Source organism: Pseudomonas sp. PF05 (assembly GCF_056521845.1).
In genome coordinates this window covers 979,612-1,094,954 of record NZ_JBWLPW010000001.1, presented here as the reverse complement: position 1 = coordinate 1,094,954, position 115,343 = coordinate 979,612, and the positions used below count along the sequence as shown (strand labels likewise).

107 protein-coding genes and 2 pseudogenes (2 of these 109 only partly in view) are annotated in these 115,343 nt (G+C 60.6%); 53 read left to right on the top strand and 56 right to left on the bottom strand.

What is annotated here, in order from left to right; translation table 11 throughout:
* The 8 genes in view from AC09SL_RS04905 to AC09SL_RS04870 are tightly spaced (at most 27 nt apart) and all read right to left on the bottom strand, a layout consistent with a single transcriptional unit that may run on beyond the window.
* Positions 1-1,578, bottom strand: the 5' portion of a protein-coding gene (locus AC09SL_RS04905; protein ID WP_058546794.1) for a bifunctional 3-(3-hydroxy-phenyl)propionate/3-hydroxycinnamic acid hydroxylase. 30 nt of this gene lie to the left of the window's left edge; only the first 1,578 of its 1,608 coding nucleotides appear in the window; the start codon lies at positions 1,576-1,578; the stop codon falls past the left edge of the window.
* Positions 1,579-1,580: 2 nt separating this feature from the next.
* Positions 1,581-2,444 carry an alpha/beta fold hydrolase gene (locus tag AC09SL_RS04900; RefSeq protein WP_058546793.1) on the bottom strand — a complete coding sequence of 288 codons (864 nt, stop codon included), beginning with the start codon at positions 2,442-2,444 and terminating at the stop codon, positions 1,581-1,583.
* Between the two features lie 27 nt (positions 2,445-2,471).
* A complete protein-coding gene (locus AC09SL_RS04895) occupies positions 2,472-3,074 on the bottom strand; it encodes an amino acid synthesis family protein (RefSeq protein ID WP_058546792.1) in 603 nt (200 codons plus the stop codon).
* 14 nt (positions 3,075-3,088) lie between these two features.
* Positions 3,089-3,538 carry a VOC family protein gene (locus AC09SL_RS04890; protein WP_058546791.1) on the bottom strand — a complete coding sequence of 150 codons (450 nt, stop codon included), beginning with the start codon at positions 3,536-3,538 and terminating at the stop codon, positions 3,089-3,091.
* Positions 3,539-3,549: 11 nt separating this feature from the next.
* Complete coding sequence (locus AC09SL_RS04885; RefSeq protein WP_058546790.1) at positions 3,550-4,590, bottom strand: VPS10 domain-containing protein; 1,041 nt, start codon at positions 4,588-4,590, stop codon at positions 3,550-3,552.
* A 12-nt stretch (positions 4,591-4,602) separates the two neighbouring features.
* Entirely contained in the window at positions 4,603-5,397 is a 795-nt protein-coding gene (locus AC09SL_RS04880; protein ID WP_058546789.1) for an SDR family NAD(P)-dependent oxidoreductase, read from the bottom strand.
* 26 nt (positions 5,398-5,423) lie between these two features.
* Complete coding sequence (locus AC09SL_RS04875) at positions 5,424-6,914, bottom strand: aldehyde dehydrogenase family protein (protein ID WP_058546788.1); 1,491 nt, start codon at positions 6,912-6,914, stop codon at positions 5,424-5,426.
* A gap of 10 nt (positions 6,915-6,924) precedes the next feature.
* Complete coding sequence (locus tag AC09SL_RS04870; RefSeq protein WP_058546787.1) at positions 6,925-8,466, bottom strand: acetolactate synthase large subunit; 1,542 nt, start codon at positions 8,464-8,466, stop codon at positions 6,925-6,927.
* Between the two features lie 276 nt (positions 8,467-8,742).
* Between AC09SL_RS04870 and AC09SL_RS04865 the strand changes: the two genes are divergently transcribed.
* Entirely contained in the window at positions 8,743-9,477 is a 735-nt protein-coding gene (locus AC09SL_RS04865; RefSeq protein WP_058546786.1) for an IclR family transcriptional regulator, read from the top strand.
* 179 nt (positions 9,478-9,656) lie between these two features.
* On the opposite strand, the gene AC09SL_RS04860 is transcribed toward AC09SL_RS04865, so the two are convergent.
* From AC09SL_RS04860 to AC09SL_RS04845, 4 genes are all read right to left on the bottom strand, one after another.
* Positions 9,657-10,982 (bottom strand): alginate export family protein, encoded by a 1,326-nt coding sequence (locus tag AC09SL_RS04860; RefSeq protein ID WP_058546785.1) that lies wholly within the window; start codon positions 10,980-10,982, stop codon positions 9,657-9,659.
* An 81-nt stretch (positions 10,983-11,063) separates the two neighbouring features.
* On the bottom strand, positions 11,064-12,413 hold the full coding sequence (locus AC09SL_RS04855) for an aminotransferase class III-fold pyridoxal phosphate-dependent enzyme (protein ID WP_058546784.1): 1,350 nt from the start codon (positions 12,411-12,413) through the stop codon (positions 11,064-11,066).
* 11 nt (positions 12,414-12,424) lie between these two features.
* Positions 12,425-13,846, bottom strand: a complete 1,422-nt coding sequence (locus AC09SL_RS04850) for an aldehyde dehydrogenase family protein (protein WP_058546783.1) — start codon at positions 13,844-13,846, stop codon at positions 12,425-12,427.
* A gap of 83 nt (positions 13,847-13,929) precedes the next feature.
* Entirely contained in the window at positions 13,930-15,378 is a 1,449-nt protein-coding gene (locus tag AC09SL_RS04845) for an APC family permease (protein ID WP_058546782.1), read from the bottom strand.
* Positions 15,379-15,905: 527 nt separating this feature from the next.
* Between AC09SL_RS04845 and AC09SL_RS04840 the strand changes: the two are divergent.
* From AC09SL_RS04840 to AC09SL_RS04825, 4 genes and pseudogenes are all read left to right on the top strand, one after another.
* Positions 15,906-17,099: pseudogene (locus AC09SL_RS04840) on the top strand (PDC sensor domain-containing protein); the annotation flags it as partial.
* A 102-nt stretch (positions 17,100-17,201) separates the two neighbouring features.
* A complete protein-coding gene (locus AC09SL_RS04835) occupies positions 17,202-17,957 on the top strand; it encodes a methyl-accepting chemotaxis protein (RefSeq protein WP_413468854.1) in 756 nt (251 codons plus the stop codon).
* A gap of 117 nt (positions 17,958-18,074) precedes the next feature.
* Positions 18,075-19,244 (top strand): efflux RND transporter periplasmic adaptor subunit, encoded by a 1,170-nt coding sequence (locus AC09SL_RS04830; protein ID WP_058546416.1) that lies wholly within the window; start codon positions 18,075-18,077, stop codon positions 19,242-19,244.
* A gap of 3 nt (positions 19,245-19,247) precedes the next feature.
* A complete protein-coding gene (locus AC09SL_RS04825; protein WP_058546415.1) occupies positions 19,248-22,343 on the top strand; it encodes an efflux RND transporter permease subunit in 3,096 nt (1,031 codons plus the stop codon).
* A 105-nt stretch (positions 22,344-22,448) separates the two neighbouring features.
* On the opposite strand, the gene AC09SL_RS04820 is transcribed toward AC09SL_RS04825, so the two are convergent.
* From AC09SL_RS04820 to AC09SL_RS04805, 4 genes are all read right to left on the bottom strand, one after another.
* Complete coding sequence (locus AC09SL_RS04820; RefSeq protein ID WP_058546414.1) at positions 22,449-23,297, bottom strand: ureidoglycolate lyase; 849 nt, start codon at positions 23,295-23,297, stop codon at positions 22,449-22,451.
* Positions 23,298-23,328: 31 nt separating this feature from the next.
* On the bottom strand, positions 23,329-24,069 hold the full coding sequence (locus AC09SL_RS04815; RefSeq protein WP_058546413.1) for an SDR family oxidoreductase: 741 nt from the start codon (positions 24,067-24,069) through the stop codon (positions 23,329-23,331).
* Positions 24,066-25,448 carry an MFS transporter gene (locus tag AC09SL_RS04810; RefSeq protein ID WP_058546412.1) on the bottom strand — a complete coding sequence of 461 codons (1,383 nt, stop codon included), beginning with the start codon at positions 25,446-25,448 and terminating at the stop codon, positions 24,066-24,068. The genes AC09SL_RS04815 and AC09SL_RS04810 overlap by 4 nt, the downstream gene beginning before the upstream one ends.
* A 274-nt stretch (positions 25,449-25,722) precedes the next feature.
* Positions 25,723-26,673, bottom strand: a complete 951-nt coding sequence (locus AC09SL_RS04805; RefSeq protein ID WP_058546411.1) for a LysR family transcriptional regulator — start codon at positions 26,671-26,673, stop codon at positions 25,723-25,725.
* 113 nt (positions 26,674-26,786) lie between these two features.
* Between AC09SL_RS04805 and AC09SL_RS04800 the strand changes: the two genes are divergently transcribed.
* The 4 genes from AC09SL_RS04800 (at position 26,787) to AC09SL_RS04785 (ending at position 30,731) form a co-directional block, all read left to right on the top strand.
* Entirely contained in the window at positions 26,787-27,968 is a 1,182-nt protein-coding gene (locus AC09SL_RS04800; RefSeq protein ID WP_064106799.1) for a fumarylacetoacetate hydrolase family protein, read from the top strand.
* Between the two features lie 49 nt (positions 27,969-28,017).
* A complete protein-coding gene (locus AC09SL_RS04795; RefSeq protein WP_058542725.1) occupies positions 28,018-29,802 on the top strand; it encodes an IlvD/Edd family dehydratase in 1,785 nt (594 codons plus the stop codon).
* Positions 29,803-29,941: 139 nt separating this feature from the next.
* Positions 29,942-30,160, top strand: a complete 219-nt coding sequence (locus AC09SL_RS04790; RefSeq protein ID WP_003200762.1) for a tautomerase family protein — start codon at positions 29,942-29,944, stop codon at positions 30,158-30,160.
* 100 nt (positions 30,161-30,260) lie between these two features.
* Positions 30,261-30,731 (top strand): DoxX family protein, encoded by a 471-nt coding sequence (locus AC09SL_RS04785; RefSeq protein WP_058542726.1) that lies wholly within the window; start codon positions 30,261-30,263, stop codon positions 30,729-30,731.
* Positions 30,732-30,755: 24 nt separating this feature from the next.
* On the opposite strand, the gene AC09SL_RS04780 is transcribed toward AC09SL_RS04785, so the two are convergent.
* Entirely contained in the window at positions 30,756-31,433 is a 678-nt protein-coding gene (locus tag AC09SL_RS04780) for a TetR/AcrR family transcriptional regulator (protein ID WP_058542727.1), read from the bottom strand.
* A gap of 149 nt (positions 31,434-31,582) precedes the next feature.
* Here AC09SL_RS04780 and phlG point away from each other — a divergent pair, with 149 nt between their 5' ends.
* Positions 31,583-32,464, top strand: a complete 882-nt coding sequence (phlG, locus tag AC09SL_RS04775) for a 2,4-diacetylphloroglucinol hydrolase (RefSeq protein ID WP_058542728.1) — start codon at positions 31,583-31,585, stop codon at positions 32,462-32,464.
* A gap of 19 nt (positions 32,465-32,483) precedes the next feature.
* Here the strand turns inward: phlG and AC09SL_RS04770 are convergent, their stop codons facing one another.
* Complete coding sequence (locus tag AC09SL_RS04770; RefSeq protein WP_058542729.1) at positions 32,484-33,110, bottom strand: TetR/AcrR family transcriptional regulator; 627 nt, start codon at positions 33,108-33,110, stop codon at positions 32,484-32,486.
* Between the two features lie 418 nt (positions 33,111-33,528).
* Here AC09SL_RS04770 and AC09SL_RS04765 point away from each other — a divergent pair, with 418 nt between their 5' ends.
* From AC09SL_RS04765 to AC09SL_RS04740, 6 genes are all read left to right on the top strand, one after another.
* Complete coding sequence (locus tag AC09SL_RS04765; protein WP_058542730.1) at positions 33,529-34,611, top strand: hydroxymethylglutaryl-CoA synthase; 1,083 nt, start codon at positions 33,529-33,531, stop codon at positions 34,609-34,611.
* Between the two features lie 31 nt (positions 34,612-34,642).
* Complete coding sequence (locus AC09SL_RS04760; RefSeq protein ID WP_058542731.1) at positions 34,643-35,839, top strand: thiolase family protein; 1,197 nt, start codon at positions 34,643-34,645, stop codon at positions 35,837-35,839.
* 10 nt (positions 35,840-35,849) lie between these two features.
* On the top strand, positions 35,850-36,290 hold the full coding sequence (locus AC09SL_RS04755; protein ID WP_014337947.1) for a Zn-ribbon domain-containing OB-fold protein: 441 nt from the start codon (positions 35,850-35,852) through the stop codon (positions 36,288-36,290).
* A 157-nt stretch (positions 36,291-36,447) separates the two neighbouring features.
* Positions 36,448-37,497 (top strand): type III polyketide synthase, encoded by a 1,050-nt coding sequence (locus AC09SL_RS04750; RefSeq protein ID WP_058542732.1) that lies wholly within the window; start codon positions 36,448-36,450, stop codon positions 37,495-37,497.
* A 132-nt stretch (positions 37,498-37,629) separates the two neighbouring features.
* Positions 37,630-38,895 (top strand): MFS transporter, encoded by a 1,266-nt coding sequence (locus tag AC09SL_RS04745; RefSeq protein ID WP_058542733.1) that lies wholly within the window; start codon positions 37,630-37,632, stop codon positions 38,893-38,895.
* On the top strand, positions 38,895-39,818 hold the full coding sequence (locus AC09SL_RS04740) for a hypothetical protein (RefSeq protein ID WP_058542734.1): 924 nt from the start codon (positions 38,895-38,897) through the stop codon (positions 39,816-39,818). Before AC09SL_RS04745 ends, AC09SL_RS04740 begins: the two co-directional genes overlap by 1 nt.
* 361 nt (positions 39,819-40,179) lie before the next feature.
* Here the strand turns inward: AC09SL_RS04740 and AC09SL_RS04735 are convergent, their stop codons facing one another.
* The 4 genes from AC09SL_RS04735 to AC09SL_RS04720 all read right to left on the bottom strand — a co-directional run bounded on the left by AC09SL_RS04735 (position 40,180) and on the right by AC09SL_RS04720 (position 45,411).
* Positions 40,180-41,433 carry an OprD family porin gene (locus AC09SL_RS04735; protein ID WP_058542735.1) on the bottom strand — a complete coding sequence of 418 codons (1,254 nt, stop codon included), beginning with the start codon at positions 41,431-41,433 and terminating at the stop codon, positions 40,180-40,182.
* Positions 41,434-41,525: 92 nt separating this feature from the next.
* The gene (locus tag AC09SL_RS04730; RefSeq protein WP_058542736.1) at positions 41,526-42,830 is read right to left on the bottom strand and encodes a CitMHS family transporter; all 1,305 of its coding nucleotides are present in this window, start codon (positions 42,828-42,830) and stop codon (positions 41,526-41,528) included.
* A gap of 140 nt (positions 42,831-42,970) precedes the next feature.
* Entirely contained in the window at positions 42,971-44,296 is a 1,326-nt protein-coding gene (locus tag AC09SL_RS04725) for a dicarboxylate/amino acid:cation symporter (RefSeq protein WP_064106797.1), read from the bottom strand.
* 32 nt (positions 44,297-44,328) lie between these two features.
* Positions 44,329-45,411 (bottom strand): 4-oxalomesaconate tautomerase, encoded by a 1,083-nt coding sequence (locus AC09SL_RS04720; protein ID WP_058544924.1) that lies wholly within the window; start codon positions 45,409-45,411, stop codon positions 44,329-44,331.
* A 170-nt stretch (positions 45,412-45,581) separates the two neighbouring features.
* On the opposite strand from AC09SL_RS04720, the gene AC09SL_RS04715 reads away from it, so the two are divergent.
* Complete coding sequence (locus AC09SL_RS04715; RefSeq protein WP_003200706.1) at positions 45,582-46,472, top strand: LysR family transcriptional regulator; 891 nt, start codon at positions 45,582-45,584, stop codon at positions 46,470-46,472.
* On the opposite strand, the gene AC09SL_RS04710 is transcribed toward AC09SL_RS04715, so the two are convergent.
* Positions 46,397-47,638: an MFS transporter gene (locus AC09SL_RS04710; protein WP_058544923.1), complete on the bottom strand. Its 1,242-nt coding sequence runs from the start codon at positions 47,636-47,638 to the stop codon at positions 46,397-46,399. The genes AC09SL_RS04715 and AC09SL_RS04710 overlap by 76 nt on opposite strands.
* Before the next feature lie 312 nt (positions 47,639-47,950).
* Here AC09SL_RS04710 and AC09SL_RS04705 point away from each other — a divergent pair, with 312 nt between their 5' ends.
* Positions 47,951-48,409: a winged helix-turn-helix transcriptional regulator gene (locus AC09SL_RS04705; RefSeq protein WP_058544922.1), complete on the top strand. Its 459-nt coding sequence runs from the start codon at positions 47,951-47,953 to the stop codon at positions 48,407-48,409.
* A gap of 12 nt (positions 48,410-48,421) precedes the next feature.
* Here AC09SL_RS04705 and AC09SL_RS04700 read toward each other — a convergent pair whose 3' ends face one another.
* The gene (locus AC09SL_RS04700) at positions 48,422-49,297 is read right to left on the bottom strand and encodes a LysR family transcriptional regulator (RefSeq protein WP_058544921.1); all 876 of its coding nucleotides are present in this window, start codon (positions 49,295-49,297) and stop codon (positions 48,422-48,424) included.
* A 144-nt stretch (positions 49,298-49,441) separates the two neighbouring features.
* Between AC09SL_RS04700 and AC09SL_RS04695 the strand changes: the two genes are divergently transcribed.
* On the top strand, positions 49,442-50,311 hold the full coding sequence (locus AC09SL_RS04695) for an NmrA/HSCARG family protein (RefSeq protein WP_058544920.1): 870 nt from the start codon (positions 49,442-49,444) through the stop codon (positions 50,309-50,311).
* Between the two features lie 86 nt (positions 50,312-50,397).
* Here AC09SL_RS04695 and AC09SL_RS04690 read toward each other — a convergent pair whose 3' ends face one another.
* From AC09SL_RS04690 to AC09SL_RS04640, 11 genes and pseudogenes are all read right to left on the bottom strand, one after another.
* Complete coding sequence (locus AC09SL_RS04690) at positions 50,398-51,012, bottom strand: LysE family translocator (RefSeq protein WP_058544919.1); 615 nt, start codon at positions 51,010-51,012, stop codon at positions 50,398-50,400.
* Positions 51,013-51,101: 89 nt separating this feature from the next.
* On the bottom strand, positions 51,102-51,164 hold the full coding sequence (locus tag AC09SL_RS04685; protein ID WP_231139231.1) for a hypothetical protein: 63 nt from the start codon (positions 51,162-51,164) through the stop codon (positions 51,102-51,104).
* Positions 51,146-51,370: a YceK/YidQ family lipoprotein gene (locus AC09SL_RS04680; protein ID WP_231139224.1), complete on the bottom strand. Its 225-nt coding sequence runs from the start codon at positions 51,368-51,370 to the stop codon at positions 51,146-51,148. The genes AC09SL_RS04685 and AC09SL_RS04680 overlap by 19 nt, the downstream gene beginning before the upstream one ends.
* Positions 51,371-51,459: 89 nt before the next feature.
* A complete protein-coding gene (locus tag AC09SL_RS04675) occupies positions 51,460-52,509 on the bottom strand; it encodes a M28 family peptidase (RefSeq protein WP_196764449.1) in 1,050 nt (349 codons plus the stop codon).
* A 108-nt stretch (positions 52,510-52,617) separates the two neighbouring features.
* Positions 52,618-52,791 (bottom strand): annotated as a pseudogene (locus AC09SL_RS04670) (DSD1 family PLP-dependent enzyme); the annotation flags it as partial.
* Between the two features lie 135 nt (positions 52,792-52,926).
* Positions 52,927-53,808, bottom strand: coding sequence for an alpha/beta fold hydrolase (locus AC09SL_RS04665; RefSeq protein ID WP_064106796.1), 882 nt, complete (start codon positions 53,806-53,808; stop codon positions 52,927-52,929).
* Positions 53,795-54,700 carry a DMT family transporter gene (locus AC09SL_RS04660; protein ID WP_058546250.1) on the bottom strand — a complete coding sequence of 302 codons (906 nt, stop codon included), beginning with the start codon at positions 54,698-54,700 and terminating at the stop codon, positions 53,795-53,797. The genes AC09SL_RS04665 and AC09SL_RS04660 overlap by 14 nt, the downstream gene beginning before the upstream one ends.
* A 5-nt stretch (positions 54,701-54,705) precedes the next feature.
* Positions 54,706-55,317, bottom strand: coding sequence for a flavodoxin family protein (locus tag AC09SL_RS04655; protein WP_003200650.1), 612 nt, complete (start codon positions 55,315-55,317; stop codon positions 54,706-54,708).
* 3 nt (positions 55,318-55,320) lie between these two features.
* Positions 55,321-56,004, bottom strand: coding sequence for an iron-containing redox enzyme family protein (locus AC09SL_RS04650; RefSeq protein ID WP_058546251.1), 684 nt, complete (start codon positions 56,002-56,004; stop codon positions 55,321-55,323).
* A 1-nt stretch (position 56,005) separates the two neighbouring features.
* A complete protein-coding gene (locus AC09SL_RS04645) occupies positions 56,006-56,551 on the bottom strand; it encodes a GNAT family N-acetyltransferase (protein ID WP_058546252.1) in 546 nt (181 codons plus the stop codon).
* Between the two features lie 8 nt (positions 56,552-56,559).
* On the bottom strand, positions 56,560-57,912 hold the full coding sequence (locus tag AC09SL_RS04640; protein ID WP_058546253.1) for a phenylacetate--CoA ligase family protein: 1,353 nt from the start codon (positions 57,910-57,912) through the stop codon (positions 56,560-56,562).
* 644 nt (positions 57,913-58,556) lie between these two features.
* Here AC09SL_RS04640 and AC09SL_RS04635 point away from each other — a divergent pair.
* From AC09SL_RS04635 to AC09SL_RS04625, 3 genes are all read left to right on the top strand, one after another.
* Positions 58,557-60,038 carry an anthranilate synthase component I family protein gene (locus tag AC09SL_RS04635; protein WP_196764448.1) on the top strand — a complete coding sequence of 494 codons (1,482 nt, stop codon included), beginning with the start codon at positions 58,557-58,559 and terminating at the stop codon, positions 60,036-60,038.
* Positions 60,035-60,619, top strand: a complete 585-nt coding sequence (locus AC09SL_RS04630; RefSeq protein WP_058546254.1) for an anthranilate synthase component II — start codon at positions 60,035-60,037, stop codon at positions 60,617-60,619. The genes AC09SL_RS04635 and AC09SL_RS04630 overlap by 4 nt, the downstream gene beginning before the upstream one ends.
* A 79-nt stretch (positions 60,620-60,698) precedes the next feature.
* A complete protein-coding gene (locus AC09SL_RS04625) occupies positions 60,699-61,517 on the top strand; it encodes a helix-turn-helix transcriptional regulator (protein WP_058546255.1) in 819 nt (272 codons plus the stop codon).
* Here the strand turns inward: AC09SL_RS04625 and AC09SL_RS04620 are convergent.
* Positions 61,456-62,469, bottom strand: a complete 1,014-nt coding sequence (locus AC09SL_RS04620; protein ID WP_058546321.1) for an AraC family transcriptional regulator — start codon at positions 62,467-62,469, stop codon at positions 61,456-61,458. The two genes, AC09SL_RS04625 and AC09SL_RS04620, sit on opposite strands and share 62 nt — an antisense overlap.
* 204 nt (positions 62,470-62,673) lie before the next feature.
* Between AC09SL_RS04620 and AC09SL_RS04615 the strand changes: the two genes are divergently transcribed.
* Both AC09SL_RS04615 and AC09SL_RS04610 read left to right on the top strand, forming a co-directional pair.
* The gene (locus tag AC09SL_RS04615) at positions 62,674-63,525 is read left to right on the top strand and encodes a 3-hydroxybutyryl-CoA dehydrogenase (protein ID WP_058546256.1); all 852 of its coding nucleotides are present in this window, start codon (positions 62,674-62,676) and stop codon (positions 63,523-63,525) included.
* Positions 63,512-64,132 (top strand): TetR/AcrR family transcriptional regulator, encoded by a 621-nt coding sequence (locus AC09SL_RS04610; protein ID WP_175360220.1) that lies wholly within the window; start codon positions 63,512-63,514, stop codon positions 64,130-64,132. Before AC09SL_RS04615 ends, AC09SL_RS04610 begins: the two co-directional genes overlap by 14 nt.
* A gap of 9 nt (positions 64,133-64,141) precedes the next feature.
* On the opposite strand, the gene AC09SL_RS04605 is transcribed toward AC09SL_RS04610, so the two are convergent.
* On the bottom strand, positions 64,142-64,777 hold the full coding sequence (locus tag AC09SL_RS04605; RefSeq protein WP_058546258.1) for a response regulator transcription factor: 636 nt from the start codon (positions 64,775-64,777) through the stop codon (positions 64,142-64,144).
* Between the two features lie 4 nt (positions 64,778-64,781).
* Complete coding sequence (locus AC09SL_RS04600; protein ID WP_058546259.1) at positions 64,782-67,067, bottom strand: PAS domain-containing sensor histidine kinase; 2,286 nt, start codon at positions 67,065-67,067, stop codon at positions 64,782-64,784.
* Between the two features lie 238 nt (positions 67,068-67,305).
* Between AC09SL_RS04600 and AC09SL_RS04595 the strand changes: the two genes are divergently transcribed.
* Positions 67,306-68,928, top strand: coding sequence for an acyl-CoA synthetase (locus AC09SL_RS04595; RefSeq protein WP_058546260.1), 1,623 nt, complete (start codon positions 67,306-67,308; stop codon positions 68,926-68,928).
* Between the two features lie 162 nt (positions 68,929-69,090).
* Positions 69,091-70,863: an acyl-CoA dehydrogenase C-terminal domain-containing protein gene (locus AC09SL_RS04590; RefSeq protein ID WP_058546261.1), complete on the top strand. Its 1,773-nt coding sequence runs from the start codon at positions 69,091-69,093 to the stop codon at positions 70,861-70,863.
* A gap of 94 nt (positions 70,864-70,957) precedes the next feature.
* Here AC09SL_RS04590 and AC09SL_RS04585 read toward each other — a convergent pair whose 3' ends face one another.
* From AC09SL_RS04585 to flgA, 3 genes are all read right to left on the bottom strand, one after another.
* Entirely contained in the window at positions 70,958-71,389 is a 432-nt protein-coding gene (locus AC09SL_RS04585; protein ID WP_058546262.1) for a flagella synthesis protein FlgN, read from the bottom strand.
* A 39-nt stretch (positions 71,390-71,428) separates the two neighbouring features.
* Complete coding sequence (locus tag AC09SL_RS04580; protein ID WP_058546263.1) at positions 71,429-71,725, bottom strand: flagellar biosynthesis anti-sigma factor FlgM; 297 nt, start codon at positions 71,723-71,725, stop codon at positions 71,429-71,431.
* An 86-nt stretch (positions 71,726-71,811) separates the two neighbouring features.
* On the bottom strand, positions 71,812-72,522 hold the full coding sequence (flgA, locus tag AC09SL_RS04575) for a flagellar basal body P-ring formation chaperone FlgA (protein ID WP_081264400.1): 711 nt from the start codon (positions 72,520-72,522) through the stop codon (positions 71,812-71,814).
* A 161-nt stretch (positions 72,523-72,683) separates the two neighbouring features.
* Here flgA and flgB point away from each other — a divergent pair, with 161 nt between their 5' ends.
* From flgB to flgL, 11 genes are all read left to right on the top strand, one after another.
* Positions 72,684-73,097 carry a flagellar basal body rod protein FlgB gene (gene flgB / locus AC09SL_RS04570; protein ID WP_058546264.1) on the top strand — a complete coding sequence of 138 codons (414 nt, stop codon included), beginning with the start codon at positions 72,684-72,686 and terminating at the stop codon, positions 73,095-73,097.
* A gap of 15 nt (positions 73,098-73,112) precedes the next feature.
* Positions 73,113-73,520, top strand: a complete 408-nt coding sequence (flgC, locus tag AC09SL_RS04565; protein ID WP_058546265.1) for a flagellar basal body rod protein FlgC — start codon at positions 73,113-73,115, stop codon at positions 73,518-73,520.
* A gap of 3 nt (positions 73,521-73,523) precedes the next feature.
* On the top strand, positions 73,524-74,201 hold the full coding sequence (locus tag AC09SL_RS04560) for a flagellar hook assembly protein FlgD (protein ID WP_058546266.1): 678 nt from the start codon (positions 73,524-73,526) through the stop codon (positions 74,199-74,201).
* Between the two features lie 82 nt (positions 74,202-74,283).
* Positions 74,284-75,432, top strand: coding sequence for a flagellar hook protein FlgE (flgE, locus tag AC09SL_RS04555; RefSeq protein WP_058546267.1), 1,149 nt, complete (start codon positions 74,284-74,286; stop codon positions 75,430-75,432).
* Positions 75,433-75,435: 3 nt separating this feature from the next.
* Positions 75,436-76,191, top strand: a complete 756-nt coding sequence (locus AC09SL_RS04550; RefSeq protein ID WP_058546268.1) for a flagellar basal body rod protein FlgF — start codon at positions 75,436-75,438, stop codon at positions 76,189-76,191.
* A 31-nt stretch (positions 76,192-76,222) separates the two neighbouring features.
* Positions 76,223-77,005: a flagellar basal-body rod protein FlgG gene (flgG, locus tag AC09SL_RS04545; RefSeq protein WP_058546269.1), complete on the top strand. Its 783-nt coding sequence runs from the start codon at positions 76,223-76,225 to the stop codon at positions 77,003-77,005.
* Between the two features lie 59 nt (positions 77,006-77,064).
* Entirely contained in the window at positions 77,065-77,709 is a 645-nt protein-coding gene (locus AC09SL_RS04540; RefSeq protein WP_226921098.1) for a flagellar basal body L-ring protein FlgH, read from the top strand.
* A gap of 11 nt (positions 77,710-77,720) precedes the next feature.
* A complete protein-coding gene (locus AC09SL_RS04535; protein ID WP_058546270.1) occupies positions 77,721-78,875 on the top strand; it encodes a flagellar basal body P-ring protein FlgI in 1,155 nt (384 codons plus the stop codon).
* Between the two features lie 8 nt (positions 78,876-78,883).
* Positions 78,884-79,837, top strand: coding sequence for a flagellar assembly peptidoglycan hydrolase FlgJ (gene flgJ, locus AC09SL_RS04530; RefSeq protein WP_175360229.1), 954 nt, complete (start codon positions 78,884-78,886; stop codon positions 79,835-79,837).
* A gap of 151 nt (positions 79,838-79,988) precedes the next feature.
* Entirely contained in the window at positions 79,989-81,599 is a 1,611-nt protein-coding gene (flgK, locus tag AC09SL_RS04525) for a flagellar hook-associated protein FlgK (protein WP_058546272.1), read from the top strand.
* A gap of 25 nt (positions 81,600-81,624) precedes the next feature.
* Positions 81,625-82,821, top strand: coding sequence for a flagellar hook-associated protein FlgL (flgL, locus tag AC09SL_RS04520; RefSeq protein ID WP_058546273.1), 1,197 nt, complete (start codon positions 81,625-81,627; stop codon positions 82,819-82,821).
* A gap of 131 nt (positions 82,822-82,952) precedes the next feature.
* Here flgL and fliR read toward each other — a convergent pair whose 3' ends face one another.
* The 13 genes from fliR to fliF all read right to left on the bottom strand — a co-directional run bounded on the left by fliR (position 82,953) and on the right by fliF (position 94,082).
* Positions 82,953-83,741: a flagellar biosynthetic protein FliR gene (fliR, locus tag AC09SL_RS04515; RefSeq protein WP_058546274.1), complete on the bottom strand. Its 789-nt coding sequence runs from the start codon at positions 83,739-83,741 to the stop codon at positions 82,953-82,955.
* Between the two features lie 5 nt (positions 83,742-83,746).
* Positions 83,747-84,016 (bottom strand): flagellar biosynthesis protein FliQ, encoded by a 270-nt coding sequence (gene fliQ, locus AC09SL_RS04510; protein WP_058546275.1) that lies wholly within the window; start codon positions 84,014-84,016, stop codon positions 83,747-83,749.
* Positions 84,017-84,041: 25 nt separating this feature from the next.
* On the bottom strand, positions 84,042-84,812 hold the full coding sequence (gene fliP, locus AC09SL_RS04505; protein WP_058546276.1) for a flagellar type III secretion system pore protein FliP: 771 nt from the start codon (positions 84,810-84,812) through the stop codon (positions 84,042-84,044).
* Entirely contained in the window at positions 84,809-85,228 is a 420-nt protein-coding gene (gene fliO, locus AC09SL_RS04500) for a flagellar biosynthetic protein FliO (protein ID WP_058546277.1), read from the bottom strand. Before fliO ends, fliP begins: the two co-directional genes overlap by 4 nt.
* Complete coding sequence (fliN, locus tag AC09SL_RS04495) at positions 85,225-85,695, bottom strand: flagellar motor switch protein FliN (protein ID WP_058546278.1); 471 nt, start codon at positions 85,693-85,695, stop codon at positions 85,225-85,227. Before fliN ends, fliO begins: the two co-directional genes overlap by 4 nt.
* Positions 85,688-86,743: a flagellar motor switch protein FliM gene (gene fliM, locus AC09SL_RS04490; RefSeq protein WP_058546279.1), complete on the bottom strand. Its 1,056-nt coding sequence runs from the start codon at positions 86,741-86,743 to the stop codon at positions 85,688-85,690. Before fliM ends, fliN begins: the two co-directional genes overlap by 8 nt.
* Before the next feature lie 3 nt (positions 86,744-86,746).
* A complete protein-coding gene (gene fliL, locus AC09SL_RS04485; protein WP_058546280.1) occupies positions 86,747-87,220 on the bottom strand; it encodes a flagellar basal body-associated protein FliL in 474 nt (157 codons plus the stop codon).
* A gap of 122 nt (positions 87,221-87,342) precedes the next feature.
* Positions 87,343-88,755, bottom strand: coding sequence for a flagellar hook-length control protein FliK (locus AC09SL_RS04480; protein WP_081264399.1), 1,413 nt, complete (start codon positions 88,753-88,755; stop codon positions 87,343-87,345).
* An 8-nt stretch (positions 88,756-88,763) separates the two neighbouring features.
* Entirely contained in the window at positions 88,764-89,237 is a 474-nt protein-coding gene (gene fliJ / locus AC09SL_RS04475; RefSeq protein WP_064106795.1) for a flagellar export protein FliJ, read from the bottom strand.
* A gap of 20 nt (positions 89,238-89,257) precedes the next feature.
* A complete protein-coding gene (gene fliI / locus AC09SL_RS04470; protein ID WP_175360227.1) occupies positions 89,258-90,634 on the bottom strand; it encodes a flagellar protein export ATPase FliI in 1,377 nt (458 codons plus the stop codon).
* Between the two features lie 11 nt (positions 90,635-90,645).
* Positions 90,646-91,368, bottom strand: coding sequence for a flagellar assembly protein FliH (locus AC09SL_RS04465; RefSeq protein WP_058546283.1), 723 nt, complete (start codon positions 91,366-91,368; stop codon positions 90,646-90,648).
* The gene (fliG, locus tag AC09SL_RS04460; RefSeq protein WP_058546284.1) at positions 91,361-92,359 is read right to left on the bottom strand and encodes a flagellar motor switch protein FliG; all 999 of its coding nucleotides are present in this window, start codon (positions 92,357-92,359) and stop codon (positions 91,361-91,363) included. The genes AC09SL_RS04465 and fliG overlap by 8 nt, the downstream gene beginning before the upstream one ends.
* A complete protein-coding gene (gene fliF, locus AC09SL_RS04455) occupies positions 92,352-94,082 on the bottom strand; it encodes a flagellar basal-body MS-ring/collar protein FliF (RefSeq protein WP_058546285.1) in 1,731 nt (576 codons plus the stop codon). The genes fliG and fliF overlap by 8 nt, the downstream gene beginning before the upstream one ends.
* A 258-nt stretch (positions 94,083-94,340) precedes the next feature.
* Between fliF and fliE the strand changes: the two genes are divergently transcribed.
* The 14 genes from fliE to AC09SL_RS04385 all read left to right on the top strand — a co-directional run bounded on the left by fliE (position 94,341) and on the right by AC09SL_RS04385 (position 108,657).
* A complete protein-coding gene (gene fliE, locus AC09SL_RS04450) occupies positions 94,341-94,661 on the top strand; it encodes a flagellar hook-basal body complex protein FliE (RefSeq protein WP_058546286.1) in 321 nt (106 codons plus the stop codon).
* 185 nt (positions 94,662-94,846) lie between these two features.
* Positions 94,847-96,256 carry a flagellar filament capping protein FliD gene (gene fliD, locus AC09SL_RS04445; RefSeq protein ID WP_058546287.1) on the top strand — a complete coding sequence of 470 codons (1,410 nt, stop codon included), beginning with the start codon at positions 94,847-94,849 and terminating at the stop codon, positions 96,254-96,256.
* Between the two features lie 24 nt (positions 96,257-96,280).
* The gene (gene fliS / locus AC09SL_RS04440; RefSeq protein WP_058546288.1) at positions 96,281-96,682 is read left to right on the top strand and encodes a flagellar export chaperone FliS; all 402 of its coding nucleotides are present in this window, start codon (positions 96,281-96,283) and stop codon (positions 96,680-96,682) included.
* Positions 96,683-96,684: 2 nt separating this feature from the next.
* The gene (locus tag AC09SL_RS04435; RefSeq protein ID WP_058546289.1) at positions 96,685-97,056 is read left to right on the top strand and encodes a flagellar protein FliT; all 372 of its coding nucleotides are present in this window, start codon (positions 96,685-96,687) and stop codon (positions 97,054-97,056) included.
* Between the two features lie 328 nt (positions 97,057-97,384).
* A complete protein-coding gene (gene flhD, locus AC09SL_RS04430) occupies positions 97,385-97,720 on the top strand; it encodes a flagellar transcriptional regulator FlhD (RefSeq protein WP_058546290.1) in 336 nt (111 codons plus the stop codon).
* 3 nt (positions 97,721-97,723) lie between these two features.
* Positions 97,724-98,290 carry a flagellar transcriptional regulator FlhC gene (gene flhC, locus AC09SL_RS04425; RefSeq protein WP_058546291.1) on the top strand — a complete coding sequence of 189 codons (567 nt, stop codon included), beginning with the start codon at positions 97,724-97,726 and terminating at the stop codon, positions 98,288-98,290.
* Positions 98,291-98,515: 225 nt separating this feature from the next.
* Positions 98,516-99,400, top strand: a complete 885-nt coding sequence (gene motA, locus AC09SL_RS04420; protein WP_058546292.1) for a flagellar motor stator protein MotA — start codon at positions 98,516-98,518, stop codon at positions 99,398-99,400.
* Positions 99,397-100,299, top strand: coding sequence for a flagellar motor protein MotB (motB, locus tag AC09SL_RS04415; RefSeq protein ID WP_058546293.1), 903 nt, complete (start codon positions 99,397-99,399; stop codon positions 100,297-100,299). The genes motA and motB overlap by 4 nt, the downstream gene beginning before the upstream one ends.
* Positions 100,300-100,402: 103 nt before the next feature.
* On the top strand, positions 100,403-101,572 hold the full coding sequence (gene flhB / locus AC09SL_RS04410; protein WP_058546294.1) for a flagellar biosynthesis protein FlhB: 1,170 nt from the start codon (positions 100,403-100,405) through the stop codon (positions 101,570-101,572).
* Positions 101,569-103,662 (top strand): flagellar biosynthesis protein FlhA, encoded by a 2,094-nt coding sequence (flhA, locus tag AC09SL_RS04405; RefSeq protein WP_058546295.1) that lies wholly within the window; start codon positions 101,569-101,571, stop codon positions 103,660-103,662. The genes flhB and flhA overlap by 4 nt, the downstream gene beginning before the upstream one ends.
* Positions 103,659-105,950 (top strand): flagellar biosynthesis GTPase FlhF, encoded by a 2,292-nt coding sequence (gene flhF / locus AC09SL_RS04400; RefSeq protein WP_058546296.1) that lies wholly within the window; start codon positions 103,659-103,661, stop codon positions 105,948-105,950. The genes flhA and flhF overlap by 4 nt, the downstream gene beginning before the upstream one ends.
* Positions 105,947-106,459, top strand: a complete 513-nt coding sequence (locus AC09SL_RS04395) for a hypothetical protein (RefSeq protein ID WP_064106794.1) — start codon at positions 105,947-105,949, stop codon at positions 106,457-106,459. Before flhF ends, AC09SL_RS04395 begins: the two co-directional genes overlap by 4 nt.
* A gap of 179 nt (positions 106,460-106,638) precedes the next feature.
* Positions 106,639-107,331, top strand: coding sequence for an RNA polymerase sigma factor FliA (locus tag AC09SL_RS04390; RefSeq protein ID WP_058546298.1), 693 nt, complete (start codon positions 106,639-106,641; stop codon positions 107,329-107,331).
* A gap of 6 nt (positions 107,332-107,337) precedes the next feature.
* Entirely contained in the window at positions 107,338-108,657 is a 1,320-nt protein-coding gene (locus AC09SL_RS04385) for a UDP-glucose dehydrogenase family protein (RefSeq protein ID WP_058546299.1), read from the top strand.
* Between the two features lie 73 nt (positions 108,658-108,730).
* Here AC09SL_RS04385 and AC09SL_RS04380 read toward each other — a convergent pair whose 3' ends face one another.
* Together AC09SL_RS04380 and AC09SL_RS04375 are read right to left on the bottom strand one after the other, a co-directional pair.
* Entirely contained in the window at positions 108,731-112,180 is a 3,450-nt protein-coding gene (locus AC09SL_RS04380) for an O-linked N-acetylglucosamine transferase, SPINDLY family protein (RefSeq protein ID WP_058546300.1), read from the bottom strand.
* A gap of 182 nt (positions 112,181-112,362) precedes the next feature.
* On the bottom strand, positions 112,363-113,415 hold the full coding sequence (locus tag AC09SL_RS04375) for a flagellin N-terminal helical domain-containing protein (RefSeq protein ID WP_058546301.1): 1,053 nt from the start codon (positions 113,413-113,415) through the stop codon (positions 112,363-112,365).
* 320 nt (positions 113,416-113,735) lie between these two features.
* On the opposite strand from AC09SL_RS04375, the gene AC09SL_RS04370 reads away from it, so the two are divergent.
* A complete protein-coding gene (locus AC09SL_RS04370; RefSeq protein WP_058546302.1) occupies positions 113,736-114,560 on the top strand; it encodes a motility protein A in 825 nt (274 codons plus the stop codon).
* Positions 114,557-115,343, top strand: partial view of an OmpA family protein gene (locus AC09SL_RS04365; RefSeq protein ID WP_081264398.1) — the 5' portion only. The gene runs 167 nt beyond the window's last position; only the first 787 of its 954 coding nucleotides appear in the window; its start codon is at positions 114,557-114,559; the stop codon falls past the right edge of the window. Before AC09SL_RS04370 ends, AC09SL_RS04365 begins: the two co-directional genes overlap by 4 nt.

The window sequence follows — 115,343 nt, the reverse complement described above, 5'->3', positions numbered from 1 at the left end:
CACGCCTTCGAGCCGCTCAGGTGTGGTGATCGCGGCAACGAACCGATCCGGCCGCACCACCACGACGCAGTCACGCACCTTGGCAAACCATTCGCCCAGGCGGTTATCGACGTCCTCGACGCAAATGGCGCCGCTGGCGGACAAGGGTTGGTTACGCCCCACGCCACTGCGCGAGCGATTGATCTGGATGAAGCGCGTTTCCCAGCGCGCCCACCAGGCGGCGGTTTGCTCGCTGAGCTGTTCGCTCGGGTTGACCCGATACCCCAGCACCGCATAGGAATGTCCCAGCACCTCGTCCAGGCGTCGGCGCTGGCCCTGGGCATCTTCGATGGTCGGTTGGATGAACAACTGCCCGACCAGATCATCCTCATGCAGCTCGGCGCGCTCGTGATACACCAAGCCTTTGGTGATGGTCGCCTTGGGTTTGAACTTGAATTCCAGCAAGTGCGAGCGAAGGTTGTCGACGCTGTTGACGGCCTGGAACAACCAGTCCCGCACACCGGCCATCAACGGGTTGGTCAGCCCCAGCACTGCGCCCATGTTGTCGGCCAACGCGATGAGATCGGTCGCATGCCCACGGCGTTCCTGGTCGTAACTGGCAAGAATCGCCGGTGACGCCCGCCCTTGAAGAATCGCGGCGAGCTTCCAGGAGACGTTGGCGACATCACGCAGGCCCGAATTGAGCCCCTGCCCGGCCCAGGGCGGGGAAATATGCGCCGCATCCCCCACCAAGGCCACACGGCCCTGGACAAAGCGTGCCGCGACCCGAGAGTTATGGGTGTAGGCGCGGATCCGGATGATTTCCAGTTGGTCGGCCGCATCGCCGATATGCCCACGGATCAAGTCCCGGATCGTGGCCTCTTCGCACATCCGGGCCTCGTCTTCGCCCTCCAGGAGCATGAACTCCCAGCGCCGCTGCTGATACGGCAGGTAGATGCAGACGAAGGGCCGCTGCGGGTCAGCATGCAGGGCCGTATACGGTGCATCCAGGGAGTCGTTGGCCGTGTCGATCACCACCCATTTGCGTGGATGGGTCAACCCCAGCAACTCGATGCCGAGTTTCTTGCGCACGCTGGAACGTCCGCCGTCGGCGCCGATCACGTACTGCGCCTGCAATTGATAGAGCTCGCCCTGGGCATCGCGCACCTGCAAGGTCACACCCTCGGCATCCTGCTCCAGATCGAGCATTTCATGGCCCTGGCGCAACTCGACACTGGCGTGCTTGCCCAACTGCTCGCGCAATGTCGTTTCCAGCAACTGTTGCATGAAGATGTTGCGCATCGGCCAGCCATAGTGGGCCGTGCTCGGCTTGACCTCGGCAAAACAGACGCCTCGCGCATTGTAGTAACGCAGGGGCACGTTGCAGATCATGTCGCGCGCGGCCAGTTCGGCGATGCCGATGCCCTGCAACACACGCAGTGCCTCGTCATCCATGCCCACCGCGCGCGGATACGGCAGGACGCCGTCAGCCAACTCAAGGACGATGCAGTCGATGCCGTACAGCCCCATGTAATGAGCGGCTGTGATCCCATTCGGGCCGCCGCCCACGATGACAACCTGGGTTTTCTCCTGCTTCATCGCTATTCACCGCTTTGTTGTTGTGGTTGTAGACACTGGTCATACAAATAGTCGATGACGACAAGGTTGAACATTTCGCTCTGGTCATCATGGACGTAATGGCTGGCGTCGGCGATTTCCTCGGTGCGCACCCACTCATTGGCCAGCTTGATCGACTCAAGGGTCGCCAAGGGCAGGAAGTCGGAACGGCCGCCACGAATGAACAGCGTCGGGCAATCCAGCGCCCGTACCGCCGGCCACAGGTCAGTGGGGGTAATACTCAGGCGCGCCTGGGCAATACCCTGCTGGTCGTGACGCCACTCGATTCCAGCCAGCGTTTCCTTCATGGAATACATCAACCTGGAAGCCAGCCCCTCCGGCGACAAGCCAGGTCGCGCTTGCTGCCAGAACTGGGCGGCACTCTCCCAGTCAGGAAACAACAACGGTGTCTGGCTCATCTCGCGCCGAATCCGCTCGGCGCCGTCACCGCTGACCGAAGAACCAGGGCCGATGTCCTCGACCACCAAAGCTTGCAGTCGCCCCGGATTGAGCCGCGCATACTCCAGTGCATTGGTGCCACCGAGGGAATGCCCCACCAGGACGAAACGCTGCAGCCCCAGATGCGCCACCATATCTTCAAGATCGTTGACATAGGCCTCGGTCCGGTAACTGGAAGCATCCGCCCAGTCACTGTAGCCACGGCCGCGCTGGTCAAGGGCATAGCAGCAGTACCGCTCACCCAGCGCATTGGCCAGGCCATCCCAGGTCTGGGCATAGGAGCGCAGCCCGTGCAGCAACACCACTGCAATGCCCGACGGATTGCCCCAGGACAGATAATGCAAGCGCATCCCTGACCGATTGATGAAGAACTGGCTGTTTGCAGACATTCGTTGGCCTCCCACGATCAGCGCACCTCAATACAGGCCGTCATTGCCCTTGACGTCGGCAGCCTGAAGGCCACCCAGACGCGCATGCAAGCGCCCCCGCGTGGCGAAGGCCCAGATGATGATCAATTCGTCGGCCGCCGGACCGTCACCGAACGACAACGAAATGCTGTCGTAGTGCGAACGGACATACAGCGCGTCCTTGTGGGCCAGCGGCACATCGATGGTGACGCCAGGCCCGCCACGCTTGCCCGTGGAAGGCACCCAGGACTTGCCGCCGCCCAACGCGACGCGGATCGGATCCGCCGCCGGGTTGGTCAACAATGCATTGCCATGTTCGTACTCGCCCTGGCTGCCCACCAGGCACGCCTTGCCGTAGCTGACGATCTGATGCTGGCCCGCCAGTACCCGGATGCGCCGACCAAATTCCTGGCCCAGCAAGGGTGACGGCTCTATCAGCTCGGCCAGGCTTTCGCTGAAGCGTCCGGCATAAGGGTTGGCGATCACGGCGCCAATGGCGTATTTGAACAGCGGCTCACCGTCGGCCAACTGGCCCGTTTCGTTGGCCAGGGTTTCCTCGACGAAGCTGTACCATTTGCGGATGTGATAACTGGCGAAATTTGCGCTTTTCATCAAACGTGCCTCTTTCAAAGTGGGTCAAGATCGAAATGCCGGCTGGGCGCCCCAGCGGCCTTGAAGCGGGCCTTGCCTCGCTCGTCGTCATGTTCGGATTCGAGGAAGAATTCCAGGCGATTGCCGTCGGGGTCGTTGAAATACACACCGTTGCCAATCTCGTGGTCGGTGATCTTCACCACCTCGACGCCCTTGTTCAGCAACATGCCGTAGAGCTTGCGCAGGGTGGTCATGTCGCCGGCGATCTCCAGCCCGTAGTGCTGCAGCCCCAGGCCGCCCTGGTGGGCACCGGGTGCTGCGCGGAGCAACGCGATGTCGTGGTGCTTGGCACCGAAGGCCATCATGATCCAGCTTTCACCCCGGGCGCTTTCATGCATGCCCAGCACGTCGGCGTACCAGCGCGCCGACACTTCAGGGTCGCTCACGGACAGCGACAGGTGAGTACGAACGACTTCGACTTTCATCGCGCGATCCCTCAGTTCTTCTTGATGATGGATTGATGCCCGGACTTGATTTGCGCCACGGCAGGCGTCCAGAGCACATCAGCGATTTCACTGAATTCACGCCACTGCTTCTGCCAGCCGTCACCGCCGTTCTCGGAGGTGAACAGATGCCCGTACTTGGTGCCCGCGACGATCTGGCGAGGGTCGGCAGGGTTCAAGGCAATCGCCCAGACACAAGAGTTGGGCTGTTGCGGCAGTGGCAGCACTTCCCAACTGAGGGCGGCATCCCGTGAGACCAGCACCTTGCTGGTCGTGCCAGGGGTGCCGTCGGAAATGCTCAGGTAGAGCGTATCCTCGCTGCCCAGCGGTGCATTCATGGCGCGCACGTAGTACAGGCCGAAGGTTTCCCGCGCGACGATGCCGGTCCAGGTCTGCCCCTCGTCGAGGCTGCGATAAACGGCGTTGACGCACACCACCACGATGATTTTTTGCCCGTGGTTGGGCAGGACCACGATGTTGTGCACATCCGAGTTGAAGTCCCACAGCAGGCGGTCATCGACACGGGTCCAGCTATCGCCACCGTCACGGCTGTGGAACAACCCGCCCTCTTCCAGGCCGAACCAGAGCTGGTTGCGATCGGTCGGGTCGTAGGCGAAGGCCAGCAAGCGTGGACGACTGACGCCTTCGCAAAACTCCGGGATCTCCACCGGGGCACGTTCCCAGTTCTGGCCGCCATCGAGGGTGCGCCACAACACCGCGCGCGACGGCGCACCGGTGCCGACGAAAATGCGCTGCGCGTCCTGGGGATCCACGGCCACCTTCCAGACGGTCTGGCCGTTGAACGGCGAGTCCATCCGCTGCCAATGGCCGCCGGTATCACGGCTGATGCACAGGCCGACATCGGTGCCGGCATAGATCACCTCAGGCGTCCCCGGATGCAAGCTCAGGGAGCGGGTGATCGCGTCGAATTCCAGGTCCTGGCCCAGGCCCAGGCGATGCCAGGTACGGCCATCGTCGGCGCTGCGGATGACCGCCTGCCCTACGGTGGCGACCAAAAGGGTTCCGTTACTCATCACTGCTGCTCCTCAAATGAAGATGCCGCGGGTCAAGCCGCCGTCGATGCCGATGGATTCCCCGGTCACCGCACCGGCCTTGGGGGATGCGAGGAAGCCGATCAACCAGCCCATTTCAATCGGCGCCAGGGTGCGTCGGATCGGCGTTGCGTCGATGTAGCCCTGCTCCACCTGCTCGGGCGTCTTGCCCTGCTTGATCCCTTCGCGCTCGTACAGCTCCTGGATGTGCGGGGTGTCCACGACGCCGGGGTGGATCAGATTGACCGTGATGCCGGCTGGGCCCAGTTGGTCGGAAAGCGTCTTGGTCATGTGGGCGATGGCCAGGTTGCGCATGCCCGAGAGGACCTTGCTGCCACGCCCGGTCAGGCCACCGATATTGATGATGCGACCGAAGCCGCCGGCTTTCATGTGCGGAGTCACGGCCTTGGCGCAACGGAAATAACCGATCACCTTGGTGTTGAGGTCCGAGAGCAATTCGTCGTCGCCGGCATGTTCGATGTCGTTGCGCACCACACCGGACGGTGCCGCGGCGCCGTTGACCAGGATGTCGATGCGGCCAAAGTGCTTGTGGGCTGCCTCGACCATGTCGGACACCGCCGACATCTGGTTGGTGTCACAGAACAGCGGCAGCACCTCGTTGCCGGTCTGCGCGCTGATTTCCTCGGCGGCTTGCTGGAGGTATTCCATGCGCCGTGCGCAGATCACCACCTTGCAGCCTTCCTGGGACAGAAAGCGCGCGACTTCCTTGCCGATGCCCATGCCACCGCCGGTGACGATCGCCACGCGGCCTTGTAATTCCAGATCCATAGCAGTTCCTCTTGTGATTGTTCGGCTCAGGCGAGATCGACGAAGACACTTTTGGTTTCGGTGTAGGCATCGATCACGTTCTTGCTCATTTCCCGGCCCCAGCCGGATTGCTTGTAGCCGCCAAATGGCGAAGCCGGGTCGACGACGTTCCAGCAGTTGATCCACACCGAGCCGGCCTTCAACTGGGCGGCCACGCGATGGGCGGAACGCAAGTCGCGAGTCCAGAGCCCTGCGGCCAGGCCGTAAGGCGAGTCGTTGGCACGCAGCACCAGTTCATCGATCTCGGTCCAGCTCATGACGGTCAGCACCGGGCCAAAGATCTCTTCCCGGGCGACACAGGCGCGCTCGGCGCGGTCGAGGAACACGCTGGGGCGGATGAAATGACCACGCTCCAGATGGGTCGGCCGGTCGCCGCCGCAGATCAGCTCGGCGCCTTCTTCCTGGCCCCGTTGCAGGTAGCCACGCACCGTGCCCAATTGCCGGGCCGAGACCAGCGGACCCATGCTGCTGGCCGGATCCAGGCCCGGCCCCAACACATGGGCGGCCGCGTGGCGCTGGAGTTCTTCAAGCACCTGGTCGAGGACGCTGGCGTGCACATAGAGACGCGATCCGGCGGTGCAGACCTGCCCCTGGTTGTAGAAAATGCCGTCGGCGGCGCCTTTGGCGGCACGGACGATATCGGCGTCCGGCAGGATGATGTTGGGAGACTTGCCACCCAGCTCCAGCGAGACCTTCTTCATGTTGCCGGTGGCCGCCTGGGCGATCAGCCGCCCTACGTGGGTCGAACCGGTGAAGGCGATCTTGTCCACGTCCGGGTGCTGGGCCAGCGGTGCGCCGGTATGCACACCGAGGCCGGTGAGCAGGTTGACCACCCCAGCCGGGAAACCGGCGGCCTCGATCAACTGCACCAGGCGAATGGCAACCAGGGGCGTCTGCTCGGCGGGCTTGAGCACCGCGACGCAACCGGTCGCCAGCGCCGGACCAAGCTTCCACACGCACATGGTCAGCGGGAAGTTCCATGGCACGATCAAGGCACAGACGCCCACCGGCTCGCGCAACGTGTAGTTGAGCATCGGTGCGCCACTGGAGGGCGACACCGGCAGCGTGCTGCCTTCGATCTTGGTCGGCCAGCCCGCGAAATAACGAATGATATTCGCCGCACTAGCCGCTTCTCCCCGGGCCGCAGCGATTGGCTTGCCGTTTTCCAGGGTGATCAGTTGCGCCAGCTCTTCGCGATGCTGGTCGAGCAGTTCCGCCAGGCGAAACAGCAACAACCCGCGCTGGGCCGGTGACTGCTGCGCCCAGGGCCCGGTGAAGGCCGCGCGAGCGGCAGCGACGGCGGCATCCACGTCGCGTTCGCCGCCTTCGGCGACTTCCGCCAGGGTGTGCTCAGTGGCCGGGTTTTCCACGGCAAACCGGCGGCCGCTGGCAGCGTCCTGCCAGGTCCCGCCGATAAACAGGCGCCCGGGCTGCGACAGGAACTTCTCGACGGCAGGTAACAATTGAATCGGGTTCATATCCGCTCCTTCACAACGCCATTTCAATCAGGCAAGGACCGCCATCGGCCTTGGCGTTGGCCAGGGCGCGCTGCAACTCACCGTTGGTGTGCACGGTGCTGGCCGGCAAGCCGTAGCCCTTGGCCAAGGCCTTCCAATCGATGCGTGGACGGTCCAGTACCGTCAGGCTCAGGGCCTCGGGACCCAACTCGGTCATGCCGAAGCGGCGCAGTTCGTTCTGCAAAATGGCGTAGCGATGGTTGGCCGCGATCAGGATCACCACCGGCAGTTGCTCACGGGCGATGCTCCACAAGGTCTGGATGGTGTACTGGGCACTGCCGTCCGATTGCAGGCAGAACACACGGTTGCCGCGCTCGGCCATGGCGGCTCCAAAACCCACCGGGATGCCCTGGCCGATGGCCCCACCGGTGTTGGTCAAGACCCGATGCCGTGCGGCATGGGCCGAGGCGGTGAAGAACGGATAGCCGCACGTCCCGCCTTCCACCGAAACGATGCAGTCGTCCGGCAGCGATGCAGCCAGCACCTGACCCACGGACTGCGGTGTCAACGTGGCTTCGCTTGGCGGCAGCTCGATACCGGTTGGCGTTGGCACATAAGCCGGCGCTTCAAGCGCATCGGCAAGCGCAGTGAGCGCGCCGGCAACGTCGTCCCCCACCTCCGCCAGACACAGCAGGCGTTCACGCTCCGCCAGCCGGGAGGCAATGCCTTCGTAGCCGAAGTAGCTGATGGGCTCGGGGACGCCGGCACACACCACCGCGTCGTACTGGTCCAGGATCTCAATGGCCACTTCGGGGAAGTAAGGCAGGCGATCCAGGTCAGGCAAACCACCGCCGCGATAGCTCAGGCGCGGAAAGGTTTCGGCGAACAAACGTACGCCCGGCAACTGAGCCAGACGCCCCGCCGCTTCGAGTCCGGCGACGGACAGGCCTTGGTCGCCAACGATAAACACCAGGCGCCGAGCATCACGCAGGGCCTGGGCGACCGCCTCGACCCGGTCACCGGCAAAACGGCGGACCGGGGCCTGCAATGCCGTGAAGGCTTTCTCGTGCTGCACCGTATTGGCTTGCAGGTCCATCGGCAGAATCAGGCTCGCGATCTGCCCGTTGGCCTGCCAGGCGGCGCGCACCGCCTCCTGGAAATCTTCGCCGACACCCGATGCGGTGCGCGACGTGCGCACCCAACCGGAAACGCTCCCGGCCAGCGCCTGGATATCACTGGCCAGCGGCGGATCGTAATTGACGTGCCATGACGCGTGATCGCCGATGACGTTGACGATCGGAGTGTTGGCGCGACGTGCGTTGTGCAGGTTGGCAATGCCATTGGCAAAGCCTGGCCCCAGGTGAGTCAGGGTCATCGCCGGCTTGCCGGCAATCCGGCCGTAGCCGTCCGCAGCACCGGTGCACACCCCTTCGAACAAGGACAACACCGGCTTGAGGGCTGGCGCACTGGCCATGGCTGCCACCAAGGGAATTTCAGTCGTTCCGGGATTGGCGAAGCAGTATTCGATACCGCTCGCCACCGCCGCCTTCACTATCAGTTGTGCACCATTCATTTCCAGCCCTCTTGATCGAGCGTTTGCAGTGGCTGAGATTTATCACACAGAAAAACCCTCCACTCAAGTATTTTTTACACATAAAAGCTCTTATTTTGAGATTTATGCAAAATTATAGAGAGAATATAGCCTTCAATATGCTTGTTTTTCTCAAGCACTGGCGTATCGTGGCAACGCCCCGTTTGCCGAGCGAGCGGGCTTTCCATCACTGGCGCAGCTACCTATAGTGCTCATCCAAACGACCACCTACGCGCCATTCCCCCCTTTAGGAGCGAAATGAGCAGTCTGAGCAAAATGCTGAGTGTGCTGGACCTGTTCGGCCCGGCAACGCTGAAGATCGACCCCGACACCATCGCCGAGCGCATGGGCTTGTCGCGGGCGACCGTGTACCGCTACGTCAAGGATTTGTGTGATGCAGGCCTGCTGGTCCGAGTGGATGCCGGCAGCTACGGCCTGGGGCCACGCATCATCGAGCTTGACTGGATGATGCGCCAATACGACCCGATCCTCGTGGCGGGCCGCGAGTTGATGCACCAGCTGTCCGAAGCCACCGGCCTGGCGGTGTTCGCCAGCGTTTTCTATGACGGCCACATCATCAACACCTACATCGCCGAACCCAATGACACCTACCAGTTCGCATTCGGCCGCGGCCAGCCGCTACCGTTTTTTCGCGGTGCGCAATCCAAGGTGCTGATCGCCTTCCAAAAGGGACGCCGCCTGCAACGCCTGTTCGAAGAACACCTGGCCAACGACCCTGACAATACCTACGACTGGGCAAGCTTCTCCAAAGCGGCGAAAAAGATCCGCAAGGACGGCTATTGCCTGACCCACGATGAACTCAACCAAGGGCTCACCGGTATCGCGGCGCCGATCATCAACCCTGGGCTCGACGAGGTGGTGGGCAGCCTTTCAGCCGTCGGCAGCACCGACAGCTTCAAACTGCTGCGCCAGGAAACCGTGATTGAAATGGTGATGGACACCACCCGGCGGATTGCCGAGCGGATGCGCTGAACCTGTGGGAGGAAGCTGGGCACTGTAGGAGCTGTCGAGTGCAACGAGGCTGCGATCTTTCGCCCCCCATTGAGCCTCAAGCGAAAGATCAAGATCAAAAGATCGCAGCCTTCGGCAGCTCCTACAGGTCCCGGCGGGATCAAGCTCCCTCGCCACAAGGTTTACCGAACACCCCTGCCTCAGAACGGCACGGCCACCGTCACCTGGCTGTAGACGTTGGTGCCATTGCCCGCCACTTGATTGCCCCCCGTCGTTGCATCCCGGTCCGGCTTGTAGAGGCCTATCAGCGGGGTAATGATCAAATGCTCGTTGACGGCCCACTCGGCATACACATCCAGCTCGCGGGCATCCAGGTTCAGGGCGTTGTCTTTACGCACGGTGTTGTAATCGAAGTACAACGCACCGAGGGTCAGGTTCTCCAACGGCGAGGCTGTCAGGCCGACATGATGAATGCCCGTGTTGCTGTTGAAGGGCCCGGCATAGTTACCCGCGACTTCGCCCTGGAACCAGGTGCCATAGCCCGTGCTCTGCCCGGTGAACAGCGAGTCCCACTTCTGGGAATAGCGGCTGTAGCGGTACGTCAGCTTCGGGGCCCAGGCGAGATCGGCGAAGGTGTAGCCGGCCTCGGCGTACCAGGCGTTCTGCGGGCCGGCGTCCTTGTCCTGCCAGGCGTATTCGAATGCCAGGCTGGCGTTCTCGATGCCCGCGTCGCCTTCGCCACGAATGCTGTAGACGTCCATGCCCTTGCGCTGGCGCTGAAAATCGCTGGCCCAGCGGTCACTCACATCAAGGCCGTGGATCCAGGTCAAGCCCAATGTCCCGGCCTTGGTGGTGTAGTCCAGCGTGCCGGCAGCCAGTTCGGTTTCGGCCTGGGCGCGGTTATCGGACTTGAGCCACACCACACCGCCATGCAGCCCATCCTGCCCGCCCAGACGCAATACGGCGGTTTGATCGAACGCGTGCCGGGCAGCCAGGTAATAGGCGCCCCCTCGATTCAAGCGACCATCGGCAGGCCCTTTGCCCAGGTTCGGCCCGTCATCGTTGATCAGGAAGCCCCTGCCCAGCTTGACCACCTGGCGGCCGCCGGAGATATCGACACCGTCCTGCCCCAGCACCGGAAACAGATCGGCGGAGCGCCAGCCCAGGTAAGCGTCTTCGATCTTCGTCGTGCGCTCGCTGCCCAGCGAATTGCCGGCCGCGTCGCCATCGCCCCAGGTGGCGGAACTGACCAGGCTGAACGCCCCGTAGACGGTGCCATGGCCGGCCAGGCCCTGGTCGCCGCTGACGCCATACTTGATGAAGCCTTCGCGCCAGGTTGAACCACCTGGCCTGCCGTCGTAGTTCTTGCGGCTGTTGAAATGGCCGAACACCGCCAGCATGTCGGCGTTGAAATGAGTGTCGTCATCGGCATACAACTCATAGGCCTGGACCTGACTCGCGGCGCAGAGCGCCAGCGTACAGGCAAGGCCACTGCCGAAAAATTCCATACGCGATTGGTTCCGCATGGCTGAAGCTCCTTGTGGTGCGCCTTTGAAGGCTGTCTTTATATTCAGGAGCCGGCGCAGCACGCTGCGCCGGCTTACAGGCTAGCGGCAGTCGGCGAGCGCACTGTCCAACGCGCCGACCATCAGGGCGGCCTCGTCAGAGGTGAGGGTCAGCGGTGGCGACATCACGATTTTGTTGCCTATCGGACGCATCAGTACGCCGGCCCGGCGCGCCTGCTCGGCGATGCGCGAGGCCAGGCCCGTAGCAGGGTCAAGCGGCTCGCGCGTGGCCTTGTCCGCCACCAGGTCCACGGCGATCATCAAGCCCTTGCCGCGCACTTCGCCCACCACTGCATAACGTTCGGTCAGCGGTTGCAGTTGCTCCAGCAACTGGGCACCGACCTTCCCGGCGTTGCCCGGCAAATCCTCGGCCTCGACGATGTCCAGCACCGCCAGGGCCGCCGCGCAGGCAGTCGGATGCCCGCTGTAGGTGTAGCCGTGCATGATTACGTTGCTGAAACCCGGGCCGTTCTCGATGGCATCGACCATGCGCTGGTTGAAGACCGTGGCGCCCATGGGGATGTAACCGGCGGTGATGCCCTTGGCCAGGCACAGTACGTCAGGGGCGACACCCCAGCCACGACTGCCGAGCATGCAGCCGGTGCGGCCGAAACCCGTCACCACTTCATCGGCGATCAACAGGATGCCGTGGCGGTCGCAGACTTCGCGCAGCCCCTTCCAGTAGTACGCCGGCGGCACGATCACGCCGCCGGCGCCTTGCACCGGTTCGGCGATCAGCGCGGCAATGGTCTGCGGGCCGAGCAGTGCGATCTGGTCTTCCAACTGACGAATGCAGTGAGCGGTCAGTTCTTCCGGATCGCGGCAGTCCCAGGGGTTGCGGTACAGCCACGGCGTGTCGAGCAGATGACAGCCAGCCAGCAGCGGCCCGTGGTTGTAGTGATACACGCCGTTGCCGCCCACCGAGGTGCCGCCCACGTGCACGCCATGGTAGCCATTGCGCAATGACAGAAAGCGCGTGCGCCCTGGCTCGCCGCTGGCGATCCAGTATTGGCGGGCCATTTTCAGGGCCGTCTCGACCGCATCCGAACCGCCGGAACTGAACAACACCCGGGTCATGTTTTCCTGGGCGAACATCGACGTCAGCCGCTCGGCCAGGTCGAACACCCGCGGATGGGCGATGCCGTCGAAGGTCTGGTAATAAGCCAGTTCATCCAGCTGCGCGGCAATGGCCGCCTTCACTGAAGCCCGGTTATGGCCCACGTTCACGTTCCACAAGCCGCCGACACCATCGAGCATGCGATGGCCTTCGATATCGGTGATGTAGTTACCGTCGCCACGGGCGATGATCAACGTCTTGGAGCGGTTCGCCGGCGCCGAAGAACTCATCGGGTGCCAGAATTTTTTTGGTGCTGTCTTGTAGTGCTCGTACATGGTTGCATTCCTCACTCTGTTTCACGCTTGCGTACGTACAGCAGTTGCTGGCCGGTGAACTCCAGCAACCCTTCAAGGCCGAACTCGACGCCGAACCCGGACATCTTGCTGCCGCCAAACGGCGTATTCGGCTGGATCTGCGCATGGCAGTTGACCCAGGCCATGCCACATTCCAGGCGACTGGCCAGGGCCTGTGCCTGCTCGCTGTCGCGTCCCCAGACCGATCCACCCAGGCCCATGTCGCCAGCATTGGCGCGACGCAGGACATCCTCGACATCCTGGTAGGCAATCAGCGGCAACACCGGCCCGAACTGCTCCTCATCCACCAGGCGCTGCCCATCGGTCACATCGGCGACCAGCGTGGGCGGATAGAAAAAGCCCGGGCGGTCCAGACGAGCACCGCCGCACAACACACGCGCCCCCTGGGCACGGGCATCCGCCACCAGTTCCTCCACCAGCGCCAGCTGTTCGAGGTTCTGCACCGGGCCAAACGTGACCCCGGGCGCCAGGCCGTCACCTACCACCTGACGCCTGGCGATCTGGGTCAGGGCCTCGGCAAAGGCCTCGTACTGGGATTGGTGGATGTACAAGCGCTTGAGGGCGGCGCAGGTCTGCCCCATGTTCAGGAATGCGGCCTGGAAAATATCTTCGGCGACCGCCTCGACCGAGGTGCCTGGCAGTACGATGGCGGCATCGTTACCGCCCAGCTCCAGGGTCAGGCGCTTGAGGTTGCCGGCGGCGCCGCGCATCACGCTTTGGCCGGTGGCGGTGGAGCCGGTGAAGACTATCTTTTGGATACCGGCATGGGAGGTGATCGCACTGCCGAACCCTTGCTCACCGCTCACGCTATTGATCACGCCCCGAGGCACGTGGCGAGCGATGACTTCCACCAGGCGCAGGGTGCTCAAGGGGGTCAGGCTTGACGGTTTGCTGATCACGCAATTGCCGGCCCGCAAGGCCGGCATGATGTGCCAGACGGCGATCATCAACGGCCAATTCCAGGGCGTGATCGACGCGACCACGCCCAACGGCTTGCGGTGCAGTTCAATACGCTGGGTCGGGGTTTCTTCCACCAACTCCACGGGAATCTGCTGCTCGGCGGCATAGCGCGTCCAGGCCACCGCGCCCATCACTTCGCAGAACGCCAATTCCAGCGGCTTGCCCTGTTCCAGGACAATAAGCCGGGCCAACGCCTCGGCTTCCTGTTCGAGATCGGCAGCGATGCTCAGCAGGCGCTGGCGGCGATCTTCGTGGGTGCTGTGTCGCCATTCGACAAAGGCCGACTGCGCCGCTTCGACGGCCAGGTCCAGCTGGGCCAGGGAACCGGCCGCGCATCGAGCGAACACCGTACCGGTCGCCGGATTGAGCACATCAAAGTGCCCGTTCTCACCGTCGACCCGAGCCCCATTGATGAGCATTTGATAATCGTGCATAGAACCTTCCTTTCACGCGCTGACGAACCGTCCCGAACGACAGCGGACTTGTTTCTGGGTGGATTGACGTTGTGCGTGATGCCTTAGAGCTTGTGGCTTCCCAGCGCCATGAACCGCTCGGGCGAGGCCTTGCGCAATCGAACAGCGAGGAACACGCCGACGATCAGCGCGACGGGAATCACAGCGCAGAGGCCATAGGACAAGAGCTGGCTGGCGCCCGTCAGCACGTCGAAATGAATCACCGCAAGAGCCAGGACCACCAGCAATGCCAGGCACGAAAAGCCCGGAAGAATCCGACCGCGCCAGAACCCCACCTTCAGCTCCGGATGAGCTCGAAAATAGACAAACACCGCCGCTGAGGTCAGCGCCATGAGCAGGATCACGCACAGCGTGGCCAGGTTGGAAAACCAGGCGAACAGCTGAAGGATCGGATCGGCGTCCAGCGCGGCGAAGATCAACACCACCACCGCCGCGATCAGACTTTGCAGGACCGAGCCCATGTGCGGACTCTGGTGCACGCGATGGGTGGTGCCCAACCGGCTGTGCAGCAAACCATCACGGCCGATGGCATAGAAGTAACGGGCCGCGGCATTGTGGAACGCCAGCAGTCCGGCGTAGATGCTGACCATGAACAGCACACGGATGATCTGGGTCAGGTGCGGGCCGACAAAATGATCGGACATACCGTAGATGAATGTGGTCGGATCTTGCAGCGCCTGCAGGGCCGGCACGATCTTGTCCGCCCCGACGCCAATCACCATCGCCCAGACCGACAGGGCATAGAAACCACCGATCAACAGCACCGAACTGTAGGTGGCAATGGGAATCGTACGATGCGGATTCCTCGCCTCTTCGCCGTAGATGGTCGTGGCCTCGAAGCCGATGAACGCCGCGAAGCAGAACAGCAAGCCGATCGATGGCGTACCGCTGAATACATGGCTGGGCTCGAACGAAGCGAAATTGATGCCGCTGTCGCCACCGGTTTTAAGGATGGCGAAATCCAGTGTCAGGATCGCCAGATATTCGGCAATGACCACCACCGACAGCACTCGGGCCGATAGATCGATCTTGCGATAGCCAAGAATCGCGATGCTCGCCATCGCCAGGAGCGAATACGCCCACCACGGCAAGTCCAGGCCAAAGACGCTGGCCATCGTGCCGCTGACCACCCCGCCGAACATGCCGTACAGGCCGACCTGGAGAATGTTGTAGGCAAACATCGCCAACACCCCCGCCGCACCGCCGGCCAGGCCACCCAGGCCGCGGGAGGTGAAGGCATAAAAACCACCGGCGTTGGTCATGTGGCGGGACATGGCCGTGTAGCCCGCCGAAAACGCCAGTAACACCAGCAAGGCCAGGAGCAGCAATGCCGGTGTACCAGCGCCGTTGCCCAGCATGATGCCAATGGGGAAACCGCCGGCGATGACGCTCAAGGGACTCGCCGCCGAAATCACAAAGAAGATGATGAAACCGACACCCAAGGCGCCGCGCTTCAACTCCGTCGAGCTGCTGATCGGGAAAGATACACTCATTATTCTTGACCTTATTGTATGAGGCAGTGTTGCTGGATCGCAGACGCCAGCTTCGCCGACTTCCAGATGCTTATTGTTCTGCTTGCACGCTGGATTCGATGCTAGGCCCTTGCCAAAACCCTTCGCTATCCCAAAACGGCAGCATCCCAAGCTGTGCCCCAAAACAGGTCAGCCCAATGCGGTAACGCTGACAAACCCGTGGCGAGGGATTACTCCCGCTGGGGCTGGCTGGCGCTGGAGCTGTCGAGCGAAGCGAGGCTGCGATCTTTTCAGCCCCATTGAGTCTCAAGCGAAAGATCAAGATCAAAAGATCGCAGCCTTCGGCAGCTCCTACCGCAGGCCAGCGAGCGTTCTGTGGCACAGCTTCAGCGTTTTATTGAGTGAACCGCATTAGCCCAGTGCCGGAGCACAACGGCTGCCGATTCGGGATAACCGGTAGGCGCTTCCTGCCGCAAGATAACCTCGCCCACCGCTCAGACAGTGCTGGGCCCAAAACAATAAAGCCCCTAAGCGTAGGTAACTTCAGCATGTTCTTCGCTCGTCTCTCTATCCAATGGCGGATCACGCTCCTGAGTGGGCTGTGCCTGCTGGCCGTCGTCGGGGCATTGACCGGCGCCTCCCTGTATCAGAACCAGCAAGGCGCAACGCTGCTCAAGCAACAGAGCAGCCAACTGCTCGGCCGCTCGGCCTTGGAAGGTTTGCAGGCACAGGGTCTGGCCCACGGTCAGCGGGTGGAACGCTTTTTCAGCGAAACAGCGATCTATGGGGAAGGATTTGCCCAACAAGTCATGCAACTGCGCGCCCAAGCGTGGAACGGGCGACTGACGCCAGGGCAACTGCGCAGGGACCTGATCGCCGCGACCCGCCAAGCCCTTCAAAACCGCGAAAAAGTCCTCGGCTTCTACGTGGTGCTGCTTCCCGACGCACTGGTTGGTGAAGATGCTGGTTTCATTGGCCAACGCGATCTGGCCGGCAACGAAAAAGGTCGCTTTGCCCTGTATTGGTCGCAAAGCCAACCTGGGCAACTGGTGCAAGAGGTGCTCAGCGAAGCCCAGATCAGCGCCAACACCGCGCCACCGGGCAGCGAGCCAGCAAACGCCTGGTACCTCTGCCCACAGACCCAGGGGCGCACCTGCGTGACAGAGCCCTATGCGATTGAAGTCGAAGGCCAGAAGACGTTGATGAGCAGCATCTCCATACCGTTGCTGGACCAGGGCAAAGTCATCGGCGTAGTGGGTATGGACATCAGCCTCGATACCCTCCAGCAACTGGCCGCCAGCCTTGCCAACGACCTGTACCCCGGTCACAGCGAGATCAACATTCTTTCTCCGTCAGGGCAAGTTGCCGGCCATAGCGGCACGGTCGACGGCGCCTCCGTCGACGTTCAGCAAGCCGTGCAAACCGTTCCCGCCAATACCCCCTGGCAATTGCAGATACGCGTGCCTGAGTCGCTTGTGCAAGCGCCGGCCCTGCAAATGCAGGCCCAGTTGGACGACAAGCGTCGCCAGGCCAATTGGCTCAACCTCAGCCTGGGCTTGCTCGCCAGTTGCCTGGGCTTATTGCTTATCTGGCTGACGGCCTACGGCGTCACACGCCCCTTGCTCAGGGTGGCGCACATGCTCGACGCCATTGTCGAAGGCGACGGTGATCTCACCCAGCGCCTGCCCAACGACCGCCACGATGAATTGGGTCAACTGGCGAAGGGCTTCAACCGCTTCCTCGATAAATTGCAGCCCATCATCCGCGATATCCAGCAAGCGTCCCTGGACACCCGCGACACCGCCGATACATCGGCGCAGGTGGCCCGGGAAGTCAGCGCCGGCATGCACACGCAGTACCGGGAAGTCGAGCTGGCAGCGACCGCCCTGCATGAAATGAGCACCAACGCCCAGGAAGTCGCCCGTCACTCCCACCAGGCGGCCGATGCCGCCACCGTCGCCGAAAACGCCAGCCGATCGGGACGTGAATTGTTCGCCAACGCGGTCACCAGCATCGACAGCCTGGACCGGCGTCTGGAGACGACGCTTGAGCAAGTGCAGGCGCTGGCCGGCAACAGTCAACACATTGGCCAGGTGCTGGACGTGATCTGCGCCATTGCCCAGCAGACCAACCTGCTGGCCTTGAATGCCGCCATCGAAGCGGCCAGGGCCGGTGAACAGGGACGCGGCTTCGCGGTGGTGGCGGATGAAGTTCGCCATCTGGCCAGCAACACCCAGAACTCGGTCGAGCAGATACGCACCGTGATCGAAGCGTTACAACAGTTGAGCCAGGAAGTGGTGCACAGCACCCAATTGAGCCGCGAACAGGCCAGAGACAGCGTCGCTCAAGTCGAAAAGACCCAGGCGGCGCTGCAGCACATCAGCGATGCCGTGGAAGTGATCGAGCACATGAACCAGCAGATCGCCAGCGCGGCCCTGGAGCAAAGCGCCGTGGTGGAAGACATCAGCCATCGCGTCAGTGACATTCGAGGGATCAGCGAAACCTTGACCGGCCAGATGGAACAAGCATCGCAGGCGAGCCACTCGCTGCATGCCATGGCCAACCGTCAACAGCAGTTGGTGGGGCATTTTCGGATCTAGTGGCCCCTGAAACAGACCACTAGCGTGATTACACAATTTCACACACCCCCTACAAAGCTTCACCCCTGCCATTGGCATCGCTCCCTACCATGGGCGGTTCAATATTGGGGAAGCACCATGTCCAAGATTCCTTTCGTCACACTGGGCCTGTTGGTCGGGGCACTGTTGCTCAGTGGCTGTGATAGCGCCTCGCCCCCGCAAGCATCCGCCCCGCTGGCAAGCGTGCGTGTCGAAACCGTCCAGGCCCGGCCACTGTCGATCAGCAACGAACTGAGCGGCCGCATCGCCGCACCGCGGGTGGCCGAAGTCCGGGCCCGGGTGGCCGGTGTGGTCTTGCAGCAGGTGTTTCGTGAAGGCCGCGACGTCAAACAGGGCGAGGTGCTATTTCGCATCGATCCGGCGCCCTTCAAGGCCGACCTGGACAGTGCCCAGGCCGCGTTGCGCAAGGCCGAGGCCAATGCATTCCAGGCCCGCTTGCAGGCGCAGCGCTACGCCCAATTGATCGATGACAAGGCGATCAGTGGCCAGGATTACGACAACGCCCGGGCCAGCGTGCGCCAGACCGCCGCCGACGTCGCTGCCAACAAGGCCGCGGTGGAACGGGCGAAGCTGAACCTGGGGTACGCCACGGTGACCGCGCCGATTTCCGGGCGTATCGGTCGCGCCCTGGTAACGGAAGGCGCCCTGGTGGGGCAGAACGAAAGCACGCCGTTGGCGCTGATCCAGCAACTGGACCCGATCTACGCCGACCTCACCCAATCGACCCGCGAACTCAATAACCTGCGCCGCGCCTTTCGCACAGGGCTTTTGCAAGCGGTCGGCCAGGGCCAGGCCAAGGCCACGTTGATTCAGGACGATGGCAGCCCCTATCCGCTGCCCGGCAAATTGCTGTTCACCGACCTCAGCGTCGACCCGAGCACCGGCCAGATCACCCTGCGCAGCGAATTCCCCAACCCCGACCTGGACCTGCTGCCCGGCAGCTTCATTCGCGTGCGCCTGGAACAGGCGGTCAACAGCCAGGGCATCACCGTGCCGCAACGGGCGATCCTGCGCGACAGCGCCGGAGTTGCCCAGGTATTGCTGCTGGACGCCGAGCAGAAGGTCAGCCAACAACCGGTGCAACTGGGCGCCGTGCAAGACGATCGCTGGGTCGTCACGCAGGGTTTGAAACCCGGCGACCGCATCGTCATCGAAGGCCTGCAACACGCCCGCCCCGGCGAGCAAGTCCGGATCGACGATTCCCCACTTCCCCTCGCCCAGGTTCCCGGGCCACAGGCAGGACATTAAGCCATGCCGCAATTCTTCATCGACCGTCCGGTATTCGCCTGGGTCGTCGCGCTGTTCATCCTGTTGGCCGGGATCCTTGCCATCCCGCAACTGCCGGTGGCGCAATACCCGGTCGTGGCCCCGCCACAAATCGAGATCTACACCGTCTACCCGGGCGCTTCGGCGCAAACCGTGGACGAAAGCGTGGTCAGCCTGATCGAAGAAGAACTCAACGGCGCCGACAACCTGCTGTATTTCGAATCCCAGAGCAGCCTGGGCAGCGCCACCATCACCGCGACTTTCCAACCCGGTACCAACCCGGAACTGGCCCAGGTCGACGTGCAGAACCGCCTCAAGGCCGTGGAGTCGCGCCTGCCGCAGGCGGTGACCCAGCAAGGCTTGCAAGTGGACAAAGTCTCTGCCGGTTTCCTGTTGCTGATCACCCTCACCTCCAGCGACGGCAAGCTCGACGACGTGGCCCTCAGCGACTACCTGGCGCGCAACGTGATGAACGAGATCAAGCGCCTGGACGGTGTCGGCAAGGCCCAGTTGTACGGGGCCGAACGGGCCATGCGGATCTGGATCGACCCGCAGAAACTCGTCGGTTTCAACCTGACCCCGGCCGACGTCAACGCCGCCATCGTGGCGCAGAACGCCCAGGTGTCGGCCGGCAGCCTGGGGGATCTGCCGAGCCGCAGCACCCAGGAAATCACCGCGACCATCGTCGTCAAAGGCCAGCTCAATACCCCGCAAGAGTTCGCCGACATTGTGCTCAAGGCCAACCCCGACGGCTCGACGGCGCGCATCGCCGACGTGGCCCGGGTGGAAATCGGCAGCCAGGAATACCAGTTTTCCACGCGTCTGAACGGCAAGCCCTCCACGGCCGTGGCCGTGCAACTGTCGCCAGGCGCCAATGCCTTGAACACCGCGACCCTGGTGCGCAAGAAAATGGACGAACTGTCGCGCTACTTCCCGGCCGGCGTGGAATACAAGATCCCCTACGACACGTCGCCGTTCGTCAAGGTCTCGATTACCAAGGTGATCTATACCCTCGGCGAGGCGATGTTGCTGGTGTTCGCGGTGATGTTCCTGTTCCTGCAGAACATCCGCTACACCCTGATCCCGACATTGGTGGTGCCGGTGGCGCTGATGGGCACCTTCGCGACGATGCTCGCGCTGGGGTTCTCGATCAACGTGCTGACGATGTTCGGCATGGTGCTGGCCATCGGCATCCTGGTGGACGATGCCATCGTGGTGGTGGAGAACGTCGAGCGGATCATGGCCCAGGAAGGGTTGTCGCCCAAAGAGGCCACGCGCAAGGCCATGGGGCAGATCACCGGGGCAATCATCGGCATCACCCTGGTGCTGGTGGCCGTGTTCATTCCGATGGCGTTCATGCAGGGCTCGGTCGGGGTGATTTACCAGCAGTTCTCACTGTCGATGGCGACCTCGATCCTGTTCTCGGCCTTTCTCGCCCTGACCTTGACCCCGGCGCTTTGCGCGACCTTGCTCAAACCCGTCGCCCAAGGTGACCACCACGCCAAGACCGGTTTCTTCGGCCTGTTCAACCGTGGATTCGAGCGCTTCGGCGACCGTTATCAAGGTTGGGTGGCCTACGCGGTAAAACGCAGCGGTCGTTATCTGCTGATCTACGGCGTGTTGCTGGTGGGCATGGGCCTGCTGTTCAGTCGCCTGCCCTCCTCGTTCCTGCCGGTGGAAGACCAGGGCTACACCATCACCGACATCCAGCTGCCACCGGGCGCCAGCAAAAACCGTACGGTGCAGGTGGTGGAGCAGATCGAAGCCCATAACGCCGGCGAACCAGGGGTCGGTGACAGTACGATCATTCTCGGTTTCAGCTTTTCCGGCAGCGGGCAGAACGCGGCCCTGGCCTTCACCACCCTCAAGGACTGGTCGCAACGCGGCGCCGATGATTCGGCGGCATCCATCGCCGACCGCGCCAATCTGGCGCTGAGCCAGATCAAGGACGCCTTGGTGTTCTCGGTGCTGCCACCGCCGGTGGATGGCCTGGGCACCTCCAGCGGTTTCGAGTTCCGTTTGCAGGACCGTGGCGGCCTCGGCCATGCCACCTTGATGCAGGCCCGCAGCGAATTGCTCGCCGCCGCCGAAAAAAGCCCGGTGCTGATAAATGTGCGTGAGAGCGCCCTGGCGGAGGCGCCGCAGGTGCAATTGGAGGTCGACCGCAAGCAGGCCAATGCCCTGGGCATTTCCTTTGCCGACGTCGGCAGTGTGTTGTCCACGGCAGTGGGGTCGGCCTACATCAACGACTTTCCCAACCAGGGGCGCATGCAACGGGTGGTGGTCCAGGCCGAAGGTGACCAGCGCAGCCAGGTCGAGGACCTGTTGAAAATTCACGTGCGCAACAACAGCGGGAAAATGGTCCCGTTGTCAGCCTTCGTCCAGGCCCGCTGGACCCAGGGACCGGCGCAACTGACCCGTTACAACGGCTATCCGGCGGTGAGCATTTCCGGCGAACCGGCACCGGGCTACAGCACCGGGCAAGCCATGGCCGAAATCGAACGGCTGGTGGCCCTGGGGCCGACGGGCCTGGGCCAGGAATGGACCGGGTTGTCCTTGCAGGAACGCTTGTCCGGCAGCCAGGCGCCGTTCCTGCTGGGCCTGTCGCTGCTGGTGGTATTCCTGTGCCTGGCGGCGCTGTACGAGAGCTGGTCGATCCCGACCTCGGTGTTGCTGGTGGTACCGTTGGGTGTGCTCGGCTCGGTATTGGCCGTGTCGTTGCGCGGCATGCCTAACGATGTGTTCTTCAAGATCGGGCTGATCACCATCATCGGCCTGTCAGCGAAAAACGCGATCCTGATCATCGAGTTCGCCAAGAGCCTGTACGACGAAGGCCACGACCTGATCGACGCCACGCTCCAGGCGGCACGCCTGCGCCTGCGGCCGATCATCATGACCTCGCTGGCCTTCATCCTCGGGGTGGTGCCGCTGGCGATCGCCACGGGCGCCAGTTCGGCGAGCCAGCAGGCCATCGGTACCGGGGTGATCGGCGGGATGATCAGCGCCACGCTGGCGGTGGTGTTCGTACCGGTGTTTTTCGTGGTGGTGATGAAGCGTGTCAGGCGTGTTGATCCCAAGTGAGGCTAGCCGGGCCAGCGCTATCGCGAGCAAGCTCCCACATTGGATCTTCAGCGGACACAATATCCGCGTGCATCCGGAGTCCTTCTGTGGGAGCGGGCTCAGCCCTCAGTCCGCCTGCACCGTGACCTGGCGCTGTTCGCCCAAGCCCTGGATTCCCAGGCGCATGGTCTGGCCCGGCCGCAGGAACACCGGGTTGGGCTTGATGCCCAAGCCGACGCCGGGCGGCGTGCCGGTGGAGATCACATCCCCGGCTTGCAGGCTCATGCACCGGCTCAGATAGGCAATCAGTTGCGGCACGCTGAAGATCAGCGTTCGGGTATTGCCGTTCTGATAGCGGTGTCCGTCGACCTCCAGCCACAGGTCCAGCGTATGCGGGTCGGCGATTTCATCCCGGGTCACCAGCCACGGTCCAAGGGGGCCGAAGGTGTCGAAACCTTTGCCCTTGTCCCAGGTGCCGCCACGCTCCAGTTGCCACTCGCGCTCGGACACATCGTTGATGACGCAGTAGCCGGCGACATGCTCCATGGCGTTCGCTTCGTCGATGTAGCGCCCGCCTTTACCGATGACCACACCCAGTTCAACTTCCCAGTCGGTCTTGAGCGAGCCGCGCGGGATCTGGATGTTGTCGTTCGGCCCGCAAATGGCACTGGTCCACTTGTTGAAGATGATCGGTTCTTTCGGCACTTCCATATTCGACTCGGCCGCATGGTCGGCGTAGTTCAGGCCGATGCAGATGAATTTGCCGACCTGCCCGACGCAAGCACCGATCCGTGGCTGGCCGACCACGATCGGCAGGCTGCGCGGGTCAAGGGCGGCGAGCGCTGCCAGGCTGTCCGGGCCGAGGGCTTGCCCGGCGATGTCCGGCACATGGCCCGACAGGTCGCGGATCTGGTTGTCGGCATCCAACAGCCCGGGTTTTTCCGAACCTTTTTCGCCGTAGCGCAATAGTTTCATGTCGTGCTCCTGCTCAAGTGAAGACCGGGGTTCAGAGGCTCATGCCACCGTCGATGATGTGGATGGCTCCCGTGGTGTAGGCGGACACATCGCTGCCCAGGTACAACGCCAACTGCGCGATCTCTTCAGTCTGGCCGATACGGCCCATGGGCTGGCGGTCGAGAAATTGCCGGTAGACCTGCGCCTCATCGACGCCCTGCTGCGCGGCCTGGTCGGCGATGCGCTGTCGCAACGAGGGTGAATCCACGGTGCCCGGGCAGATCGCGTTGCAGCGAATGCCCTGGCTGACGAAGTCGATGGCGACGGCCTTGGTCAGGCCCACCACCGCGGCCTTGCTGGTGGCATAGGCGAAGCGATTGGGCACGCCCTTGACGCTGGAGGCCACCGACGACATGTTGATGATCGAACCGCCGCCACGGGCCAACATGCCCGGCAGGAACGCATGGATCAACCGGTACATGGCCGTGACATTGAGGTCCATCGAACGAGCCCAGGCGGCTTCGTCGCAGTCGAGGATGTTGCCGCTGTGCACAAAGCCTGCGCAGTTGAACAGCACATCGAGCCCACCGACGCGTTCGCAAGCGGCGCTGATGGCCGCAGGCGACGTGACGTCCAAGGGCATGGCGGTGATGCCTTCGATTCCCGCCAGTGCCTGGGTATCGATGTCAGTGGCGAACACCTCGGCCCCGGCCCGGGCGAAGGCCATGGCGCTGGCCAAGCCAATGCCCTGCGCCGCTGCCGTGACCAGTACGCGCTTGTTTTGTAGATTCATGCGGTCTCCAGTTGTGCTGCCGTGGCGGCGTGCTTGGGAGCCCTGCCGAGCATCGAGGCGGGAATGGCCAGGATCAGTCCACCACTGACCAAAAGACACAAGGCCAGCACATAGGTACCGTTATTGATGTTGCCGGTGAGGGTTTCGGCCACAGCGGTGATCATCGAACCGGTGAAGCCCGACAGGTTGCCGATGGCGTTGATCATGCCAATCCCGGCTGCGGCGGCGACGCCCGACAGCACGGTGCCCGGCAGGGTCCAGAATATCGGCATCAGGCTGAGGATCCCCGAAGCGGAAACACTGAGAAAGAGCACGGACAACACGAGGTTGTCGGCGAAGAAGGCACTGAGGATCAAGCCGACGCCGCCAAAGAACGCCGGAATCGCCGCATGCAAGCGCCGCTCACCGGTGCGGTTGGAGTGCCGGGCGTTGAGCAGCATCGCCACCACTGCCACCGAATAAGGAATGGCGGTCAGCAAACCGATGTGCAAACTGTTGGTAACGCCGGTGCTCTTGATGATCGACGGCATCCAGAACGCCAGGCCATAGAAGCCGGTGTTGAAGGTCAGCAGGATCAACACCAGCAACCACACCCGAGGATTGAAGAACACTTCACTCAAGCGGGTGGCCTTGCCCTGGTTGTCGGTTTGCAGATTGGCCTTGAGCAGGGCTTTTTGCGCCGCAGACAGCCATTTGGCTTTGTCGATGTTGTCGGCCAGGCAGACGATCACCACGACCGCCATGATGATCGAAGGAATGCCTTCGATGAGCAGCATCCATTGCCAGCCAGACAAGCCATGCACCCCTTGCATGCTGTTCATCAGCCAACCGGAGAGTATCCCGCCCAGGGTCAGGCTGACCGGCAACGCCAGCAGGAATCCGGACATCACCCGGCTCTGCCGATGGGTCGGGAACCAGTAGTTGAGGTACAGGATCACGCCGGGGAAAAAGCCCGCTTCACAGATGCCCAACAGGAAACGCAGCACATAGAACATCGTGCTCGATTCGAGGTGGAAGAAAGCCGCCAGCGGCACGGTGTAGGCCACGGCCATGGACACCACTGCCCAGGTCAGCATGATCCGGGCAATCCAGAACCGCGCGCCAAAGCGATGCAGCAACAGGTTGCTGGGGACTTCGAAGAGAAAATAGCCCCAGAAAAACATACTGGCGCCCAAGGCATAGACGGTGTTGCTGAACTGCAGCTCGTTGAGCATGTCGAGCTTGGCGAACCCGATGTTCACTCGATCCAGGTAGGCCGCCATGTAACATAGGAGCAGGACGGGAAGGATGCGCCAGATGACCTTGCGGTAGGTTCGGTCTTCGAAATCCAGTTCGCCAGCTTGCGCCTGGGCCGGCAACTGCTCGGAGATGGTTTGCATGAGGTAACCCCTGATTGTTTTTATTGGGTCACGTCGAATGAGCGAATCATCCGGCGATTGAACGAGGACTCTACTGTCGGAAATCGATTCTTTCCCAATGGCATTTTTGGATTAGTTGATAACGATGCGTTATCGAATGATCTTCAGACCCATGGAACCTGTGACGAGTCATCTGTGGGAGCAAGGCTTGCCCGCGATGAAGACGACGCGGTCTGAGGGGAAACGAGGCGCCTGCATCGCGGGCAAGCCTTGCTCCCACAGATTCATACTGCCCTTAAGCAGGCTGCATGGCGGCCAGGCGGGCGTTGTCCTTGAGGATCTCGGCGAACTCCAGCGCCGCACCCACCAAGGGCTCATCCTTGCGCGTGAGGATGCCGTAGTCCTGCGGCACCAGGCGCAGCGGGGTGTCGAGGGTCTTGAGTTGACCGCTTTCGAGCAGCGGATCGACCATCGCATTGGGCAGCATGCCGATCATGGGCCCGCGTTGCAGCACCTGGAGGAAGGTCTGCATGGAAATGGTGTCGATGGTGTTGCGCGGCATTCCCACCCCGGCCTCGGCGAAGGCCAGCTCCATGCGTGCGCGAATCGGCGTGCCGACCGGATAGAGAATCCACGGCAAGTCCACCAGTTGCTGCAAGGAGACCGGGCCCGCGCCGGCCAATGGATGGCAATGGTTGACCACGATGCAGAACGGTTCCGGGGCCAACGGTTGGAAATCATAGCGCTGCTGCTGGCTTTGATCGGTAAAACGGGCCACCGCCAGGTCGAGCGTCTTCTCTTCAAGCATCTCCATCAGGTGGTTGCTGGTCTGCTCCACCACTTCAATCGACAGCAACGGCCAGCGCTGCTTGATCTGCAGGATCGCCTCAGGCAAGGCCACTGCAGTGGCGGCGAAGATCCCACCGACCTTGAGAAAGCCGTGGCCCCCTTCGCGCAAGCTGCTGATTTGTTCGACGAACGAGCGCGCATCATTCAAGGCAATCTGCGCGTACCGCAGTACGTGCTCGCCCAAGGCCGTGGGCGGCATGCTCCGTGGCAGCCGTTCGAACAGGGCAAAGCCGAGCAGGCTTTCGATTTCCTTGAGCATCTTGCTGATGGCCGGCTGGCTGAGGTTCATCTGCTGCGCCGCCAAGTGCATGTTGCGGGTGCGCCCCAAGGTGTCGATCAGCAGCAAATGGCGGAATTTGAGCCAGCCACAGAAGCTGGAGAAGGACAGATCTGACATGGCAATTCCTCAGGCCGGCGATAACCCGACGTTATCAAATACTGAATATATCTCATTGGAGTTTATCGAGCGGCCACCCTAGCGTGAAGGCTTTACCAACAGGAAGACTTGCCATGTCGCTACCGCTTACTCCCGAGAACACCCTGCCCGTCGATGGCGTGGCCGGCACCCTGATTGGTCGTGCCTGGGTGCCAGGCCGAATCGCCGGGCCTTCGCCCATTGCGTTGCGCAGCGACGGTGTGTTCGATCTCTCGGATCGTTTTGCGACATTGAGCGATTTACTGGAAACCGAATCGCCGCTGGCCGCCGTGCGACAGACGCCCGGCACCTTCATCGCCAGTGTCCAAACCCTGCTGGCCAACACCGGCCCTGATGCCGACCCGAGCAAACCGTCGCTGTTGCCGCCACTGGACCTGCAAGTAATCAAGGCCGCCGGCGTGACCTTCGCCGCCAGCATGATCGAACGTGTGATCGAGGAACAAACCGGCGGCGATGCAGCGAAGGCCGAAGCCGTACGCGCCACGGTGCACAGCGTGATCGGCGACAACCTGCGCGCGATCGTGCCGGGTTCCGAGCAAGCCATGCGCCTGAAGGCCTTGCTCATCGAACAAGGCATGTGGTCGCAGTACTTGGAAGTGGGCATCGGCCCGGATGCAGAAATCTTCACCAAGGCACCGGTCCTGGCCGCCGTGGGCAGCGGCAGCCGCATCGGCATTCATCCAGGCTCGCAATGGAACAACCCGGAGCCCGAAGTGGTGCTGGCCGTGAACAGCCGCGGCCAGATCCTCGGCGCCACGCTGGGCAACGACGTCAACCTGCGGGATTTCGAAGGTCGCAGCGCGCTGCTGCTGAGCAAGGCCAAGGACAATAACGCCTCCTGCGCCATCGGGCCGTTCATTCGCCTGTTTGACGAACACTTCAGCCTGGATGATGTACGCGCCTGCGTGGTCGACCTCCAGGTAGATGGCGAAGATGGCTACCGCCTGCACGGTTCCAGCTCCATGAACCAGATCAGCCGCGACCCGCAGGACCTGGCGGGCCAGACGCTCAACGCCAATCACCAATACCCGGATGGTTTTGTGCTGTTTCTCGGTACCCTGTTCGCCCCCACCGAAGACCGTGACCATGCCGGCAGCGGTTTCACCCACAAACACGGTGACGTGGTCAGCATCAGCAGCCCGTTGCTCGGCAGCCTGCATAACCAGGTGACCCACAGCTGCGATGCCGCCCCCTGGACCTTTGGGGTCAGCGCCTTGCTGCGTAACCTAGCCGCCCGAGGACTGCTGGACCGCTAAAACACCACGACCGTGACCGATTCATCCAATTACAAGAGAGAAATGAATCATGAGTGACACGCCAAAACGCCGCCTGCGCAGCGAGCAATGGTTCAATGACCCTGCCCACGCGGACATGACCGCCCTGTATGTCGAACGCTACATGAACTACGGGATGACCCGCGAAGAGCTGCAATCGGGACGCCCGATCATCGGCATCGCCCAGACCGGCAGCGACCTGACCCCCTGCAACCGTCATCACCTGGAACTGGCACAGCGGGTCAAGGCCGGCATCCGTGATGCCGGTGGCATTCCCATGGAATTCCCGGTGCACCCGATCGCCGAACAGTCGCGCCGTCCCACTGCCGCCCTGGACCGCAACCTGGCATACCTGGGGCTGGTGGAGATTCTTCACGGTTACCCATTGGACGGCGTGGTGCTCACCACCGGCTGCGACAAGACCACCCCGGCCTGCCTGATGGCTGCGGCGACCACCGATCTGCCGGCCATTGTCCTGTCCGGCGGGCCGATGCTCGACGGCCACCACAAGGGCGAACTGATCGGCTCGGGCACTGTGCTCTGGCATGCGCGCAACCTGATGGCCGCCGGCGAGATCGACTACGAGGGCTTCATGGAAATGACCACCGCGGCATCGCCATCGGTGGGTCACTGCAACACCATGGGCACCGCCTTGTCGATGAACGCCCTGGCCGAAGCCCTGGGCATGTCGCTGCCCGGTTGCGCGAGCATTCCGGCCCCCTATCGCGAGCGCGGGCAAATGGCTTATGCCACCGGCAAGCGCATCTGCGAGCTGGTGCTGCAAGACATACGCCCATCACAAATCATGACCCGCCAGGCCTTCGAGAACGCCATCGCCGTCGCCTCGGCCTTGGGCGCCTCAAGCAACTGCCCGCCGCACCTGATCGCCATCGCCCGGCACATGGGCGTCGAGATGAGCCTGGAGGATTGGCAACGGATTGGCGAGGATGTGCCGCTGCTGGTCAATTGCATGCCGGCGGGCAAGTACCTGGGCGAAGGTTTCCATCGGGCCGGAGGCGTGCCCTCGCTCATGCATGAACTGCAAAAAGCCGGGCGCCTGCATGAAGACTGCGCCACGGTCAGCGGCAAGACCATCGGCGAAATCGTCAGCAACAGCCTGACCAGCAACACCGACGTGATCCATCCCTTCGACACCCCGCTCAAGCACCGGGCTGGCTTCATCGTGCTCAGCGGCAACTTCTTCGACAGCGCGATCATGAAGATGTCGGTGGTGGGCGAAGCGTTTCGCAAGACCTACCTGTCCGAGCCCGGCGCCGAAAATAGCTTTGAGGCCCGAGCCATCGTGTTCGAAGGACCGGAGGACTACCACGCGCGGATCGACGACCCGGCGCTGGACATCGACGAGCGCTGCATCCTGGTGATCCGTGGCGTTGGCACCGTGGGCTACCCCGGCAGCGCCGAAGTGGTGAACATGGCCCCTCCGGCCGCGCTGATCAAACAAGGCATCGACTCCCTGCCCTGCCTGGGCGACGGGCGCCAGAGCGGCACATCAGCGAGCCCATCGATCCTCAACATGTCCCCGGAAGCGGCGGTGGGCGGCGGCCTGGCGTTGCTGAAAACCAACGACCGGCTGAAAGTGGACCTGAACACCCGCACCGTGAACCTGCTGATCGACGACGCCGAGATGGCCCAGCGCCGACACGAATGGACGCCGAACATCCCGCCTTCGCAAACACCCTGGCAGGAGCTGTACCGGCAACTGGTGGGGCAACTGTCCACGGGGGGCTGCCTGGAGCCGGCGACGTTACATTTGCGCGTGATCGCCCGCAGCGGTGAGCCGCGTCACTCGCACTGAGTCCAGGCCGCCGATTGTTCGCGCGTGTTGAATGCTGATGACAATCCAGAGGGATTTATTCCATGGGCCTAAAGGGCAAAGATGCGCGCCAGGGGTCATTTTCCCTACCGCATCTTTCTCACACCCACGGAGTAGATCCATGCCATTTGCCAACTACAAATTCCCCGAAGGAATCCTGGACCACGCCCGCAAGGAAGAGATCATCCATCGCACCACGGAAATGTTCGTCGAGTACTTTGGCGAGGGGGTCCGTCCGTTCACTATGGTCCTGGTCGAAGAGGTTGCAGACGGCGGCTGGGGGCGCGCCGATGAAACGTTGACACTGGCGAAGATGGGGCTGCCCGCCAAAGGACAATAGTGCCTTTGGAGCATTCAGAGGTGTATCGACCTCGTACCGTGTCGGGGTCGCTATCGACGTCATGCATCAGCGCTTCACGCAACCCTGCCAGGGATTTCCCATGACAACTCAAGATCTACCATCACTGCGCTGCGCGGTGGCCACGGTGACTGCACGAGTCGCCCGCTTGGAACCTTACCTGTACGCCATGCTGCGGATCGTCTTCGCCGGGGTCCTGTTTACCCACGGCTTGCCGAAGGTTCTGCGCACCGCCCATGGATCGATGGCTGATCCAATGACCGCGTCGATCAACCTCATCCAGAACGTGATGGGGCTGCCTTTGGCTGCGCAGCTTGCCTTCCTGGTCATGCTCCTGGAGACAGTCGGTGCGCTCATGCTGGCGATGGGGCTTGGCACGCGACTCGTCGCACTGCTGATTGCCATTGAGATGGTCGCAATCAGCTACGCACTGGGACCGACCTGGCCCTGGATAGATCGAGGCATCGAGTTTCCTGTGCTGATGGGATTTCTTGCCCTCTACATCGTCGCGCGCGGCGGCGGTGCCTACTCATTGGACACGCGCCAGCGGTAAACCCTGATAACAGTGGATTGCGCGTCAGTTCGTAGCATCGTGCGCAGTCGCCGCCACGGCCTGGAGCCCACCAAGGGCATAACTCATCATGTGATCTATCAAACCCTGCGGCTCGAGATTCAAGCCTTGCAGTACATGCTGTTTTAACGGCTGATGGGCTATCAGCAAAAAAAGACAGGGGGCGAAAACGCTGATGGCGCTGCGCAACGTTGTCGGGTGATCCGCAGGCAAATTCATGATTTGTCCAAGCAACCCACGCAGGATGTGCGCCTTGGGAAACGACTGCTCCTTGAGCACCACCTCAAACTCGGGAGAAGGCGAAAGCACTTCGCGCGTGAGCACTTTCAGCGCCCAGCCATCCGGATGGTCGTGCAGGCGTTCGACCAACACGGTGATGAGCGCACGCAATTTGTCTTGCGGTGTACCTGGCCGCTCGTTAAGCGAAACCAGTGTTTCCATCCGCACCAACCGAGCGTGGGCTTCGAGCAATACCGCGCGGTACAGGCCCTCTTTGTTTACGAAGTGGTAATTCACCGCCGCACTGTTGGCTTGCGAACGTTCGCAAATCTGCTTGCTGGTGGTGTTGGCCAAGCCCTGTTCGGCAAACAGCTCACCCGCTTTTTCCAGAATCTGCAACCGCGTTGCCTGCCCATCGAGCCGCGAAGCGCGAGGCAGGGAAGGCTTGCCAATGGCATTGTCCATGAGCTCATCTCTTTATAGTTCTAATTCAAATTTGACTTTTTATTTCAGCCTACCTATTTTGGTCCCGTCATTGTCCCCTTTACAACACCACGTGAGGACTTTGCAGCCGATGCTGCGGGCTTTTCACGCACTACCAAGGAAATACCGTCATGGAAGCGCGCGTAATGACACCTTTCACCTACTTCTCATTGCCAATGCAGAAGCAGTTCCTGGCCAATCAGCGGGCCATCCAAGGCAAACCCTACGCCGACTTTTTCCGCTCCAAGATCAGCGTGCCGCTCAGTGCCGTCGAAAAAATACAGCAAGGCCCCATGCCCCTGGCTGACACCTTGACGCCCAGCATTGAAGACCTTAACCGCATGCTCGCCGCCGATTTCATTAGCGAAGAGGCCGGTTACGCCCTGCTGCCAGGGCCGATGGCCTACGTGCAAAGTCGCAAGTTTTTCCCCAACTGCACAGCCGAGATGCTCAAGTGGTGGTTCATGTGGCACCCACTGGAGGCTGAACGCTACACCCTGTGGTTTCCTTATGCCCATGTGGAAAATCCCTGCGTTCATCACGAACGCCTTCTCGACAATACCCTGAGCTTCGAGGAGCGTTTATATGGCAATACCTTTTGCGCCTCTGAGTACGTCGGTGACCGCCTCATGCACCTGCACATCGATTTCAGGGACCCCTGCGAGCTGGGCTTCTGTCCGGACCTGTACCGCGAATCCAACATAGACGGCAGCGTCAGCGCCTTGATGAGCCTGGCCCACGAACCGCAAGTGCCAGTGTCATTGATGGCGCACTTGTTCAAGGAATGCCCGGAGGGTTTGTACCTGACGAGCCGTTACTGGGTCGGCAGCCACCCTGCCATGCAGCGTTTTCCAGGCGCCGAGCGAGCCGCTCAGCTACTGGAAGAAAACGGTCTGGGGGAAGTGGAGCTGGAAACCCTGGCTTATGAATTTGCAGTGCATGACTTGTGTGAGTTCAACCACCTGGCCAGCATCCTGCCGAGCCTTCATGCACAATTCAGTGGCGCAAAGTAAGGACAACCCCACCCGATAATCAGGCTTCGGCGGCGCCCTGAACCGCTGCCGAATTCGTGCGCAGTACCCCGTTCATCAGAAGTGTCGTGAATTCATTGATATCCGCTTCCACCTCCAACTGCTCGGTCAACAGCCGGTACCAGCAAAACCCGAAGATCATGTCCAGGAGCAATTCACGCGACGTATCCTTGGGCAACTCGCCTTGCTGAATGGCATTTTCCACCAGCTTGCGAGGCAACTCCCTACGTCGTTCCATGAATTCGTCTTTCAGTTTGGGCAGCGTGCTGGGATCGAGTTGGGCCTCAGCAATGACACACCGAAAAGCCTCCCCGCAAATCGTTTCTCGCCAGACCTTCCAGAGATTGAGCAGCAAGAAATTGAGGTTCTCCTTGAAGGAGCCTTTATCAGGCTCTTTTCGAATCTGCTCGCTTTCGCTCTCGTAGACCTCGGCGATCAAGGCTGCCTTGTTACCCCACCATCGGTAGATTGTCGGTTTACTGGCGCCAGCACGGCGGGCCACAGCCTCGATGCTCAACCCCGAATAACCGCACTCCTTGAGTGTTTCTATGGCAGAAATAATGATCGCTTTGTGCGTGTGAGGGCTCCTCAATGAGCCAATGGAGCTCCGAGATGGTTTACGGGCCATAAATCAAAATCTCCAATATGGCGCTTGACAAAAGAGACTCAAGGTATAGGATTCTCTCGAAAAGCAATGAAACGGATCGTTTCGTTTTGTATGTTTATTAGATCTCAGCTTCTGCTTAGCAGCGGGTCTCTTGAGCGCTTATTGCCTCCATGTAGGGAAATCGGAGAAGGAAATTCATAAATTTTTAACGCGACCTTAACGATACGGCACGTTTCGTATCATACATAATGATTGGACGGAAATAAACCTATTGTTCACAGGTTAACCGGCAGGTTCTGCCTCTTGAACCCGCCGATTTACGGGGCATAGGACCGCCAGTATCACTTTGCGAGCACCAATAGATAGTTTCTAAATATTTCATGCACCTGTCACGGCTTTCCGCCAGCGGGTGAAAGAACGGAATCTGGAGGAAGTACACATGAATAAAGTAGGAATTGTGAGTTACGGCGCGGGCATCCCGGTCTGCCGGCTCAAGGTGGACGACGTGATCCAGGTGTGGAAAAACACCGATCTGAGCTTGGTAAAGGGTCAATTGGGCGTTCTTGAAAGGGCTGTGCTGCAACCTGACGAAGACGTCATCACCTTGGGCGTGCTCGCCGCCCAACGCGCGCTGGACAAAGCGCCGCCTTGTCCCCTTGAAGCGCTTTATCTTGGCACCTGCACCAATCCTTATGACTCCCGGGCCTCGGCCGCGATCATCCTGGAAATGCTCGGCTGCGGCTACGACGCCTTTTGCGCAGACGTGCAGTTTGCCGGCAAATCAGGCACCAGCGCCCTGCAGATTGCATACGCCCTGGTGGCATCGGGCATGGTGGGCAACGCTTTGGCGGTGGGCGCCGATACGATCAACCGCAACACCGCCCCCGGTGATTTGACAGAATCCTATGCCGGAGCGGGGGCCGCTGCCCTGCTGTTGGGTACAGAAAATGTGATCGCGCATTTTGACGCAAGTTTTTCTTGCGCAGCAGATGTCGCTGACAACATCAGGCCTCAGGGGGATCGCTATATCCGGTCAGGAATGGGACTGGGCTCGGACAAGAACAGCATCGGCCTTGAAGACCAGACTCGTCGTGCCGCCTCGGGATTGATGGCCAAGATCCATGCGCAGGCCGGTGATTTCGATTATGTCGTCTTCCAGCAAAACCTGGTGTCGACCCCCTACTCTCTTGGCAAGCACCTGGGATTCACAACGGCGCAAATCGAACCTGGCATCTATGCCCAGAGTGTCGGTGATGCTGGGGCAGCGAGCCCTTTGCTGGGCTTGGTCAACGTCCTCGATCAAGCGCGTCCCGGTGAAAGAATCCTGGTGGTTTCCTATGGGTTTGGTGCGGGCAGCGATGCCATTGCCTTGACCGTCACCGACGCCATCGAAGCCTATCAAAAGACCAACGTTCCGCTGCGCACGCTGCTGGAGGATAAGTACTACGTGGATTACGGGACGTCGATCAAGTACGAGTTCAAATACTTGCGGCCTGACTATGCCCTGACGGCCTATCTCTGATTCCAATCCATCTAGCAAGGAGCACCTTCTTATGTGCGCACGACGCGTCGCTATCGTTTCGGCTGCCTATACCCCTAAACCGGGCAGTTCCAGGGTTCGTCAGACTTTCAAGGAGATGATCGTCGAGTCCGCCTACCAAGCACTCAACGCCATCAAGATGCATCCGCGCGAACTCCAGGCAGTTGCCTATGGTTACCACGGTGAAGGCATTTCCGAATACGGAGGCCTGGGCCCGACCATTTCCGATGCCTTGGGTATCAGCCCTGCCCCCACGTTCATGAGTACGGCCAACTGCACCAGCAGTTCGGTGTCTTTCCAGATGGCTCATCAAATGGTCGCCTCCGGTGAATACGACATCGTCCTGTGCGGCGGCTTTGAAAAAATGACCGACCACATCAACTATGCCGAATACATTGGCTCCAGCACTGAATGTGAATACGATTATTTTCTAGGCATCTCACACACAGACGCCTTCGCCCTGGCGACCGCCGAATATTTTGAAAAGTTCGGTTATGCAGGACGCGAAGCGGATGTATTGGCGACTTTTGGGCGGCAGATGCGTATCTATGCCCATAACACCCCCACGGCTACCCGTTATGGCGTGCCGATTCCGTCCCTCGAAACACTCAAGAGCAGCGAAGCATGCGGCTCGATGTTGGCCTGGGGTGAAGCCAGCGGCTGCGCCATCCTGGTCGCCGAACACCTTGTGCACCGTTACACGACCCAACCGGTATTTATCCGTGGCTGTGCCTACACCGGCGTATCGCACTATTTCGGCACGCGCTACCACAACCCGACGTTGCAATTTCCGGGGCTGCCAAAAGATGTAGGCATGGCGGTTTCCGCCAACTCGATGGCCTGCGCCGAAATCGCCTACAAAAAAGCCGGTATCACCGCAAAGGATATCGACGTGGCGCAAGTCTATGACTTGCTGGGCGCCGGGTTGATTCAAATGGAGTCCATGGGCGTATGTGGTCCAGGCCAGGCAGGCGACTTTGTATTGGAAGGCGGTATCGCCCTTGATGGGCAACTTCCCCTGAACACTGACGGCGGCAATATCGGACGCGGCCACGCCTCCGGTTGCGATGGGATTTTGCACATTACTGAATTGTTCCGACAGCTTCGCGGCGAGTCCAACAACCAAGTCAAAGGCGCCCGTATCGGTGTCTCGCAAAACCTGGGCGGTTACGCCGCGCACAACAGTGTCATTGTGCTTTCCAACGATTAAGGAGCCGACCATGTCCCTTTACCCTGAACAGATTCACCGCATGACCACCGCCAGCATGTTGCGCGAATGGCGCGAGCATGGCGGCAAATACCGTCTCGAAGGCAGTCGCTGCCAGGATTGCGAAGAAATTTTCTTCCCACGGCGCACCGTCTGCGGCGCGTGCAATTCGTTGAATGTAGAACCGTATCGCTGCGCACGCACCGGCACCATCCAAGTCAGCGCCCATGCCGAGAATCCGATACTGGCAGCCATGGGCTATGGCGAAACCGTGCCCCGCTTCATGGCGATGGTGCGTCTGGATGATGGCCTGGTGATTGCCTCGGAAATCGTTGATGTCATCGATCCCCGGCAAGTCGTCAGCGGTGCGCCCGTGCGCATGGTTATTCGCAAACATGTCCGGGAAAGCAACTTGGCCTGGCAATATGCCTATAAGTTTGTATTGGTGAAATAACAAACAGGCGTGCGCTACACCCCGCTCTTTCGATAACAACAGTCAAGTTTTTTGGCTCTCCAGCCCGCTGCTTTGATTCTGCCTTTCAGAGTCCTGCTTTGCAGTCATTGCCTTAAATGTGCTTCTAACTTTATTGGCTTCTAGCCGAGGACTTGTCATGTCTACTCTTTGCAAACCCAGTCTGTTGTTTCCGCAATACAAGATCACCCAGCAACAAATGATCGAGCATCTAGAGCAGTTGCATGATGATCACCCACGAATGGCACTTGCCAAACGAATGATTCAAAACACACAGGTGAACGAACGGCACCTGGTCCTGCCTATCGATGAACTGGCGGTGCATACCGGCTTCACCCACCGCAGCATCGTTTATGAGCGCGAAGCCCGCCGCATGTCATCCATCGCGGCGCGCCAAGCCATTGAGAACGCCGGGCTGACTATCGACGACATTCGCATGGTCGCCGTGACATCGTGCACGGGTTTCATGATGCCTTCGCTGACGGCCCACTTGATCAATGACCTGGGCCTGCGAACGTCGACCGTACAACTGCCCATCGCGCAATTGGGCTGTGTAGCAGGCGCTGCGGCGATCAATCGTGCCAATGATTTTGCCAGCCGGGCGCCGGACAACCATGTTCTTATCGTCTCCCTGGAGTTTTCGTCGCTCTGCTATCAACCCCAGGACACCAAGTTGCACGCGTTCATATCGGCGGCGTTATTCGGCGATGCCGTATCGGCCTGCGTCATGCGCGCCGATGACCAGGCGCCTGGTTTCAAGATCGCCAAGACCGGGTCTTACTTCCTGCCAGACAGCGAGCACTACATTAAATACGACGTTAAAGACAGTGGCTTTCACTTTACCCTGGACAAGGCTGTGATGAACTCCATTAAAGATGTCGCACCGATGATGGAGGAATTGAACTACGAGACCTTCAATCAACATTGCGCTCAAAATGACTTTTTCATCTTCCATACCGGCGGACGGAAAATTCTTGATGAACTGGTCCTGCAACTGGACCTGGAAGCGGGCCGGGTCGCGCAGTCTCGCGACAGTTTGAGTGAAGCCGGGAACATCGCCAGCGTGGTGGTCTTCGATGTGCTCAAGCGCCAGTTTGACAGCGGGCTTGTCGATGGCGCGACGGGCATGCTGGCGGCCTTCGGCCCCGGTTTCACCGCTGAAATGGCCGCGGGCACTTGGGTCGCCTGACAAACCCGATAAAACACCGGCACCCAGCCAGGGGCACACCCGCCCCTGGCTGCCGGAGTATGGATCGCAGGCGTTCACCTCGTTCGAGAGGGCTTCGAAAGCGCTAGGGAAAGAAGGGGAAGGAACATGGAGATGAAGTATCTGGTCGCTCGACCTTGGGGCGGCTATGAAAGACGCATGATCACGCTTCTATCGCTGAGCTTCGGGCTGGTAGGACTGGACAGGTTCATTATCATGCCACTGTTCCCGGTGATCATGCATGACTTGGCCCTGGACTATCAGGACTTGAGCATGTTGTCGGCCATCCTGGCATTTGCATGGGGAGGCTCAGCTTTGTTCATGGGCGCCGCCATCAAGGTACTGGGCCCCAAGAAGTTGCTGGTGCTGTCGATCACCTTGCTATCCCTGCTGGCCGGTGCGTCGGCATTGATCACCAGCCTGGTGGGCCTGGTGCTCTTGCGTGCCTTGATGGGCGTCTGTGAAGGTGCCTTCACTCCCGTCAGTATCATTGTCACCGATGAAGTCTCGCAGCCTTGCCGGCGCGGACTCAATCTAGGTATTCAACAGGCCTTGTTCCCCATCATCGGCCTGTGCCTCGGACCGCTGCTGGCAGGTGTCCTGCTTGAAGTGTTCGGATCCTGGCGCGCCGTATTCGCCATCATTTCGTTACCCGGCCTGTTAGTGGCCTGGTACCTGTATAGAACCTATCAACCGACCCAGATGCCCGGCACGGCGTCGATTGCACATACCTCCAAAAGCCAGTGGAGGACGGCCCTGTCCAGCGGGAATGTGCGGCTCAATATTGCCTTGATGCTTTGCATACTGACGTGCCAGTTCGTTCTGTGTGCCCTGCTCCCCAGCTACCTGACAGACATTCTGCACCTGAGCAACTTCTCCATGGCCATGATCATTTCTGCCATTGGCCTGGGCGGTTTTTTTGGCCAGTTGGTCATTCCCGGCCTGTCCGACCAACTGGGTCGCAAGCCCGTGGTTTCCACCTGCTTCATGATCAGCGCGCTGTTGGTGGGTTTATTGATCATCAGCCCACCGCTGCCCTGGCTACTGTTCCTTCAATTATTTTTCTTGTCCTTTATCAACTTCAGCCTGATCTGCATAACGGTCGGCCCACTGACCAGCGAGTCAGTGCCGCCCAGTTTATTGGCCACCGCGACGGGCCTGGTGGTGGGCTGTGGAGAGATTCTCGGAGGGGGCGTCGCGCCTGTCTTCGCCGGCTACATCGCCATGACGTGGGGACTCACCGCAATACTGTTCCTGGCACTGGCCGGAAGTGTCACGGGGGGCTTGCTGTCCTTATGGCTCAAAGAGGCAAACCCGGCTTTCAGCCGACTCAAGGACTACGCCCCCCTGTCCGCACGCTTGACCCTGGAGGATAAGTGATGACCCATTATGTAATGTTGCTGGACTCTCCAGTGCCACGAGGAGGCCTTGGCGTATTTGACTTCAAGTCCGGCCAAAGCCGTGAAGTGCGTCCACCCCAGGGAAATCTTTATGAAGCCCTGGCCCATTGCGCTGATCGGAATATGGACTGGGAGTCCTATCTCAAGGACCTGCCGTCCACGCCCTACCCGCTTACGCCCACGGCGATGAAATACCGGCCGCCGCTCAAGCCCGATAGCAATCTATTGGTCCAGATCAGCGAAATCACGCTCTGTACCGCCAAGACAGAACAAGCCTGGTATTACAAAGGTAACGGCCGGTTGCTCAAGACCGACGGCGACCCTTTGCAGGTGCCTTATCATTCACAAAGCATCAGTAGCGAGCCGTGCATTGTCTGCCTCTATTGGGTCGACCCGTTTGGCGCGCTGCGCTTCATTGGTTTTACCCTGGGCAACGATATTCACGATCATGTATTGCACAGCCGTGATGCCATTTCTGCAACGCATGCGCACTTGCGCACCTGTGCGATTGCCCCGGCATTGATCGTGGGGGAATTGCAGGCTGACTTGGCCATCAATGTCCAGATAGAGCGCGACGGCCAGCCGTTGACGGCAAGTCACCATCGGATGAGTTTGCATCGCTGGCAGAGTTTGCGCCGATATTCGCAAGAGTTCCTGGAGAAACATGAGCAGTTTCTCGAGCCTGGGCTGGTTCACTACGTGTTTCACAGCTTGAGCCATCGCACCGCGAACGTGCCGCTCCAGCACGGTGACTGGCTCAGCATTGACTGCCCCGAGCTGGAATTGGCCATGAGCAATCAAATCGTCGAAGAGGAATTGGTTTCGCTGGTCCCCCTACCCGCACGACGCGCGCCTGAGCATGGTTGTATCGACCGGCCCTTGCCCGTGCCGAAAAAGTTCTGATCCCCAAACGTATGGAACAAATCCGGGCCATTTCGTTAAAGGCCCGGACTATGTTGACTGAAGCATTGCAATTGCCACTTGCGCCGTGGCATTGCCGATTTCCTGCATGCCCCCGCCGATCTCTTGAGCCATGCGGTTGAGGTTGGGAACCCGACTCACATCGCGCACCACCGAATCTTGGTCGCGCAGGGCTGCGCCTGCATTAGCTGCCGAGTGCAACGAGGCTGCGATCTTGTCCAGGACTGTTGAGTCGCAAGCGAAACGATCAAGATCAAAAGATCGCAGGCTTCGCCAGCGCCTACAGTGCCGAGCGGGAGCAATCCCTGGCCAAAGGTCCATCTTTTTTACTGGACGGCTCTACCTACCAGAGGGCGATGTCGTAGGTGAAGTAGATCCGGTTGCTGTCACGGCCACGGGAAAAGTCCGAGCGATAGACGTAGTTGCGCAGCTTCACCCCCAGCCCCTTGAACGTGCCCTGCTGCACCACGTAGGCGATCTCTGCGTCACGCTCCCACTCTTTGACGGCGGTATTGGACTTGCCGTCGTTGCCGCTCAGGTAGCGGGTGGAAAATGTCAGGCCAGGTACGCCTAGGCGAGCGAAGTCGTAGCCGTAACCGAGCATCCAGGTTTTCTCGTCTTCCTCGATGAACTTGCCGATCCCGACGTTGCTGAAGGTGTACACCGTGGCACCGCTGACATAAGGCAGGCCCGCCTCGCCGCTGAGGGTTTGGTAGCCGGCGCTCAACGTGTGGCCGACAACCGCGTAGGACAGCGACCCGCTGAGCATGTCGTTGTCGATCTTGCCGCCGTAGGCCGACCCCGAATCGACGCTGTTGAAGTAGCGCAGGTCGCTGGTCAATACCCCAGCGCCCAAGGGCAAATCATGTTGGATGCCAGCAAAATTCTGTCGATAGAAATTCTCCAGCTCGCCGTAGAAGTAGCTCAGGCGGATGTGCTTGCCCAGCTTGTAGTCGGCGCCGGCATAGCTGAAGTCACCGGACTTATCGCCGCCGTAGCCATCGGGCACGATGGGCATGCTGTCGCTCGAATCCCGCAGCTTGAAACGCTCCAGATGGCCGCCGGTGACGGTGAGGTTGTCGACATCATTGCTGCTGATCTGGGTGCCTTGGTATGTCTGGGGCGACAGCCGCGAATCGTTGTAGACCAGCACCGGGCTCTTGGGCAGCAAGGTACCGTATTTGATCGTGGTCTTGGCCACTCTGGCCTTGGCGGTCAACCCTGCGCTGGCAAACTCGTCGGCGGCGCGACCGTCGTCATGCACCGGTAGCAGGCCGGTGCCGCTGCGACCACGCCCGGAGTCGAGCTTGACCCCGAGCAGGCCCAGGGCATCAACCCCGAACCCAACGGTGCCCGGCGTAAAACCTGACTGGTAATCCAGCAGCAAGCCCTGGGCCCATTCGGTGCGCTCACTCTTGGCGGTCCTCGCAGCCCGTGGGCTCATACCGTGCTCGTCGCGGAAATTTTCGTTGAAATAGACGTTGCGCAACTGCAGCTTGAGCTTGCTGTCGTCGATGAAACCTTCGGCGCTGGCCGAGGCCAGGGGCAGCAAGCCCAGGATTGGAAACAAAGCCCTGCGGATAAGCAAAGTGGTCATGTCTAATCTCATTGTTGTTATTTAACGTGCAGGCCAGCGCACGCCCGCTTGCGGGGGCGTGTCAGGCAGGAAACCAAGGCGTGTCGGGTGAATCAGGAAAACAGCGTCAGCGCCCCGGTCAGCAGGGCCAGTGCGGTAATCACCACGGACGTGAGCACCGCCCATTTGACGGTGGCTTTCTGGAAGTCGCCAAGGTCGCGGTCGACCATGCCCACCAGCAACAAGGTCGAGGCCACCAGCGGGCTCATCAGGTGCACCGGCTGGCCAAGAATGGACGCCCGGGCAATTTCGATCGGATCAATACCGTAGGCGGCAGCGGCATTGGCCAGGATCGGCACGACACCGAAGTAGTAGGCATCGTTGGACAATACGAAGGTCAGCGGCATGCTGGTAATCGCCACCACCAGCGGGAACAGATGCCCCCAGGACGGCGGAATCCAGTCCACCAGGGTCTGTGCCAACGCATCGACCATTTTTGTCCCGGAGAAAATCCCGGCGAAGATGCCCGCGGCAAACACCAGCAGGACCACGGCCATGGCGTTGCCCGAGTGGGCGAGAATGCGTTCCTTCTGAATGTCCAGCTGCGGATAGTTGATCATCAGCGCCAGGACGAAACCGATCAGGAACAGGATCGCCGAGTGCATGAGCCCCATCACCAGCGCGACCATCACCGCGACCACCAGCAGCAGGTTGACGTAGGCCAGTTTCGGACGTTTGTGTGGGGTGTCTTCCATGATCGCGTTGATGTAGCAATTACCACCACCGCTTTGCAGCTGGACGTTGCCGATGCGCTTGCGCTCGGCACGGCCCAACAGGAACGCCGTGAACACCACCCACATCGCACCACCAATCATGGTTGGCAGCAACGGCACGAAATACTCACCGGCATCCAGGCCCAGCGCTGCGATCGCACGGGTCGCCGGACCACCCCAAGGGGTCATGCCGCTCATGATGCTCAAGGAGAGCATGGAAACAGTCGCCAGGATCATCGGGTTCATGCCGATGCGTTTATACAGCGGCAACATCGCGGCACAAGTGATCATGTAAGTCGTCGTGCCGTCACCGTCCAGCGCCACCAACAACGACAGCAGCGCAGTGCCCACGGCGATCTTCATCGGGTCTCCATTGACCCGCTTGAGGATCTTGCGGATCAGCGGGTCGAACAGACCGGCGTCGATCATCAGGCCGAAAAACAGGATCGCGAACAACAGCAATGCCGCCGACGGCGCGACCATTTTCAGGCCGTCCAACATCATCTTGCCGGTGGTCCCGCCAAAACCGCCGAGCACGGCAAAGACGATGGGCACCACCGTCAGGGCGACGATCGGTGACAACCTTTTGGTCATTATCAGGAAGGTGAAGACCACCACCATGGCCAAGCCAAGTAAAGCGAGCATAAGTCAGATCTCTTGTTGTTATGAGTAGCTTGGCTGACATCCAGGCACACGTCCTCCAACCCGCCAGGCTACACGCAACAATATGCCTGGCGCAGGTAGTGAGTGAGCTGATGCGCTGCTGTCGAGTCAGCTGTGAGCGGCTAGATGTGGTTGCCGACCTTCGTGCCGTCCCAGGCGGGGTCCGTTGCCTGGGTCTGCGTCAGGGCGGGCTTGCCATCCAGGGTCTGTAGCAGGACTTCGCGGTCGCAGGCATTCTCCGACAGGGAGATCACCACGGTCGCGACGGCGTTGCTCGCCAGGCTGGTCAACGCCCGCGCTTCGGACATGAACCGGTCGATCCCGATCAACAGGGCCAGACCCGCCAGGGGAATGTCGTGGATGACCGTCAGGGTCGAGGCCAAGGCGACAAACCCGCTGCCGGTCACACCCGCGGCCCCCTTTGACGACAGCAGCATGATCGCCAGCATGGTAATGACCTGGGTCAGCGTCAGGTCGATGTTGCAGGCCTGGGCAATGAAGATCGCCGCCAGCGACAGATAGATCGCCGTGCCGTCGAGGTTGAACGAGTAACCTGTGGGCAGCACCAGCCCCACTACCCCTTTCTTGCACCCCAGGGCCTGGAGTTTCTCCAGCATCCGCGGCATCACCGGTTCGGTCGAGGACGTTCCCAGCACCACCAGGAATTCTTCACGCAGATACCGCAACAGCTTCCACAGGCTGAAACCATGTGCGCGGCAAATGCTGCCCAGCACTACGAAGACGAAGAAGGCGCAGGCGATATACAAAGTCATGATCAGCTTGGCCAGTGAGCCCAACGACGTGATGCCGTACTGCCCCACCGTGAAGGCCAAGGCCCCGAAAGCGCCGATCGGAGCGAAACGCATCAGGTAGGAGAAAATCTTGAAGACCATGTGCGAAGCTGATTCCAAGACCTCCAGCACCGGCTTGCCGCGCTCGCCCAAGGACGACAGGGCAAAACCGCAGAGCACCGCGATAAACAGCACCGGCAACACCTCGCCTTTATTGAAGGCGCCGATGAAGGTGTCGGGAATGATGTGCATGAAGAAGTCCACCACGCTCAGTTTCGCGGCGGAGTCGGTGTACTGCGACAATCCTTGGGTGCTCAACTGGGTCGGGTCGATGTTCATGCCGGCACCGGGCTTGAACAGGTAGACCGACACCAGGCCGATGACCAGGCTGATCATCGTCAGCGCCAGGAACAGCAACATGGTCTTGCTCAACAAGCGCCCCAGCGAGCGCTTGTCGCTCATGCCGGCGATGCCGGTGACAATGGTGCAGAACACCACCGGCGCGATCATCATCTTGATCAACTTGATGAAGGCATCACCCAGTGGCTTCAAGGCAATCGCCTGTTGCGACCAGAAGTGCCCAACGATAACGCCCAGCAGTACGGCGCAGATGATCTGGAAGTAGAGCGATTTAACAACTTTCATGGCATCACCCATTTTTAGAATTGTTCTGATGCAAACGACCCTGACTATCCGGCCAGCCGGTGGGGCGCCGTGGCGTAGACGAAACCTGAGAAAAGCCGGCGCGCGGTACGCACCACCGAGGCGCGAATGGTCTCACCCTTCTCGCCGGTGTAAGACAACACGACATCGATGCCGCCGCTGGGGTGCTCGATACGAACCTGCTGCAAGCGCGGCTCGCCGATGGTGCCGAACAACTGCGCAACGACGCTGCCCTCGGTCACGCACGCGGTGGCCAAGCCGATGGAGCCGGTGATCGCCAGGGCACGGTGACAGTTGTGCGGCATGAAATAACGCACCTGGACCGTCCCGCCAGACTTGGCTGGAGATACCAGTACCGGCTTGGGAATGACCTTGTCACTGACATCACCCAAGCCCATGGCCAGGCCGGCTTTCAGCCGCAGGGACTCCAGGCGCTGCAGGAAGGCCTTATCGGCGTCCAGTTCAGCGGGGCTTTCATCGCCACGCTTGCCAAGCTGACTGGCCTGGATGATCACCATCGGCATCGCCATGTCGATACAGGTCACCGGGATGCCATCGATCAAGTCCTGGACTTGTCCGGTCGGGAAGAGCTTCCCCGTCTTGCTGCCCGCTGCATCGAGAAAGGTCAGTTGCACCGGAGCGGCTGTGCCGGGCACGCCGTCGATGGCGGTGTCGCCTTCATAGCTGACCTTGCCTTCCGGCGTTTGCACGTCGGAATTCACGAAGGTCCCGGTATTGAGGTTGCGAATACGCACCCGGGTCAGGTCACCGGACGGCTTGACCAATCCCTGCTCGATGGCGAATGGGCCGACGGCGCAAAGCATGTTGCCGCAGTTGGGGGCGGTATCGACCCGACGCTGGGAAACCATGACCTGGACGAACAAATAATCGACATCAGCGTCAGGGTGCAGCGATGGACTGACGATCGCCACTTTGCTGGTTTGCGGACTGCCGCCACCGATGCCGTCGATTTCCAGCTCATGGCCGGAGCCCATCAGGTTGAGCAGCAGCTCATCACGTTCGGCGATGGCGACCGGCAGATCCCAGGCGAGAAATACCGGGCCTTTGGACGTACCACCGCGCATTAGCACACAAGGAATTCGCTGCATGTTCACTAACTCTTGTTGATCAATCTGGATAATTGATGCTCTGGACACAAGAGTGGCAGGGTTTGAAAAGTGTTTCCAATGCAAAGATCAGAGCGATTATTGCGTTTCACAAATGAATTACTTTACGATGATTGCCATCGCGCACTGCCTTTCTTCCAGTGAGATAGCACATGGAATATGAGCTTCAAGACATACGATCTTTCGTGAAAATCGCCGAACTGGGCAGTTTCCACGAAGCCGCCGATGCGCTGCACCTGTCGCAACCGGCGTTGAGCCGGCGGATGAAAAAACTTGAGGAAGGCCTGGGAACCGCATTGCTCGATCGCACGACCCGCAAGGTCAGCCTGACAAGCGTCGGGCGTGATTTCCTGCCCAAGGCGCGGCGCCTGCTGGATGATTTCGATGACTCGATTCTCAACATCCGCGAGCTGGCGGAGCGCCAGATCGGCCGGGTGACCTTGGCGTGCATCCCCACGGCGGCCTTCTATTTCCTGCCTTCGGTGATTCGCCTCTATAACGAGCGCTACCCGAAAATCCGCATCCGTCTGCTCGACCTCAGTGCCAACGAAGGGCTCGAAGCTGTATTGCGCGGCGAAGCCGACTTCGGCATCAACATGATGAGCGGCCAGCACCCGGACATCGAGTTCGTGCCCCTGGTCAACGAACCCTTTGTGCTGGCCTGCCGGCGCGATCATGAACTGGCTGAACGCAGCGCGGTTACCTGGTCGGAACTCAGTGATTATCGGCTGATCGGCGTTGGTCGCCTGAGCGGCAACCGCATGCTGCTGGACCACGCACTGTCGGGCCTGAGCTGGCGCCCGCAATGGTTTTACGAAGTGCAGCACTTGTCGACGTCGTTGGGGCTGGTCGAGGCTGGCCTTGGCGTGTCGGCGATGCCCAGCCTGGCAATGCCGGCCGGGGATCATCCAACGTTGGTCAGCGTGCCGCTGATCGAGCCGGTGGTAAACCGCTCGCTGGGCCTGGTCTACCGCCGGGGCGCCTCGCTCTCCCCTGCTGCGGAGAAGTTCGTCTCGATCCTGCTTGAGCAGTGGCCGCAATGAAGCGAAAGCCTCCACACCGCCAACGCGGCGAGGCTGATCAGCGCGCCTAGCAGGCAGACCGCCATCCACCCCCACAGCGCATAAACCTGGGTCGCGGTCGCCGCGCCCAGCGCGCTGCCCGCCGAGTAGAAACACATGTACGCGCCGACCATGCGACTTTGCGCGTCGGGCCGTGCAGCGAAGATCAAGCTCTGGTTGGTGACATGCACGGCTTGCACCGCAAAGTCGAGCAACACCACGCCGCACACCAGTGCGATCAGCGAGGTCTCGGTAAATGCGATGGGCAGCCAGGAGAGCGTCAGGAGCCCCAGCGACCAGCCCGTAACGCGTTGTCCAAAGCCTTGATCGGCCCAACGACCGGCCCTTCTGGCTGCCAGGGCCCCAGCGACGCCGGCCAGGCCAAACAGGCCGATGGCCGTGTGTGAAAGCGACAGCGGCGCGGCGCTCAATGGCAGCACCATGGCGGTCCATAACACCGAAAACGCGGCAAAGATCAGCAAGGCCAGCAGCCCCCGGGTCCATAGCACCGGCTCGGTCATGAACAGCTTGAACAGCGACCGGATAAGTGCCAGGTAAGGCTGCCGGTCAGGGGACGACACAGCGGCAGGCACCACTGCCCAGAACACTGCCGCGATGCCCAGCATCAATCCCGCGGAAACGAAATAAACCCCGCGCCAGCCCGCCAGATCGGCGATCACTCCAGAGGTAAACCGCGCCAGGAGAATACCCAGGACAACGCCGCTGGTGACGGTTCCCACGGCCCGCCCCCGTTGGGAAGGCGTGGACAGCACGGCGGCATAGGCCACCAGCACTTGGACAACCACCGCCAGCAACCCCATCACGATCATCGCACCCAGCAACACCAACCAATGCTGGGCTGCGCCGACGGCCGCCAGCGCAATCGCAGACAGCACCAATTGGGCGAAAACCAGTCGTTTACGATTGACCCTGTCGCCCAGCGGGACGATGAACAGCAACCCCAGCGCGTACCCCACCTGGGTGGCCGTCACCACCACCCCGATCAATCCTGACGCGACGCCCAGGCTCTCGGCCATCGAGGCGAGCAAGGGCTGGGCGAAGTAGACATTGGCGACGGCCAGCGCGCAGGTCACAGAAAACAATAATGTGAGCGCCGGCGAAAGCCCTGGGTAATGCTGTTCATTCAAGGAACACGTTGCCCCCCTGTAGGAGCTGCCGAAGGCTGCGATCTTTTGATCTTTCCCTTGGGATTCATCTGCCTGGGGAAAGATCGCAGCCTCGCTTCGCTCGACAGCTCCTACAGGGGAGCACGCGAACCCACCAGGGTGATTTCTCGAAGGCTGCGGGGTGAAACAATCGACATCTGCTGTCATGCACGTCTCCTTTGGCGCTAAACTGGTTTCAATTGAAAACCTGGGCGGATTGTTGCCTGATCAGGTTTCAATTTGCAACCACAGACATCGACCGGACTTGCGATCCTTATTCAGAAGGTCAACAAAATGGAAAACGCTTCACCGCAAAACAGCGAATGCCCGGTAGCCAGGACACTGGACGTGATTGGTGATCGCTGGTCGCTCATGATCATTCGCGACGCATTCGACGACATTCGCCGCTTCAGCGAATTTCAAAAGAGCCTGGGCGTGGCCAAGAACATTCTGGCTTCGCGGCTCAAAGCGTTGGTCGAGGTCGGTGTGTTCGACGTTCGACCCGCATCAGATGGAAGCGCCTACAAGGAGTACGTCCTGACGGACAAAGGCCGGGAGATCTTTCCGGTCGTGGTCAGCCTGCGACAGTGGGGCGAACGCTTCCTGTTCGAGCCGGGAGAAACGCGTTCCGTGCTGGTGGACAACACGTCCGGGCAGCCCCTCATGTCGATGGATGTTCGCTCCTCGAGCGGCCAGAAACTCGGACCGGCCGATTGCCACAGGGTGAGGCTCGTTGCCGACAATTTGACGTGAGATTGACCGTCTCTATCCCTTCAGCACCAGGGACATGTCCGAGTACCTGGCGCACATGAACTCGACAAATGCGCGTACCTTCGGCGCAGCAAGACGCCGGGATGTGTGCAAGACCCAGAGTTCGGCTTCCTTCCCCGATACCGTGCCCCACTGGACCAACTCGCCACTGGCCAACGGGTTCCAGGCCATCGACTGCGGGATGAGGGCAGCCCCACCACCGGCGATGGCCGCATCGCGGACCATCAGGAACGAAGAGAACCGCAGCCTGGGGATCGGCTCCAGAATCAGGTTACCGCCATCGAGTGTCCAATGGGTGGGCTCGAAACTGGACATCACAATGCCGGGAACTGAACGGATGGCGCCGGGTGCAGGCATCGGCAGTTCAGGCGCGGCCACCACCACCAGCCGGTCCTTGGCGAAGCAGCGACCGACTAAATCACTGTCCGGGCTGGGGTTGATCCGGATGGCGACATCAAATTGTTCCTCGACCAGATCAACCACGCGATCTTCCGCAATGACCTCGATCGTGACGTCAGGATAAGCCGCACAAAATGCTGCACCGATGCCGCCCATCGCAAGCTGCGAGAACAGGACCGGGGCAGCGACACGCAAGCGTCCGCGAGGCGTCGATACGCCCTCTTTCGCCGCCGCCATGGCTTCGGCCACCTCGGCCAATGGCCCTTCGGCCCTGCTCAACAACAGCTCTCCAGCCTCGGTGAGCTTCAGACCACGCGCACTGCGCTCGATCAGCCTGACGCCCAGTTGCTCCTCAAGGTCGGCAATGCGGCGCGACAAGGTTGCCTTGGATATTCCGCTCGCACGGCTTGCCTTTCCCAAGCCCTCGTTCGTCGCGACAAGGGTGAAATCGATCAGCGCGTTCAGGTTCATGGTGTTCCACTTTTGCAACGGTGTGTCTATATCCTGGCGTCTTCGTTTTACTCCTGCAACACAATATCGTTTGTCCATCGCAACCGGCCGACAAGGCCATAGCGGACTTTTCTGACTCACCCACCCTTTTGCAGGAGATTCACCATGAGCATTCTCGTTACCGGCGCCACAGGCACCATCGGTTCACTCATCATCCAGCGCCTCGCCAACGCAGGCGCCGAGGTCAAAGCCCTCGTGCGCCAGCCTGGCAAAGGCACATTCCCGGCGGGCGTCACTGAAGTCGTTGCCGACCTCACCGACGTCCCTTCGCTGCGCGAGGCGCTGGCGTCGGTGCGTACGCTGTTCCTGCTCAACGCCGTGACGCCCGACGAGGTGACACAAGCCCTCATCACCTTGAACCTCGCTCGCGAGGCCGGCATCGAGCGCATCGTCTACCTGTCGGTGATTCACGCTGACAAGTTCACCCACGTTCCGCACTTCACCGGCAAGCACACGGTCGAGCGCATGATCGAAAGCCTCAACATGCCTGCAACCATCCTGCGCCCGGCGTACTTCATGCAAAACGAATTGATGGTCCAGCAGACGATCCAGAACTACTCGGTGTACCCGATGCCGATCGGCTCGGCGGGCGTGTCGATGATCGATGCCCGCGACATCGCCGATATCGCCACGGCCGAGTTGCTGCGACGCGACAGGGCACCTTCGGCCCTGGATCGGGTAACGCTGGAGCTGGTCGGCCCACAAGCCCTGACCGGTGCCGCCGCAGCGAAGATCTGGAGTTCCGTACTGGGTCGCGAGATCGCCTACGGCGGTGACGATGTGGCCGCCTTCGAAGCACAACTGGCCGCGTACGGTCCCGCCTGGCTGGCTTATGACATGCGCTTGATGATGTCCGGTATCCAGACGTTTGGCATGCAGGCTTCTGAAGGAACCGTGGAACGGCTGCAGGCGATCCTGGGGCGTCCGTTGCGCACTTACGAAGACTTCGTCCGTGAGGCCACCGCAGGGGTTTGAACAGCTGCGCAGTAAGCGCCAGGTCGGTCAGCGGATGACCGACCTGGCGTGCAATGAGGAAGGCTTGCTCCAGCAACGGCTACTCGCTAAACCAGCTGGCGAACCCCCAGAGACAAAATCAAACCACCACACAGTCGATCAATTGTTTTTTTCCTACCTTGATAGACGCAAGCAATTCTGGGCTGCGAAAGCGCAATTGCGACCATTGCATACCAGGCCATTGAAACCACCACGACAACTGCCAGCATCGACAAAAACGTGCCTGGTGAAACGTGGGCGGGAGCCGCGGCTGAAAAAACAGCGGCATAAAAAGCCATGGACTTGGGATTGCCAATGTTGGTGACCACCCCCTGAATAAAGGACTGGCGGCAACTACCGGCGACGGCATCATTCAGCGGGCCTGGCGCATTCCTCCCCGCGTTGATCAGCAGTCGGAATCCGAACCACATCAGGTAGGCTGCGCCCAGAACCTTTACAACCAGCGCAGCCCAAGGGAGCGCAGCAAATACAACCCCGAGACCGGCAATCGCACAGGTGGACCAGAACAGGTTGACCAGTACGATTCCCGCCACCAAGGCCAGCGCTTCAGAGCGCGTAGCAGCCACCGCCTTATGGACCACTGCGACGAAATTCGGTCCAGGAATCACGACACCAGCCAGGTAGACCAAAAAAACTGTCAAGACAGCGGAACCGTCGATCATGTGCGTCCCTCGCGAGATCTGTAGGCGGTGATGGTCACCAAAAATGCCGCATTGCTGCCCCTAGGATTCAACCCGTTGAGGCAATACCACTACTCTTCGGCAGGCCTCATATGAAAAATCGTATAAGGCAGGATCAGCGTATCGGCGACGATGCTGAAAGGAAGTCTACGACCGCAAACGGTGCCAGCGCGCGTGAATACACGTCGTTGTCATTCGTCGAGGCCTTGATGATCTCGATATCGGTCGCCGCACCGCAGTAAGGATGGAGGCCGCAGAGCTGTCCCATGCCAAAGGTTTCGTTGGCCGTGGCGCATCCGCCCAGCAGCGCCATCGTCAAAGCCATTACTACGATCCGCATGACCCGCCCTTCCCCAGGAAAGGCCGGACTGTAGCATTAAAAAAGCAGCCATTCTGGCGATGCGTCGGCCCACCGCTTAGGAAATACTTTCACGTACCCTGCACCAGGTATTCCGTGAGGGTCGCCGCACACGCAACGATTCCTTCATGGAGCACCATTTCAAACCCATGGGTATTCTCCGTTGGAATGGCGATGCACCCCGCTCGCGCCGCCACTCCAGCGCTCATGATGGCACTGGCGTCGGAGGCGAAATCCACCAGAAGGGCAACTTGTGGGTCATATCCCGAGCGCTGTGCTGCCTTGATCAGGGCGTCCACGACAGAGCGGGTGTAATAGCCTTTCTGGTCCCCGGTATTGATAATCGGGTCTGCCGATAAAACCGTTCCGTACTCTTCCAGTACTGGCCCCACCTCTACAGCAATGGTGGTGTCCCCCGGCACGCGGGCAGCGGCATAGAGCGCACCGGCGTTGGATTCCTCCTCAAGCGTCGTGCAGACGAACCAGACGTCTTGCTTGAGCTCATGCCGGCGGTTTTTCAAGTGCTGTGCTGTTGTGATCAGTGCCGCCAAGGGCGCCCTGTCATCCAGGAAGTGGGCGGCGACTGAGTCTTTCACTAAGAACGGCTGACGCCAGTGCCGGCTAAGCACCACGCGTACGCCGGGTCGGACACCGGCTTGGGCCAGTTCCTGCGGCGAACATCGGGTGATGACATGGACATCGCTCCACTTCACTGCCCCCGAAAGGACATCGCGCCCCTGCGCCGAACCACCACTGTTGTGCATGGAGCCATAAGACAGTACGCCGGGCAGGTATTGGGTATCGCCAAGTATGTCTACCGGACAAACGCCGAAGCAAATGGGCTGGGCACCGCCCAGTGCCACGACCTCCAGATTACCGTCGTGCCTTACTTTCTTCACGATCATGGCAATTTCATCAAGGTGAGCCATGACCCTGATGGGCGGTGCTTGCGAAGAATCACCCATAGCCTTGATCAGGCCCCTGACATTGCCTGCCTCGTCGACAGATATCTCATCGCAGTGCTTGCCCAGCTCCCTGAGGCATATTTCCCGAACCTCGTCTTCCTGCCCGCCGGGACCGCGGGCCAGGAGCAATTCTTCGAGCAAGGGCTGAATGTCCATTGAAGGCATCGGTTCTTTTCCTGTCACGACGCTTGAAAAGCGTAGACCGCCTCCTCTGTTCATCCGTTCAAATTCGGCAGACGCCCAGGCACGAGGGGCAGATCCAATTCAGTACACAGGCCAGGTTTCAACAATCTTCCCGCCGCGCACGGCCAGCAAATCGCCAAATTGCAGCAGCACGGATTCCGTCTGGATCGGTCGTAAAAACACCTGGTCTTCAACATTCAGCCCTACGGTGGGTGAGCCGTTGACCATTTCCTGATTGGGGCTGCGACCATAGAGCGTGACGGATTGCTTGACCACATTGATATTGTGATCGAGCCGGTCGAGGTCAATCAGCATCACGGGGCACATCGGCCCACGGATTTTCAGCGCCTGGTTCAGCGCGCGGAAGTATTCGTCGTAAGGCTGCCCCGATCACTCGGACGTTGCAATGAACCGTGTGATGGCTGCCACTACATCAGCGCCTCGTTCAAGGTAGGGCACATGCCCGGAGTCCTCGATGAACTCGCCGCGCGCATCGGGCAGTTGCTGGAGCAGGTTCTCCAGGGTCGCCGGCAGGAATACCTGGTCATGCCGCCCCCAGATCACGAGCGTCTTCGAAGCAATTTGTGGCAGCCGCTCGAGCAGCACGTCCAGGCCCTCCCGGCGCAAATCCTCGACGACCCGCTGCACCGCGGCAAACCTCGACCTGCCGCTGGCCGCCATGGCCTTGGCCAAGCGCCCTCCTACCTCGGGCGGCGCCTTGAACACCAGGTTCCAGAAGTGCTTCATCTCTTCGACCGTACGATAGCCAAACACCGTCCCCGCCCCTTGCAGGCTGGCCTTTAATGTGGGACCTAGCGCTTGCTCGCCCAGACCGGCAGGCGCCAGCAAGACCAGGTGGCTGACACGCTGCGGATGTTTGGCGGCATACAGGCCGGCCACGCACCCACCCAAAGAGCTGCCGACCAGCACGAAGGGGCCCTCGACGAGCGTTTCCAGCAAGCCTTCGAGCTCCGCCAGCATTGCTTGTGGTCCAAAGCCTGCACCCGCCTCGTACACGGATTGGCCATGCCCCGGCAAGTCGACGAAAACGCAATGGTGATGGCGCGCCATGCCCAGCATCGCAGGGCCCCACTGATCCTTGCTCGCGCCCAGGCCATGGAGCATGACCAGCGTCGTCCGCGGGTGCCGTGCAGGGCTTTGCAGATAAGCCAGGCGCCCATTCGTACCGGTGTGCCAGCGCAGCTTCAAACCGAACTGCCAGCGGTGGACCAGGCGCAAGGTGCCGAGCAGCAGTCGATCAACGCGGTTCATCCGCCACTCCTTGTCCTTTGCTACCGGTCTTGAGGAAGAATCTTGCCGGCAGGCGCAGTTGGCATAGCGCCACACCTGACAGCGTCAACACGGCGCCGATCACCAGGCGCTGGCTGAAACCTTCGGCGAGCATGACCTGGCTGACAGCAATCGCGAACACCGGCACCAGGAGCAGGTACGGGCTCAGTTGCTGCATCGAGTTGCGGCCGAGCAACCAGAACCACAGGCCGAACCCCAACAGACCGCCACTGAGCGCGGTGTAGAGCACCGCCCACCACGCTTGGGCGCTGGCCGTGTAGACGCGTGCCCATTGCTCGCCTTCCTGGACAAAGGACCACAGCAACAGTTGCGGTGCGGCGATGACCGCCGTCCAGGCACTCAAGGCCAGCGGATCCAGGGGCCCGAGACGCTTGGTCAACACTGACCCGGCAGCGAATGCCAAGGCCGCCAGCGCCACCAGCAACATACCGATGAAGGTCCCACCAGCCGATGGCGTGGCCAGTAGCACCAGGACACCGGCGAACGCCAGTAGGATGCCCGCCAGGAGCCGCAGTTTCAGGACTTCGCCCAATAACGCGAATGCCAGGACGAGGGTAAACGGTGCCGCCAGTTGATAGATGATCGCCGAGGTAGAGGCGTCTACCCGGGCGATACCGCAATACAGCAAACCGAAATGCAAGGTCCCGGTAATCGTGGCGATCAGGGCCACGGACGCGAACTGTTCACGCTTGACGCGCTTGAGCAGCGGCAGCAGAAACAGCGCCATGATCGCGTAGCGCATGGCGACCATGAGGATAGGCGGCAACTCGGCGCCGCCGATTTTCACTGCGGTAACCTGCGCGCCCCAGAGAAACGCGACCAGTAACGCGAGCAATGAATCTTTCAATGGCATGACAGTTATCCCTTCTGAAATTGAATGGGCCGCAGGATTCTTTCCGGCTTGCCCGTCGCAAGTGCCGGGGGGTTAAGTCGACAGTGATGCTCGCAGAGCCGATCGAGTGTCTCGCGCAGGGCCTGTTCCGCTTCGGGATCGTGGGCCAGTTGGGTCTGGAAGCACGGCGGAAATCCCGAGCCGACCAGAATCATTTTGTTGAGCAGCACGTTCAGCGCGACCTGGGAGAAAACCGCCGTGTGTCCATAGCGTCGGCCGACGACCGCAATCGCCGCGAGCTTGTCGCGCAGCGGACGCTCCCGTGGCCGCAGGAAGCCATAGCCGACTCGTTCCAGAAACGCCTGGAAGCGGCTGTTGGTGCCGTAGGCGTGCATGACGGGGAGATAGAGCACCGCATCGGCGCGATCCAGCCGCGCCACCAACTGCCCGACATCGTCCTGCACTTGGCAGTCCTGGTCGGAACAGGCGTTGTCGGCGTCGCAGTAGTCGATCCGGTAATCCTTGAGCCAGATGTCATCGACCGCGACCTCCTCGCCCAGGTGGCGGCGCACCAGCGCCACCACCCGTGCACTGACACCACAAGGTCGGCTTGACCCGACAATGATGGTCAGATTCATGATTCAGGACGCCTCCCGCAACCCTTCTTCGCCAGCCAGGTAGGCACGCAAAGCCTCTTCCATCAACTGCCCGGTCAGCCACAACGTGACGCGGGCCACTTCCTTGATCTGGCGACGATCCTCCTCGGTCTTCACCGCACGCTGCATCGCCATACGCACTTCCTCGGCGTGCTTCTCGTCGATGGTCGAGTGGGCGACGAAGAAGGTCATCTGCTCATCCTTCAAGCCCAGGTCGGCACGGAACCGCTCCAGGATCGGTTGGATGTGCTCGTAGACGTCCTCGGCCCAGTAGCTGTAGCCCAGGCGAGCGATCGGCCCCTTGCGGATAGCCACATCGTTGAGAAAGGCGATCAGTGCCTGGGTCGGCGCCAGGGGCGCCGGCATGGCCTGCGGCAGCAGCCCGACCGACTCCAGGTCACGCAGCACCATGCGCTCGTGGCCCAACTCTTCCAAGGCGTGCTTGTAGACGAAGCGCAACAGCGTCGTGTCCTCTGGATCGGCACTGTAGGCACAGGCGGCCTGGTTCACCGAGTTGTAGCGGGTGTAGTGGTAGACCTGCAGCATGAGCTGTTGGTAGAGGGCTGGCGGCGTCGGGTTGTCCAGGCTGAATTTCCAGTAGGCGCCCTGCTTGATCTGGGCCCAGCCCGCTTCGACGATAGCGTCGAGTTCCTTGAAGAATGCTTGCATTTCAATTGGCTCCTTTAACATTGAGGTAAACACTTTCGAGTTCCAGATACACGAGGCTGTAGCGCCGCTCGACCTGTTCCCCGGTCCAGGTAACGTCATCCACCAGCACGCGCCCGCCCAGGCCGACATAGAGCGCAGCCAATTGGCCGCGGCACAGTGCCGAGATGAATCGCAGGTGGGTGTTGGCTTTCAGCCAAATGGCCGCTTGCAGGAGAAACAGGCGCAGGTGCCGCCCGCCCCGGTATCGCTCGTCCAGCACCAGGCGATTGGCATCGAAGGCATCCGTCGATTGTTCGAAATAGGCCTGCACGTCGACCGCTCGCTCGACGAAGCTCAGGCCATGCCCCAGCGGGGTGACGCGCAACGTCCCGACCACTTCGTCCTTGTCCAGGTAGACCAGGTGATAGGACAAGGCATCACGCACCTGCTCCCTTCGCTCGAAGTCATCCTCCCGTGCCGGGTTGGTCCCCAGGTAGCGACTCCTGAGGTGCCTGACGGACTCGAACAGCTCATTGGCGTGGTCGATCACGCGAACAGACAGGCTCATCGCTGACCTCACTGGCCTTGACGCTGGTCGACGATGCGCGCTTCTTTCCAGCTGAACCAACTGCCAAGGTTCACGTGCTCGGCCAGATCGCCCACCACCATGACCGTGGCATCGACCCCCAGCCGTTCGCGCAGGCGCTCCTTGATCAGCAGCACCAGGCGCCCACGATCCCCCTCGAAGAAGCGCGACATTTCCAGCTTGGCGATGACGGTGTCGCGATCATTGGCGCGACTGAGGATGATCTGGTAGCCAAGGCATTGTTCGACGCCTTCAAGCAGCGCCTGCTCGATCTGTGCGGCCGAGAAGGCTCGATCGTTCAGTTGCACGGCATCCTTCACCCGACCGACGACCTTGACGGTCTGACGCATCGATTGCCCATAGCCGGGGCGCGACTGGATCGAGACCAGGTCGCCCGTGCGGTAGCGAATCAACGGCTTGCTGCCAGGGATCAGCATGGTCACGCACAACTCACCGTCGCCGGTGTCGCCCAGGCTTTCCCCGGACTTGGGATCGAGCACCTCGATGATGTAGTTGAGGCGATGCGGCACCAACTGGTCGTTGGCGTTGCAGGCCGCGATGATCATCGCCTCCTGGGAGCCATACAGGCTGTTGTAGGCCTGCGCGCCCCACAGGCTGTAGAGGTTGTTCTTCAACGCAGGCGTGCACAGCTCGCCGCTCATCATGAACGCACGCAGGGCGAAGTCCTCGCGTGGGTTCAAGCCTTGGCGCTCGGCTTCCTTGGCCATGGCCAGCAACAGCCCCGGCGCCGATGCGAGCACGCCGATCCGCAGGTCCTTGAGCAGTTGCAGTGCCTTGGGCCAACCGATCACCGGCGAGTGCGGCCAGATCTTGGCATTGCACAGGTCGAGCTGGGTGCAGACATCGCCCAGGGTGTCACCAAAGGAATGGACCTCGGTTGGCCCCATGATGCCGACCACGGTCTTTTCACCCGGAAAATGCTTTTCGATCACGGCCTGGTAGGCCATCGCCAGCTGGCGATTGCTCGCATAGCTTTCCTTGCGGTCCCGCGGGCATGGCGTGGCGGGCCCGGTGGTCCCCGTGGTCTCGTAATAGAAGATGCTGTCTTCCAGCGGGCCGGACAAGATGTCGAAGCCTGCCTCGCGCAGATCATCCTTGGTCGTGAATGGCAAGGTGGCGAGCTCATCCAAGGTCAGCGAACGCTCGTCGACCTGGGCAAGGTGCCTGGAATAGAACGGCGAAGACCGCTTCACGTGGCCGATCACTTCCCGTAACTGTTCCTGGTGCCAGGCCGCCAGCGCCGTGTCGCTGAGGACGTCGGTCCAATAGGCCTGATGAATCGGATCGTACCGCTTCTTGAATGTCTCTAAATGCTCTTTCATTTCAGCCGCTCAGGTTTGATGGGTTACTGGAACTCAACGGCCGCTACGTTAGTAACAGAACTTACAAATACCCAGCTGCGCTATTGCACAGTTGTGCGCGCACCCGTTTCTTGTTAAAAGCACGCGCGGTTACATACGCGTAGGGATAGCGCTTCGCCCCGTCGCTATTCAGAAATGAATGAAAGATTAATATTCCCTCAGCAGTTGACAGCCCCAGGGCACGCTGGTAATTTCGCCGCACTGCCAATTATTCCCGCAGTGCTTAGCCAAGACTGGGATGTCTAAAAATGTACTATCACCTTTCTGCTATCAGTTCCTCCCACAGCTATCCCGACAGCTGTTCCCGGGCCATTCTGGCCATCTTCAAAAGCAATATCTGGCGTCGCTAATCCAGCGAAGACCGGAGCCTGTCTGCTGCTTGCCAGCAACGTCCTGATCTTTCCCCACTGAATCGAAGGCGCTCGCGCCTTGTGCCCTGCGCATCGCCTGGCTGCAATCCATTGCACGCCTCGTAGTGCGCACGACATGAAAAGCGTCCGCCCCGTCTATTCAGGATATCCGTCAACACGTATTTAAAGTGCCTGCGCGCTTTATATTCCCGTGGCGCTCTCTTAATGGAGTGCCTGAATCGTTGCACCTTGAAAATGGTATTAACCGTGAATAAAAATTTAATTGGCGTAAATGTTCTTCGTCGCGAAGAACGTCGACCTACGGACGCACTTGCGATATATGCAAATGCATTGGAACAACTGGGTCGCGAGTCTGTTTTCATTCTTGAATCACTGTCCGGCCCAAGCCGTGATCGCCGGGCGACGATCATCGGCCTCGAACCGCTTTTCGAAGTGTGTATCGATGAGGGCCAGGCCCAACTGCGAGGCTGCGCCGCCCTGTGTGAACATCTGTCTGCCAGCCTGCGGCAAGCGGGCATGCAGGTCGACCAGGAACACAAGATCCACCTACCCGACAGCGAGGCGGCGTGGAACCTGCTCCGGGCGATCCAGGCAACGTTCCAGCCTGCGTCCAATGCCCCTGCCAGCCTGGCCTTCTTCGGCTATTTCTCCTACGACTGCGTTCGCCTGATCGAGCGACTTCCCGATCTGGCCAAACAGACCTACGACTACCCGCTCATTGCCCTGTCGGTCTATCAGACCCTGGTTTATTTCCACAGCAACGGCATCGTCGAAACCCTGATCAACAACCACGATCTGTGGTCACCCCGTACGTTGGAGGACTACCCTTTCCTGAGCACAACCCCGGCATCCGAGGCGCTGGCTCCACTACCGTACCCTGAGGCCTTCGAGGAAGAGCGCACGGTGACGCCGGAGCAATTCGTCGAGCGTGTCGAAGTGGCGATGGAGCACATCCGCGCCGGCGACGTCTACCAGATCCAGCTCGGCCATGAGCTTCGCATCCGCTCGCAGGTTTCGCCGTTCGATGTGTACCAGAACCTGCGCCTGCGCAACCCTTCCCCCTATATGTACCTGGCCCACGTGGGCGGCATCGACCTGATCGGCGCCAGTCCCGAGCTGTTCGTCAGGATCAAGGACGACTTGATCGAGATGCGCCCGATCGCCGGCACCGTGGGCAAGAAGCCTGGCGTCGATCCGACTGAATTGGTCCTGGAGCTAACCCGCTCCGAGAAGGAGCGCGCCGAACACCTGATGCTCATCGACCTGTGTCGCAACGATATCGGTCGCGTGTGCCAGGCCGGCTCGCTGGAAGTCGATGAGTTCATGCTGGTAGAAGAGTACTCGCACCTCTACCACATGGTGTCGAACGTTCGCGGCTTGCTGCGCCCGGGCCTGGATGCCTACGACGTGATCAAGGCATCGTTCCCCGCGGGCACCATGTCTGGCGCGCCCAAGGTCAGGGCGATGGAGCTGATCGAGGGGATGGAGAGCAACCGCCGCGGCATTTATGCCGGGGCCCTTGGCCTGGTCGGCTTCGATGGCAGCGTCAACACCGCCTTGTGCATTCGCTCCACGGTCTTCGACGAGGGTACGTACCACTTGCGTGCATCCGCCGGCGTGGTGGCCGATTCGGTGCCTGAACTTGAGTGGAAAGAGACGCTGTACAAGATGGGTTCCGTCTACCGGGCGGTGACCGGCCAGGAGATCGCACTGTGAAAGTATTCTTGATCGACGCCTATGACAGCTTCGTCTTCATCATCAGCCAGTACCTGGAACAACTGGGGCTGGAAACCCACGTCGAGCGTCACGACGTACCGGACCTCATCCAGCGCATTGAAGCGTTCTCGCCGGACTTCTGCGTGCTGGGCCCTGGGCCTGGGCATCCGGCCGACGTGGGCTACATCGAAGTGATCAGGCATTTTCAGGGGCGCCTGCCGCTGTTGGGTGTGTGCCTGGGTCACCAGGCCATCGGCCTGGCCTTCGGTGCCCAGGTTTGCCGGGCTCCGCACGTGATGCACGGCAAGGTGAGCACGATCGAGAACGATGGCAAGGGCGTCTATGACCACACCCAGGCACAGGCGATTCGGGCGACCCGCTACCACTCGTTGATGATCAGCGAGCAGCCGTTACCCGACTGCCTGGAGATCACCTCCAGGTCCACGGACGACGGCTATGTCATGGGCGTGCGCCATCGCCACCTGCCGGTGGAGGGCGTGCAGTTCCACCCTGAAAGCATCCTCACCGAAAACGGCCTGGACCTGTTCCGCAGTTTCATCCGGTGTTACGTGCACAAGTAATCCACTCGGAAGGGGCATGCGCCCCTTCTTTCCCGTGCTCCGACTGCTTCATTCCTGCCAGAACTAGAGCGATCCGTTTATGGACAAACACCACTCCCCCGCCTGCGGCCGGACCCAGGCCGAGCGTGCCGCTACGCTGACCGCCTTCACGAGCCTCGCCAAGGATGCCAACCGTTGCGATTGGGAGCGCCTGTTGAACAAAGTGCTGCGCCAACTCGGCTTCGGCAGCTACCTCATCAGCCTGGGGCCGACAGCGCCCAGGGATACCGACCCTCTCGCCGGCCTCATCACCACCTTCCCCAAACACTGGCTGGAACACTACCGCTGTGACGGGCTGATCGAGATAGACCCGATCCTCAGGCACTGTCGACGCGAACTGGTGCCGCTTTTCTGGGACAGCGAACGACGGCGCGCTCGGGGACGCTCCCGGCACTTCTGGGAGCAACGCGAGCAACACGGCCTGCGAAGCGGCGTGAGTATCCCGCTGCGCTACGAAATGCTCAGGGGAACCCTGAGCGTGGCCTTCGACGACACACAGATCACCGAACAGAAGGGATTTTCCAACCCCGCCGTTTATCAACTGTTCATGCTCATTCCCTACCTGCTCGCCGGGATACGACATCAGTTGCACCGGCCTGCCCAACCGCGCCAGGACCTGACGCCCAAGGAAATGGACTGCCTGTACTGGGCCAGCGAAGGCAAGACCACCTGGGAAATCAGCCACATCCTGACCTGTTCCGAACGCACCATCGATTTCCACCTGCTCAATGCGCGACGCAAGCTGGGTTCGGTAAGCCGCCAACAGGCCGTCAGTGCTGCGGTGGCCTGTGGGTTGGTCATGCCGACCGCTGGAAGCGTGCGCGATAGCGACCGGGGCTTTCGCCGGTCCATTTCTTGAAAGCACGATGGAAGGCGCTGGGCTCCTGAAAGCCAGTCCGCTCGGCGATGTCACTGATGCTGCTGCCGGTCTGGCGCAGCAGCTCGACGGCCAGCCCACGGCGGACCTCGTCCTTGATTTCCTGGAACGAACTCCCTTCGCGCTCCAAGCGTCGACGCAAGGTGCTGGGACTCATCCGCAGGTCACTGGCGAAGGCTTCCAGGGTGGGCCACTGGCTGTAATGGCTGTGGCGCAGGCACTGATGAAGCCGGGTAGCCAGGCCATGCTGATTGCGAAAACGGATCACCAGCCATTGAGGCGCACTGCGCAGAAATACCTTGAGGGAGGCCAGGTCCTGAACAACTGGCAAGCGCAGGTAGCGGCTGGCGAATTCGATTTCCGTGCGCTCGGCGCCAAAGCTCAGGTTGGGGCCCCAGAGCAACGCATCGTCACTGAGGGACAGGCGCGACTGACGAAAGTCCGCGCGATCGATGGGAATGCGCCGCCCGCCCAACCAGCACAGCAGGCTGATCATCAGCACAAGGAACGTTTCCTCACCAAAACGACGGGCATCGGGATCCGCCGAGCACGTTTGTAGACTGATCACCGCCCTTTTGCCGCGCACGCTGAGGCTGCCGCGAAAATCCCGCAGGAACAATCCGAAGTTGCCCAGGCACTGGCGCAGGGCCTTGCCCAGGTCGGGCTCCTGAATCAACCCCCGGCAAATCAGGGCAAAACTGCCGACCGGCATGCCGTGGGAATCCAGCTGGAAGAACTCGTCCTGCAGTTCGCGAATCTGAATCAGCCACAACGCGGCAAATGCACTCGCTGAAACCCTGGCCTCAGGCTGCCCCAGCAACGCCGGGTCGATGCCGGCCTCGGCCAGTATCGCCGCCAGCCGTTGAGGCTGGTCCCGCAGCGCATGGATCATGGTGTGCACGAAGTAGACCGCGACCGAATCCTTTTCCCGCATAAACCCAGTTTCCCCCACTTCCCCGATGGCAAAAAACGCCAGCATCGCTGAACAGTTATGGCATAGGCCCACCCAACGGCGACCTCTAGACTGGCGGCATTAAGGGGGCACGGCGCACCATCTGTCGAGCCCCTCCGGCGGACCGCGTCCAGGGCCGGCCAGTGGCTGCACGCTGGGGCGCGCTTGAAAAAGGAAACACCCCACATGCATCTGCACACAATCGGCGTGATCGGCGCCGGCACCATGGGCAACGGCATTGCACAGGTCTGCGCCCTGGCCGGCTTCGAAGTGACCTTGCTGGACATTTCCACCAGCGCCCTGGAAAAAGCCCTCGCCACCGTGGCCAAGAACCTCGACCGGCAAATCGCCAAGCAGACCCTGAGCCAAGCGCAGAAGAACCTCGCCCTGGACAAGATTCGCACCAGCACCGACTACGCCAGCCTGGCCGGCGCACAAATGGTGATCGAGGCCGCCACCGAGAACCTCGACCTGAAACTGCGACTGCTGCAACAGGTCGCATCTCAAGTCGGCAGCGACTGCGTGATCGCGTCCAACACCTCCTCCCTCTCGATCACCCAACTGGCCGCCGGCGTCAGTCATCCAGAGCGTTTTATCGGCCTGCACTTCTTCAACCCGGTGCCGGTGATGGGCCTGATCGAAGTGATTCGTGGCCTGCAGACCCACGACGCGACCCACGCCCTGGCCCTGGAAATGGCCCGGCGACTGGGCAAGACCGCGATCACTGCCGGCAACCGCCCAGGCTTCGTGGTCAACCGGATCCTGGTGCCGATGATCAACGAAGCCATCCTGGTCTTCCAGGAAGGCCTGGCCAGCGCCGAAGATATCGACGCGGGCATGCGCCTGGGCTGCAACCAGCCCATCGGGCCGCTGGCACTGGCGGACCTGATCGGCCTGGACACCTTGCTGGCCATCCTGGAGGCCTTCTACGAAGGCTTCAACGACAGCAAATATCGCCCCGCTCCATTGCTCAAGGAAATGGTCGCCGCCGGCTACCTGGGACGCAAGTCCGGGCGGGGTTTCCATGCCTATGGCTGAGCGTTGCTCACGCTTCGCCGAAAGCCGGGACAAGGCCCTGGAACTGTTCGCCAGCAAGGGCTTCGGCCAGGTCGGCATGCGGGAGCTGGCGAGCCACCTGGGGCTGACACCCGGCTCGCTGTATCACCATTACCCAAGCAAGCAGCACCTGCTGGCCGATCTGATCGAGGAGTTTTTCGAAGAGCTGCTGGCCACGCTCGGACGCATTGAACAGCAACCCCGGGACAAGCGCGGCAACCTGCAACGGTTGATCCGCATTCACCTCAAGCTGCACCGGGAGATGCCCTGGCATTTTCGCCTGGTGGAGCGCGACAGCGGGTGCCTCAACCTCGAGCAACAACAGCGGGTGCAGCATTTACGCGAGCAATACGAACGGCAGCTGTTGCTGATGCTGGGTGCTCCTCGGCGCCTCCCCTCCCGGGCAATAGCCGCGGCCGGCCACGCCATTGCCAGCCTGCTCAACAGCGCGCCCAGTTGGCTGGCGCACCAACCCCTGGAGCAGCACGAACATGATGAGTTGCTGGAGAACCTGCTCGCTGGCGCCATAGAACGGGTGCTGGCGTCCAAGATCGCCGCCGAACCGACATTGCGCGTCACCGCGGCCTGAGCCAAGCCATCAGCGCAGCTGCAACGGATCGACCAGGCCTGCGACAATCGCCATGCCCACCAGTTGCGGCAGGTTCTCGGCGCCCATGCGCTTCATGACCCGGGAACGATAGAGGTCGATGGTCCTGACATTGACCCCAAGCTGATCGGCGATTTCCCGGTTGGTGTAGCCCTGGACCAGAGGCAGCAACACGTCGTTTTCCCTCGGGGTCAAGCTCTGTAGCCGCGCCTGCACTCGCGCCTGGCCCGCGCTGACGGTCTGGCTGTCGTCGGCCAGGCTCAAGGCCTGTTGCACGCTGTCGAGCAGCAACTGTTCGTTGTAGGGCTTTTCGATGAAATCATGGGCCCCGGCCTTGAACGCCCGCACCACAATCGGCACATCGGCATGCCCACTGACGAAGATCACCGGCAGGCGCAGCCCGCGGTTGCGCATCTCTTCCTGTACGTTGAGCCCCCCCATGCCTGGCATGCGCACATCCAGCAGCACGCACCCATTGAGCGGGTTGTCGCAAGCCTCGAGAAACTCCCGGCCACTGGTGAACGAGAGGGCCTTGAGGCCCACGGACTCCAGCAGCCAGACTGTCGAGTCGAGCATGCCTTGGTCATCGTCGACCACATACACCACCTGCTGCGCCACACTCACCATTGTTTTACTCCTCTTGTTGTCGGGCCAAGCCGGCCAGGGTCGGCGCCGGCAAGTTGCAGCGCATCTGCAAGCCCACGGCCAAAGGCCGGGCCTGCAACTCGCCACCAAAACCTTCGATGATGCTGCGACTCATGGACAGCCCCAACCCCAAGCCGTTGACCTTGCTGGAATAGAACGGGGTGAAAATCTGCTCCAGTTGCGCCGTCGGCACGCCGTGTCCCTGGTCGCTGACGCTGACCTGCATCCCGCCGTCAGCCCCAGGCTCGACCGCCAGGACGATCTGTGACGGCTGGCCGGGATGAGCCTCGCGATTGGCCTCGATGGCGTTGCGCAGCAGGTTGAGCAGCACCTGCTCCAGCAACACCCGGTCGGCGTAGACCAGCGGCAGATTATCCGGCAACCGCTCCACGATCTCCACCTGGCAACTGTTCGCTTCCCAGAGGCACAGGCGCGTGGTTGCCCGGGCAACGTCACTGAGGTCCAAGGCCTCCATGCGGCGGCGGCCTTTACGCAGGAAGGCGCGCAGACGCTTGATCACCTCCGATGCGTGATTGGCGTGCACGGCGATTCGCTCCAGCCCCTGGGCCACCTTTTCGGCGGCCTCGGAATGACTGCCCAGGGTCTGCAAATAGCGCTGGCTGGCGTTGGCATAATTGACCACCGCCGCCAGTGGCTGATTCATCTCATGGGCAATGCCCGAGGCCAGTTCACCAAGGGTCACCAGGCGCGCCGTGTGGGCCAGTTCGTCTTGATGATGACGCTGCTGGGCTTCACGCAACTCCCGTTCGGACTGGTCATGGGCCACCAGCGAATAGAAACGCTCGCCACTGGCCGCGCGATGGGCCAGAAGCATCAGCGACACCGGCACCGAAGCACCTCCGGCCGACGGTTGCAGGCGAGCCTCGATGCTCCAGCGGCCGCTGCGCTCGGCATAATCCCAGCCCTCCTGTTCCAGGCTGTCCAGCACCTCGGCGCTGAGAAAGGCATCCAGCATTGGCAGGCTGTGTTGCGCATCCAGTCCAAGGGTGCGGCGCGCCGCCGGGTTGAGGTAGGTCACCGCGCCATCGGGCTGGATGAACAGCACCGGGTCGGTGTTGGCTTCCACCACCTCTGCCAGACGACGCTTGTTTTCTTCGGCCTGGACCCGCGCGGTAATGTCCCGGGACACGCTGACCACTTCAACCACCGCGCCGGTGTAGGTTTCGCGAATGGCTCGGCACGCGGTCTCGAACCACAGGTAGTGGCCGTCGCGATGGCGAATGCGGTAGGTCATGGTGTGATAGCCGTCCTGCTCCAGGGCATCGCGGGTGCGTTGCATCAGGCCGGCCTGGTCCTGCCGGTGAAACAGCGTGTGGGCCTGGCGCCCATGCAGCTCCTGCGGCCAATAGCCGAGCAAGGTCCAAGAGGCCAGTGACGCATCGAGGAAGCAGCCGTCCGGGGTATGGCGGGAAATCAGGTCGGTGGTGTTTTCGGTGATCAGCCGGTACAGGCGTCGCGCCTTGGCCGACTCGCGCTCAGCGAGGATCTGTGCGGTGGCCTGGCGACAGCGGGCCAGCACACGATTGGCCTTGGGGTCGGGAATGAACGTCCAGATCAGGATCTGCTCGGCAACCTGCACCTCCACGTTCTCGATGGCTCGCTGCTGGGTCAGACAGGCCTGGACCAGGTGCGAGTGGCTGACCGGCAACAGGCTCGAGGCATCGGCCAACGACAGCTGTTCGAGCAGCGCCATCAGCGCCTCATTGAGCTCTAGCGGTCGGCCTCGCGAATCAAGCAATGCACTTGGCTGCGGGTCATGGCCGAGCAGCGGCGAATCGCGCAACTGGCCGCTGACACTGGCCAATAGCAGACTCAGTAATTCGTGCACCGCCACCAGCCAGTCCTGACCCACTTCGGGCTGTAGCTCAACCAGCAGCAAGCCTTGCTGCCCCGGCTGCAGGGCCAACGCCAGGACCTGACCATGCTCGAGGGCCGCGCGGCGCAGACGACCGGCCAGCCAGCAATCGAGCTGACGCACCTGCGCCAGTTCCAGCCGCTCCTCGTCCTGCAAGCGCTGGAAAAGTGCCCGGTCACTGCTTTGCAAAGCTTCACCAAAGCCCGGCGGCAAATGCCGGGCACGGCCTTCATGCCGATAGATGCCACTTGGCGCATGCCAGCTCAGGTAGACCGCCCGGCGGATTTGCGCACAATCCTGCAAGGCCCGGCACAGGACATCGGCACAAGCCGCCAGGGCCATGCCTTCACGTTGCAGGCGCAACCAGCCGTGCAAGCGAACGGAGGTGGAAATCATCAGAAAACCTGTCGTGAAAATAGGGCGGGCGACATATGGTACATATACTATACAACTCAGGTAGTACTTCCATATCAATCGGCAAACAGTATATAAATTCCCCCGGATAAGTCACCGAGCTTTTCCGTGGTGAACGCGCCTGTCGACAATCGCACTGCGATTGAGCTAGCACCGGCAGCCCGTGACCCCGAGAACCTCGGCCAATAGAGCTAATAATCAGCCACCGGGTACCCCAGCCATGTCCATCTACGAACAAGGTCTTGCGCCAACTGGCGTCAACCACATCGCCCTTACACCCCTGAGCTTCATCGAGCGCACCGCAAGCGTCTATCCCGATTATCCAGCCGTGATCCACGGCTCGATCCGGCGCACCTGGGCCGACACTTACAGTCGCTGCCGGCGCCTCGCCTCAGCCCTGGCCGGTCGCGGCATCGGCAAAAACGACACGGTGGCGGTCATGCTGCCGAACATTCCGGCCATGCTTGAAGCGCACTTCGGTGTGCCGATGATCGGAGCGGTGCTCAATGCCCTCAACGTACGCCTGGATGCCGAAGCCATCGCATTCATGCTGGCCCATGGCGAAGCCAAGGTGTTGATCGCCGACCGTGAGTTCCATGACGTGGTGCAAGCGGCCATCGGCATGCTCGACCACCCGCCCCTGGTGATCGACCTCGACGATCCGGAATATGGCGAAGGCCTGGCGGTCAGTGAACTGGACTACGAGGCGTTTCTTGCCGAGGGCGACCCGGACTTCACCTGGCAGTGGCCAGACGATGAATGGCAGGCCATTTCCCTGAACTACACCTCCGGCACCACCGGCAACCCCAAAGGCGTGGTGTATCACCACCGCGGCGCCTACCTCAATTCCCTCGGCAACCAGATGACGTGGGCCATGGGCAATCACCCGGTGTACCTCTGGACCTTGCCGATGTTCCACTGCAACGGCTGGTGCTATCCCTGGACCGTGACCGCCCTGGCCGGCGTCCATGTGTTCCTGCGCCGGGTCGATCCGCAAAAAATCCTCAACCTGATTCGCGAACATCAGATCACCCACCTTTGCGGTGCGCCCATTGTGCTCAATGCCCTGGTGAACATGCCCGACTCGGCCAAGGCCGCGATCGACCATCCGGTCAGTGCCATGGTTGCAGGAGCGGCACCGCCGGCCAAGGTGATTGGCGCCGTCGAGGAAATGGGCATCAAGGTCACCCACGTCTATGGCCTGACCGAAGTCTACGGGCCGGTGACCCTATGCGCCTGGCACGCGGCCTGGGATGAGTTGCCACTGGAACAGCGAGCCCAGATCAAGGCTCGCCAAGGCGTACGCTACCCGACCCTGGAAGGGTTGATGGTGGCCGATCCAAGGACCCTCGAACCAACCCCGCATGACGGCCAGACCATCGGTGAGATTTTCATGCGCGGCAACACCGTGATGAAGGGCTACCTGAAGAACCCCAGCGCCACCGCCGAAGCCTTTGAAGGGGGCTGGTTCCACACCGGCGACTTGGCCGTGACCCATGCCGATGGCTACGTGGAAATCCGCGACCGGCTCAAGGACATCATCATTTCCGGTGGCGAGAACATCTCCACCATCGAACTCGAAGGCGTGCTCTATCGACATCCGGCGGTGCTGGAAGCCGCCGTGGTGGCCCGTCCTGACGAAAAATGGGGTGAAACACCCTGCGCCTTCATCACCCTGAAATCCGACCATACAGACGTGCGCGAAGCCGAGATCATCAGCTTCTGTCGCGAGCACCTGGCAGGTTTCAAGGTGCCACGCACGGTGGTCTTCACCCAGTTGCCCAAGACTTCCACCGGCAAGATCCAGAAGTTCGTACTGCGCGACATGGCGAAGAATCTCTAGCCCGACCGCCGAAAAACCCCAGGCATCGTTGACAGACCCGGCCTCTCACCGGCCGTCTCGTGGGCAAGCGAGCACCCGCACGTCAGCGGTGCCTGAAATCGTGATCCGTGAACCGCGCGACTGCGCCATACCCCCTCCTTTCCTTGCATGAGGTTCATTGCAATGCCCGAATTCAACGCCCCGTTGCGCGACATGCGCTTTGTCCTGCACGAAGTCTTCAACGCACCGAACCTGTGGGCCCGCCTGCCCGCGCTGGCGCATACCGTCGACGCCGCCACCGCCGATGCGATTCTCGAAGAAGCCGCCAAGGTCACCCATAGCCTGATCTTTCCACTCAACCGCAGCGGCGACGAGGAAGGTGCCCTGTGGCACGACGGCCAGGTCAGCACGCCGAGCGGTTTCAAGGCGGCGTACTCGACCTACATCGACGGCGGCTGGGTCGGTCTGAGCGGCAACCCGGCCTACGGCGGCATGGGGATGCCAAAGATGCTCGCCGTACAGTTCGAAGAAATGCTCTACGCCGCCAACTCCAGCTTCGCCCTGTACTCGGCGCTGAGCTCCGGCGCCTGCCTGGCCATCGACGCCCACGCCAGCGAAGCACTCAAGGCCCTGTACCTGCCACCGATGTACGAGGGGCGCTGGGCCGGCTCGATGTGCCTGACCGAAGCCCATGCCGGCACCGACCTGGGCATCATTCGCACCCGTGCCGAACCCCAGGCGGATGGCAGTTACCAGATCACCGGCAGCAAGATCTTCATCACCGGCGGCGAGCAGGACCTGACGGAAAACATCATTCACCTGGTCCTGGCCAAGCTGCCGGATGCGCCCGCCGGGCCCAAGGGCATCTCGCTGTTCCTGGTACCGAAAATCTGCGTTGATGCGCAGGGCACGCTCGGGAAAGCCAACGCCGTCATCTGCGGTTCGATCGAACACAAGATGGGCATCAAGGCCTCAGCCACTTGCGTGATGAATTTCGACGGTGCCAGTGGTTGGCTGATCGGTGAGGCCAACAAGGGGTTGGCGGCGATGTTCACCATGATGAACTACGAGCGGCTGTCCATTGGTATCCAAGGCATTGGCTGCGCCGAAGCCTCGTACCAGAACGCCCGCCGCTATGCCCAGGAACGTATCCAGAGCCGCTCCCCCGCAGGCGCCCAGGCCAAGGACAAGATCGCCGACCCGATCATCGTCCATCCCGACGTACGACGCATGCTGCTCAGCATGAAGGCCATGACCGAAGGCGGCCGGGCCTTCGCCTGCTACGTCGGCCAGCAACTGGACCTGGCCAAGTTCTGCGACCATCCCCAGGAGCGGCTTGATGCAGAAGCCCTGGTGGCCCTGCTGACGCCAGTGGCCAAGGCCTTCTTCACCGACACCGGCCTGGACAGTTGCATCCATGGCCAACAGGTATTCGGCGGCCACGGCTACATCCGCGAATGGGGCCAGGAACAACTGGTACGCGACGTGCGCATCGCTCAAATCTATGAAGGTACCAACGGCATCCAGGCCCTCGACCTGCTGGGACGCAAAGTAGTGGGCAACGGCGGCGTGGCCCTGCGTTTGTTCACCGCTCAGATCCGTGACTTCGCTTATCTGCCCGGCGCCGCCTATGCCGCCGAGCTACTGGACGCCGTGCAACGCCTGGAAAGCCTCAGCGACTGGCTGCAGCAACAGGCCAGCCTCGATCCCCACGCCATCGGCAGCGCCTGCGTCGAGTACCTGCACATGTTCGGCTACGTCGCTTACGCGTACATGTGGGCACGCATGGCCCAGACAGCCGACCACAAACACGCCACAGACCCTACGTTCTATGGCGCCAAGCTGGGCACCGCGCGCTTCTACTTCAGCCGTCTGCTGCCGCGCATCCTCAGCCTGGAACAAAGCATCCGCGCCGGCAGCCCGTCACTGTTGCAACTGCAACCCGAACAGTTCTGAGGCCGGATAACGCCGAACACCTGCACACCCGTCGAGCCCCTGCACAACCTGGTCGACACAGACTTCCCGCCGCGCGGTCAGAATATGCGACGACTTAAACACTGTTGCGCACGGCTCGACCGTCCGGACCGTACAGTTTGTTGCCGACGAGGTTGTTGAGGAAGCTGACGATGCGCTGGTTGTACGTCATGCGCAGGCTGAGGGTCGCGCCATTGGAAGTATTTATTTCTCGGGCGCGCAACGCCAACGCCTGCATTTGCCGCCAGGCAGCCAGACAGTCGGCCTCTTGAGCCGCCCTGAACGCGCCTTTTCGGCCAGGCCCATAGCCGAGTTTCAGTTGCGCCCCATAACGACTGGCCTCCAACTGCTCCAGTTTCTGCAGCGCCACCTGTTTGCTTGCCGTCAGCTCTCTCAGTTTTTCGCCATCGACCCTGGCTTGAGCCAAGGCGCGGCGTTCCTGCTCCAGCAGTTCGACCAACTCCACGATGGCCTGCTGCTGCAACTCCAAATGTTTAGCCAGACTCATAGGTACCTGAAACTCATCGGTGTCGGTTTTTCGTATCGCTCAGGCCATATCGCTATCGAGCGTCTCTCTGGCACTCGCCGCCAAGCCTTCATAGATCGACTCCGAGCTGATTTGCAGGGTGCCGCTCTCGATGGCCTGGCGCAGGGCCGCGACTTTTTCCATATCGACATCCGACGCACTTTGAACATCGGCAATGGCACTGATACTGGAGACCTGCACGCCGTCATCGAGCGGCGCGTCCAGCGTCTGGAGCTCGGTTCGTTGCGAGCTGGTGCCGGGCACTTTGCTGTCGGTCGGCGCAAGGGTATTGGTCAGGTTAGCGCTTATGATTTTCACGTTAGAGGCTTCGTTGGCTGTTGTTGGGTCACTATCGGCAATCGAGAAGGCAAACTTTGACCGGTGATCGGGATTTGGCAAACATTTTAATAACGCAGTAACAACTCACTCTGGCCAACAACCTGCGCATTGAGCAGCTTGCCGTCGCTGCTCAGTACCCTGACGCTGCTACCCAGTCGGCCATTGTCCAGTGCCTTGCCATTACGCCGGATAGTGAACCCGGCGCCTTTGGCTTGCAGCACCACACGTTGATTGCGCTCCACCAGCCAGCGCGGGCGAAAATTGTTCAGTGCCAGGGCGGCACCGCGGTTGAAGCTGCGACTGGCCTGAAGGCCAATGATCTGCTCTGGCATAAGCACGCTACCTTTGGGCAAGCGCTCCAGCGCGCCACGCCGGATTTCCAGCATATTGGCCTTGACGACATCACCCACCGCGATCCTTTGCCGGCTGACCACATAATCGCCGACCGCACTCACACTGACCTGAAGATAGCCGGTTACGCCTTCGTTTCCTTCACAACCCACGGCAACCGCCACGCGACCCAACACGCTTTGCTCAGGATGCACCAGATACGGCAAAGGTCTTTCGCACGCCGATATCCGTGCGGCCGGCTGCCCGATGTCGATCTGCACCTGCTGGCTGCGAGGCGGCAGGCGCGGCTCAATCAAGTGACGCACCTGCTCTTGCAGCTCACTCGGTTGAGCCATGGCGATGCCGTTCTGTAGCAGTGCAATCAAAACCCATTGGCGCAGGCAGACGTGGCTGAGCAGCGCACGAGGCCGGAAAAACCCTGTCATCAAGCCAACCCTCAAGGTAGCGAGTGGAGAATTTTAGGCTCCCTGGCGACAAGGCAAGGCCTGAATTGGTCGTCAAATAGCGGCCTGTTTCAGCCTTTGCATCGACGACCTTGGGACTAACCTGCGAGCCGTTCAATTATTTGAAGCACAGGTTCGCCGACATGATCGACAAGCTCGACAACGAGCTGCGCTTCCAGCAGAACGCAATGAGTTTGCGCGCTGAGCGCCAGCAGGTATTGGCCAACAACATTGCCAACGCCGACACCCCCAACTTCCGGGCGCGAGATTTTGATTTCAGTACCGAGTTGGCCAACTCGCTGCAAAAGGGTCGCGCCAATGAGCGTGGCATGACGCTGACGACCACCTCGGACCGCCACCTGCATGCAGCCTGCAACAGCCTCTCGAGCCGCACCCTGCTCTATCGCGTGCCTGACCAGCCAAGCCTTGACGGCAACACCGTGGACATGGACCGCGAGCGTGCGCAGTTCACCGATAACGCCGTCAGGTACCAGGCAAGCCTGACATTTCTGAGCAGCCGGTTGCAGGCACTCAAGACAGCCATGCAATCCGAATAAAGCGGGGAAAACACTATGTCGATGTTCAGCATTTTCGATATCGCCGGTTCCGCGCTCAGCGCCCAGTCCCAGCGCATGAACGTAACGGCCAGCAACCTGGCCAACGCCGACACCACCAGCGGCCCCGACAACGAGGCCTATCGCGCCCGCCAGGTGGTCTTCGAATCGCAATACCAGGCCGGCAACCGCATTGGTGGCGTACGGGTGAGCCAGGTGGTCGAAGACGGCTCCCCCATGCGCCAGGAGTACCGTCCCGGCGACCCACTGGCCAACGATGAGGGCTACGTGACCATGCCCAACGTCGAGCCCGTGGGCGAAATGGTCAACATGATCTCCGCTTCGCGCTCCTACCAGGCCAACGTCGAAGTCATGTCTACCAGCAAGGAAATGATGCTGAAAACTTTGACTCTAGGTGAGGCGTAAACCATGGCTAGCACGATTTCCAGTTCTGTCCTCTCGACCATGAACAGCAGCAGTACGACCGCTGAAAGCACGGCTTCGGCCTCGGATGAATTGCAAGATCAGTTTCTGACGCTGCTGACGACTGAATTGCAGAACCAGGATCCGACCGACCCGATGGACAACAGCGAAATGGTCACCCAGCTGGCACAGATCAGCACCATCAGCAGCATCGAGGAGGTGACCACCACGCTGGAGGGCATCTCCAGCCAGATCAGCGCCAGCGAGACCCTGCAAGCCTCGGCGTTGGTGGGCAACGGCGTGTTGATCGACGGCAACACCATCCAGGTCGCCAGTGGCGTCGCCACCACCTTCGGCGTGACCCTGGACAGTGACGCCGACAGCGTCACTGTCACCATCAAAGACAGCAGCGGCACGGTGGTTCGTACCCTGGATGAAGGCGACATGAGCGCCGGCACCCAAGCCATGACCTGGGACGGGTTACAGGACGACGGCACGACCGCAGCCGACGGGGCCTACACCTTCTCCATCAGCGCTACTGCCGACGACACCGCCGTGACCACCACCGCGCTGAAATACGCCCTGGTGACAGGCGTGACCACCGACAGCAGCAACGAAGTGGCGCTCGATCTGGGTGGCGTCAATGAAAACGTCGCGCTGAGCGACATCAGCCTGGTGCTTTGATCAATTTGCCTCACTCATAACCGGCCATTGTCCGCAGTTGCCAAGACTGGTCAGTCATCGTTCGCATTTCAGGAGAAATACCATGGCTTTTTCCCAAGCGCTTAGTGGTCTGACGGCTGCTTCCACTGACCTCAACGTCGTCAGCAACAACATTTCAAACTCCCAGACCGTCGGTTTCAAAAGCTCCACGACTCAGTTCGCCGACGTCTATTCCGGCGCCGATGTCGGCCTGGGGACCTCGGTTTCAGGTGTGGTCCAGAACTTCGCCTCCGGTAGCCTGACAACCACCGATAACGAGCTGGATCTGGCGATCAACGGTGAGGGATTCCTCACCTTCACCGACGGCACGCAAACCGTGTACTCACGCAACGGTCAATTGACCCTGACCGCCGATGGCTACCTGGAAAACGCCGCCGGCGATCAATTGCTGGGCGTCAACGGCGTCATTCAGATCCCGACGGCCGGCATGCAGGCCAGCGCCAGTACCGAAGTGGACGCCGAACTGAACCTGGACGCCAGTGAAGACATCATCACCGACACCTTCGACCTGACCGACTCGTCGACCTACTCCTATTCAACGAGTACGACCCTCTACGATTCCCTGGGCGTCAGCCACACCAGCACGCTTTACTTCAGCAAAACCGCCGAGAACACCTGGGAAGTCCATACCGCAATCGACGGCAACCTGCTGACCGAGACACAAACCGTGGAGTTCAGCTCCAGCGGCCTGATCACCAGCGGCGAAACCGGCACCTACACCTATGACCCGGACAATGGCGCCGCGGCCATGACCATCGCGCTGGACCTGACCGGCACGACGCAGTTCGGCAACGATTCCGAAGTGTCCGACATCTCTCAAAACGGCTACACCTCCGGCAGCCTGGTGAGCTTTACCATCGATGACACCGGCATGGTCGTTGCCACCTACTCCAACGACCAGACCCAAGACATCGACCAGATTCAACTGGCCACGTTCAGCAATGAAAACGGCTTGCAGTCCAACGGCGACAATACCTGGCTTGCCACCGCCGAATCCGGCCAGGCTTTGCTGGGCGTTGCCAGCAGCGGCTCCCTGGGTTCGATCCTCAGTGGTGCGACCGAGGACTCCAACGTCGACCTGACCGCAGAGCTGGTGAACCTGATCATCGCCCAGCGCAACTTCCAGGCCAATGCCAAGTCGGTCACGGCACAAAGCGAAGTGCTCCAGCAAGCCGTGAACATCGGGTCCTGACGCATGGATCGCATGCTCTTCACGGCCATGAGCGGGGCCAATCAGGCCCTCGAACAGCAAGCCGTCGTGGCCAACAACCTGGCCAATATCGTGACGCCGGGCTTTCGCTCTCAGTTGGTCGAAATGCAGTCCTCGCCTGTCGCAGGCGAGGGTTTGCCCACACGCGTCTCCGTCGTTGCAAACGGGTTGGGCGTCGATTGGACCGAAGGGCCAATCACCCATACCGACAGGGCGTTGGATGTCGCGCTCGGTGAAAACGGCATGCTGGCGGTGCAAACCGCCGACGGCAAAGAGGCCTACACGCGCCGAGGTGACTTGCAGGTCGATGGCACCGGTGCCATGACCGTGGGTGGCCGCCCGGTCATCGGTGACGGTGGTCCGATCACCGTGCCGCTGGGCAGCGAAATCACCCTGGGCAGCGATGGCACGATCAGTGTTCGTGAGCTCGGCATGGAGCCCCGGGGCTTGAGTCCAGTGGGTCGACTGAAGTTGGTATCGGCCTTGCCCGGCACCCTGCAGGCCGGTACCGACGGTCTGTTCCGAGCGTTGCCGGATGCCAGCGGCGCCGTGCAACCACTGCCAGCCGACGAAACCATGCACGTGACTCCCGGCGCGCTGGAAGGCAGCAATGTCAGCCCTACCAGCGCCATGGTCGCCATGATCGACAACTCGCGACGCTACGAAATGCAGATGAAAGCCATCAGTACTGCCGACGAAAACGCCAAGACCGCCAATAGCCTGCTTTCCCTGCAGGGCTGACCTCACGGTTGAATGACTAAGGAACCGATCGATGATCAGATCACTGTGGACGGCCAAAACCGGCCTGGAAGCCCAGCAGGGGCAAATGGACGTGATTGCCAACAACCTGGCCAACGTCAGCACCAATGGCTTCAAGCGGTCACGAGCGGTATTTGAAGACCTGGTGTACCAGAACGTACGCCAACCAGGTGCACAAAGCAGTACCGACACCCGGTTGCCTTCCGGTTTGCAGGTAGGTACCGGGGTGCGTGAAGTCGCCACCGAACGCCTGCATACCCAAGGCAATCTCGAAGAGACCAGCAACTCCAAAGACCTGGCCATCAATGGCTTGGGTTTTTTCCAGGTCGACATGCCGGATGGAACCACCGCCTACACCCGTGACGGCAGCTTCCAGCTCGACTCGAACGGCGAAATGGTCACGTCCAACGGCTACAAGCTCTCGGCGGGGGTCACCATTCCGGCCAACGCCACAGCCATCTCGATCAGTACTGACGGGATCGTCTCGGTGACCCAACCCAGCAGTTCCACCTCGACCCAGGTCGGGCAACTGAATCTGGCGCTGTTCATCAACCCGGCAGGCTTACAGAGCATCGGCCAGAACCTGTATCTGGAGACAGACGCCTCGGGGTCCCCGACCGAAACCACACCCGGGCTCAATGGCGGTGGAACCCTGTCCCAGGGTTACGTCGAGACCTCCAACGTCAACGTCGTGGAGGAAATGGTAGGCATGATCCAGACCCAGCGCGCCTACGAAATCAACAGTAAGGCCGTCGAGAGTTCGGACGAGATGCTACAGCGTCTGACTCAACTCTGACCGCCATGTTCGAGACACAGAAAATGGCGCATAAGCCCTTATCGGGATGGCCTCTATCGATGGTACTGGCCGCTTTGTTGGCAACCGCAGGTTGCGAACAATTGCCCCGCAAGCCCGTCGTACCGGACGAGCAAATGCAGGTACCAGAGGCGCCCGCCCGGCTGGCCAACGGTTCGATCTACCAGGGCAGCCGCGGGCCGCAACCCTTGTTCGAGGACCGGCGTCCGCGGATGATCGGCGACACGCTGACCATCGAACTGGAAGAACAAGTCAGCGCCAGCAAGACCTCCTCATCCAATGCCAACCGCGCCGGTTCCATGGGCTTGAGCCTGGCGACCACCTCCAGCCGCGCCTCCCAGGTCGGCGATTTCGGGCTCGACGCCTCGACAACCCACGACTTCAGCGGTGGCGGCGGCTCCCAGGCCAACAACTCCTTCACTGGCACGATTTCCGTGACGGTCATGCAGGTGATGCCCAATGGCAACTTGCGGGTGCGGGGCGACAAACAGATTGCAATCAACCAGGGCACCGAATTCATCCGGTTCTCCGGCGTGGTCAATCCCCGGACCATTACCGGAGAAAACACGGTGTCGTCGACCCAGGTTTCCCAGGCCCGGATCGAATACGTCGGTGATGGCTACATCAACGAAGCGCAGCGTATGGGCTGGCTCCATCGCGTCCTCCTTAACATCTCTCCATTTTGAGTACGGGAACCATGGCTGACACTGTATTCATTCAATCACTGCTGCGCGCCGCCCGATCTGGATGCCGAATCCTGCGCATCCTATTGTGTGCCGGCGCGTTGCTGGCAGGCGGCACGGTACAGGCCGAGCAGATTCGCGACATCGCCGATTTTGCCGGGATACGGCCCAATAGCCTGGTGGGCTATGGCCTGGTGGTGGGCCTGGACGGCAGCGGCGACCAGACCACCCAGAGCCCGTTCACCGAACAAGGCCTGACCAACATGCTGTCGCAGCTGGGCGTCACCTTGCCGGCGGATGCCAACATGCAGATGCGCAACATCGCCGCGGTGATCGTCACCGCCAACCTGCCAGCACTGTCTCGCCCAGGACTGCAGATTGACGTGGTTGTGTCTTCGATCGGTAATGCCCGCAGCTTGCGCGGCGGCACCTTGCTGATGACCCCCATGAAGGGCGCTGACGGCGAGGTTTATGCCGTGGCACAAGGCAACCTGCTGGTCGGCGGTGCGGGCGCCTCGGCCAACGGCAGCAGCGTGCAAGTCAATCAACTGGCTGGAGGACGCATCAGCCGGGGCGCCATTGTCGAGCGTGCGGTTCCACTGCACCTGAGTACCGACAATGGCTTGCTCAACCTCAACCTGCATGAGCCAGACTCCGCCACCGCCCAGCGTTTGGTCTATGCCATCAACACCGAGTTGCGCAACACCGTGGCGTCGGCCATGGACGGCGGCATGATCCAGATCCAGGGACCGCGCTCACCCAATGAGCGGGTTAACTTCATGGCGCGCATCGAAAGCATCGAGGTATTGCCGGCCCCGATGCGCCCCAAGGTGATTCTCGATTCGCGCACCGGCTCGGTGGTGCTCAACAGCTCGGTGAAGCTCTACCGCGCAGCAGTCGCTCACGGCAACCTCTCGGTGATCATCGACACCACCAATACCGTCAGCCAACCCGGTGCCTTCAGTGGCGGGCAGACCGCCGTGACGTCTAAAAGCGATATCTCCATCGAGTCCCAGGGAGGCTCGCTGCATTTGCTCGAAGGCACGGCGAACTTGATGGACGTGGTCAAGGGCTTGAACGCCTTGGGGGCCACCCCGCAAGACCTGATGGTCATCCTGCAAGCCCTCAAGGCAGCCGGTTCCCTGCGGGCAGAGCTGGAGATCATCTGATGAGCATGATGGGCAGCACCGACGGATTTGCCCTTGATGTCCAGGGCCTGGAGCAACTCAAACGGCGTTCGCAGCAGGACCCGGGGGCAAGCCTGAAAGAGGCCAGCAAGCAGTTTGAAGCTTTATTCCTGCAGATGATGCTCAAGAGCATGCGGGCGGCGATTCCAAAATCGGAGATGTCCAGCGACTCGCAAACCGAGCTGTACACTGAGATGCTCGACCAGCAATGGGCCCAGAGCTTGTCGGGAAAGGGCATCGGCCTGGCCGAGCAATTGACTCGACAACTGGGTGGCCACTTCACAAAGCCCAGTGACGTCAGCGCCGACGTTGAGAGCGAGGCAGCCCTGTTCTTCGACGTGCCATCGGCGCGCAGCACCGCAGCGGCCTCGCCCTTTGCGAATGCGGCCCAGACCCAGGCGTTCGAAGCGTGGAAGCGCCGTGAAGTCAGCGGAACGGACAACGAACGTCCCGAGCATGTGCAGGCGTTCGTTTCACGGCTGAACGAGTCGGCGCAAAAAGCCGCGAACAGCAGTGGCGTGCCGGCCGAACTGATCCTTGCCCAGGCCGCGCTGGAAACCGATTGGGGACGCCGCCAGATCACCACCGCCCATGGCGCCGACAGCCACAACCTGTTCGGGATCAAGGCCGGCAGCCAGTGGCAAGGCCCGACCGCGCAGGTCATGACCACTGAATACGCCGCGGGCGAGGCGCAAAAGCAGGTCGAGAGCTTCCGCGTCTACTCATCTTATGAGGCCGCCTTCAACGATTACGCCCGTTTGATCAGCACCCGCCCCGGCTATGCCGCCGTACGCAATGCCACGGATGCGCCCCAGGCCGCCCTCGCCTTGCAACAAGGCGGCTACGCCACCGACCCGCAGTACGCGCAAAAGCTGATCTCGGTAATGGCGACTATCGGTCCGCTACGCCCCAGCGTACCGCCCGTGGCACACCGGCAACAGTGATTGAACACGCAGCGCCGACGGCCCGGATCGTCAGTCATTGCGCCGCTCACGGGAACATCGCCGAAAAGTTTTTGAAAAGAATCGAGCTCACCGGTCAAGTTGCACTTTCACGGGGCCGATAGTGCGCAATACGTAGCTTAGGAGCTTCTCAATGAGCATTATTTCCATTGGCGTCAGCGGCCTTAGCGCCGCACAGATTGCCCTCAGTACCAGTAGCAACAACACCACCAACGCTTATACCGAAGGCTATACCCTGCAGGTCGCCACTTTCTCCGAGTCCACTTCGGGCAGTGGCGTGCAAATCTCCAGTGTCGACCGCCAGTACAACCAGTTCGTCACCACCCAGCTCAATAGTTCGATCAGCGCTGAAAGCGCGCTCTCGACCTACCAGACCGAAGTCGATCAGATCGACAGTCTGTTGGCCGATGGCGATGCCAGCCTCGATACCCTGCTGCAAAGCTTCTTCTCGGCCATCCAGACGCTGACCTCGGACGCCAGCGACACCGCAGCACGAGAAGAAGTCATCGGTGCAGCTGAAACACTGGCGTCCCAGTTCACCCAATTGGGCAGTTACCTGGACGACATGGCGGACGATGTGAACAGCCAGATCGACGACCAAGTCACACAGATCAATGACCTCACCGAGCAGATCGCCGACCTCAACAAAAAAATCGGCCTTGCCGACGCCCTGGGCACCACCTCCAACGACCTGCTCGATCAACGGGACCTGCTGGTCAGCCAGCTCAGTGAGTTGGTGGACGTCGATATCACCACTCAGGACAACGGCAGTTACAGCGTATCGCTGAGCAACGGCCTGGCGCTGGTCGCCGGTAATGACAGTTTCGAACTGCAAACCAGCGTTTCGGCCAGCGACCCGACCCAAACAGTGGTCGCCTACGTGGACGCCGCCGGCAATACCACGGTGCTGGATGACGCAACGTTCGAAGGGGGTTCCCTGGGCGGGCTGATGGATTTTCGCGACACCACGCTGACCGACACGCAAAACCAGTTGGGGCTGCTGGCAGTCTCGTTGACACAAGCCTTCAACACCTTGCAGCAAGCCGGTATCGACCTCAATGGCGACACCGGCACAGCGCTGTTTTCGGTCGACGATCCGAGCATCTACGGCAATACCAGCAATACCGGTGACGCCACTCTGACCGCGACCTTCACCGATGATGTGAGTGCGTTGAGTGCCAGCGACTACACCGTCAGCTATTCCGACACCGACGGCTACACCGTGACCCGTAACGACACTGGCGCCAGCGTCGACGCCACCTACGACAGCAGTTCCGGCACCCTGGCGTTCGCCGGCATGAGCGTGACCATCAGTGGCACCGCCGATAACGGCGACAGTTTCCTGGTGCTGCCCACACGCACCGCCGCCAGCAGTTTCAGCACCCTGATCAGCGATGGGAGCCTGCTTGCGGCTGGCACCTCGACCGGCAGCAGCGATAACACCAACGCCCTGGCGATGCTGGATTTGCAAACAGACAACATTGTGGGCGGCACCTCTACCCTCAGCCAAACCTACTCGGCACTGGTCAGTGACGTGGGCAGCACCGCCAGCAAAGTCGCGGGCCAACTGGAAACCCAATCGAGCCTGACCGAGCAATTGACGACGCTGCAGCAATCGGAATCGGGGGTCAACCTTGATGAAGAGGCGGCCAACCTTATTGTCTATCAACAGTATTACCAGGCGTGTGCGAAGGTCGTCGAGGTGGGCACCAGCCTCCTCGATACCATTCTGGACATCAGCTGATAACGTCTGAAAGGAGCGTCACGCCATGCGTCTGAGCAGTGCGACAATTTACAACCAAAGCTTGAATTCCATGCTCGCCCAGGAAAGCGCCTACCAGGACGCCGCCCAGCAAGTGGCCAGCGGCACGCGAGTGGAAACCCCTTCCGACGACTCCCTGGCCGCCGCCCAGGCCGTCAACGTCCGCCAGGCGATCGCGGCCAACGAGCAATACGCCGACTCACGTAGTGCCATCACGACCTCGCTGTCCCAGGAAGAAAGTACGCTCGATAGCATCAACGATGCCATCAGCAGTGCCATGGCCCTGGTCGTCCAGGCCAACAACGGCACCTTGAGCGATGCCGACCGCGAATCACTCGCCACCTCATTGCAAGGCGTCTACGACACGCTGGTGACCTTGGCCAATGCCACGGACAGCAACGGCAACTACCTGTTTTCCGGCTATCAGAGCCAGAGCCCGGCCTTCGCCGAAAATGCCGATGGCGAGCTGGTCTACCAGGGCGATGACAACGTTGTCACGCAACAGGTCAGCTCCACCCAGACCATGACCAGCGGCGACAACGGCGCGTCGATTTTCCTGTCGGTCAGCAGCTCCGCAGGTTTTATTGCCGAAGCCGGCGACAACACCGGCAGCGTGACCTTCGACGGCCCCGACATCACTGACACCGAGGACGCCGCCTACGGTACGGGCTTTACCGTGACTTTCAGCACAGCCGCCGACGGCACAGCTCAATACAGCATCGATGGCGCAGACCCGGTTGCGTATACCTCCGGCGACACCCTTGAAGTCAACGGGCTCTCCCTGACCCTCAGTGGGACCCCGGCCGACGGCGACACCATCACTGTCAGCGCCGCGGCCGATGCCGACCCGGACCTGTTCGCAACCTTGAAAAACCTGATCACAGCGTTGCAGACGCCGGTGGAGACCGAAGCGGATCAAGCCAGCCTGAACAACACCCTGTCCACGGTCAGTCGCGAACTGAGCAATGCCCAGGACAATGTCCTGACCGTACTGACCTCAGTGGGTTCACGGTTGAATCAGTTGGAAGTGCTCGACACCATCGGTGATGACCTGGCGCTCAGCTACACCGAACGCCTGTCCGGTCTGGTGGATGCCGACTACACCGAATCCGTCACCGAGTACACCTCGCTGCAAGTCGCGCTGCAGGCTGCCCAGCAGACCTTCGTCAGTATTCAGAAAATGTCGTTGTTCGAGTACATCTGAAACCGCACAATCGCCACGAACAACCTGTGGGAACAAGCCTTGCCCGCGAAGAGTGCGCCGCGGTTTTCAGGTATTGCGCGTCATTGTTTTTCGCAGGCAAGCCAGGCTCCCGCAGGGTTGCCCGGGTGGGTTTATGGCCGCGCCATGTGTTCGATCAGGTACTGCATGAATTGCAGCGTGTTGGTCATCAGCCTGGCGAGAAACTGCCCCAGATCGCCCATCACCACCATCAGCAACACCAACCCCACGCACAATGTCGCCGGGAAGCCCACGGAAAACACCGTCAATTGCGGCGAGACGCGGTTCAGAATGCCCATGGCCAGGTTGATGATCAGCAACGTGCCGACCATAGGCAGCGCCAACAAAAGTCCGGTGAGGAAAATCGTGCTGCCATAGCGAGCGAGCAGGTTCCAGGCATTGGGGTCGAAGTGCAGGTTACCGATCGGCAAACTCTTGAAGGTTGCCGCCAGCAACTCGAGCACCATCAGATGCCCCTCCAGCGCCAGAAACATCAGGATCGTGATCATGCTCAGAAAGCGAGACAGTACCAGGCTGTTGGTACTGGTATCGGCGGAAAAGAACGTGGCGAAGGCCAGTCCCATCTGCATGCCGCAAATATCGCCCGCCATCTCGACCACCGCCAGCGTGACGCGCATGACCATGCCCAGGGACATCCCGATCAACACCTGCTCCACAATCACCCCCAAACCGGCCCATGAAAACAGGGCGACATCCGGCATGGGCGGCAGATTGGGCGCGAGCAGGAAAGCCAGGAGCATCGCCAGGCCGACCTTGACCTGGCTCGAAACGTTTTTATGACCCAGGATCGGGTCGCTCATCAGGAATGCCAACACCCGACAGAACGGCCAGAAGAAGCTGCTCACCCAGAGTTGCAACTGCGCAGAACTGACCTCGATCACCGACGTCAGCCGATCAGCGTAGGCAAACTGCTAAACAGCGCGCGGGTATAGTCGACCAACATTTCCATGATCAGCGGACCCGCCAGCACCAGCACCACGCACACCCCGATAATTTTTGGGATGAACGACAGCGTGGATTCGTTGATCTGCGTCGCGGCCTGGAAAAGGCTCACCAGCAAACCGATAAACAGGGTCACGAACAACACGGGGCCCGCCACGACCATACTCATGCGCATCCCTTTGTAAGCCAGGTCCATGACCATTTCCGGTGTCATTGTCCACGTCCTCCAAGCCACATCATCAGGTGAAAAAACTTTGCGCCAGTGAGCCGAGCAGCAACTGCCAGCCATCGACCAGCACAAACAGCATCAGCTTGAACGGCAGCGAAATCGTCGACGGCGGCACCATCATCATGCCCAGCGCCATGAGCACGCTGGCGACCACCAGATCAATGATCAAGAACGGAATGAAGATCGTGAAACCGGCCTGGAACGCCGTCTTCAGTTCGCTGGTGACAAAGGACGGCAGCAACACCCGCATCGGCACGTCTTCAGGGCCTTGCAAGTCTTCGATCTGAGCCAGGCGCGCAAACAGCGCGAGATCGCCCTGGCGCGTCTGGGCCAGCATGAACGTGCGAAACGGCTGACTCGCCTGGTCGAGAAACTGTTCAACCGTGATCTCGTCCTTGGAAAAGGGCAGCCAGGCTTTTTCATAGGCCTGATCGAGGGTCGGGGACATGACGAAAAACGTCAGGAATAACGACAGCCCCAGCAACACCTGGTTCGGTGGCGCCGATGTGGTGCCAATGGCGGTACGCAGCAAACCCAGGACGATGATAATGCGGGTAAAGCCGGTCATCATCAGCAGCACTGCCGGCAGGAACGCCATGGCACTGAGCAGCAACAGGGTTTGCAGGCTCAGTGACCATTGCTGACCGCCAGCCTGCCCGGTGAAAGCGGCCAACTCCTGAAGCGCCGGTTCAGCCTGGGCATTGGCCATCAGCGAAACCAGCAACAAGGCCGACAGCGCCGCCCGTTTCAAGCCCCGCGCAAAAGCAACCGACCTGCTCATGACGGACTCCCCGGCTGATCGTCGCTGCGCGGGCTACTGCGCCGCAGCGCAGCGGCCAGGCGCTCGGCAAAACCATCGCCGGTCGCGGTGGCGCCCTCGGCGTCGGCTGGCGGCGCATCCATCTGCGATAACGCACTGACCTGTTGCGCAGTCACCCCCAGCACCAGCCACTTGCCCTGAACTTCGACGATCACCACTTTCTCACGCTGCCCCAGGCTTGTGCTGCTGACCACGCGCATCACGTTACCGGGCTTCAAGGTGCGCACTCCGACACGACGGGCGAGCCAGCCGCAGAGCAAGACGCAGGCGACCACCAGCCCCAGCGCCAACGCGGTCTTGCCGAGTAATGCCAGGTTCATCAGGCTGTCCGAGGGGACGCCAAGGGGCACCGGGGGTGTCTGGTTGAACTGACTCATCGGTTGAGCTTTTGTACGCGTTCGGAAGGGGTGATGATCTCCGTGATCCGGATGCCGTACTTCTCATCCACGACCACCACTTCCCCCTGGGCAATCAGGTAGCTGTTGATCAAGATGTCCATGGGTTCACCCGCCAGGCCGTCGAGGGCCAGCACCGAACCCTGGGCCAGCTCGAGCAACTGCTTGATGGTGATCCGCGTGCGGCCAAGCTCGACGCTCAACTTGACCGGAATGTCCATGATCATCTCCAGCTCCCGCGCGGCGGCCACGGGTGGTGGAACCGGCAGTGGCTTGAAGACGCTGGTGCCGACGCCTGCGGCAGCCTGTTCAGCGGTTTCCTGCGCCTCGCCCTGTTCGGCAAGGGCCGTGGCCCAAGGGTCATCGGTCTGGGGCTCGGCGCCCTGCTCGGCCATGGCGCTGGCCCAGTCATCGACCTCCTGTGGCTCGATTTGGCTTGAATCAGTCATGGTCAGACTCCTTGGCGGTGGACACATGGCCCTTGATGAACTTGCTGGTTGAAGTGGAAGAGGCAAGGCCCAGGGAGTGATCGACCAACTCCTTCACGAGCAAGGCACGCACGCCGTTCTGGCTACCGAATTCGCACTTCATGACAGGCACCCCGTCGACACGAGCGCTGACAATGTCAGGCAGTTCGATAGGCAGGACGTCACCGACTTTCAGCGCCATGACTTGCCCGACCCGCGCATCCATCTCGACAAAGTCGGCGATCAGCTCGATCTCTGAATGGGTAATTTCGCCAGCCATGCGCTTGTTCCATTGCCGCTCCTCTTCGGGATTGACATCGGTCAGAGGGCCGTTAAGCAGCTGACGCATCGGTTCGATCATCAGGTAGGGGATCACGATGTTGAAATCACTGGAGAGGTTGCCGACCTCCAAATGAAACGTGGCATTGACTACGATTTCATTCGGTGAACTGGTGATGTTGGCGAACTTGGCCTGCATCTCCGAACGCAGGTATTCGATTTCCAGGGGATAGACAGACTTCCACGCGTCTTTGTAGGCGTCCACCGTCAAGCCCAGTAAACGCCGGATGATGCGCTGCTCGGTGTGGGTGAATTCCCGGCCTTCGGACTTGGTCAAGAAACGGCCATCTCCACCGAACAGGTTGTCCACGACCATGAACACCACACTGGGCGGAAATACCACCAACGCGGTACCGCGCAGCGGCTTCATCGCCAACAGATTGATGTTGGTGGGCATCGGCATGTGCAGGGAAAAGTCGCTGTAGCTTTGGTAGCGCACGCTGGTGACGGTGATATCGATGCTGCGCCTGATCAGGTTGAACAGGCTCATGCGCAAGTAGCGGGCGAAACGCTCGTTGATGATATCCAGAGCGTGTAAGCGCTCATGGATCACCCGATGCTGAGTCGCCGGATCGTATGGACGAACATCGGCATCCTTGAGCGTAGCGGCATCATCCGGGGCGTCGTCGTCGACACCGCCGCGAATCAACATGTCGATCTCGTCCTGGGAGAGCAAATCGTCTATAGCCATGGGTCACTGCACAATAAAGTCGGTGTACAGAACATTGAGCACCGAGAGCTCCGACGGCTGTGCCGTCGAGGAGTGCTTGAGCATTTCGAGTATGTTGGCAACGAGGCGCTCCTTGCCCTGCGGATTGGCCAGTTGCGTACTGTCCTGCCCACTCAACAGTGTCAAAAGCTGGCTGCGAATCTGCGGCATGTACTGCTGCAGGAATACCTGCGTCGCTTCATTTCCCACCTCTAGCACGAACCCCACATACAGCAGGCTTTGCTCATTGCGCTCGTTCTGAAGATTGACCGTCATCGGCGCAATCGTGACCAGCCGCGGCGCCTGGGGCTTGTTCTCCACGGCTGCAACTTTCGCCGTCTCGTCGACAGCGGTCCTGTTGTGGCTCATAAAGACATACATGCCGCCGGAGCTGGCTGCAGCGGCGACCATCGCCAGCAACAGAATCAAGAGCCAGGGGGTTTTGCGGGTGGTGGTCATCGGTTGGAACCCTGGAAAGAAGGAGAACGGTGGGCAGGGCTCAAGTATGACCAACCACCCGGTCTCCCCATGGGGCAATAAGACCAGGGTAACGGCGGTATCTTGCTGTTTTGATTTGCTATTCAGACGTACAAGTCGACGCCCGAACTGCGCACAACGATGCTTTGTACCGCCGCGTCATCTTCGCTCGGCGCCAAGGCGAGACTGTTCACGCCACTGCGGCTGCCTTGGGCGTCGTGCCGAGCCTGATCGCCTGACGCCTGACGCGAGGACTCATCGCTGACCGAAGCCTGGCCCAATGAAATGCCTTGGGAAGCCAGGGCTTCTCGCAGCTGCGGCAATGCCTGCTCTACCGCGGTACGCACCGAGGCATGCGCCGACTGGAACTGCGCTTGAGTGTTGCCATCACTGAGGTTGAGACTAATGGACAGCGGACCAAGCCCGGCCGGGTTCAACTTCAGGTCGACCTGTTGCTCGCCGCGCGTGATCATGTCGATCACCTGTTGCCCCAAGCCGTCCTGCCAGTCGGTTGTGCCAATGGCGGCAGAGAGCGTCAGGCCATTGGCCACGACTTTGTCGGCACTGCTCAAGCCGACACTGTTCAAGGCCGGCAATACCAAGTTGAAAGCGCCTGGTACATCGCCACTGACAGTGCCTTCGACCTGACCGGAGACCGGCATATTATCGCTCTGCTTTCGTACGTCTTGCAGCGCATCGGCAACCGCACCGCCCAATGCCGGCACAGCCCCCTGCACCTCCATCCGCACGGACGTATCCACAGGGGCCTCTGACTCGCTGTTCTCAAGCACAGGATTCGACGTCGGCAGGTTTGTGTTGGGGCTGACCAACGTGTCGGGGTCCGCCGACACAACTTCCTGGCTGGCGACAGCGAGTGCCACGACCGGTTGAGGCCCCATGGGCGCCACGACCAACAAAGCCGGATCAAGCTGGCCGGCACTTTGAATCAGATCCATGCGCTGACGAATATCCTCCAGCTTGCTGTCATGGGCATCCGTACCGTCCATGGCATCCTGTTCAACGTTTTCACCCAGGTCTCCTGCCGTGGCGTAGATATCCAGATCGGGATCGTCGTCCGTGGGTAGGGCGTCCTGCTCTGCCCGGGCGGCCGCCACTTGCTGGCCCGGTTGAACAGCAGGAGACGGCAAGCGCGTCGGTTCCGGTTGCTGGACGGGCTCGAGAACGGCCTCCTGCGCCACCGCACCCGGCAACATCGTTGACAGCTCAGTCTCTTGGACCGCAGCAGCGTCATGGCTCGCGGGCGCCAACGCCTGGTTGATCGTCGAAGACGTGGGAGTCGGCGCAGGGGGCTCGGTGGCCGGCACCGTCGTTCCCGCCAGAGCCCTGCTGTCATCGGTCGAAACCGTCGACCCGGTCGGATCATTGCTCGCCGCAGCCTCGCCCAGCTGGCTCAGTACCGATGCAAATGACTCGGCAGCCCTGCCCTGGGGCGAGCTTGATGCATCAGCTTGAGGCAAGGCCGCCGACGATGAGGCGAACGAAGCGATGATATCCATGGTGTCCTCTAGAAACGGTTGTCGATGGAGGTCAGGAAACGGTCGAGACGCTGATGCATCTGGCTGGCCATCTCATCGGTTTGCCGTTGCTCGACACGCCCGGCCAGCAGCCGTTCCTGCTGCGCCCGACGACTGACCAATGCTTCAAAGGCATTGACCTTGTGCCACTGCGCCATCCAGGTCAGTTGATGCTGGGCCACCTGTTTTCGGTGACGCTCCAGGCTCTTTTGTGCCCGATCGACGGCCTCTTCCAGCGAATGCAGAAAGCCACGGTAATTCGTCAGGGCCGAGGGGCTCATGCCCTCCTTGAGCAGTTCGCGTTGCAAGTTCTGCCGGTACTCCTGCTGATACTCATCCAGTGTGCGCAACTGATTGATCACCTGCTGCTCGGCCTGGCGACTCTGCGCCAATGCACGCGCCGCCACATCCCGCGCCTTGGCGGACAGTTCGATAAGCAGGTCGAGGGACTGATTAACCATCATTGATTACTCGCCAGGAAGGATCATTTACCAGGGAACAAGAGGTTGAGCCCGGATACGGTCTCTTCCAGGCTTGCACGGTCATTGATGCGTTGTTGCAGGAATCGCTCGATGTGCGGATACATGCCAACGGCGCGATCGAGCTGGGCATCGTGCCCTGGCGCATAGGCGCCGACGCTGATCAAGTCGCGATTGCGCTGGTAGCGTGAGAGCATTTGCTTGAGCTGTTGTGCCTTGCGCTGCTGCGACTCACTGGCGATGGCTGTCATCGCCCGGCTGATCGACGCTTCGATATCGATGGCCGGGTAATGCCCGCATTCGGCCAGGTGACGAGACAGAACGATGTGCCCATCCAGAATCGCCCGTGCCGCGTCGGCAATCGGATCCTGCTGATCGTCGCCCTCGCTGAGCACCGTATAAAACGCGGTGATTGATCCCCCTCCCAGAGGGCCATTGCCAGTGCGCTCAACGAGTTTCGGCAATTTGGCGAACACCGAGGGTGGATAGCCCTTGGTCGCCGGAGGCTCACCCACGGCCAGGGCGATTTCACGCTGGGCCATGGCATAGCGGGTCAACGAATCCATGATCAACAGGACATCCTTGCCCTGGTCGCGAAAATCCTCGGCCAGGCGCGTCGCATACACCGCCCCCTGCAACCGTTGCAGCGGCGACGTGTCGGCCGGCGCGGCGACGACCACGGAACGGCGCAACCCGTCTTCGCCCAGGATGTTATCGATGAAGTCCTGGACTTCCCTGCCCCGCTCGCCGATCAGACCGACCACGATGACATCGGCCTGGGTGTAGCGCGCCATCATGCCAAGCAATACCGATTTGCCGACGCCGGATCCGGCGAACAGGCCCAGGCGCTGGCCGCGACCGACACACAGCAAGGCATTGATGGCACGAATACCGACATCGATCTGACGGTCGATCGGGGCACGCTTGAGTGGGTTGAGCGGCTGCGTGTGCAGACTGGCGTAATGGGCGCCCAGCAGCGGCCCCCGGCCATCCAGCGGCTGTCCACTGCTGTCCAGCACCCGCCCGAGCAGCGACATGCCCAGCGGAAAATGGCGTGCTCCCGCCTCGCCCTCCAGACAATCCAGCGACGCAAGCACCCGCGCGCCCGGTTGCAACCCCTGGATTTCCTCCAAGGGCATCAGGTACAGGATTTCACCGGCAAAACCGACCACTTGCGCCTCGGCATAAACCGATTGCAGGCAGGCCTGACTTTGCGCGGCCAACTCAATGAGACAGGCGCCCCCCAAGGGCAGGCGCAGCCCCACCGCCTCAAGCACCATGCCGGTGGCGCGGACAATCCGTCCGCTGCGCAGGTAATCGGCGACACGCAATGGCGCCCCTTCAAAAGTATCCAGGACGCCACTCCAGCGTTCGATATGCAGGTTGCCGTGGGTCATGGCTGCTCGCCGAGGATCGCCACCGCATTGTCGAGTGCCCGCTCAGTACTGCGACTCAACATCCCCAGGCGTGACTGGCGCGTGGCATCCAACTCACCGCTGGCGCTGACTACTCGGCAACCGCCGGGCAAAATCGCCGTATCGGCGTGCAAGGCCCACCCGGCAGCGGCAATCTGTTCGCCAAGGCTGCTGTGAACCAATAGCAAGTCATCCGGGTTCAACCACAGGCGCGGTTTTCCGGTCAGCTCGGGGTCGCTATGGAGCATCCTCTGCACAATGGCGATGACCTGCTCCGGCTGCGCGGTCAGGGCCTCCCCGGCCAGTTGTTGCGCGGCATCAAGGGCAATCCGGGTCAACTGGCGAGCAATATGCGCATCCATCTGCTTGAGCGCCTGATCAAAGTTCTGGCACAGCTCAAGCAACGGCTGCAACGTCTGTAGCACCTGTTGTTGCAACTCCAGCGCAGCGGCCTGGCGACCTTCGCTCAGCCCCTGCGCATACCCTTGCTCCATCCCTTGGGCATGCCCGATCTGCTGCGCCTCGCTGACGGTTTTCTCGCGTAGCGCCTGCATTTCCAGCCTGTGCTGAAAAGCTTGCTTGCGCCGCAACTCCCGATGACTCATCTCCGGATCCGGGGCAGGCACCTCATTGCTGCCCAGCGGGTCCATTTGCCAGGTTTGCCAACGCTCGTTGTCCGGCGCGTGCGGGTACTCAGACATAAGCGTCATTCCCGCGCGCAGTCACGATTTCGCCGCTGTCGGACAAGCGTCGGACCACCTGCAGAATGGCCTTCTGCTCGGCCTCGATCTGGGACATGCGGATCGGCCCGCGTGCCTCCATGTCTTCACGGAACAATTGCGCGGCACGTTGCGACATATTGTTGAGGAAGCGTTCGAGCAAGGCCGGCGGCGCGCCTTTGAGAGCAACCGCCAACGAGTTGTTCTCGACCTGCTGAAGCAACAACTGGATGCCGCGATCGTCCACCTCGATGAGGTTCTCGAACAGGAACATCTCGTCGAGGATCTTCTGGGCCAGGTCTTCGTTGTGCAGGCGTACGGTTTCGATGGCCAGTTCTTCGTGCGAGGAACTCATCAGGTTGAGGATTTCCGCCGCCGTTCTTACCCCGCCCATTTTGCTGCGCTTGAGGCTTTGCCCATCGAGCATGACGCCCAGCACTTCCGTCAGTTCCTGCAACGCTACCGGTTGCACACCGCTGAAGGTCGCGATCCGCAAAATAATGTCGTTGCGCAGGCGGTCGGGCAGCAGTTGGAGAATATCGGATGCCTGAGGGCGCTCCAGATGCACGAGGATGGTCGCGATAATCTGTGGATGCTCGTCACGAATCATCTCGGCAACCATCGAGGCTTCCATCAGGTTCAGCTTGTCGATGCCGGAACCGGTGTTGGTGCTCTCCAGGATATCGTCGATCAGGCTGGCCGCACGCTCACTGCCCAGGGCCTTGGTCAATACCGCGCGAATATGGTCGCTGGTCTGGATGTTGATGGCCGCATATTGATCGGTCTCGTCCATGAACTCTTCCAGGACCTGACGCATTTCATCATGGGACACCTGGCTCAGACGTGCCATTTCCATACTGATGGCTTCGACGTCCGAGCTCGGCAGGAACTTGAACACTTCGGCGGCGCTGTCGGCATCGAGCGACAACAGCAAAATTGCACTGCGGCGAGACCCGCTCATCTTGTTAGTCATTTTTTTTCATCCACCCGCGCACGATCATGGCGACCAGTCTTGGGTCTTCGGCAGCGATCTGCTGCAAGCTCTGCATGTTCTGCTCGTACACGGCCGATTTGCGCGGCAGGGTTTGCGGCGCATGGTTCTGATTGGCGACCATGAGACCGGTGCCCATGGTGGTTGGCACGAGGGCGGCCCCCGGCTCAGCCAGGGCCCCTGGGACGCGCCGGTTCATCTCGGCATTGCGCCGCTGCATCGGCCTGAGCACCAGCCACCACAGGGTCAACGCGGCAAAACCGACCAGCAAGTAGCGCAAAGCGCTCATCAACAGGTTGTAGGCCTCGGGGGTTTTCCACCATGCCGGCTCGGTCACCGCCGTATCGGTCTCGACAAATGGGCTGTTGATCACTTGCAAGGCATCGCCCCGACTTTCCGTGAAGCCCATGGCCTGGCGCACCAGGTTGTTGATGTTCTCCAGCTCTTCCTTGCTCAACGGCTCCGGCGTTGGCGTACCGTCCTTGAGCACCGTGCGGTAGTTGACCACCACCGCCGTCGTCAGGCGCTGAATGTTGCCCTGGCCCGATTTGACGTGCTCGACGTTACGGTCGACTTCGTAGTTGATCATGCGCTCGCTTTGCAGCGACTTGCCGCCCTGCGTCTCGGCTGCGTTTGCAGTGCCAGCGGCCGCGGCCGGCGCGGTGCCGGGCGCAGGTGCAGGTGCCGTGGCGCGAGTCGGTGCCGGGGTATTGGGTGGTGTGTTGGTCAGCGCGCCAGGAACACCTCGCCCCGCGCCATCCTCTTCCAACACATGCTCAGAGGTCTGTTTACTGCGCACTGCCGCCTCGTTGGGGTCCTGATTGGGCGCGTAACGTTCAGCGGTGCTTTCGCGGCTGGAAAAGTCGATCTGGGCGACCACTTGGGCGTGAACATTCTGATTGCCCAGCAAGGGGGTGAGGATGTCCTCGATACGGCGCTGGTAGGAACGCTCTACTTCACGCACATAGCTGAGTTGCGACCCATCAAGGCCGCTGTTGTCGCTGTGCGTCTGGGACAACAGGCGACCATTCTGGTCCACCACGGTGACAGCATCCACGTTCAGTTCCGGCACACTGGAGGTAACCAGATGCACAATGGCACTGGTCTGGCTCGGCCCCAACTCGCGGCCGGGCTGCAAGGTCAGCACCACAGACGCCCGCGCCGCCTCTCGATCGCGAACAAAGACCGACTGCTTGGCCATGACCAGATGAACACGCGCCTTCGCCACCGGCCCCAGAGACTCGATGGTCCGTGACAGTTCACCTTCCAGGCCGCGCTGATAATTCAGATGCTCGGCAAACTGGCTGACACCGAACGCCTGCCTGTCCAACAATTCGAAACCGATGCTGCCGCCCTTGGGCAAGCCTTGTTCGGCCAATTGCAGGCGCAATGCGTTCATCTTGTCGCTGGGCACCATGATGGTGTTGCCCCCTTCGCCCAAACGATACGCAATCCCGCGCTTGTCCAGTTCACCGATGATTTGCCCGCCGTCCGCTTCGCTGAGGCTGGAAAAAAGCACGCGATACTCCGGCTCTCGCGCCCACAGCAACAACGCCACGATGGTTGCAATGACCGCCGCGCCCGCCAACAACAGGGGCAGTAACGGCTGACTGCGAAACAGGCTCGACAACGCCGCCAACGGCTTGGCTGGAACACTGACCGGAATGTTCTTAGGCGCGCCCTTGGCCAGAACTGCGGTACTCATGAGCACCTCGATAGCGAGGATAGGGCTGGTACGAAAGACATTGCAGAGTCCGGTAGCAGTAGTAGTCGAACAGCCTCCCGCTGCGGCAACACCCATGGGCGTCGCAGGAATCGGGACGGCTGGCAGAGCTTCATTCTGGCGAAAATGCCGAAAGCTAAAGGCCGGAAAAGCCATCGCTTTTGTCGTCATTTGAACGAATGTACGGGCCTGCGGGCTTGGTAATCTGCTGGCCTAATCGCTACATACGGGTCTTGCGTCATGAATTCGTCCGCCCTTACCAATGCCTTGCAACAACTGACGAGCCTTGCCGAGCAGGCCGAAGGGGCAAGCCCCCGTAACCTCACCAGCGTGTCGAGCAGTGGGTTCGCCGGAGAACTTCAGGCATCGCTACAGCGCATCAATCAACTTCAGCAAACCGCTACCAGCCAATCCAACGCCTTCCAGGCGGGCAGTGCTGCGGTGTCGCTCAGTGATGTGATGGCCGACTCGCAGAAAGCCAGCATTGCCTTCCAGATGGGTGTGCAAGTGCGTAACCGATTGCTCACGGCTTATAAGGACGTGATGAGCATGCAGGTCTGAAAGGCTGTTAGGCAGGGTCGCGGCACGCCGCCCGACACCCTTATTGATGAAACGGTTGAAAAGGTGAGCGAGCCCTAAAGATGGGTTTACCGATTGCCGATGTTGCGTTCAAGCGCCCTCCTTGAGGGCGAACACAACGTCTTGCCCAAACGAGCAAGGTCAGGCACAAACCAGGACAGACACCTATGGCGACGACCACCTCCACCAGCAGCTCCACCGCAACCATCACCTCCCTGGGCGTCGGCTCCGGACTGGATCTGGACAGCATCCTGGAAAGCCTGGAAGAGTCGAAAGAGACTAGCCTGCTGGACCCGATCACCGCCCAGGAAGAATCGGTGACCGCCGAAATATCCGCCTATGGGACACTGACCAGTGCCCTGAGCACCTTGCAAACGGCGGTCGAAGCCCTGGCCGATGAGAGCCTTTACGAGTCCTTGACCACTACGCTGTCGGGCAGCGGAGTGACGGCCGCAACCACCAGCGAAGCCGAGGCCGGTACCTATTCGCTGGAAGTGACACAACTGGCCCAGGCCCAAAGCCTCACCACTGCCGGCATCGCAGACACGACCACGGCCCTGGGCACCGGCACGCTGACCCTGCAAGTCGGGACGCAAGAGGCGGTCTCGATCACCCTCGACAGCAGCAACAACACCCTGCAAGGCATTCGCGATGCAATCAACGCGGCCGATGCCGGCGTCACCGCCTCCATCGTCAATGACGGCAGCGACACCCCCTATCGCCTGGTGCTGACGTCAGACAGCACCGGAACCGAATCTGAAATGACCGTGACCTACACGGGCACGGACAGCACCGATCAAGCATCGAGCCTGTTCGGCTACGACGGCACCACGGGCAACATGACCGAAACGGTCGAAGCGCTGGACGCCGAACTCACGATCAACGGCATCGCCATCAGCAGCCAAAGCAACACCGTCGAAGATGCCTTGCAAGGGGTCACCCTGAGCCTGTCCGCCACCGGTAGCTCTCAAACCCTGACGATTGCTCAGGATACCGATGCGATCCTCGATGCCATTACCGCCTTCGTCGATGCCTATAACGATTACGTCACAACAGTGGACGAGTTGACCTCCTATGACGCGGATACGGATACGGCCGGCGAGCTGCTGGGAGACTCGACCACCCGGCGAATCAGCAGTGAACTGAGCAGCGATCTGTACAGCGCGATTGGCAGCGGGACTTACAGCTACCTGTCACAACTGGGTATTTCCCTGGAAGTCGACGGTACCCTGCTGATTGATGAAGATGCACTGACAAGTGCGCTGGAAGATGACATGGAAGCTGTTTCCCAATTTTTTATCGGCACCGATGACAGCACAGGATTCATTACCCAATTGTCGAGCGACCTGGACAACTACCTGGATGAAGATAACGGTTTGATTGTCGCCAAGACCGACAGCCTGGAATCCAAACTTGAGCAACTTGAAGAGCGCTATGAAGAGAAACAAGCACTCATCGACTCGGAAATGGCTCGCTGGACAGAAGAGTTCACCCAGCTCGACACCTTGATATCGGAACTGAACTCGACTTCCGACTACCTGACCACCCAATTTGACGCACTTAATAGCGATGATTGATGACACTACTGCGGAGCAAATTAGATGAGTTCCATTCGAGACGCTAATGCTTACGCCAAGGTGGGCGTGGAAAGCGGCATTTTGGCGGCCTCCCCCCACCAAAGAATTGTGATGCTGTTCGACAGCTACCAGACGTCGATTCGCATCGCACGCCTGCACCTGCAGGCTGGCCACATAGCCGAAAAGGGCATTGCCATTACCAAGGCAATCAATATTGTCAGCCAGGGGCTGCGCGCGTCACTGGACCTTGAGCAAGGCGGCGATATTGCCGTGCAACTTGATCAACTCTATGACTACGTCATTCGTGTCCTGCTTCGAGCAAACCTCGAGAATGACGAGACAGCCCTCACCACGGCCGCCGACTTGCTGAACAATGTCGCCGCCGCCTGGCTAGCCATCGGTTCGCAAATCGAGGAAGAGCGGTAGACATGATACAGACACAATTGATCGCCGCTTATGAACAACTGCTCGAACAATCCCGACGCATTCTCGAATGTGCAGAAAGGGCCGACTGGGATGGCATCTTCACGTTAAAGTCCCAGGGCCTGATCGACGCGGCCTACTTACGCCGCGCCGAAGCTCAAGCCAAACTTGACGATGCCGGCCAGCAGCGCAAATTTGAGCTCATGAGGCAAATAATGGAGCTGGATGGACAAGTCAGTTCCTTTCTGCACGCGCGTCAAAATGACTTGGGTCAACTCATGCAAATCAATCGTCGAAAGAGTGACTTGAACACTGCGTATCGAGTCCCGTCGAACAGCGTAATACCAATAAGCCACTATTTGTACCATAAAAAATAAGAAGCGCGTACAAGCCACATCAAGTCACGACACATTGCTATGGAACTATCCGGGGCGTACGAAAAAAATCGTGTAAACAGACAACAAATAGTCTGCCCCGATCTGTTATCGTGCATTCAAGCTGATACTTTAGAAAAAATAAAATGGTTTCCATGACCTTTGGGCAAGGTCAAACACGTGGATAACCAAAAGAAAACAACACACAACACTTTTTTGCCCTCGCGGCAACGCAGTGCATCTTAGTCATTGTCGTTTTTGACATTTATCTGCCGGAGGTCACACCGTCGAAGTGTGGCCAAACTGTAGTATCCATGGGGAGGGGTAGAAATTGCCAAATACCAATACAGAGCTTGAAGATATCCAGGATCTGAATCTTTCATATTTGCTACTGGCCCAAAACCTGTTGCGCAAAGACCGAGAGGTGGCCATTTTCCGCCTGAAACTCAGCGAAAAAATGGCGGATCTACTGACCAAACTGAGCAGCAAGCAGATGACTCAGCTAGCCCGGGTCAACCAACTGATTTGCCGCCCCGTTTTCGAAGAGACAGACCGACTATCCAAAGTCCTGGGCAACGCTCGCGAACTGGGCATGGTGGAAATTCATTCAGCCTTGCTGATGGCAGCCGCCGATCGCTCAGGGGATATACGGTTCGGGGAAGGCTGATCCATGTCAGAAAAAAGCCTGGTCACCGAAATGCAGCAAGTGCAGCTGGCAATCGAACTGATTGAACTGGGCGCACGCCTGCAGGTGCTGGAAACCGAGACGTCGCTTAGCCGTGGACGCCTCATCCGGCTGTACAAAGAGGTTCGAGGAGCCTCTCCGCCCAAGGGCATGCTGCCCTTCTCCACCGACTGGTTCGTCACATGGCTACCGAATATCCACTCATCGCTGTTCTACGGCATGTACCGAAGCATGATCGAAATTGGCGGATACCGGATCGATGCGTTCGTCAAAGCCTATCGCCTCTACCTGGAGCAGGTCGGCGACCAGGAGGGTGAGCTGGTGCTCGGCCTGACACGCGCCTGGACGCTCGTACGTTTTTTTGAAAGCGACATGCTCGAGCTGATCCGCTGCTCATGCTGTTCAGGCGAGTTCGTTGCGCACTCTCACGCACCGGTACAGAACTACGTCTGCGGGATCTGCCAGCCGCCGTCACGCGCAGGAAAAACCTTGAAACGCCGGGACATCGAAGCCCAGTTGCTCGATCGCCTGCCTCCGGTACGCAAGGTGTAAAACAAAAAGCCTCGCCAAAAAAACCGCGATTGAAAGGAGCAGGTAAATCCAGATGGGTTTATCCCTTGCCACCGGGCGCTTGCGCGCACCGGTGGAATTTTGCCTGCACCACCTGCCGCCCCCCCGCCGCGCCCGCGCCGCAAAGCGAAGAAAATAATTCAAGTTCTGGACACCCCTGCCGATATTCCGCAGGTCATCTATTTCTTGAAATTAAGGAACGACCACGTGCTCATCGCAATAGGGCTTACCGTTGTACTTTTGTCGGTGTTCGGTGGCTTCGTCCTGTCCGGTGGCAGCCTGGGCCCACTGTATCAGCCCACTGAACTGCTGATGATTGGAGGGGCCGGTATCGGAGCGTTCATCGCCGCGAACAACGGCAAGGCCATCAGGGCCACGCTCAACGCCGTCTCACGCTTCAAACGTAGCGCCAAGTACGACAAAGCGTTGTACATGGAGCTGATGGCGCTGATGTATATCCTGCTGAGCAAGGCTCGGCGCGAAGGCATGCTCGCCCTGGAGCGGGATATCGACGAGCCCGGTCAGAGCCCGATTTTCAGCCTGTACCCGCGACTGGCCAGCGATCCGATGATCATCAATTTCATCACCGATTACCTGCGCCTGTTGATCAGCAGCGCCATGCAGACCCACGAGCTCGACGAACTGATGCTGCACGAAATCGAAGAGTTCGAACACGAAGCCCATTTGCCCTCCGACGCCCTGTACAAAGTCAGCGACGCATTACCGGCCTTCGGCATCGTTGCGGCGGTCATGGGGGTGGTCAAAGCCTTGAGCTCGGTCGACGTGGGTCCGGACTTGATGGGCCAGATGATTGCCCATGCACTGGTCGGCACCTTCCTCGGCATCTACCTGGCCTACGGCGTGGTTGCACCATTGGCCAGCCGGATTGATCGACAAGCCGCCGAGTCCGCCAAGATGCTGCAGTGCATTCGTGTCACGCTGCTGGCGAGCCTGCAAGGACTGCCACCGCAACTGGCCGTTGAGTTCGGTCGAAAGGCCCTGCACACCAGCGAAAGACCCAGCGCGCTGGAGCTGGAAAGCTACGTGCGTGGCAGCGGTGGCAACGCCCCACTTGGCCTGGAAAAAGTATGAGCGAGCAGCCGATCATCATCCGGCGCAAGAAAAAGGCCGCGCACGGACATCATGGCGGGGCCTGGAAAATTGCCTTCGCCGACTTCATGACCGCGCTCATGGCGCTGTTTCTGGTGTTATGGGTATTGTCCAACGCCAGCAAAAGCGACAAGGATGCCATTGCCGAATATTTCAGTACCCCCTTGCTGGTCGCCATGAGCAAAGGCGATCGCAATTCGGCGAGCACCCGTGCAATTCCCGGCGGAGGCCCGGACCCACGCTTCTCCCAGGGCGAGCAGGCACGCCTGAATCAGCGCCCCGAACACTTGTCCGGCGAGGAACGCCGCCGCCTGGAGTCACTCAAGCAACGATTGGAAAGTGCCGTGGAGCGCGATCCGCAACTCAGGGAGCTCAAGCAGCAGATTTCGATAGAGCTGAGCCCGGAAGGTTTACGCGTGCAGTTGCTCGACACGGACAAACGCCCCATGTTCGAACTGGGCAGCGCCAATGTCGCGCCGTACTTACGCAAGCTCCTGCGGACCTTCGCCCCCGTACTCAATGAGCTGCCCAATCGCATTCAAATCAGCGGGCATACCGACAGTCACCCGTATCCCGGCGGTGAGGCCGGCTACAACAACTGGGACTTGTCCGCCGACCGCGCCAAAGCCTCTCGCCAGGAGCTGGTCGCCGGCGGCCTGGATTCGGACAAGTTGCTGCGTGTCTCCGGCATGTCCGATCGCATCCGCTTCCACGGTGCCGGCCCTTATGATGCGTCCAATCGACGAATCGAAATCATCGTGCTGGACAGCCGCGCTGCGCAGCGGATTTTGTCCCAGGACGAATACGGTCCGTTGGACATACCTGAACCAACCCCCTCGGAGCCCTCCACAAGCAAACCTGCGGAACAAACCGGACATTAGCGCTCGATTGTGTGTGGTGTTTCCACGATCGGGTCTCTGGGCGGCTGCGCACAATAGCGACCTTTGACATGTCGCGCGGGTCGCCGCAGGCGCTTGGAGAGCCATGGCCGAGACCAGCAGAGAGGACAAGACCGAAGCGGCGTCGCCGCGACGCATAGAGAAGGCCCGTGAACAGGGCCAGGTCGTACGCTCTCGAGAACTGAACACCTTCGTCATGCTGCTGGCCGGCATCGGCGGGCTGTGGATGATGGGCGGCAAACTGTATGACAACCTCGGTCAGGTCATGGAGCAGGCGCTGCTGTTCGAACGCGCACAACTGTTCGACACCGCACGCATGCTCAGTGTGCTCTGGTCATTGAGCCAGATCGCGCTGTTCGCCTTGGTCCCGTTCTTCGCCCTGATGACCTTCACAGCCATGGCCGCACCGGCGCTACTGGGAGGACTGGTGATTACCCTGGCCGCAGTACGGCCGCAGTTTTCGAGGGTCAATCCGATGAGTGGGCTGGCACGGCTGTTTTCCGTGCAGGTGTTGGTCGAACTGGCAAAAGCCATCGCGAAGGCGACGTTGATCGGCACGGTGCTCTACTTCTTCCTCAAGGCGCACATAGGGCAATTGCTGGCCTTGCCACAAATGCCCGCACAGCAAGCCCTGGCAGCGGTCATGGAGTTGACGGCCAAGTCCTGTGCGATGTGTGTGACGGCATTGATCATCGTCGTTGGCATGGACACGCCTTATCAGTTGTGGACGTACGCGAAAAACCTGCGCATGTCCAAGGAGGAACAACGCCAGGAACACAAGAACGCCGACGGCGACCCCCACATCAAGGCGCGAATCCGTCAGTTGCAGCAGGCACGTGCGCGGCGACGGATGATGAGCAAGGTGCCCAAGGCCGACGTCATCGTCACTAACCCCAGCCATTTCGCCGTGGCCCTGTCTTATCGAAAAGACGAGCACGGCGCCCCCAGGGTGGTTGCCAAGGGTGCCGACGATGTGGCCCTGCGCATTCGCGAAATCGCCCAGGAACATGACTTGCCCGTGCTGCAAGCGCCCCCACTGGCTCGCGCCCTTTACTTCCACGTCGATCTGGATCGTGAAATCCCCATTGAGCTTTACACCGTTGTCGCCGAAGTCGTCGCCTGGGCCATACGCCTCAAGCGCGTCAATGAGCATGGCGGTGACGTTCCACCGACCCCGGTCAATCTGTCCGTACCACCGGGTATGGACCAGCGTGGCCCGCGTAACGCGAAACCTGAGGATGAGCAGAACGAATGAAAGGCATGACCGACTTACTCGGACCTGATTCCTGGCTGGCCAAAACTGACCTGAAGATCATGACCGGGCCCGTGTTGATCGTCCTCATCCTGTCGATGATGATCCTCCCCCTGCCGACGTTTATTCTGGACCTGCTCTTCACCTTCAACATTGCCCTGGCAATCATGGTCTTGATGGTGAGCATGCTCACGGAGAAGCCGCTGGATTTCTCTGCGTTTCCCTCTGTGTTGCTGTTCACCACCTTGCTGCGCCTGTCGCTCAACGTCGCCTCGACCCGAGTGATTCTAATGGAGGGGCATACAGGCCCCGATGCCGCCGGAAAGGTTATCGAGGCCTTTGGCGAGTTCCTGGTGGGCGGGAACTTCGCCGTGGGCCTGGCGTTGTTCCTGATTCTGGTCACCATCAACTTCATGGTGATCACCAAAGGTGCCGGACGGATCGCAGAGGTCGGCGCGCGCTTTACCCTGGACTCGATGCCCGGCAAGCAGATGGCAATCGACGCCGATTTGAACGCCGGCCTGATCGGCGAACCGCAAGCCCGCCAACGACGCAAGGAGGTCGCCCAGGAAGCCGACTTCTTCGGGTCCATGGACGGTGCGAGCAAATTCGTGCGGGGCGACGCGGTAGCGGGCCTGGTCATCATGGCGGTCTGCATCATCGGCGGCCTGGCCATCGGCATCCTGCAACACGACATGGTCTTCAGCGACGCCGCTCACACCTACACCATGCTGACCATCGGCGACGGTCTGGTGGCTCAGATCCCTGGCCTGGTGATTTCCATCGCCGCGGGTGTCACGGTCTCGCGGGTCAATACCGAACAGGACGTGGGCCAACAGATGATGGGCCAACTGTTCAGTCGGCCCAAAGTGCTGATGATGACCGCAGGCGTGATGGGGTTGCTCGGGCTGGTCCCGGGCATGCCCAACCTGGTGTTCCTGATCCTCACCGGATTGCTCGGCGGCCTGGGCTGGTGGTTCTCCAAACAGGAGGAGGCGCCCGTGGAAAACTCGATCCAGACCCTGTTGCCCAAATCGGCGTCACAAAGTACCGAAGCCACATGGGATGACGTGCAGCTGGTCGATACCTTGAGCTTGCGCGTGGGCCACCGACTGATTCCATTGGTGGATGTACGCCAGCAAGGCGAGCTGGTCACACGTATCAAAAGCCTGCGCAAAAAGTTCGCCCAGGACGTCGGCTTTCTCCCCCCAGTGGTGCATGTGCGCGACAAGCTTGAGCTGTCACCCAACACCTACATCATCAGCCTGAAAGGCGTTGAGATCGGGCGCGGCGAAATCTTTCCCGGCAAGTGGCTGGCCATCAATCCTGGCAAGGTCACCCACGAGTTGGCAGGCACAGAGGCCGTGGACCCGGCGTTTGGTTTGCCGGCCATCTGGATCGAGCCGAATTTGCGTGAACACGGACAGATTTATGGCTACACCGTGGTCGACGCCAGCACCGTGACGGCCACCCACCTCAACCATTTGCTGCACCAACACGCCAAAGACATGCTCGGCCGCGGCGAAGTGCAAAAGCTCCTGGACAAACTCGGTCCAGACAGCAAAGGGTTGATCGACGAAGTCGTGCCCAAGCTGGTGACGCTGACCGTCTTGCAACGCGTGCTGCAGAACCTGCTGGAAGAAAACGTCTCGATCCGTGACATGCGCACCATTCTCGATGCCCTGGCCGAACATGGCGGCGCGCAGCAACCGCCGGATGTGCAAGAGCTGACCGCCGTGGTGCGCATCGCCCTGGGCCGCTCGATCGTCAATCAGTTGTTTGCCAACAAACCCGAACTGAAAGTCATCGGACTGGACTTCAACCTTGAACAGGTATTGATGCAGGCCGTGGGCAATGGTGGGTCGCTGGAGCCTAGCCTGGCGGACAACCTGATGCACCAGACGTCGCTGGCCCTCAAGCGCCAGGAAGTCAGCAGCGAACCGCCCGTGCTGGTCGTGCCGAACAAGCTGCGCCCAGTGCTGTCGCGCTTCTTGCGGCGACGCTTGCGTCAATTGACGGTGATCTCCCTGAGCGAAGTGCCGGATGACCGCACGCTTCGTATGATTAACGTGATAGGAGCAACGCCCAAGTGAGTGCCCAACGTTTTATCGGCGCCAACAGCCGCGAGGCGATGAATCAGGTTCGTCTTGTCTTGGGTGACGAAGCCCTGATCCTGTCGAGTCGCATGACCGAAGACGGTGTCGAGATCATGGCACTGGCACCAGAAGCACAGCCGCCGGCCGGTGCAGCGTCAACGCTTGCCACACTCGCCGAACCGGACGACATCGTGCAGGTCAGCGCGCGCCAAGCCGCTGCCGCATACGCCAACCAGCTCAGCAGGCCATCTCCCCCGCCTGTTGAACGGCCCGTGGCGGCGAGCGCCACATCAGCAACCGTCATGGATTTCGCCGCGCTGAGTGAGCGCCTGTTGAACGAAATCCAGGACATGCGCCAGCTCATCGATCGCCAGACACAACGTTCGGGCACCGACCTGGGCTGCCGGTCCCAATTGCTCAACCGGCTGCTTGATGCAGGTTTCAGTGCTCAGTTGAGCGAGGAAATACTCGGCACGACGCCTACCCCGCTGCTGGGCCCTGACGCCACCCCAGCCAGGCTGCAAAGCTGGTTGGCGCTAAAGCTGGACAGCCAACTGAATCAACTTGTCGATGAGGCTGAACTGTTCGACAACACACGTCTCATCGCCCTGGTGGGGCCGACCGGCGTGGGTAAAACCACCACGACCGCCAAACTGGCGGCCCGATATGTGATGCGCCATGGCGCCAGTCAGGTCGCCTTGATCACCACTGATCACTTTCGTATCGGCGCCCACGAACAACTGCGTATCTACGCTCAATTACTGGGTGTCGAACTGCACACTCCGGGGCCTGCGGCGGAACTTGATCCGCTGCTGGCCGAACTGGCCGACAAGCGACTGGTGATTATCGACACCGTAGGCATGAGCCAACGCGATCAACGCTTGCTCAAGCAAATCACCCAACTGGGCTCAAGCCGCCAGGCCCTGCGACTGATACTGGTGATCAATGCGACCAGCCACGGCGACACCCTCGAAGAAGTGGTGCAAATCTATCGCAGTGCCGCGCTGGCTGCCGGTTGCCGACTGGATGATTGCATCCTCAGCAAATGCGATGAGGCCGCACGGCTGGGGCCGGCGCTGGATATCATTATCCGCCACGGCCTGTGCCTGAATTACTTGTCCGTCGGCCAGCAAGTACCTGAGGACTTGCAGCTACCCGCCGCGTCGACATTCCTGCAACAAGCATTGGATCTCTCTCACCCGTCGCTGTTCGCTGCAAAACCGGACGTCTCGACGCCTCGGCAACTGGACGCGCTCGTGCGCGGTTTATTGAGCCAGAGCCGGATTATTTCGTCGTTGCGCAACAGCTTGAGCCAACAGATTGCAGGGTTTGCGCAACTGCTCGATACCTGGACGCTGATGGTGCTGCCCCAAGCGGTGCAGCACCAGCGTTGGGCGGCCTTCCTGAGCACGCAGGAGCGTTGGACGCCTGCCGAACCCAATGGCCTGCTGCTGTGGGGAACGCCTCGCCCCATGCCCGGAGCCACGTGGAACATGCCTCTGTTAACGGTGGACAACGCTGCTCATTTGGAGGCCCGGCCATGGCTGACACACCGAATGCCGATCGGTCCGCAACCACGCTTGGACTGGTGCCAGCCGCGCTGGCCGGCCCATCGTCATGTGTGGTCCGCCTGCCCGAGCCCACAAGTACTTGAAGTATTGCGTCATAACGGGCAGACGTGGTTAAGCCCCGTCAAAGGTCGCCAGCGGGTCGTCTATCAAGGTGAGCATAAGCCCCTTGGCACGTTGCTCAGCTGCTGCGACGAGGTGACTGTTCATGAGCTCAGGTACCGCGGCCGCAACGTGCGCCTGAACCTGAGCCATCTGCCGGTCACGCTCAAGGGCGCGCCTCACGCCCCCTTGCGCGCTTGGTTCGGCACGCTGCATGACAGCCATGGCGGCCAGTGCCTGGGGCAACGTTGGTGGTTGGCCAGTGGCGACATACAAGAAGCTTTGCAGGGTCAGATGGCCGATCTCATCTTGCAATTGAAGCATGATGAACTGGCCAGGCTCACCGGGCGTGGCTGGACGCTATTGACCGGCATTCAGCCGCACCTGAATGCCGAAATTCGCTTGTACCTGGCGGCCGGACTGGCAGCAACCGCCGTGCGGCTGAGCAACGACAGCGAGGACTGGGCCTTTCAGGCACGCGCCCAACTGGTGGGCCTGCTGCCTGGAAAGCGCACCGACAACGCATCGAGGCTCCTTGAAAGCTTGCTGCATTTACTGACGCTCAACGATGCTTTCACCCGCATGCACAACCCTCCCACCCGTATTTGCACATGACTGGCCCCCAGTTCCTATCTGCGGTGGACACCCTGGATCAGGCCGCCGGCCTGCGGCGCTGGGCCAGGCAAAACCAGGCCGCCCCCACTGCGACGGTCCGAGAGGTCGAACGGTTATCGCCAACGCCGCCAGATCGAACCTTGATGTTGTTCGGCTCGGCGCAGATGGCAGGCCAGGTTTATCAAACCCTGGAACGCTGGCACCACCAGGGTCACCCCTGGGTCGGTCACCCCAACCGCTGGCACGTGCTACCGGTGTGCAACAGTCGCCAGGACCTGCAAGCACTGGCCCAGCGGCAACCGTGCTGGGGCCTGTGGGTCGACAGCGACCTGGATGCTTTCCGCCGGACGTTCCAGACCTTGCGCCAGCTCGGCGAGCAAGGTGGCCCCAACCAGGTACTGGCGCTGCACCCCGGATTTTCCCGACAGGGCCTGCTCGGCAACTTGCAGGATGCGGCCCGACGTTATCTCGGCATTCGATTGTTGCTCGTCGATGAAGCAGGCCACTGAGTCATTCGCCATTGGCTGGCACACCTAAGCGGGGAACATGTCGTGTAGCGCATGGCTGTTCCACGCTTAAGGGGCTCGGGGGAGCGGTAATAATCCTGATATTACGACTCCAGGCATCACACGGCTTCCAACTGTGCGGATGCTCATTGCCATTTTTTTGTCTTTCGCAGGCGCGCACGATGTATACGGCACAGGGCAAGATGAACCAGCAGGAATTGCTCCAGCAGTATTTACCCTTGGTCCGACGGCAAGCATTAGGTTTGAAAACGCGGTTGCCAGCCAATATCGAGCTGGATGATTTGATTCAAGCCGGCAGCATTGGCCTGCTTGATGCGATGACTCGCTATGACTTGAACGTGGGGGCGACGTTCGGAACCTACGCCTCGCAGCGTATCCGCGGCGCCATGATCGACGAACTGCGTACCCGTGACTGGGTGCCTCGCAGCGTGCGCCGCAACGCGCGCGCGCTCGAAAATGCCATGCATCGCGTGGAGCAAAGCCTGGGGCGGCCGGCCAAAGAGCGTGAAATCGCGGACGCAATGGGTTTGACACTTGCCCAGTATCATCAGGTACTCAGCGACACCAACGGCAGCCAGATGCTGCCCATCGACGATGTGAACGAAGAGCACATCGATGAGACGTGCTCCCGGCATATCACCCCCTTTGCCGAACTCGTCAACGATCGCAACCGTACCCACCTCATGCGCGCCATTGACGCCCTGCCCGAGCGGGAAAGACTGCTGCTCGCGCTGTGCCACCACGAAAAACTCAACCTGCGGGAGATTGGCCTGGTGCTAGGTGTCAGCGAGTCCCGTGTCTGTCAGTTGCACAGCCAGGCCATTGCCCGCCTACGCGCAAGCATGGCGGAGTAGAGAACCATGAAGATCAGCGTATTCGGCTCAGGTTATGTGGGGCTCGTGGCAAGTGCCTGCCTTGCCGATGTCGGCCATGAGGTGATGTGCATGGACATCGACCCCCAACGCATCGAGCTGCTGCGCAACGGCGAAGTACCGATCCATGAGCCCGGTCTGAGCGCACTGATCCATACCAATGTCCAGGCTCGGCGCCTGTTGTTCTCCACTGATGCCGCACAAACCGTTGCCTTCGCCGATCTGCTGTTCATTGCCGTGGGTACTCCGGGCGACGAGGACGGCAGCGCCGATCTGCAATATGTGCTGGCCGTAGCACGAAACATTGGTCAGCACATGCAGGGCTATAAGGTCATCGTCGACAAATCCACCGTCCCGGTTGGCACCGGGGAAAAGGTCCAGGCGAGCATTCGCGCTGCGCTGGCCGATCGCGGTGTGCAACTGCCGTTCGAGGTCTGTTCCAACCCGGAATTCATGAAAGAAGGCGCCGCCATCGACGACTTCACCCGCGGCGCACGCATCATCGTCGGCACCGGGTCGGACGCGGTCAAAGCCCTCATGCGCGAGTGCTACGCCCCCTATAACCGCAATCACGACAAGCTGATGTTCATGAGCCTGCGCGCCGCCGAGCTGACCAAGTACGCCGCCAACGCCATGCTGGCGACAAAAATCAGTTTCATGAATGAAATGGCCAACCTCGCCGAGTGCCTTGGGGTGGACATAGAAGAAGTTCGCCATGGCATCGGCAGCGATCCGCGGATCGGCTATGACTTTATCTACCCCGGTTGCGGCTATGGCGGTTCGTGTTTCCCCAAGGACATACAAGCCCTCAGTCGCACGGCCCAGGATGTCGGCTACGACCCGCAATTGCTCAGAGCGGTCGAAGCGATCAACCAGCGACAGAAAAACTCCCTGTTCAAAAAGCTCGAACGGGCCCTGGACGGTCAGTTGCGGTATAAAACCATTGCCGTGTGGGGACTGGCGTTCAAACCCAACACCGACGACATGCGCGCCGCCCCCAGCAGAGACTTGATGGAGTCCTTGTGGAACGCTGGCGCCAAGGTACAGGCCTACGACCCGCAAGCGATGCTGGAGTGTCGGCGCATCTATGGCGAACGCGACGATTTGCTGTTGGCCGCAGACCGTATACAAGCCGTCAAGGGTGCCGATGCCTTGGTGATCTGCACGGAGTGGAAAGCCTTTCGCAGCGTCGATTTCACCTGGCTCAAACAGCAACTCAAGCTTGCCGTGGTGATCGATGGGCGCAACTTGTACGAACCAAAGGCTCTGCTGGACGCCGGATTGACCTATTCGGCAATCGGCAGGTGAGCGTGGCGTCATCACCGCCTCCCCGGCTCCTCAGCGACAACGTTCCCATGTCCCCATGGGAACGTTCCATCCGTCACTCGGCGTAGGCCACCTCATTATAGCTCCCCACCAGCCAGGTCAACTCCGACCGGGGTACTTCAGTCAGAGGACGCAAGTCAAACCTGGCCATCCGACCGACAAACTCGGTCGGCGCCAGCAATCGCTCGACCACGTGATAGTGAGGGCGGTCGAGGTAGTCATCGAACAGCACGATCATCGGCTTGTTCGCCCGCAGATAGGCAGTCACGAAGCAGGCAATCCGAAAGCGTCCATCGATCAGAATGACATCGGGCTCCTGGAAAAACGGCTCGTCCCAGACCTTCAGTGGGTAAGTGTGGAATCGTTTCCAGGCCCGGGCGTTTTTTGGCCGCGCCCACTTTCCGGTTTCGCCGACATCGACGGGATAGATCACCGGCCGCGATGGCAGCTCAGCACTGGCGATCCAGTCCTGCATGTTCTTGGCCCAATGCGCGTCGTTTTCTACCGAAATGACCGATTTGCCTGGCATCCTGGCGGCAATGATGGTCGAGCCACCACTGCCGTATTCCAGAATCACCGACGCCTGCGAATAAATGCGCCTGAGATAAACCGCGACCTCCTCGGGGAACGTCACCTGGGGTTCCTGTATCAGTGCCTGCGCGGCACTTGGGGTGGGGGCATCGTTGCCTGTGGCGCCTGCTTCACCCCGCTGCGCCGCAGCGGCCGGGCGGGACGGCGATGAACCCTGGCAATGCTGGCGATACTGCTGCGCCAAATCACTGTCCATTGCCGCGATAAGTTGCGTCGCCACATCATGCACGCCATATACCGTGTGCAGGATGAACGCCAGCTTCAAACGCTGGTTGTCCGACAGTGACGCCAGTCGCGCCGCGTCAGGTAGGAACAATGCGTCTGCACAGACCAGATGAGACGCGCGCAGTTGCACGCAATGCTCGTCCTGCGGCAGATGGCTGGCGTGCTGGAGTTTGTTCAATCGATAGAAACTGAAACCCAGTCGCGCAAGACTTTTGCTGATAAGCCCCATATCGGGTTGTTGACGATGGGTCGGTGTGAAGTTGATGCGCGCCTGCACCAGCAGCGTATCGGCCAGCCGCCGCGTACCATGTTCAATGACGGCCACGCTGTTGCTCAGGTTGTCCAGCAACAGCCAGTCAACGGACTGCAAACCCTTGATGCTGTCGAGCTTCAGTGTCGGCAGTGCAAGCTTGGCCAGGACTTTGGAACCGGAATCCGGATGGGCCGCGCCCAGAGGTTCCAGCGTGGCGCTCATGGCCGGATCAAGGCACGCATAGAGGGTCGTCGCCCGACCATCACCCAATGCCGCATGGGGGTAATGATGCAGTTCGCCCATCTGCCCCAATTGCTTGGCATTGGCTACGCGACTGGCCGGATCGAATGCAATCGTCGAAAAAGCGCCCAGCCTTTGCAACTCGACAAACTGCGCCGAGGCCACCAGTGTCGCGCCATGATCCAGCGTAACGATCTTGCCCTGAAACTTGAAACTGAACCCCTGCTCTTCAAGCGGCGCAATCGGGTGCTGGAGCTCCACGCTATCGGGCTCATCGCCAAACCTGGCCTGCCCCTGCGTGTCCAACGTCAAGGCCGCCGGGGGCTTGCCCTCGCAGTATCGCTGCCAGATGGCCCGCATGGCATTACTGAAGTGGCTCGCAAAACGACGACTGTCACAGACCGGTGAGCGCATCAGCACATCACGCAAGTGAACGCGGATCGTGGAAAGGCTTTTCACGTCCCCGGCCAGGCCGATCACCCGCTGGCGGTACTCATCCCAACTGTTGACCACCAATTCTGGAAAACCGGCATTGACCAGGTGGGTGGCCGAATGGCGCCCGGCGAAGGTCGGCCCCGGCAAGGTGACCACCGGCACGCCCATCAATAAAGCCTCGCAGGTTGTCAAGCCGCCGGAATAAGGCCAGGGATCGAGCGCAATATCGATACGGTTGTAAGCCTCCAGCAGCGCCTTGTGACCGACCGGCCCCTCCACGAGCACATGCTCAGGGTCGATGCCCTGGCGGGCCATGAAACCATGCACATGTTCGCGCAGCTCACTGTTGCCGAATGCCCCGCCCTTGAGCAACAAGCGCGATGCAGGCGTCGCCAGCATCAATTTCGCCCATTGCGCCAACAGGACATCATTGACCTTGGTTGGATTATTGAAGCATCCGTAAGTGATGAATCCGTTCTCCAGCGCCGGCAACGGCTTGATGTCCGGTGTGTAGGGCGGTGGGTCGTAGCAGATGTAATCGTCGGGCAGGCGAATGAGTTTTTCGGTGTAGTACGCATCCTCGCCTTCAGGCGACTCGATGCGGTCGCTGAGCAGGTAGTCGATCGCGTCCAGCCCCGTGGTATTGATCAACCCGCCCACCCACTTGACCAGCAATGGTGCCGGTTGCAAGGCCATGGTGCCCATCCGGTTGCCGGCGTTGTGACCGCACAAGTCGATCAGGATATCGATCCGGTCGTCACGAATGCGCTGGGCCAGGGTGTGCTCATCCATATGCTTGATCGCGAGCCATTGCTGAACCGTCGCGCGAATGCGTCGCGTCAAGTGATCACATACCTGGCTGGTGCTGTAGGCGAACAATTCAAACTGATGCCGTGGCAGCTTCTCCAGCACCCCCACGATCATGTTGCCCACCGGATGTTGGCGCAAGCCATCGGACACCAGACCGATACGCAGGCATCGGTCCGGGGCTCGATCCTGTGCCTCGGGCCGTGGCGGAACGGGTTTCGGCCCGAAGCGCGACTGCCATTGCTTGCAGACCTCGAAGATGTAGTCGCGACTGCGCTCAGGATCGTAATGCAGCGACGTCAGGCGATTGGAGTACGGCAGTACATCCTTGCGCCGGGCCAGCGACACTGCCTTTTGATAGTACTCGTCGGCCTTGGCCAACCGACCGATGTCCTTGTACAGATTGGCCGCATTGTTCCAGTGACTGTAGTCACCCGGTTCTCGCACGATCAGCTTGTCGAACACGGCGATGGCCTCGCTGTAGCGCTCAAGCCGATTGAGGACCAAGCCTTTCCTGGACTGCATGCGACAGTCATCGGGGGAAATCTCCAGTGCCCGCTCGATGTGCTGCAAGGCTTTGGCGAACTGGCCTTTTTCAAAATAAAGCGTGGCCAAGCGATGATGGCCTGCTGCGAAATCGGGTTCTATTCCCAGGGCCTGGAGGGCAAGCGCCTGGGCCCGATCGGCCTGACCCAGCTTTTGCGCCGCCTTGGCCACCAACTCCAACGTCTGTGGGTCGTCGGGCAGCAGGCTCAGTGCTCGCTCGAAACTGGCCAGTGCTCGCTCAGGCTCGGCCTTGAACTCCAGATTGCCCAAGTCTTTCCATACCTGTGGGTCACGCGGACGCTGCTGGCTCAGCCGTCGCGCCTGGGCGAGGTCTCGCGTATCCGCGGCACGATTTGAGGTCGCAGAGGTGGTTTTTTTGTGCAATCGGCCGCGTAAGGGCTTGGGCATGAAGGACAGCCTCGCAAAGGAAAAGTCTGCCGCAATGCTATCGCGCCACTTGCTGCGGCAAAGCCCGGATAAACCCACGCCAGCCCCGCGATAACGCGGTATTGCGTGGTGACCAGACAACGAAAAAAAGGGGCTCAGCTGGCGCTGGCCCCTTCCTGACGCGTGCGACGAATGCCTGATGTTTACTGCAGCAGAGACAGCATTTGCTCCGGCATGGAGTTGGCTTGGGCCAATACCGAGGTACCTGCTTGCTGAAGAATCTGGGCACTGGTCATCGCCGACACTTCAGTGGCGTAGTCCACGTCCTGGATACCCGAACGGGCGGATGTCAGGTTGGTGGTGGTGGTCGAAATGTTGGTGATCGCCGAGTCGAAGCGGTTCTGCACCGCACCAAGGTCCGAACGCATGGAGTCGACGGTATTGAGCGCACTGTCGAGCGTGGTCAGGGTGTTTGTCGACTTCTTGGTAACCGCGTTCTCCGTGTCGATGCTGATGCTCGCCGTGGTGGTGGTGCCACTGGTCGTCAGCGTGACTTCGGCCGCGTAGGTTTTACCGTCCACGGTCAGGAAGTAGTCACCATCGGCGTCTGTGGACAAGGTGCCGCCACTGATGGTGGTGCCAGACTTGTCGACGTAGCTGGTGTTGGTCGAAGTGATCGCGGTGCCCGATTCGTCCGACAAGGTCGCCGCGGTCAGCGTCGTGTCATAGCCGTTGACGTTGAAGTCCCCCAGCCCCAGCGTTTCGGCGTTGATTTCGCTCAGTTTGATATCGATGGTCTCACCATCGTTCGCCCCCACCTGGATGGTAATCGTCTGGTCGGACGCCAATACATCCACGCCGTTGAACGCGGTTTGTTCGGAGATACGGTCGATCTCGTCCAGACGCTGGGTGATCTCGTCCTGGATCGACTGCAAGTCGGACTGGGAGTTGGTGCCGTTCGCGGCCTGAACGGCCAACTCACGAATACGCTGCAGGTTGTCGTTGACCTGATCCAGGGCGCCTTCGGTGGTCTGCGCCAGGGAGATGCCGTCGCTGGCGTTGCTGCTCGCCTGCTCCAGACCAGTGATCTGCGAGCTCATGCGGTTGGCGATCGCCTGGCCAGCGGCGTCATCGGAGGCGCTGTTGATTTTCAGACCGGACGACAAACGTTCGATCGAAGTACTCAGGCTGTTTTCCGAAGCGTTCAGGTTTTGTTGAGCGATCAGCGAGGTGATGTTGGTATTGATAACTGACATTTTGCAGTTCCTTCTCGTGGGGAGGTGCTAGTGACACATTCAGAATCCGACGCCCGTTGCTTTCAGCGCCGTTGCCGTACAGACATTGCGAACATCGGCGATCCGATCACTCACCTTTAGCCAACCCTGAAAAAAATTTCGAACGCGATGTTCTCTCCCCTTGCAGACTCGACAGCCATTTTCCGTAGCGCAGATTTCGCCAGGAAAAGTGGCTGTATTAGCGGGTTTGAAACAGCACCGGCCACGGTATAAAGCCAGCCTTGCCTTAATCGCACCCACGCCACGTCGAAGGTGCCGAGCGTTGTCCCCAGGAGTGCCGCATGAACCCCTCAACCCTGATCGGTATGCTCGCCAGTCTCTTGCTGCTGGCCGTTCTATTGGTGTTTTCCGCGCAGCAACCCGGGCTGTTCATTGATATACCGAGCCTGGGCATTGTGGTGGTCGGCACGTTTGCCGCGACCTTCATCAGCTATCCGCTGAGCGAAGTGCTGCGAATCTTCAGCCTCATCAAAACGGTGATCCGCAACGAGCGCGAGTACACCCAGGAAGACATCAATGAACTGGTCAGCCTGTCGCGCCTGTGGATCGACGGCGACTTGCGAGCCGTTGAAGGAGCACTGGATCAGGTCAAGAATCCTTTCCTGCGTTGCGGCGTACAACTGGTCATAGACAAGACACCGGAAGACGACATCCTTGAACTGCTGCAATGGCGCATTTCAAGACTGCGCGCCAAGGAACAGGCCGAGGCGCAACTGTTTCGGGTCATGGCCAGCTACGCCCCGGCCTTCGGCATGCTGGGCACACTGGTGGGATTGGTGAACCTCATGTTTGTGCTCGGCGACGGCGACATGATCACCATTGGCAGGCAAATGGCCGTCGGCCTCATGACCACCCTTTACGGCGTGCTGCTGGCCAACCTGGTGTTCAAACCGGTCGCGGTCAAACTCGAGCGCCGCACTGAACAGCGGGTGGTGCTGATGAACATGATCCTGCAGGGCATTTCCATGATGTCCAATAAGCGCAGCCCGGGCCTGATGCGTGAAACGCTGAAATCCTTCGTCGCCCAACATCAGAACGAACTGCGTGACGCCCCTCCTCGCCTGAGCCGCAAGCGAATGCCCATCAAGTGGAACCTGCGAACATGAGTGCGTTCAATGGCTACGCTTCGGGAAACGTTGTGACCGATCATCAGCACTGGCTGGCTCGTCACCGGGCCCTTGAAATAGAGCTTATGCAGGCTCGGCAGAGTCATCGTGGCCTGAAACGGCAAACCGCAGCAGCGGCAGCGATTGCCAATGCCTCGGAGGACACCGAGAGCGACGCCTGGATGATGACCTACCTGGACATGATGACGCTGTTGCTGGTAGTCACCATGGCCATGCTGGCCATGGCCGGCAGGGGTCATGACCACCCACACCAAGGCGACTTCAACCTGAGCCAGATTTTCAACGCAAAAGAACTGACCCGACTGGATCCGCCCGGGGCATTGTTGCTCGCGCCGCAGGCCAAGACAGCGGTCGAACCAAAACCGGAACCCACGCCAGAACCCATAACCGCGACTGAAGCCGTAGCCCCGGACCTGGTCGCCTCAGTCGCCACGACGATCGAGGTGCCAGCCCCTGAGCCCGCCACTGTAATCCCTGCGCCCCCGGCTCCGGTCAAACCCAGTGTTGAGGATCTGCTCAATGAACTGCCGCTGGACAAGCTGGGCAGCGATATTGAAGTGGTCGCCAGCGAAAGCGCCGTCAGCTTCCGGATCAGCAGTGAGATCATCTTTCCCTCCGGCCAGTCTGACCTGAACCTCGGCGGTCTGAGAGTCCTGCAACAGCTGATACCGATACTCGAAAGCGTCCCACACAAAGTCATCGTCGCCGGCCACACCGACACACAGGACATCCGCAGCTCACGCTTCCCCTCCAACTGGGAAC

Excerpts from the sequence above, each read along its gene's own strand:
- AC09SL_RS04900 (WP_058546793.1), bottom strand. The coding sequence starts at position 2,444 with ATGTCTGCAAACAGCCAGTTCTTCATCAATCGGTCAGGGATGCGCTTG.
- AC09SL_RS04895 (WP_058546792.1), bottom strand. The coding sequence starts at position 3,074 with ATGAAAAGCGCAAATTTCGCCAGTTATCACATCCGCAAATGGTACAGC.
- AC09SL_RS04890 (WP_058546791.1), bottom strand. The coding sequence starts at position 3,538 with ATGAAAGTCGAAGTCGTTCGTACTCACCTGTCGCTGTCCGTGAGCGAC.
- AC09SL_RS04885 (WP_058546790.1), bottom strand. The coding sequence starts at position 4,590 with ATGAGTAACGGAACCCTTTTGGTCGCCACCGTAGGGCAGGCGGTCATC.
- AC09SL_RS04880 (WP_058546789.1), bottom strand. The coding sequence starts at position 5,397 with ATGGATCTGGAATTACAAGGCCGCGTGGCGATCGTCACCGGCGGTGGC.
- AC09SL_RS04875 (WP_058546788.1), bottom strand. The coding sequence starts at position 6,914 with ATGAACCCGATTCAATTGTTACCTGCCGTCGAGAAGTTCCTGTCGCAG.
- AC09SL_RS04870 (WP_058546787.1), bottom strand. The coding sequence starts at position 8,466 with ATGAATGGTGCACAACTGATAGTGAAGGCGGCGGTGGCGAGCGGTATC.
- AC09SL_RS04865 (WP_058546786.1), top strand. The coding sequence starts at position 8,743 with ATGAGCAGTCTGAGCAAAATGCTGAGTGTGCTGGACCTGTTCGGCCCG.
- AC09SL_RS04860 (WP_058546785.1), bottom strand. The coding sequence starts at position 10,982 with ATGCGGAACCAATCGCGTATGGAATTTTTCGGCAGTGGCCTTGCCTGT.
- AC09SL_RS04855 (WP_058546784.1), bottom strand. The coding sequence starts at position 12,413 with ATGTACGAGCACTACAAGACAGCACCAAAAAAATTCTGGCACCCGATG.
- AC09SL_RS04850 (WP_058546783.1), bottom strand. The coding sequence starts at position 13,846 with ATGCACGATTATCAAATGCTCATCAATGGGGCTCGGGTCGACGGTGAG.
- AC09SL_RS04845 (WP_058546782.1), bottom strand. The coding sequence starts at position 15,378 with ATGAGTGTATCTTTCCCGATCAGCAGCTCGACGGAGTTGAAGCGCGGC.
- AC09SL_RS04835 (WP_413468854.1), top strand. The coding sequence starts at position 17,202 with ATGCACACGCAGTACCGGGAAGTCGAGCTGGCAGCGACCGCCCTGCAT.
- AC09SL_RS04830 (WP_058546416.1), top strand. The coding sequence starts at position 18,075 with ATGTCCAAGATTCCTTTCGTCACACTGGGCCTGTTGGTCGGGGCACTG.
- AC09SL_RS04825 (WP_058546415.1), top strand. The coding sequence starts at position 19,248 with ATGCCGCAATTCTTCATCGACCGTCCGGTATTCGCCTGGGTCGTCGCG.
- AC09SL_RS04820 (WP_058546414.1), bottom strand. The coding sequence starts at position 23,297 with ATGAAACTATTGCGCTACGGCGAAAAAGGTTCGGAAAAACCCGGGCTG.
- AC09SL_RS04815 (WP_058546413.1), bottom strand. The coding sequence starts at position 24,069 with ATGAATCTACAAAACAAGCGCGTACTGGTCACGGCAGCGGCGCAGGGC.
- AC09SL_RS04810 (WP_058546412.1), bottom strand. The coding sequence starts at position 25,448 with ATGCAAACCATCTCCGAGCAGTTGCCGGCCCAGGCGCAAGCTGGCGAA.
- AC09SL_RS04805 (WP_058546411.1), bottom strand. The coding sequence starts at position 26,673 with ATGTCAGATCTGTCCTTCTCCAGCTTCTGTGGCTGGCTCAAATTCCGC.
- AC09SL_RS04800 (WP_064106799.1), top strand. The coding sequence starts at position 26,787 with ATGTCGCTACCGCTTACTCCCGAGAACACCCTGCCCGTCGATGGCGTG.
- AC09SL_RS04795 (WP_058542725.1), top strand. The coding sequence starts at position 28,018 with ATGAGTGACACGCCAAAACGCCGCCTGCGCAGCGAGCAATGGTTCAAT.
- AC09SL_RS04790 (WP_003200762.1), top strand. The coding sequence starts at position 29,942 with ATGCCATTTGCCAACTACAAATTCCCCGAAGGAATCCTGGACCACGCC.
- AC09SL_RS04785 (WP_058542726.1), top strand. The coding sequence starts at position 30,261 with ATGACAACTCAAGATCTACCATCACTGCGCTGCGCGGTGGCCACGGTG.
- AC09SL_RS04780 (WP_058542727.1), bottom strand. The coding sequence starts at position 31,433 with ATGGACAATGCCATTGGCAAGCCTTCCCTGCCTCGCGCTTCGCGGCTC.
- phlG (WP_058542728.1), top strand. The coding sequence starts at position 31,583 with ATGGAAGCGCGCGTAATGACACCTTTCACCTACTTCTCATTGCCAATG.
- AC09SL_RS04770 (WP_058542729.1), bottom strand. The coding sequence starts at position 33,110 with ATGGCCCGTAAACCATCTCGGAGCTCCATTGGCTCATTGAGGAGCCCT.
- AC09SL_RS04765 (WP_058542730.1), top strand. The coding sequence starts at position 33,529 with ATGAATAAAGTAGGAATTGTGAGTTACGGCGCGGGCATCCCGGTCTGC.
- AC09SL_RS04760 (WP_058542731.1), top strand. The coding sequence starts at position 34,643 with ATGTGCGCACGACGCGTCGCTATCGTTTCGGCTGCCTATACCCCTAAA.
- AC09SL_RS04755 (WP_014337947.1), top strand. The coding sequence starts at position 35,850 with ATGTCCCTTTACCCTGAACAGATTCACCGCATGACCACCGCCAGCATG.
- AC09SL_RS04750 (WP_058542732.1), top strand. The coding sequence starts at position 36,448 with ATGTCTACTCTTTGCAAACCCAGTCTGTTGTTTCCGCAATACAAGATC.
- AC09SL_RS04745 (WP_058542733.1), top strand. The coding sequence starts at position 37,630 with ATGAAGTATCTGGTCGCTCGACCTTGGGGCGGCTATGAAAGACGCATG.
- AC09SL_RS04740 (WP_058542734.1), top strand. The coding sequence starts at position 38,895 with ATGACCCATTATGTAATGTTGCTGGACTCTCCAGTGCCACGAGGAGGC.
- AC09SL_RS04735 (WP_058542735.1), bottom strand. The coding sequence starts at position 41,433 with ATGACCACTTTGCTTATCCGCAGGGCTTTGTTTCCAATCCTGGGCTTG.
- AC09SL_RS04730 (WP_058542736.1), bottom strand. The coding sequence starts at position 42,830 with ATGCTCGCTTTACTTGGCTTGGCCATGGTGGTGGTCTTCACCTTCCTG.
- AC09SL_RS04725 (WP_064106797.1), bottom strand. The coding sequence starts at position 44,296 with ATGGGTGATGCCATGAAAGTTGTTAAATCGCTCTACTTCCAGATCATC.
- AC09SL_RS04720 (WP_058544924.1), bottom strand. The coding sequence starts at position 45,411 with ATGCAGCGAATTCCTTGTGTGCTAATGCGCGGTGGTACGTCCAAAGGC.
- AC09SL_RS04715 (WP_003200706.1), top strand. The coding sequence starts at position 45,582 with ATGGAATATGAGCTTCAAGACATACGATCTTTCGTGAAAATCGCCGAA.
- AC09SL_RS04705 (WP_058544922.1), top strand. The coding sequence starts at position 47,951 with ATGGAAAACGCTTCACCGCAAAACAGCGAATGCCCGGTAGCCAGGACA.
- AC09SL_RS04700 (WP_058544921.1), bottom strand. The coding sequence starts at position 49,297 with ATGAACCTGAACGCGCTGATCGATTTCACCCTTGTCGCGACGAACGAG.
- AC09SL_RS04695 (WP_058544920.1), top strand. The coding sequence starts at position 49,442 with ATGAGCATTCTCGTTACCGGCGCCACAGGCACCATCGGTTCACTCATC.
- AC09SL_RS04690 (WP_058544919.1), bottom strand. The coding sequence starts at position 51,012 with ATGATCGACGGTTCCGCTGTCTTGACAGTTTTTTTGGTCTACCTGGCT.
- AC09SL_RS04680 (WP_231139224.1), bottom strand. The coding sequence starts at position 51,370 with ATGCGGATCGTAGTAATGGCTTTGACGATGGCGCTGCTGGGCGGATGC.
- AC09SL_RS04675 (WP_196764449.1), bottom strand. The coding sequence starts at position 52,509 with ATGGACATTCAGCCCTTGCTCGAAGAATTGCTCCTGGCCCGCGGTCCC.
- AC09SL_RS04665 (WP_064106796.1), bottom strand. The coding sequence starts at position 53,808 with ATGAACCGCGTTGATCGACTGCTGCTCGGCACCTTGCGCCTGGTCCAC.
- AC09SL_RS04660 (WP_058546250.1), bottom strand. The coding sequence starts at position 54,700 with ATGCCATTGAAAGATTCATTGCTCGCGTTACTGGTCGCGTTTCTCTGG.
- AC09SL_RS04655 (WP_003200650.1), bottom strand. The coding sequence starts at position 55,317 with ATGAATCTGACCATCATTGTCGGGTCAAGCCGACCTTGTGGTGTCAGT.
- AC09SL_RS04650 (WP_058546251.1), bottom strand. The coding sequence starts at position 56,004 with ATGCAAGCATTCTTCAAGGAACTCGACGCTATCGTCGAAGCGGGCTGG.
- AC09SL_RS04645 (WP_058546252.1), bottom strand. The coding sequence starts at position 56,551 with ATGAGCCTGTCTGTTCGCGTGATCGACCACGCCAATGAGCTGTTCGAG.
- AC09SL_RS04640 (WP_058546253.1), bottom strand. The coding sequence starts at position 57,912 with ATGAAAGAGCATTTAGAGACATTCAAGAAGCGGTACGATCCGATTCAT.
- AC09SL_RS04635 (WP_196764448.1), top strand. The coding sequence starts at position 58,557 with ATGGTATTAACCGTGAATAAAAATTTAATTGGCGTAAATGTTCTTCGT.
- AC09SL_RS04625 (WP_058546255.1), top strand. The coding sequence starts at position 60,699 with ATGGACAAACACCACTCCCCCGCCTGCGGCCGGACCCAGGCCGAGCGT.
- AC09SL_RS04620 (WP_058546321.1), bottom strand. The coding sequence starts at position 62,469 with ATGCGGGAAAAGGATTCGGTCGCGGTCTACTTCGTGCACACCATGATC.
- AC09SL_RS04615 (WP_058546256.1), top strand. The coding sequence starts at position 62,674 with ATGCATCTGCACACAATCGGCGTGATCGGCGCCGGCACCATGGGCAAC.
- AC09SL_RS04610 (WP_175360220.1), top strand. The coding sequence starts at position 63,512 with ATGCCTATGGCTGAGCGTTGCTCACGCTTCGCCGAAAGCCGGGACAAG.
- AC09SL_RS04605 (WP_058546258.1), bottom strand. The coding sequence starts at position 64,777 with ATGGTGAGTGTGGCGCAGCAGGTGGTGTATGTGGTCGACGATGACCAA.
- AC09SL_RS04600 (WP_058546259.1), bottom strand. The coding sequence starts at position 67,067 with ATGATTTCCACCTCCGTTCGCTTGCACGGCTGGTTGCGCCTGCAACGT.
- AC09SL_RS04595 (WP_058546260.1), top strand. The coding sequence starts at position 67,306 with ATGTCCATCTACGAACAAGGTCTTGCGCCAACTGGCGTCAACCACATC.
- AC09SL_RS04590 (WP_058546261.1), top strand. The coding sequence starts at position 69,091 with ATGCCCGAATTCAACGCCCCGTTGCGCGACATGCGCTTTGTCCTGCAC.
- AC09SL_RS04585 (WP_058546262.1), bottom strand. The coding sequence starts at position 71,389 with ATGAGTCTGGCTAAACATTTGGAGTTGCAGCAGCAGGCCATCGTGGAG.
- flgA (WP_081264400.1), bottom strand. The coding sequence starts at position 72,522 with ATGACAGGGTTTTTCCGGCCTCGTGCGCTGCTCAGCCACGTCTGCCTG.
- flgB (WP_058546264.1), top strand. The coding sequence starts at position 72,684 with ATGATCGACAAGCTCGACAACGAGCTGCGCTTCCAGCAGAACGCAATG.
- flgC (WP_058546265.1), top strand. The coding sequence starts at position 73,113 with ATGTCGATGTTCAGCATTTTCGATATCGCCGGTTCCGCGCTCAGCGCC.
- AC09SL_RS04560 (WP_058546266.1), top strand. The coding sequence starts at position 73,524 with ATGGCTAGCACGATTTCCAGTTCTGTCCTCTCGACCATGAACAGCAGC.
- flgE (WP_058546267.1), top strand. The coding sequence starts at position 74,284 with ATGGCTTTTTCCCAAGCGCTTAGTGGTCTGACGGCTGCTTCCACTGAC.
- AC09SL_RS04550 (WP_058546268.1), top strand. The coding sequence starts at position 75,436 with ATGGATCGCATGCTCTTCACGGCCATGAGCGGGGCCAATCAGGCCCTC.
- flgG (WP_058546269.1), top strand. The coding sequence starts at position 76,223 with ATGATCAGATCACTGTGGACGGCCAAAACCGGCCTGGAAGCCCAGCAG.
- AC09SL_RS04540 (WP_226921098.1), top strand. The coding sequence starts at position 77,065 with ATGGTACTGGCCGCTTTGTTGGCAACCGCAGGTTGCGAACAATTGCCC.
- AC09SL_RS04535 (WP_058546270.1), top strand. The coding sequence starts at position 77,721 with ATGGCTGACACTGTATTCATTCAATCACTGCTGCGCGCCGCCCGATCT.
- flgJ (WP_175360229.1), top strand. The coding sequence starts at position 78,884 with ATGGGCAGCACCGACGGATTTGCCCTTGATGTCCAGGGCCTGGAGCAA.
- flgK (WP_058546272.1), top strand. The coding sequence starts at position 79,989 with ATGAGCATTATTTCCATTGGCGTCAGCGGCCTTAGCGCCGCACAGATT.
- flgL (WP_058546273.1), top strand. The coding sequence starts at position 81,625 with ATGCGTCTGAGCAGTGCGACAATTTACAACCAAAGCTTGAATTCCATG.
- fliQ (WP_058546275.1), bottom strand. The coding sequence starts at position 84,016 with ATGACACCGGAAATGGTCATGGACCTGGCTTACAAAGGGATGCGCATG.
- fliP (WP_058546276.1), bottom strand. The coding sequence starts at position 84,812 with ATGAGCAGGTCGGTTGCTTTTGCGCGGGGCTTGAAACGGGCGGCGCTG.
- fliO (WP_058546277.1), bottom strand. The coding sequence starts at position 85,228 with ATGAGTCAGTTCAACCAGACACCCCCGGTGCCCCTTGGCGTCCCCTCG.
- fliN (WP_058546278.1), bottom strand. The coding sequence starts at position 85,695 with ATGACTGATTCAAGCCAAATCGAGCCACAGGAGGTCGATGACTGGGCC.
- fliM (WP_058546279.1), bottom strand. The coding sequence starts at position 86,743 with ATGGCTATAGACGATTTGCTCTCCCAGGACGAGATCGACATGTTGATT.
- fliL (WP_058546280.1), bottom strand. The coding sequence starts at position 87,220 with ATGACCACCACCCGCAAAACCCCCTGGCTCTTGATTCTGTTGCTGGCG.
- AC09SL_RS04480 (WP_081264399.1), bottom strand. The coding sequence starts at position 88,755 with ATGGATATCATCGCTTCGTTCGCCTCATCGTCGGCGGCCTTGCCTCAA.
- fliJ (WP_064106795.1), bottom strand. The coding sequence starts at position 89,237 with ATGATGGTTAATCAGTCCCTCGACCTGCTTATCGAACTGTCCGCCAAG.
- AC09SL_RS04465 (WP_058546283.1), bottom strand. The coding sequence starts at position 91,368 with ATGTCTGAGTACCCGCACGCGCCGGACAACGAGCGTTGGCAAACCTGG.
- fliG (WP_058546284.1), bottom strand. The coding sequence starts at position 92,359 with ATGACTAACAAGATGAGCGGGTCTCGCCGCAGTGCAATTTTGCTGTTG.
- fliF (WP_058546285.1), bottom strand. The coding sequence starts at position 94,082 with ATGAGTACCGCAGTTCTGGCCAAGGGCGCGCCTAAGAACATTCCGGTC.
- fliE (WP_058546286.1), top strand. The coding sequence starts at position 94,341 with ATGAATTCGTCCGCCCTTACCAATGCCTTGCAACAACTGACGAGCCTT.
- fliD (WP_058546287.1), top strand. The coding sequence starts at position 94,847 with ATGGCGACGACCACCTCCACCAGCAGCTCCACCGCAACCATCACCTCC.
- fliS (WP_058546288.1), top strand. The coding sequence starts at position 96,281 with ATGAGTTCCATTCGAGACGCTAATGCTTACGCCAAGGTGGGCGTGGAA.
- AC09SL_RS04435 (WP_058546289.1), top strand. The coding sequence starts at position 96,685 with ATGATACAGACACAATTGATCGCCGCTTATGAACAACTGCTCGAACAA.
- flhC (WP_058546291.1), top strand. The coding sequence starts at position 97,724 with ATGTCAGAAAAAAGCCTGGTCACCGAAATGCAGCAAGTGCAGCTGGCA.
- motB (WP_058546293.1), top strand. The coding sequence starts at position 99,397 with ATGAGCGAGCAGCCGATCATCATCCGGCGCAAGAAAAAGGCCGCGCAC.
- flhB (WP_058546294.1), top strand. The coding sequence starts at position 100,403 with ATGGCCGAGACCAGCAGAGAGGACAAGACCGAAGCGGCGTCGCCGCGA.
- flhA (WP_058546295.1), top strand. The coding sequence starts at position 101,569 with ATGAAAGGCATGACCGACTTACTCGGACCTGATTCCTGGCTGGCCAAA.
- AC09SL_RS04395 (WP_064106794.1), top strand. The coding sequence starts at position 105,947 with ATGACTGGCCCCCAGTTCCTATCTGCGGTGGACACCCTGGATCAGGCC.
- AC09SL_RS04390 (WP_058546298.1), top strand. The coding sequence starts at position 106,639 with ATGTATACGGCACAGGGCAAGATGAACCAGCAGGAATTGCTCCAGCAG.
- AC09SL_RS04385 (WP_058546299.1), top strand. The coding sequence starts at position 107,338 with ATGAAGATCAGCGTATTCGGCTCAGGTTATGTGGGGCTCGTGGCAAGT.
- AC09SL_RS04380 (WP_058546300.1), bottom strand. The coding sequence starts at position 112,180 with ATGCCCAAGCCCTTACGCGGCCGATTGCACAAAAAAACCACCTCTGCG.
- AC09SL_RS04375 (WP_058546301.1), bottom strand. The coding sequence starts at position 113,415 with ATGTCAGTTATCAATACCAACATCACCTCGCTGATCGCTCAACAAAAC.
- AC09SL_RS04370 (WP_058546302.1), top strand. The coding sequence starts at position 113,736 with ATGAACCCCTCAACCCTGATCGGTATGCTCGCCAGTCTCTTGCTGCTG.